Source organism: Kocuria sp. p3-SID1428 (genome assembly GCF_025149945.1).
Classification (GTDB): Bacteria; Actinomycetota; Actinomycetes; order Actinomycetales; family Micrococcaceae; genus Kocuria.
The window spans coordinates 1-95,565 of record NZ_JALXVH010000004.1 but is presented as its reverse complement, the minus strand read 5'-3'; the positions used below and the strand labels follow the sequence as shown (position 1 = coordinate 95,565).

The following is a 95,565-nucleotide window of genomic DNA, read 5'->3' as shown; positions in this document are numbered from 1 at the left end:
GTGCCACGACGAGCGATGCTGCTGATGAGCGTGTAGATCAGGAAAGCGATGATGGTGGCGGTGATCATGGCCACGCACCCCAATTGTCGGGATTGTCCAGGACAGGGGTATTTCCGAGAATATCGACGCGGGGGTTGTCATTGGAAGGCGGTATAGAGAGATCCTTTCTCGCCGCTGTGAATATATGTGAGGTGACGTAGTCCCCTCCGGGTTGGGGATGCGTTACGCGACCCGACGCGGCGGGTGGAGGGTTCAAACGGCGCTCGGGCCCTCGGGGGTGGAATTCTGTCTCGTATTTGAGGCGAAGATTTTTTGCTGTGAATCTCCTGTCGGCGTGGCGCGGCTGTGGGGGTCTTCGGCGGGTGCTGGGGTGACCGGCGCGTCGAGGAGTGCTCGGGCTGAGTCGTAGGCCTCCGCTGCTCGTTGGTCCTTGGGGCGTGTGTCTGGCAGCGGCTTGGTGGGGTCTTCCCAGCCGCTGATCTGCCTGGCGAGCAGGACGGAGTCGACAGTCTCGGAGGGGTGGTGATTGAGGGTGAGCCGCCAGGGCTCATCGACGGTCTGGGTCCGCAGCGTTGCGAGCCGGTCGTCGATCTTCGTGACGAGCTGTTGAACGGTGGCGGCCTCATCCGGAGTCTCCGGAGTAGGCAGTCGCAGCGAGCCGTGGATGCGTTGGGCATCGGTGCCGGCGGGGTGTGCTTGGAGAGCGGAGAGGGCTTCGCGTGGTGCGTCAGGAACTTCGGTGGGGAGGTCGCGACCGGCGGCGACGGCGTTGACGATGGCGGGCCAGTGCTCGGAGTTGGCCCATGCATCTGCGGTCTCGGAGCCGTGGGCGTCGCGGATCCATTGGACGGTCTGTCGGGTGGCGATGGCCTGACCGGTGTAGCGCAGTTCGTCGGTGAGGCGGGTCAGGTCGTTGTCCCAGCCGTGGGCGTGGTCGCGGATCTCGTGGGCGGTCAGCTCCGTGTCGGTGCGATCTAGGACGCGGGAGAGCTGGTCCTTGGCCGTCTGCGGGGTGAAGCGGTGGAGCAGCTGCCAGGGGTCGGGCGACTCGTCATCCGGTGCCGGAGGGGGCAGCACGGCAGTGTTCGAGTGCTTGCCGCGCGTCATGGAGACGTAGAACGTCTCTCGCGAGGTCTGGTTCGGGTCGACAGCGGTGATCGCGCGGTCGACGGTGACCCCCTGGGCCCGGTGGGCGGTGGAGGCGTACCCGAGCTGGGTGTTCTCGAGGACAGCATGCGGCAGGTGGACGGTCGCGCCGTTGTCTCGCGCGGCTTCGAGTGTGCCGTCGTCGTTGAGGGCGGTGACGGTCAGGAGGTCGCCGTTCTTGATGAAGTCGCCCTGGTCGTCGAGCACCAGGCGTTCATTTCGGCGGGTAAGGATGCGGTCGCCGAGCCCGGCTACGGAGGCTCCGGAGAGAGCGACGGTGGTGGTGTGGTCGATCTCCTTGGTGCTGCGCAGTAGGTCTTGGGCCTGGAGGTTGAGGCGGTCGACGGATTCCTGGGAGGCCGACAGCAGCAGCGCACTGCCTTGGGTGCGGGCTTCGGCCCACTGATCGAAAGCGGTGGCTTCGACGGCTTCGGGCTCGTCGACCTGGGTGATGCGGTCGTGGTCGAGCAGCGGGTCGATGGCGTCGTGGTCGCCTTGGCGCAGAGCGAGGGAGTTGGAGGCTTCCCAGTCGTTCTTGAAGCGCCAGACGGATTCGAGGGTGGCTGCGGTGACGTTGGGCTGGTCCTGGTGGCGCTCGATCCAGCCGAGGGTGCCGCCGGCCTCGATGGCTCCGAGCTGGGACGGGTCTCCGACGGCGACGATGCGGGCTCCGGCGGTCTCAGCCTGTGCGCGCAGTCGATCGAGGGAGTGGGTGCCGGCCATGGAAGCCTCGTCGACGATGACCATCTGGCCGGGGCGCATCTGGTAGCGGTCCTGGGTGGTCTCCAGCTCGGTCAGGGTGGCGTTGAGCCGGCGTAGCGTGCGCTGCTGCTGTGCGGTGGGGGCGCCCGGCAGCTCGTCGAGCAAGTGGGTCATCTGCTGTCGGGTGGCGGTGATCTTCTCGTGGCGGCGGGCTGCTCCGGGGCCTTCGGATTCCCAGAGCCACTTGACGACGTTGTCGGTGGGGACATCGATCTCTTTGCCGAGGACGGAGGCGGCTACGGCGGAGGGTGCGAGGCCGACGATGCTGCCGGGACCGTGTTCGTCCTCCCAGACCTGCCGCAGCGCGGAGAGGCAGGTGGTCTTGCCGGTTCCGGCGGGGCCGATGAGCGCGGACAGGGACTGGTCTGCGGTCGCCAGGCGCAGCGCTGCCTCGCGCTGGTCGGGGGCCAGGGAGTGGCCGTCTCCGACGGTGACGGCATCGAGGATCTGTTCGGCGCGCTGCCGATCGGTGATGGTGGGCGCCCCGGTGTTGGTCGCAGCGGTGATCAGGCGCTCCTCAGCGGAGAGCTGGTCCTGGGTCGCGTAGGAGGCTGAGTCGTTGAAGGCGTGATCTCGACCAGAGCTGAGACCGGGCTGCGCGTCGGAGGAGTGCTGGAACCGGGTGGGGGTCAGGCGCACGGTCTGATCGAGGGCCTGATCGGTGAGTTCGTCGAGGAGCCGATCGCGTTCGTCTGCGCTATGGCAGCGCACAGCGGCCAGGGAACGGGAGATCTCGGCGTGGACGTTGGCGCGCGTGAAGCTGGTGCGCTGGGCCGCGACGGCGGTGACTGCCCGTGAGGCGATCTCCTCCAGAGTCTCGGGCTGCGGATCGGAGGCTGTGGTGATGGTGGGCTCGTGGCCTGTGGCAGCGGCGACGACGTCCTGGGCGGTGTGCCCGAGGGCCGATGCCTGGAGACGCCAGTCGCTGGACTTCTCCTCCAGGGACCGGAGGCTGTCGGGATCCTTGGCGGTGCGGGTCGAGAGCGTGGCCTGCTGTCGGATCCGGAGGAGGTCCTGGCCGGTGGGTGCCGCCCCGTGGTCGGCCTCCCACTTGGCGATCAGCCGGTCCTTCTCGGCCTCGATCACGCGAGAGCGGGAGGCGAAGGCGTCGATGAGTTCGTCGGGGACGCCGGCGAGTTCGATGCGCGCGTTCCGATCAGCGACGGTGAGGCCGTCGTGGTCGTGGGCCGGTTCGCCACGGACTTCGGCTCGGGTGCCGAGGGTGCGTGCGAGTTCGTCGAACAGGATCCCGTTGAAGCGCTCGGAGGCTGCCACCACGTTCTTGTGCAGGGCGACGGAGTCCAGGGTGGTCCAGGCGCCGTCGGAGGCTCGCTGGACCCTGTTAGCGATCACGACGTGGGTGTGCAGCTGGGGGTCGCCGGCTCGGGAGTCCCAATGGTCGAACGAGGTGGCGATGAGCCCTCGGGTGGCGACCTTGGCGACGCCGGCATGACCGGCTCGGGTCTGGATGACTCGATCGTCGAGCCAGGACAGCGAGTCGTCGATCGCGCGGCGATGCGCGGCATGCACTGCTGCCTTGGTCTGGTCATCGGCCATGGCCCACAGCACGGAGACGGACTTCGGCACGGAGAACGTGAGATCGAAGCCGGCAACGGATTCGCGCTCGGACTTAGCGACCTTGCCGGCAGCGGTCTTCGCCCCGGCGGGAGCTTGCTGCTTGGCGATCGGTGCTCTGCCGAGTCGTTCGCCGGTTTCGGGGTGAGCGGAGTCCTCGAGGAGCCGGCGGGCTGCTCGGGAGGTGACGCGGGTGCCGGGGTCGATGCCGAGTCCGGCGATGCCGGCACCGATCCAGCGTCCGGGAGGTGCGCCGGCCTCGGTGTAGTAGCGGGTGAGGTCGCGGCTGCCGGTGCCGGCAGGGGCGGCGTCGCCGACGGTGACCTGCTCGATGTAGTAGCTGACGGACATCTTGGAGATAGAGACGGTCATCGGGTGGTCCTTCCGGTGCTGCCAGGACGGGCTGCCGGGCGAGCGGCAGGTCGGTTCTTGCGGGGCGGGGTCTTTGCCGTTGCTGGCTTCGGGTCGGCGGCAGGGGCCTGCCGTTGCCGCTGGTAGGTCGTGAGGACCTCTTGGTCGAGACCGGCAAGCGGCACGTTCGAACCGGCGGCTTGCCGGGCGATGCGAACGGCAAGGGCTTCCCACTGCCGGCGAATCTCGCGCGCTGCCGTCAGCTCGGGGGATATCTCCCGGACGGTCTGCCGCAGCCGCTGGACCTCGGCAGCGTGCTCCCGGACGGTCTCGTGGGCCTCGATGACCTGGTCCTGGAGCGAGGCATTCTTGGCGCGCAGCCGGTGCTGGTCCTTTCCGACGGAAGTAATCGCCCGCTCAGCGCGACGTCTCTCGGAGGCGGCCTCGGCCTCCAGCTCACGCATCCGGCGACGGTCAGCGTCGCGCCCGGCACGCAGCCGGGCGATCGTGCGCTCCTTGCCGACGAGCTGCCGCTCGCGCTTGCGCAGCTCGAAGTCCGGAGCGAGAGGGCGCACGGTCGCGGGCGGGTCGGACTCTGGCTGGCCGCGCCGACGGCGTCCGGCGGCGCGTTGCTGGCAGCGCAGGGAGCAGAAGCGGCGGTTGGGGCGGGCGTCTGCGGGCAACCGGACCCGGCAGACGGCGCAGTGCGTGGAAGGGCTCATAGAGGCCTATCGCGCGGCGTGCCGTTGACGTATGTCAACGGCAGTGCACCTTGGTGCCAGACGTGTGTGCAGTGATTTGTCTTGAATCTTGTGCAGGCAGGCTGGCCCCCCCTTGGGGGCCAGCCTGCCTGCAGGGTGTGGGGCTGGTCTGTCCTGGCCTCGTGGCCTGGGCATGACTCAGCCCCTCCAGCGGGGGGGGGATTACCTGGAGGGGCTGAGGGCCTATGGGAGCTGCCTGTCGGTCAGCTGAGTCGGATGAGGATCTTCTGCCCGGGGTAGATCAGGTCAGGGTCGGTGATGATGTCCCGATTGTCCTGCCAGATGGTCTGCCAGCCGCCCGGAACGTCGTAGTGCTCGGCGAGATCGCTGAGGGTGTCACCGGAGATGATCACGTACTCCTGCTGGCCGAACAGGTAGTGGTCGGGGATGTCCGATCGCTCGACACCGTTCTGGAACAGACTGGCCTGGAAGTCGGTCAGGGGCACATCGGCAGGATCTTCCGTCGGTGCCGGCTCGGTGACCGGTGCTGCCGACGGAACGGTGCCGGCGCTCGGAGCGGGCGCCGTCGGTGCCGGCGCCGCAGCCGTTTCCGGTGCCGGTGCCGGTGCCGGATGACGCTGCGGAAGGACGGGAGTTGCCGGTGCCGCAGCCTTTTCCGGTGCCGCCGCCGGAGCGGGTGCCGGTGCCGGTGCCTCGACGGGTCCGACCGGTGCCGGCTGCTCGACGGGTTCCTCGGGCGCCGGTGCCGCCGGTGCCGCCGGTGCGGGCGCCGGCTGCTCGACGGGTGCCGCCGGCTGGGGTGCCGGTGCGGGCTGTGCGGCAGGAGCCTCAGGCTCCGGTGCCGGTGCCGGCTGCTCGACGGGAGCCTCCGGCTCCTCGGCAGGTGCCTCGGGAACCTCAGGCTCCGGTGCCGGCTGCTCGGCAGGTGCTTCCGGCTCGGGCGCCGGATCTTCGGCAGGTGCTTCCGGCTCCGGTGCCGGTTCCTCGACGGAAGCCTCCGGCTCCGGCTCCTCGAGTCCGGGGTCGATCTGACCGGAGTCGACCGGGTCGGACGGCTTCGTGGTGGTCCCGGGGTCGATGGGGAGGTCGATCGAGTCGTCAGCGGTGGCCGGCGTGATGGCGGTGAGGCCGATGACGGGGGTGATCGTCAGGGCTGCGAGGACAGTGCGGATGCGGGTGTTCATTTCCGGGCTCCTTCTGCGGTGGTCATGGTCGTCGTGGTGATGGTCGGAAGGATGGGCCCCTTGGGATCGAGCTGAATGATCTCGGAGGCCGGCGTGTGGCAGGTCGTCGGTGATGACCGCGACGCAGGCGGTGGAAGTCGGATGGGCTGCATGCTCACTGGTCCTTTCAGTCGGAGGAATCCGGTGCGAAGGCGGCAAGGGTGCCGCGATGGTCGACGACGATGTCGCCGGAGTCGGTGAGGCCGAGCAGGTCCTCGGCGGTCGACGGCGCCGGAAGGGTCTGACCGCCGGGAGAGATGAGCACGGAGGTTCCATCGGTCTGCTGAGCGATCCATCCACCGGGAACCGCGATGATGGCGCGGTTGCTCGTGGACAGGTCGGAGACAGGGGAACCGATCTCTGCGGTGCGGAGGTTGATCGGGGTCGTGCCGGCAAGCAGCTGCTTGCCGTCGACGGAGGGGACCACGCTCATGCTGTTCCCCACGCTGGGGAGGTCGTGGGTCTCCACGATCTTTCCGTTTTCCGCGTCATGGATCGCCAGCACGCCGCCGGAGCCGCCGTCGGACCAGATGACGGCTGCGAAGTCGTCAGTCGCCCCGAGCCACTGCGAGATCGTGGCGTCGTCGGAGGGGCCGATCAGGCGGGTCGAGGACAGCTCCTCACCGTCGGTGTCGGCGTGGACGAGGGAGCCGCCTTCAGCGCTGGAGGCCCACAGGAACCCCGCATTGTGGGCCGGGGCGATCGGAGAGGCGGATGAGCCCGGGGACTTGTGGGTCTGGAACCCATCGGCGGTCACGACCTGGATCTCGTCAGGGCGGACATGGTCGCGCTGGGGGACGGTGAAGGCGGTGCTGCCGCGCACGACCAGGCGGCCCTCCTCGCCGATCTCGTTGTCGACGAGTCCGTGGTCCTTGGACCACGTCATGACTCGTCCCTCAGCCGGCAGCAGCAGCGCCCCGTCTTCCAGGGAGTAGACGTTGCCGTCGAGGGACGCCGGGAGGGTGACGGAGCCGGTGGGGTCACCGTTGTCGGTGCGGACGATGTCGAGAGTCCGGCCTGAGACAGCGCCGATGTGCTCACCGTCCGACGTCATTCCCGTGCTCTGATCCGTCGCACCAACGACTTCCCACGTCGAGGTGCCAGAGAACCCGGCTGGAGAGATCGCCTGATTCTGGATCGGAGCCGGCGACGACGATTCCTCGGTTGGTGTCGCCGAGTTCTCGGGCTCCTGCGACTCGGGCGCGCTGTTGGGCTGAAGGTCATCGTTCGAGAGCATGGCGTTGGCGCCGAGACCGAGGCCGGCGAGCACGAGCACGGCGGCAGCGCTGCTTGCGAGCACCAGACTGCGACGCTTCTTGCGCGTGGCCTGGGCTGCGTTCTCGTCGTCATCGACGAGGTCGTCCATGAGGTCGTCGGGGTCCTCGGTGTCCTCATCGACGTCTCGCTGGGCGACGTTGTCCTCCGTCGGCGTGGGGTCGATCGACTTGGCGTCGTCGTGATCGGTGCCGATGGTCTGGAGGATGATCTCGACGTTGCCGGCACGAGCGGCAGCCTCGGCCTGGCTGAGTGCGACTGCCAGGGTCGAGACCTCGCGATCGTCGGGTCCGTCGTCGAGGGGGACGGTCATGGTCCACGGTGAGAGCAGCAGCCGGAAGTCGACGGGCTCGGGGGGCGCGCTGTCCAGCAGCGTCCTGGACCCGTCCGGGCGCAGCTCCCAGACACGCAGCGTCTCGGAGCCGTCCGCGACGGCGATGGTCGCGGGTCGATCGGTCGCCCGGGTGTGCTGCGCGATCGCGGACCAGACGTCGTCGACGCGTTGCTGCGGCATCCGCCGGTCACCGACGCTGAGCGTCAGCGTTGGAGTGAGCGTGATGGTGGTCGTCACAGGATCCCCCCCCTGAAGCGAATGAGCGAGGACGTCTGCGCCCTCCCCGCCTTATCGCAGGCCGGCCTGGGTCTGTAGTGCAGCGAACTGATCGCTTAGGGGGATCGGCGGGCTAATCAGTCCTGGGTGAGGACAGCGAGACGGCACGGTGGCACCTGCCGATCGTTCTCGGAGGCTCGTGCTCAGGTTCAGGCGTCACGTCACGCCGGCGGCGCCCAAGGGAGCGCAGCGACCGTTGGGTGTCGGCGGAACGAGAGTCCAGGGGCCGAGCCTCTGGAGCGGGGTCCGGGGCGGCGGTAGCCCCGGGGGTGAGTTCACGAGGACGAATCCAGCGGGGGAATCTGACGGACCGCGCGGGTCAAGGACTCTGTGTCGAGGCCGACGTAGATCTGCGTTGTGGCCACGGAGGCGTGCCCGAGCAGTTCTTGCACCGCCCTGAGGTCTCGACTGCCGCTGTAGGCGGTCGTGGCGAACCGGTGGCGGAGGGTGTGCCCAGTCCACCCAGAACCGAGCAGCCGGGAGAGGTTCTTACCGACGTGGTCGGGGTGTCAGTGACCCGTGAAGCGGCCTGGGAAGGCCCAGCCTCCGCGCGTTTTGATGATCTCTAGGTGAGGGGCAAGGACTGGGTGGATCGGGATGAAGCGTCGTCGCCCTCCCTTTCCAGTCACAAGGAGGAAGTCGCCTTCGATGTCGTCCGCATGGACGCGAGCGATCTCCGAACGGCGTAGGCCACCGAACGTGGCGAGGAGGATCATCAGGCGCTGTCGGGGTGTCTCTGCTCGCTCCAAGGCCGATCGGACGGTTTCAGTTGGAGTCGGGCGCGGGGTTGCTGGCGGGATCTTCACGCCAAGTAGCAGCGCTGCTGGATCATCAGGGCGACGTTGCGTTGCGTTCTCCCACTGGAAGAAACGACGAATCGTGGCTCGCGCAGACTTGCGGCTGTTCGGTGACCAGGACGGGTTGGCGACCCATGAGTGGAGCACGTCTGCGGTGATGTCGCGAGGGCCTGCGGGGGCGGCGTGCTCAGCGAGCTTCAGCAGGCCCCAGCGGCGGAGCCTGATCGTTCCTTCTGCCTGGCCAGCTGCGCGGAGCCAGGTGGAGAAGTCATCGATGTCCCGGGACCACTGTTTAGATGCACACATGAATTGATCTTGCAGGGAGGAGTCCCACCCACAAAATCAATGTATCCGCATGTGCTGTTGGAGGCTAACCCATGACATTGCAAGGAGAATGCACCGTTGCGCGAGCGGATAATCGAAGGGTTACTGGTTCGAGTCCAGTCGGGGGAGCAGTGAATAGAGGGCCCCACTAGGCACGATGCCTAGTGGGGCCGTTCTCGCCCCGAACCAGAAACTAGCAGGATCCCACGCTTTCCCCGCGTTTTCGATTCGGCTGTCTGGTCCTAGGCTGACTGTATGGATGAGCCAACATGCCGCAGCTGCCAGACCGCCGACTACCTCCGCATCCTCGACTACTCGGAGAGGGAGACCTGGGAGAGGACCATCCCCGTCAACGGAGGCACGATCCGCAAGCCCGCGTCCAAGGCCGCGGAAGCATCTTTCTTCTGCGCCAGGTGCGGGGCCTTCAACGGTCACTCCGTCCCTGACGATTGGGCTCCCGCTGACGGCCAGGTCTCGGACGAGGAGATCCTTGCGAGGTTCGGTGCCTACTGGAAGAGCCCGTCACAACGAGTGGAACCCATGCCTGACGGGCGCGGCTACAAAATCACCGGCCGTTGATGAATCAGTCGCCGAGGCTTTCGAGCGCCGCCGACACATCCGGGGCCACGGACGCCCGCTGAACGTAGTGCTTCGAGGTCACCGCCGTGCCCGAGTGTCCCAGCACCGCAGCCGCGTCCTCCGTGCCCGAGGACCGATCCACGAGCGTGGCCACCGTCTTGCGGAACGTGTGCCAGGTGACCCAGTCGAAGCCGCGCAGGTGCTCCGATCCTGGCGTCACGCCACTGCCGCTCGAGGTTGTTCACCTCCCGCAGCGTCCCCGTGGACGACGGGAACACCAGATCGCGGGTGTTCGGCAGCTCCTCCACCGATCGACGCAGCAGCACATCAGCGGCGAACCGCGGCACGGACACCGTGCGGAACCCGGCCGCCGTCTTGGCGTGCCCCTGTCGGACCAGACCGGCCTCCGTGCGGACCACCGTCCCGCTGATCGTCACCGTCACGGGGGAGGCCCCGAGGTCTACGTCCGCCCACCGCAGGGCCAGCAGCTCACCCACACGGGCGCCCGTCCCCAAGGCCACGTCCACGACCTCCGCGAGGTCCTGCGCACGGGCAGGCCCGTGGGCGGCCGGCTGTGCCAGGTAGGCGCGCAGCCCGCGCCGCAGAGCCCGCACCTCCTCCACGCTCAGCGCCCGCACCGCCTTGGGCTGGCGCCCCGGCAGCCGCGTGTCCGGCACCGGGTTGGCCCGCACAGCATCATGGCGAGCGGCCAGCCCGAACATCTGCGCCAGCACCGTCTTGGCCGTCTTGGCCCGCCCGGGTGTCTCGGCCGCGACGCCCTTCAAGAAGCGATCCAGCTGTCCGGTGGTGGCCTCCCACAGCGTCAGCCCGCCGACGCCCGGAACGATCACCGTCTCCACCGTGCGCCGGTACTGCGCCACCGTCTGCGGCGGCCGCGAGGACTGCGCGATCTCCGCCACCCACACCTCGGCCAGTGCGGCCACCCGCATGGACGGGGTGATGTGAGGTCGCCGGCTGCGGCCATACGCTGCGAGAAGGTGCGCTCGAGAGCGCGCCGCGCCGCGGTCGCGCTCGTGCTCGTGGCCTCGAGCTGCCGCGTCTTGCCGGTCAGATCCCGGTAGCGGGCACGGGCGCGCACGCGGCGCTTCCCGAACTCGGTGGTGCTGATCTCACCCAACGTGCCGATGGGCAGCTGCGGCCTAGGCATCGGTCTCGCCTTCCTCGCCCAGGGCCTCGGTGGTGCCCTTTCGGCTGTGCCTCTGATGGATCCCTCGTGCTGACTGGAGGGCGAGCTCTCGGTATTCCTCGTAGCTGTACATCTCGGCGGCCGCTGCAAGGCCGATGACACCTTCCATGGCCACATCGCCGGGGCTCTCCCTGGTGATGGTGGAGGCTTCTGCGGCGTCCATGCCCTGCAGCGCGTCCGGCGATGCCTCCAGCACCACGGTCAGCGAGATCTGGCGTCGGATATAGGTGGGCGGATTCAAGCGGTCAGCGCAACATCTCCTGTGAGATGGGACAGTCACTGACCACAGGAGGATCCGGATGCAGGGCAAGCACGGTCATCTCAGCCGGGAGCAGAAGCAGCTGGCGCTCAGGTTGCACGCGAGGGGCTGGCGGCTGGTCGATATCGCCAAGGAGATCGGCTGCAGCGCGCCGATGGTCGGGGTCATGGCCCGGAGCGGCAGGCACCTTGATGCCAAACCGCTCGGCTGGAAACCACGCCAGGGCTGCCTGACGATCGATGAGCGCGAGCAGATCCTTCTGGGGATCAATCGTGGCGACACATTCACCGCGATCGCCGGGCAGCTGGGGCGTGCGGTGTCGACCGTCAGCCGTGAGGTCAAGCGCGGTGGGGGTCGCTGCGAATACTCGGCTTGGCGCGCACATGAACGTGCCCGCCAGCAGACTCGTCGGCCGAAGCCGTTCAAGCTCAGGCCCGGCCGACTGCTCGAGGAGGTCGCCAGTCGGCTGGAGCAGTTGTGGTCGCCCGACGAGATCGCGGTGCGCCTACGGTTGGATCATGCCGATGATCCGCAGATGCGTGTGAGCCACGAGACGATCTACCAGTCGCTGTTCGTGCAGGGCAGAGGCGAGTTGCGCCGTGAACTGGCCCGGTGCCTGCGGTCCGGAAGGACGGCTCGCAAGCCTCGCGGGGCCATCGAGGGTCGTGGCCGCATCCCCGGCATGGTGATGCTCAGCCAGCGCCCTGCCGAAGCCGACGACCGTGCAGTGCCCGGGCATTGGGAGGGCGACCTCATCCTTGGTCAGGGCAGCCGCAGCGCTGTCGGGACGCTCGTCGAGCGCTCGACACGGATGACATTGCTGCTGCACCTGCCCGATGGCAAGAGCGCCGAGCAGGTCGAGGCAGCAATGCGCGAGGCGGTCAGCAAGCTGCCGTCTTCCTTGGCCCGAACGATCACCTGGGACCAGGGCGCGGAGATGGCCAAGCATGCTGCGTTCACTACCGCCACGGGCATTCCGATCTACTTCTGCGATCCTCACTCGCCCTGGCAGCGCGGCAGCAACGAGAACACCAACGGCCTGCTGCGCCAGTACCTCCCCAAAGGCACCGACCTCAGCGGCCTTAGCCGCAGGGAACTCGACATGATCCAGGACAGTCTCAACGGACGCCCTCGGAAGACATTGGGCTATCTGACACCATCAGAGAAGCTCGCAGAGTTCCTTGCGCTCACCGCTTGAATCCGCCATGTGGAAGCCGTCGGCGCGGACCGCAACGGGCTGTCTGTCAGCGTGCCGTCAGCCGCCGTTTTCTTCCCGGTCCCGTGAGTCTCCAGCCACTGCCGCAGCGTTCCCCGGACGATCCCGAGGTCCTCCGCGATACCGCGGAGCGTCGCTCCCGGAGTCGACTCATACAGGTCGACCGCCTGCCGGCGGAACTCCTCGGAGTAGTTCTTTCTGGCCATGGTTCATAATCTCGCTTCCCCAGCCAATGCTGGAATCAGCGTGTCCACGAACAAGGGTCAGGCCCCAAGTTCGTCCACGCCCTGAACCAGCATCACCTCATCGGATCCATGGGCCAAGTCGGTGCTGCCGGTGATAACGCGGCGATGGAATCGTTCTTCGCACTGCTCCAGAAGAACGTCCTGGACCGCAAGCGTTGGCGGACCCGCGACGAGCTCCGGATCGCGATCATCACCTGGATCGAACGTACCTACCACCGCCGTCGCCGACAGGCCCGCCTGGGCCGATTGACCCCCATCGAATACGAGACCATCATGAACCCCGCCGTGGACCTCGCGGCCTGAAACCCCAACTGTCACCTGTTCGTGCGGCAGTCCCCTGTCGGCCGCTGAGGCCGGTGAGGACTTCGATGTCGCTTTCGTGCAGAAGATGATTCCACACCACAACAGCGGGATCATCGAGTTCCTCGAGCCGCAGTCTCGCGCCGTGCACCCGCAGCTGCGCGTGGCGGCCACCTCGGGGATCACCACCCAGCAGGCCCAGGTCGCGGACTTCCGCACCTGGCTCGCCGGCCGCGCCTGATCACCGAGCTGAAACGGCGCGATCGGTGGGGCCGCCCGTTAGGGTGGCCCCACCGATCAACGACAGACTTCCATGTTCCGACCGTGCGAAAGGGGAGACCATCGTGTACTCCGGAATCGTGGCCATGGCCCTGGTGGCGATGTCGGTCGTCGTTCTCCTCTACGCGCTGCACCGCACAGCAGTGATCACGGCCGACCCGCTGACGGTGCTGCCCGCTCAGTCCGGGTGGATGCCCCAGGAGCACGCGCTGTCCCGGTTCCACGCCCGCTGGTACCTCGCCTCGATCGTGTTCCTGGCCTTCGACGTCGAGATGCTCTTCATGTACCCGTGGGCGGTGGTCGTGATCGAGAAGGGGATCTCCGCGGTCGTGGAGATGTTCCTGTTCCTCGGGGGCCTGCTCGTCGCCGTGGCCTGGGCCTGGCGGGAAGGAGCCTTCCGATGGGCCTGAACGAACTCCTCGCCCGCTTCGCGGTTCGGGCCGCGCAGGTCCTCGTCGTCGAGGTCCCGGGACACTGGGACGCGCGCATGGAACTGGAGCAGCAGCTGCTCCGCCGCGGGTGGCGGCCGGCCTCAACACCGGCCGACGCGGACGTGCTCGCCGTGTGCGGTGTCCCCGGCCCCGAGCTCTCGGAGCTCGTGGACCGGCTCTGGGAGCAGATGCCCGGTCCTCGCGTCCGCGCCGACATCACCTCGCCGGGAGGGGTGGGACCAGCCCTCGACGACGCCGCAGCGCTCCTGCTCGACACCCCGCACCACCGGACGGACGCCCGGGAACGGCCGCAGGAGCCCGAGATCCCCGAGGACGTGGATCATGGGGGCCACGGGGGCATGGACCACGGCGAGATGGACCACGGCGAGATGGACCACGGCGGTCATGGCGGTCATGGCGGCATGGACCACAGTGGTCACGGCGGGATGGACATGGCCCCGGGGGGAATCGCCCTGGCCGGGGGCGGGGAGGACCGTGACGGGCTGGAGATGGACGTGCTCCACCTTCCGCTCGGTCCCGTGCTGCCGTTCTGGCCGGCCGGGCTCGTGCTGCACTGTTCCCTGCAGGGGGATGTCGTGGTCGACGCCGAAGCCTCCGTGGTCGACGGCGCCGGAGCAGGCGGACCGGGTCCCGGTCCCGCGCCGGCGGCGGTGGTGGTGTGGTGCGACCAGGTCGTGGCGTTGCTGGCCCTGGCCGGGGCCGAGGACGCGGCATCCGGCGCCCGCCGCGCCCGGGACGCCCTCCTGCACGGCGATCGGGGCGCCGCCCGGGCCGCCGCCGAGCGGCTGCACCGGACGATCCGGAGATCACGGCTGCTCCGCTGGTCGCTGCGAGGCCTGCTGCCGCTCGACCCGTCCGCTCTGGAGCACCACGGGTTGCCGCGGCACTGCCTCGGGGACGCCCACGACCGGCTGCTGTCCCGGGTGGAACGGATCCGGGCCGAGGCCGGTGGCGCGGTGCCGGTCCCGGTGGAGGACGGCGCGGTGCCGTGGGCGGTGCTGCCAGAGCTGGTGACCGGGCTGGAGCTGGCCTCCGTGCGGCTGGCCGTGGCGAGCCTGGGCCTCGATCCGCATCCTGCCGTCCAGGAGGTGGGGCATGGCTGAGAGCGTGGTGACGACCGTCCCCGGCGGATGGGCCGTGCTGGCGGGGATCCTCCTGTGCGGGCTGGCCTTCTTCGCCGTGGCTCTGGATGCGGCGCTCTCGGCCCGGGCGCAGGGCACCGGCGGTGGATGGGGCGCGCCGCTGGGCCGTACGGCGCGGTTGCTGCGGCAGCGGCGCCGGACCACAGTGGCCGCGGACACCCTGCTGTGGCGGGTCGGTGGCGCGGGCATGCTGGTCGGAGCGTTCCTGATGATTGCGGTGCTCCCGCTGGGGGAGTGGACGCTGGCGGACCTGGACGTCGGCGTCGTGTGGTTCAACACCGTGGACGTCATGGTCTGGGCGCTGGTCTGGCTGGCCGGCTGGGGTGCGAACTCCGCCCACGGCCTGGTGGGCGGCTACCGCTTCCTGGCGCACGGGCTGGCCTACGAGCTGCCGCTGATGTTCGCCCTGGTGGCCCCGGCGATCGCCGCCGGCAGCCTGGCCGTGGGGGACGTCGCCGCGGCCCAGGACGGCGTGTGGTTCGTGGTGTGGATGCCGGTGGCGTTCCTCGTCTTCCTCATCGGCGTGACCGGCTTCTCCGTATGGGGCCCGTTCGCCCCGGCGCTGGCTGCCGACATCGGCGGCGGCGTGCTGGCCGAGCTCTCGGGGGTCGACCGCCTCGTCCTCCAGGCTGGGCGCTACCTGTTCCTGACCGCCGGCGCCGCCTTCTCGGTGCCGCTCTTCCTCGGTGGGGGCGCCGGGCCCGTCCTGCCCGGCTGGGCGTGGGTGCTGGTGAAGACCGTGCTGGTGCTCGCGGTGCTCGTGTGGCTGCGGCGGAGGATCCCGCTGCTGCGCCCGGACCGGTTCATGGAGATCGGCTGGGTGGTCCTGCTCCCGGCCGCCGTGCTCCAGGACCTGGTCGTGTCCCTCGTCGTCGTCTGGAAGGGCTGAGCCGTGCTGGTCGGAATCGTGTTCTGGGTGCTCGCCGTGGTGGCCGTGGCCGCGGGGGCGCTCGTGTTCGTGGTGGACTCCATGGCCCGGGCCACCTATGCCCTGGCGCTGTCCTTCATCGCCGTGGGGGTGCAGATCCTGCTGCTGGGCCAGAGCTATCTGGGGATCATCACGATCCTCATGATGGTGATGGAGATGGCGGTGATGGCGGTCTACATGGTGATGTTCATGGGCATGAACCCGGCGCTGATGCCCATGGACATGACCCACGGGAAGAAGACCGCGATCGGCGCCTCGGCCGGGGTTTTCGTGCTGCTGGCGGCCGGGGCGCTGCTGGTCCCGTGGCCGGAGCGTCGCGGCGCCCCGCCGGAGGACCTCACGCGTGCGCTGGGCCTGGAGATCATGGGCGAGAAGATGCTGGTGATGGCGGTGGTGGGCCCGGTCATGGTGGCCACCATCGTGGCCGGGGTGGTCCTGGCCGCCCATCGCACCCGCTACGACCGGCTCGGTGACGACCTGCGCCGCCGCCCGGCCGACGACCCGCAGCCGGGGGGTGTGGGCCGATGACCTTGGAAGCCGTGCTGGTCGTGGCCGCCGCGCTGTTCGCGGTGGGGCTCTACGGGGCCCTGTCCCAGCAGGTGGTGGTGATGGTGATGATGGGCCTGGAGCTGATGATCAACGGGGTGCTCCTGGCCGCGGCGGGGTTCTGGTGGTTCCTGGCCCCGGACCCCTCCGGGCAGGTGCTGCTGCTGGTGGTCCTGGCGGCCATGACCGTGGAGATGGCCATGGGTTTCGCCGTGGCCACTCTGCTGCACCGCAGGCGGCAGACCGACATGACCGACATGGCCGAGGAGCTCTCCCGATGACCGCGTCCCAGGCCGTGCTGCTGGCGGTGGTGGTGCTCCCGGCCACCGTGGGCGCGGTGCTCGCCCTCACCCGGGCGGAGCGTGCCGCGGCCCCGGTCGCGGTGCTCACCGCCGCGGTGACCACGGTCCTCGCGGCGGTCGCCGCCCTGACCCGGCCCGCCCTGTCCTACCCGTTCGTGGCCGGCGCCGACTTCGCGCTGGAGGTCGACGCCCTCGCAGCAGTCACCCTCCCGATGGTCGCGGGAGTGACGCTGCTGGTGCTGGTCTTCGCGGCCGGCAGCATCCGGGCGGGCCGGCCGCGGTTCCACGGGCTGATGCTGCTCTTCGCCGCCGCGGCCCTGGCCACGGCCGCGGCCGCGAGCCTGCCGGCGCTGCTGTTCGCCTGGGAGCTGATGGGCGCGACCTCCTACGCGCTGATCGGGTTCTGGTGGCGGGACTCCGACCGCGTCTCGGCCGGGCTCACGGCGTTCGTCACCACCCGCACCGCGGACCTGGGGCTCTACGTCGCCGCCGGGGCCGCCCTGGCCGGGGGCGCCGGGATGGCGCTGTCCGCCCTGCCCGCGGCGGAGGACCCGTGGCGGCACGTGATCGCGGCCGGGATCCTCGTGGCGGCCCTGGGCAAGGCCGCGCAGCTGCCCTTCTCGTTCTGGCTCTCCGGGGCGATGCAGGGCCCCAGCCCGGTGAGCGCACTGCTGCACTCCGCGGCGATGGTGGCCATGGGCGGCTACCTGCTGCTGCGCGTGGAGCCGCTGCTGACCTCCACCGGGTGGGCGGGCCCGGCCGCCGCGTGGATCGGGGTGGCCACCGCGGTGCTGATGGGGTTCGTGGCCCTGGCCCAGCGGGAGCTCAAGCAGCTGCTGGCGGCGTCCACGGTGGCGCAGCTGGGCTTCGTGGTGCTGGCCGCCGGGGTGGGCGCGGTCAGCGGAGGCGCGGCCCACCTGGTGGCCCACGCCTCCACCAAGGCCCTGCTGTTCCTGGCCGCCGGGGCGTGGCTGACCGCGCTGGGCACCGAGGAGCTCACCGCACTGCGCGGGGCCGGCCGCCGGTGGCGGGTGGTGGGCGTGACCGCCACCGTGGGGGCGCTGGCCCTGGCCGGGATCGCCCCGCTGTCCCTGTGGGCCACCAAGGACGCGGTGCTCGCCGGGGCGCTCGAGGTTTCGGGCCTGCTCTATGCCGCGGGGCTCGTGGCGGCGGCCCTGTCGGCGGCCTACGCGGGCAAGGTCCTGTGGACGATCTGGCGCCGCGGTGCCCGTGCGGAGGCGGAGGCCGGTGGCACCGGGCGGGTGGGGGTGCTGGAGCAGGCCCCGCTGGTCGTGCTCGCCGCCGGCGCGGCCCTGCTGGGGGTGCTCGCCCTGCCCCCGGTCAGCCGGGCCCTTGCCGAGGCGGTGGGCGGGCACGGCGCGGTGGCGCCCGTCAAGCTGGTTGTCTCGGCCGCGATCGCCCTGGTCGTCCTGCTGCTGATGCTGCGCGTGCGCGTCCCCGAGCCGGGCTGGGCCGTGCGGTGGCTGGGGTTGGAGGCCGCCGCGCACGCCGTCGTCGTCCGCCCCGCGCTGGGCCTGGGACACGCCCTGACCTGGTTCGACGACCTCGTCCTGGACCGGGCCGTGACCGCCGCGGCCGGGGCCGTCCCGGTGCTGGCCCGGGCCGCGGCCCGGTTCGACGACCGGGTCCTCGACGCCGGGGTCGGCGCCACGGCGCACGCCGCCGACGCGGCCGGTCGGGGTGCGGCCCGGCTCGACGACGCCGGGCTGGACGGCGCCGTCGAGGGCCTCGCCGGCCGGGTTCGCCGGGCCGGGCGGCTGGCCCGGGCCCCGCAGACCGGGGCCGTCCACCAGTACTTCCTCCAGGCCGTCGCGGTGCTCGCCGTCGGCGTCGTGGCCTGGTCCGTCTACGCCGTGATGGGATGAGCATGCTCAGTCTGATCGTCTTCCTGCCCCTGCTGGCCGCCGCCGTCCTGGCCGCTGTGCCCGCGATCGGGCCCGCGGCCGCGCGCTGGGCGTGGGTGGTGGTGTCCGTCGTGGAGCTGCTGCTTGTGGGCGTGCTGTGGGCCGGCTACGAGGACCCGGGTCCCAACGGGCTGGCGTTCGAGGAGCAGGTGCCGTGGATCCCCGGCGTCAACAGCAGCTACCACGTGGGCGTGGACGGGCTCTCCCTGCCGCTGCTGGCCATGACGGCCGTGGTGTTCCTGGCCTGCGCCGTCTACGCCCTGCGGGACGCGGACCGGCCGCGCGTGCAGGCGGCGCTGTTCCTGTTCCTGCAGGGCGTGAGCCTCGGGGTGTTCGTGGCGGCCGACCTGATCCTGTTCTTCGTCTTCTTCGACCTGTCCATCGTGGGCATGTACTTCGTGATCGCCGGGTGGGGCCACGGCAGCGCGGCCCGGTCGGCGCTGAAGTTCTTCCTCTACACGTTCCTGGGCTCCCTGGCCCTGCTGCTGGGCTTCATCGGGCTCTACGTGGCGGCGGCCCCGCACACCTTCGACATCCCCGAGCTCGTCGCCGCGGCGCCGCTGGCGGGCGACCCGCTCACCGGGGGGCTGGTGCTCGCGGCGATCCTGGTGGGCCTGGCCGTGAAGACCCCCACCGTGCCCTTCCACACCTGGCTCCCCCCGGCCCACACCGACGCCCCGGCCATCGGCTCGGCCGTGCTGGCGGGGGTGCTGCTGAAGATGGGCACCTACGGGTTCGTGCGCATCGCCATGCCGATCCTGCCGGAGGCCTGGCGGGCGTGGGCCTGGGTGATCGTGGCCGTCGGCGTCGTCTCGGTGCTCTACGGGGCGTTCGTGGCCCTGGCCCAGACGGATCTCAAGCGGATGATCGCCTACACCTCGGTCAATCACATGGGCTACATCGTCCTGGCCCTGGGCGCGGCCGGGGTCCTCGCCGAGGACGCCGCCCAGGCTCGGTCCGTGGCGGTCACCGGCGCGGTGGTGCAGATGGTCAGCCACGGGCTGATCACCGCCGCCCTGTTCCTGTTCGCCGGGGTGATGCAGGACCGGGCCGGCTCCTACGACATGGGCTCCTACGGCGGGCTGGCCGCCCCCGCCCCGCGCTACGCGGCGCTGTTCGCGGTGGGGGCCTTCGCCTCCCTGGGTCTGCCCGGGTTCTCCGGGTTCATCGCCGAGTTCCAGATCTTCGCCGGCAGCGTGGCGGTCGCCCCGGTCACCGCGGTTGCCCTGCTGGGCATCCTGGTCACCGCCGCCCTGTTCCTGCGGGCGCTGCAGCGGGTCTTCACCGGCCCCGCGGCCGGGCACACCCCCGGGTTCGAGGACCTCCGGGTGCAGGAGCTGTGGTCCGCCGGTCCTCTGCTGGCGCTGTCCCTGCTCATCGGCGTGCTGCCCCGGGTGCTGCTCGAGGTGATCGAGCCGGCCTCGGCCGCCCTCGTGAGCCTGGTGGGACGGTAGCCGGTGGAGACCTCGATGCAGATGCGCCCCGAGCTGCTGCTGCCCGAGATCCTCGTCTTCCTCGGCGCGCTGGTGGTGCTGCTGGGCGGATCGTTCCTGCCCCGGCGACGCCAGTGGATCGCCCGCGCAGCCGCAGCCCTGGCCCTGCTGGGTGCCGCGACCGCCGCGGCCCTCGCCATGGCCGGACCCGCGCAGAGCGCCTTCAGCGGCACCTTCACCGTGGACACCGCCACCGGTGCCGCCCGGGTGATCGCCGCCTTGACCACCCTGCTGGTGCTGGGGGTGGCCTCCGGGGAGATCGCCGGGTCCCCGCGGGAGTCGGACACGTACGCGCTGCTGCTCCTGGCCACCACCGGGGTGATGGTCCTGGCCGGGTCCACCGACCTGCTCGTGCTGATCGTGGGGTTCCTGCTGGCCAGCATCCCCCTGTACGGGATCGTCGGCCTCACCGGCGGCCGCGCCGGGGCCGAGGCCGCCATGAAGACCTATCTCATGGGGGCGCTGTCCGGGATCCTGCTCATGCTCGGGGTCACCGTGCTCTACGCCCTGGCCGGCGGCACCGACTACGCCCTGCTCCAGGAGGAGCTGCCCGCCGCCCCGGCCGCGGCCGTGGGCGCGGGCGTGCTGGGCGTGCTCGCCGGGCTGCTCTTCAAGGCCGGTGGGGTGCCCTTCCACTTCTGGGTTCCCGACGCCGCCCAGGGCACCGGGGCCACCGCCGCCACGTTCCTCACCACCGTGCCCAAGGTGGGGGCGCTGGTGGCCGTGTACCGGCTCGTGGCCACGGTCTCCGCCGGGGACGGCTCCTGGCTGCTCGTCGCGGCGCTGCTGGCCACCGCCTCGATGGTCCTGGGCAACCTCGCGGCCTACTGGCAGACCGACCCCCGCCGGCTGCTGGGGTGGTCGACGGTGGCCCAGGTCGGGTTCCTGCTCGTGCCCGTGGCCGCGGCCGGGCGCAGCGACCTGGCCCTGCCCTCGCTGCTGTTCTACCTCGCCGCCTACGCCGTCACCAACGTCGCCGCCTTCGCCGTCACCGCCGCACTGCCCGAGCACCGGGAGCTGGCCGACTACCGGGGCCTTGCACGGGCCCGTCCCGGGCTGGGGCTGGCCCTGCTGGTGGCGCTGCTGGGGCTGGTGGGCACCCCGCCGCTGGCCGTGTTCGTCGGCAAGCTCACCACCGCCACCGCCGCCTGGGACGGTGGGCACGGTTGGCTGGTGCTGGTGGTGATGCTCAACAGCGTGCTCAGCCTCTTCTACTACCTGCGCTGGTTCGCCCCCGTCTTCGCCCGCCCGGACCAGCACACGGCGGGGTTCCCCGGTCGCGGCGGGGCGGCCGCCTGGCCGGCCGTCACCGCCGGGGTCGCCGCGGTCGCGAGCCTGGTGCTGGGTGTCCTGGCCGGTGTCCTGTGGGCTGCCCTCGAGGGCCCCGTGGTCATGTAGGTGCGGCGACCTCCGCGCCCCGGACCGCCCGTGTGAAACGCCGAGAGGGGCGAACTCAGGCCCGGGTGGTCTGGCGGTGCTCGGCCGCATAGGCGGCGAAGACCTCACCGGGGTGCTCCCCGGTGCCCACGAAGTCGTCCTTGATCTCGGACCCGGGCTGGTTCAGGGCCGAGGACAGCCGCTGGGCGCTCGGCCGCACCGCCGGTTCGGACGGGCCATGGCCGCATCACGGAGCCGCAGCGCATACGGCAGCTGGCGGGCCAGGGACAGGTCGGGGTTGCTCTCCTGGAAGTAGAAGCCCTCGGTGTGCTGGGTGAAGTCCACGGAGATCTTCGTGAGATCCGCCTGCAGGGAATCCAGGACCCGGGAGGCGATGGCCGGCTCGACCTCCCCGATCGTCTCGGCATAGTCGGCGTCGGCCAGGCCCTTGATTTCCAGGGCCAGCGCCCGGCGCCGCATCAGGGGAGGATAGATCTGCGTGAACCACGTCAGCGCCGCGGTCAACAGAGCGAACCCGGTCAAGGCCTCGAACGGGGAAGCGACCCGGATCCACGGGTCGGTGGCCACCACGTCCCCGTAGCCCAGCGTCGACAGCGTCACCACGGAGACGTAGACGGCCTCGACCGCGTCCGGGTAGGCGGCCGCGTCGATGCCGGAGGAGTACATGAACCCGCCCGGGACGTGCGGGTAGTAGATCAGCGCCCACCCCGCTGCTTGCAGCACCACCCAGAGGAGCACCACGGCCACCATCGCCGCCGGCCCCACCGCGGAGCCGGCCCGGTGACCGGTGACCTTCGAGACCCTCCACACCGTGGAGAGCACCAGCCGGCTCAGACGTCCCTGACCGCTGGGGTGCAACAGGGTGTGGAACATGTCCATCAGCCCGGCCACGATGACCACGATCCCCAGAACTGTCAGCAGTACGTCCATGATCGACCTCCGTCGTTGGTTCTTGTTCTTCCGGTCCCCGGGTTCCGGGGCGGCTCACCGGTCCTCAGTGCTGTTCGTGCTCGCCCTGCCGCGCGTCCTCGTCGGAGCGGTGCCGCACGGTGAACCACTGCGCCACGACGATGACCAGGGCCACCACGGCGGTGATCACCAGGGTGAACGGGTCCGACTGGGATTTCAGCAGCACGAACGGCACGAGCACCGCGACGTCGAGGGCGATCGCGACCCAGGGGATCCACGGTTTGGCCCCGACGTCGTCCTTGAGGTGGCGGAGGATGCCGAGGTGGATGGCGATGTCCATGGCCAGGTACAGGATGGCGCCGAGGGAGGCGATCTGGGACAGGTCGAAGAAGGCCGCCATGACGATGGCCAGTCCCGCCGTGATGTAGAGGGACTGGTGGCCCTCCTTCCCCGGCAGCCCGGGGGCCTGGCCCATGTCGCGGAGCATGTCGTAGAGCTTCGAGACCGAGAACAGGCTCGCGATGAGCCCCGACAGGGTCGCGACCACGGCGATCACCACGGTCAGCGTCACGCCCCAGGCGCCGAACATCGGCTCGGCCGCCTCGGCCAGGGCGTAGTCCCGGGCCTCGACGATCTGCGGCACGGTCAGGCTGCCGGTCACCGCGACGGTGATCAGCAGGTAGAGCACGGTGCACAGGGCGAGGGAGATCATGATGGAGCGGCCGATGTTGCGCTCCGGCTGCTGCAGGTCGGCGCCCTGGTTGGTGATCGTGGTGAAGCCCTTGTACGCCAGGATGCACAGGGTGGTCCCGGCCAGGAAGCCCAGCCATCCCGTCTCCGGCGGGGTGCGGTCGGCGGCGGTGAACAGCCGGCCCAGGGAGGACACCCCGGCGGCGAGGATGCCGGCGATCGCCAGCACGGCGATCCCGACGATCTTGAGCGCCGCGGTCACCGTGGCGGAGCGCTCCACCCATCGGTTGCCCACCAGGTTGACCAGGGCGGCGGCCACGATCGCCACCACCGCCAGTACCGCCACCCACACCTCGGAGCCCTGCAGGCCGAAGGGGCGCAGCAGGTAGGAGGCGAAGGTGCGGCCCAGCAGGGACTCGGCCAGGATCATCGACACGTACATGAACAGGGAGAAGGACCCGGCGAGAACCCCCGGGCCGTAGGCGGCCTTGAGCAGCATCGCGATCCCGCCGGAGGACGGGTTGGTGGCCGAGTAGCGGATGTAGGAGTAGGAGCTGAACGCCACGACCACGGCGCCGGCGAGGAACGCCCAGGGCACCCAGCCGCCGGCCAGTTCGGCGACCTGCCCCACGAGGGCGAAGATGCCCGCGCCGATCATCACCCCCGTCCCGACGGCGACGGAACCGGTCAGGGAGAGTTTCTGCTGCGTCTGCGTGTCGTGGTCCATGAGGAGGTGCACGTCCTTCCTGCCGGGCGGCGAACGCCCCCGGCGGTGGGGTGGTTCGGACAGGGTCGGTGGGCCGAGCCCACGGTGCTCAGCGGGCCGCCACGGTGCCCATCATGCCGAGGTCCTCGTGGTCGAGGATGTGGCAGTGGTAGACGGTGCGGCCGCCGAAGTCCTCGAAGGCCACCCGGACCGTGACCTCCCCGAAGGCGGGGATGTTGACCACGTCCTGCCACCGCGGTCCGGGGACGTCGCGGCCTGCCTCGGACACGACCTGCATCGGCCACACGTGCAGGTGCATCGGGTGGTCCATGGGGCTGGAGTTGACCAGGGTCCACTCCTCCACGGTGCCCACCCGGACCCGCTGGTCGGTGCGCTCGGCGTCGAACTGCTGCCCGTCGATCGTGAAGGACATCATCTGCCCGGGCCCGCGCATGCTGCCCATCATCCCGCCCATCCCTCCCATGCCCATGGCGAAGTCCAGGGTGCGCCGGGCCTCGACCGGCTCCTCGCGCAGATCCCGCAGGGACGGGCCGGCGGGCACGGGCCCGGCGTCCCCGGCCCGGTCCCCGGCGACCTCGAGGGTGAGCAGCTCGATCGGCTCGTCGTTGCCGGGGCCGTCCCCGGGCATGGCCCCGCCCATCACCCCGTCCATGCTGCCGCGGTCCACCGGGGCGGCCACCAGGGTGGAGGTGCCCTCACGGGTGTCCACCAGCAGCTCCACCCGGTTGCCCGGCGCCAGGGTCACCTCGGTGAGCTCGACCGGCTCGGGCAGCCGGCCGAGGTCGCGGCCGGACAGCCGCAGGGTCTGGCCGTCGAGGGTCAGGCGCAGGTACCGGGATGGGCAGGCGTTGACGACCCGCCACAGCTCCCGCTCCCCGGGTGCGGCGGTGGCCTCGGGACGGACCTGACCATTGACCAGCACGGTCTCGCCCTCCCGGCCCATCATCTGCTGCGGCGGGGAGGCCTCGGCGAGGTTCCCGGAGGCGTCCAGGGTGATGTCGGAGACGACCAGGACCCGCTCCCGGGCCACCGGGACGGGGTCGGGGTCCTCGACGACGATGGCCCCGTAGAGCCCGGCGGCGAGCTGGTCGGCCACGTGGCCGTGGTGGTGCGGGTGGTACCAGTAGGTGCCCGGCGGGTGGTCGCCCGGCAGGACGTACTCGTAGTCGAAGGTCTCCCCGGGGGCGATGCTCACGAAGGGGTTGTCCCCGTCGTCCTGCGGGGAGACGTGCAGGCCGTGCACGTGCAGGTTCGTCGGGTCGTCCAGGCCGTTGGTCATCGCCACCCGGAGCGTGTCGCCGGGGCGGACCCGCAGGATGGGCCCGGGCAGGGAGCCGTTGAACGCCTGCACGTGCGCGGTGCGCGCCCCGATCCGCACCCGGGCGGGGGCTGCCTCCAGGGCCAGGTCCAGGGCCCCGTCGCGGCTGGACAGCACCTCGGGCTGCACCAGCTCCCGGCCGCCGCCGAGGGCCTGGCCGCCGCCGGTCCACCACAGCCCGGCCCCGCCCGCGGCCGCGGCGCCGGCCCCGGCCGCGCCCAGGGCCAGCAGCTGCCGGCGCGTCAGCGGGCTCACCGGTCGTCCTCGTCCAGGGTCCGCAGCCGCTCGCGGTACTCCTCGGTGCTGATCTCCCCGCGCGCGTAGCGCTCCTCGAGGATCTCCCGGGACCGGCGCGGGCCGGCACCCGTCGGTGGCGGGGCGCTCCCGCCCTGCCGGGTCCCGCCGCCCGAGTTCCCGGTGAACGCCTTCACGAGCACGAAGATCAGCACCACCGTGCCCAGGATCAGCAGGAGCCAGAAGATCCACATCCAGCCCATGCCTCCTCCCATGCCGTCGCCCCACATCATCGCGGTCCTCCTTCATCGATCGGTTCGTTGCTTCCTGCAGAGCGCCGCCCGTGGGCGGCGACGCCGGTCACCGGGGCGGTCAGGAACCGTCCGGCAGCTCCTGGAGCATCTGCTCCATCTCGGTGATCTCCGCCTCCTGGTCCTCGACCACCTGGCGGGCGAGCTCGACGGCCTGGGGGTTCTGCCCCTGCTCGACCTGGTCCCGGGCCATCTCGACCGCGCCCTCGTGGTGGACGGTCATCTGCTCCAGGTACAGCCGGGCCGCGTCCGTCCCCTGCGCATCGTTGAGCATGCCCATGTCCTCCTCGCTCATCATCCCGCCGGCCCCGTGGCCCATGGACGTGGAGTCCTCGCCGGGCATCGGCGCTTCCCAGGTCCGCAGCATCTGGTTCATGCGCTCGATCTCCGGGCCCTGGGCATCGACGACCTTCTGGGCGAAGGCCCGGACATCGGCGGGGACGTCGTCCTTGGCCAGCAGGATCTCGCTCATGTCCACGGCCTGCTCGTGGTGCGGGATCATCATCTGCGCGAACATCACGTCGTCGTCGTTGTGCTCTTCAGCGATCGGTTCCCCTGAGGTAGCGCCCGACGGGGTGCTCGAGGCGCTGCCGGCCCCGGTGGCGGCAGCTGTGGAGCTGGTGGTCTCGGAGGCCGCGTCAGTGTTCTCTCCGCCTCCGGTGCCTCAGCCGGCCAGGGCCAGGGCAGAGGCGAGGGCCACGGCGGTGAGGGAAGAGGCTCGGTTCATGGGGATGTCCTTACGTGGGGTAGTCGGGTGGTGGTGGCCCCAGGCAGGGCCTGGAGACCGGGAGCCGGGTCGGGCCGTGGGGGATCCGGTCCCGGCACGCTCAGGAAGAGGTGACCGCATATCCTGCACGCGCCACTGCGGCGCGCACGGATTCCTCTGCGACAGGGGTGGTGCTGGTCACGGTAACGGCCGAAGCCTCGCCGGCTACGAGGTCGATCTGCACGTCAAGGACCCCCTCCAACGCCGTGAGGGCCTCGGTGACCCGGCCGGCGCAGTGGCCGCAGGTCATGCCCTCCACCTGGTAGGTCGTGGCGGTGCCGTCCGAGGACGGCGACTGCGCCTCGACGGCAGTCCCCGCTTCCTCGGGGACAGAGGTGGGAGCGCAGCAGGCGCAACCGGTGGCGGCCATCGGCAGGGGGTGGCGGGGCGAGCTGGTCATGGTGGGCTCCTTCGGATCGTGAGGGAACGGGGAACGCCCCTCGCCTCTCAGGTATATACCCTGGGGGGGTATAGTGCAAGGATGTCAGTGAGCCTCCCGAGCGGGAGGCAGATCGGCCAGTTGGGGGGTCGGCAACTGGATGGTGAACACCGCGCCGTGTCTGGGGCCGGGGGAGGCGGCGGTCAGGGTGCCGCCGTGGGCTTCGACCAGTGCTTTGGAGATGGCCAGCCCGATCCCCGAGCCGCCGTGGTCTCGGTCCCGGGCGGTGTCCCCGCGCCAGAAGCGCTCGAACACCTGAGGCAGTTGCTCGGCACTGATGCCCTCACCGGTGTCGCTGATGCAGAGGACCACTTGGCCGGACATCTGATGGGTGGCACTGACGGTGACCGTCCCACCCGCTGGGGTGTGGCGCAGGGCGTTGGTGAGCAGATTGCCCAGCACCTGCCCCATCCGCTGCCGGTCCACCTCCAGGACCCCGGTCTCATCGTCGACGTCCACGTCGAGGGCCACGCCCTTGGCCGCGTAGGACTCCCTGTGGGCCTCGGCGGCGGTGTGCAGCAGTTCGAGCACGGGCTGTTCTGCGCGGTCCAGGTCGATGCGCCCCTCCTCGGCGCGGGAGACATCGGTGATGTCCTCGACCAGCCGGGTGAGGCGTCCCAGCTGGTCGGTCATGATCTCGCTGGTGGTTTCGTCCCAGTGGATGACCCCGTCCTGGAGGCCTTCGCAGTACACGGTGAGCACCGAGATCGGGGTGCGCATCTCATGGGCCAGGTCCGAGAGCATCCGCCGGCGGGTGCCTTCGGTACTTTGCAGACGAGCCGCCATGGTGTTGAACGCGGTGGCCACCCCGTCCACCTCCGCTCCGGCACCCAGGGCCGGTACCCGGGTGTCGTAGCGGCCGCGGGACATGCCTTGGGACTGCCGCACGAACAGGTGACAGTTGGGGTTTCAGGCCGCGAGGTCCACGGCGGGGTTCATGATGGTCTCGTATTCGATGGGGGTCAATCGACCCAGACGGGCCTGTCGACGGCGGCGGTGATACTTGCGTTCGATCCAGGTAACGATCGCGATCCGGAGCTCGTCGCGGGTCCGCCACCGCTTCCGGTCCAGGACGTTCTTCTGCAGCAGGGCGAAGAAGGACTCCATCGCGGCGTTGTCCCCCAGCGGCACCGACTTTCCCCATCGACCCGATGAGGTGATGACGGTTCAACGTCTGCACGAATTTGCGTGACCGGAACTGGGATCCTCGGTCCGAATGCACGATGCAGCCAGCGACGTGACCGCGGCGGGAAGCGGCGTTGTCCAGGGCGTTCACCGCCAGTCGTGCCTTCATACGGTCGCTGATCGAGTAGCCGACGATCCGGGCTGAGAACACGTCCTTGATGGCGCAGAGGTAGAGCTTTCCCTCGTCGGTCCAGTGCTCTGTGATGTCGGTCAGCCACAGTTCGTTGACGTCATCGGCGGAGAAGTCCCGCTTCACGAGATCGTCGTGGACCAGCGGCCCGGGACGCTTTCCGTTCTTGCCGCGATTCTTCCCGAACACGGACCACCACTGGTTGTCCCGGCAGATGCTCCATGCCGTCCGCTCGCACATCACTTCGCCGACCTCGGCGGCTTCGCCGACCAGGAACCGGTACCCGTACTCGGGGTCGTCGACGTGGGCGTCCAGTAACGCGTTGGACCGGTATGCCTCAGTCAACTCAGCCTGGGTGACCTGCTGGTGGCGCCAGCGGTAGTAGGGCTGGCGGGAGAGCTTCAGGACCCGCAGGGACACCGCGACGGGGATGCCGTCAGCGGCGAGCTCACTCACGAGCGGGTAGAACCTTTTCCCGGCAGGTTCGCCTAGGACAGGTAGGCCGCGGCACGGCGGAGGACCTCGTTCTCCTGCTCGAGCAGCCGGATCTGCTTGCGCGCATCGCGCAGCTCGGTGGAATCTTCCCGGCTCTTGCCGGGGCGGTTGCCGTCGTCGATATCGGCTTGGCGGATCCATTTGTGCAGCGTCATCTCGTGGACGCCGAAGTCCTTCGCGATCTGCGCGAGAGTGACGCCGTCCTCGCGGGACCGGGCCACTCGCACGACGTCTTCGCGGAACTCCTGGGGGTAGGCAGCGGGCATGATGCACATCCTTCCAGGCCGCCCAACGGGCAAGCCAGATCAGATGTCACCTATCCGTGCGGCAGTCCCTGGTCCGGATCAGCAAGCCACCTTCTGCTGCGGGATGATTCGCCCGCCTTCGCCGAGCGTCCGCGCCACGGACAGCAGCCACAGCGTGTCCGCGATCCGCTGCCGAGCCGTCGACTCGCTCCAGCCCCAAGTCTTCGCCACGACCGAGGCACGCACGCGCTCGACCCCGCCGGCCTTCGCGACCTCGACCGCGACAACCCGTGTCCACGACCCGACCCCGTCAGGCAGGCAGGCCCACAGCTCGGTCATTCCGACCTTCCCACCACCGTCGTGCAGCCGCAGCGCATTGCGCACAACCAGGGCCATGCGCACGGTCTCCCGGCGCGCTTCACGCAGCATCGGCTCCGGCAGGCCCATCAACCGCGAGGCCTCCGCTACGTCGCCGTCGCAGCGCACCAGAACCACCAGGGCCCGAGCGACGGTCTCGCGATTGCGCAGCAGCAGCTGCACCTGCCCCAGCACGGACTCCACAGTCGCCCAGGCCTCCTCCCGGTCCAGAAACTGCTCCTCGAACGAGGCCTCGGCCACGTCGATCACCTGAGCGTCGTCCTCGTCTCCGCCCTGCCCGGCGAAGACCACCGCCGTGCGGCTCATGTGCTTCTGACGGCGGATGAAGTCGATGGCTCGACGCTTGCCGATCATCGTCACCCAGGCCACGAGCGGCCCTTCCGTTGCGCTCCAGCGACCGATGCCCTTGACCGCCGAGATGATCGTTTCCTGCTCGATGTCCTCGGCCTCGGAGCCGAATCCAGCCGGCCCCAGCACTGAGCGAATCACCGGGGAAACAGCCTCCATCGTCTCCAGCACGGCCTGCCACGCCTCCGGCGAGCTTGCCACCAGCCGACCAGCGGTCTGCTGCGGGTTGTCCAGTCCTGCCATCGTTCAGCCCTCCTCGGACCGTTGTGCCAGCCGGTCGGCTCGGCAACCGCCACACTCGTGAGATTCCAGGTGATCCGTGTGGTGGACCGGGCACGACACCCGACGCGTCGACACGGCTGCTCGAGCTGCCGGGACGACCGGCTGAGCCACTTGCCCGGGGCCAGGCTGCGCCGTGGCGCGGAAGACGTCCTCGAGCTGTCCGACGGCCTCGGCAGCTTCGATCATCACGCCGTGATCGTTCTCAATCGCTCGGCTGACGAAAGCCTGCGGTCGGCTCACCGCCCCGCGAGCCCGGCTGAGCACGAGATCCACCACCGCGACCCAGACAGCTTCCGGCCACGACCCGACGGCGGCCCCGTGCTCCATCCGCAACCGAGCGACGTTCACGCCTCGGTGCTGGCTCGGACGGCTAGCCGGAGTCGGCTGCTGAGGATGATCCTCGATCATCGTCATCGGTCGATCATCATCCACAGGCCCGTCCTCGGGCACGGATGATGATGATGGATAAAAGACGGGCGCGCGCGTAGTAGAGAGTCCGCGAGGGTCACTACCGGCACGTCGTTCCGGTAGGACCGGAACAGTGTTCCGGTAGGACCCCTCTACCGGCACGTTGTTCCGGTGGTTCCCACTAGGCGAAACGGAGTTATCCACAGGCGGCGCTTCGTCCACCGGCACGTTGTTCCGGTGGCTCTGACTGGGCGCGATACCTTCCGGTTGCTCGGCCACGAGATCCGGGCCGAAGTCCTCACCGGCAGGCAGACCGCGCTGCGACACCTGCTCTCGCAGCTGCCGGCGCACCTCGCTGAGACCGCCCCAGGCGGCCTTGGAGCTGGCCTTCTCCAGGTGCAGCACGAGACCATCCACGCCGCGCGTTCCGTCGCGCCGAGTCGTGCGCACCCGCGTCATGAGACCGGCTTCTTCCAACTCCGTGATGGCCTTGCGCACGAACCGCTCGCTGTACTCGGTCTTCCATGCCAGGAAGGACTGCGAGACCCGGGCCTCCCCGAAGTCGTCAGCGCTGTCCGCAAGGGCCATCAGCACCAGCTTCTGCGAAGACTTCACCTGCTGCGTCCACGCCCACGAGATCGCCCTGATGCTCATGCTGCGTCCTCCTCGAACAGCTCAGGCCGCGCCGCACGCAGCTCCTTGATCCGGTTGCGCCCCGTGCGCTCAGACACGCCCAGGAAGCTGCCCGCAGTCGACCCCGTGACGGGCTCACCGGCACGACGACGCCCGAGCACCCACTCAGTGAAGTCATCCTCCGACGGACCTTCAGGTTCCTCAGCCGCACGCTCGGGGCGCACCTGTGCCACCGGCGCGGTCTTGATTGCAGGCTCCTCGGCAGGGGCTTCCGGCTCCGTCTCAGGTGCCGGCACCTCGGCAGGAGCCTCAGGCTCGACGGGGGCTTCCGGCTCCGGTTCGGGGGCAGGCTCAGGTGCCGGCACCTCAGCAGGGGCCTCCGGTCCCAGGGTCGGCCCCGCAGCCTCCACTGGGGCCTGTACGGGTGCTGCCTGTCCCACCTGCGGCGACGGCTCAGGCGAGGCCACTGGGACGGACAGCGAGTCTTCAGGCGCCTCCACAGGCTCCACCGGGGCCTGCCGGTCCTGCGGGCGCAGCACCACCAGACGGGCCATTTGCTCGGTCGCCGCGAAGACCCCCAGCGGGGCCAGCGCAGCCAGGGACGCACCGACCCAGGTCTGCCACCACACCTGCTGCGGCACAGCCACAGCGTGCGCCGCGTTCGCAGCCACCGACATCGCAGTGAACACCGCCAAGGAGGTCCACGACGGCCACACGGATTCACCACGTGACCGATGCACCAGCACCGCCAGCGCATAGGTGAGGATCGCGCCGTCGATGAAGACCGGCACGGCCCATTGCAGGCCCGGGCCGATGCCCGCCCATGCCGCCACGTCATGCAGCGCCCGGAAGCTCACCGCGAAGCTAGTCAGCCCCAGCAGCCCGACCAGACCCACGACGATCCACTGGACGCCCCGGGTGTCCGGGTCGATTCGAGACGTGCGGGGCGGGGTCGGTGCTACCGTGTCGCTCACCAGCGTTGATCCTTCTGAATCTCGGGTTTTCTGCTGATGAGATGCGCGTCCGGATGCCCCCGGGCGCGCATCGTTTTCTGTGCGCTCAGGCCTGGTCATCATCAGCCTCATCCAGATCCCCGATGACACCGTCCAGGGACTCGATCACGGTCCCCAGGACACGGCGCAGTGCTTCCTGCGACTCGCCATCCAGGTCGGTGACACCCAGATCGACGATGACTCCGCCAGCAGCCAGTACGGTCCGCGCCGCAGCCATCGTCAGCTGCGTCGGCCCCGGGTCTTGCGGATCCTCAGTCAGGCGCGGCTCCGCCTTGCGCTGCCTCAGCAGTGCTGCGCAGCGGGACTCCGCCTCGAGCAGCGCCTGTCGCGGCTCCTCCCACCAAGCAGACTCCGCCGGCTCCGACTCCTGGCCGGAGACCGGCTCCGGGTCCAGGACGTCGCCAGAGAGCACCTGATCGACATCCGCTCCAGGCAGGTTTGCGGGATCAACCATGGAGATCCCGAGCCCGTCCAGGGAGACGTCGGCGAACTCGGCAGCGTCTTCCGCCGTCGGAACCGACTTCTTGGGCTTCTTGTAGGACTTGCCATCCAGACCCACGACGTTCGAGGACTCCTCAGGTGACCCATTTGGGTCACCTGCCGGCGCGACACGCTGCACCGTGCTGTACGACAGATCCGTGGCCTGTGAGATCGCCCGCATGCTCATGCCGGCTTCGCGCATGGACTGAATGACCTCGTCGCGCTGCTCACGCGGCGGACGCAGCTGGAGTCCGCGGAAGTTCGCATCGATCCAGGCGTCCCAGGTCTCGAAGCCCAGCGGCTCCCACACGCGGCCCTCCCAGGCCTGCACGATCAGCGCGTGGACATCAGCCAGTCCTTCTGCGATCTGGTTCGTCAGCTCGCGCGCATCCGTCTCGTTCAGTGGCTGCGGGTTCGTCGTCATCGTCGTCGTGCTCATCGCTGCGCCTCCTTCTCGTCTGCCGGCAGCAGATCCCGCAGGCTCAGATCCAGCGCCTGAGCCACTGACTCAAGTTCCGAGTACGAGAACTCCCGATCTCCGTTGAGTCGCGCAGAAAGTGAGGTCCGCCCCATCTCGATCCGCGCCGCCAGCTGGGCCTGTGTCATCTCGCAGAAGGCCATCCGAGAGCGGATGGCCAGGGCGAGTCGCTTTTGCTTCGTCATGGGGACAGTGTCCCGCTGAGCGGGACACTATGTCAACAAGAGTGTCCCTTTCAGCGGGACACAGGACCATTTTTCGGACTTTCTGCCCTGCTGTGGGTACAGTGGGTCCATGACAAGTGAGACCACAGAACCCCTGGATCCCCGTGCCGTCCTCGTCGGAAACGAGGTCCGCGCCTGGCTCGGTCGACGCGACGTAAGTCAGTCGCAGATGGCGACCCGCCTAGGGCTGGCAAGAAGTGCAGCATCCCGACGCATGCGTGGAGAGCGCCCGTTCTCGATCACGGAATTGATGGAGATCGCAGACTGGCTCGACATCTCCCTTTTGGAATTGCTCGGCCCCGATCTTGCGCAGGCACGCAAAAGCCCCCGTGGTGACTTGGTCACCACGGGGGCTGGAGGGCTCCCCCGGCTGGACTCGAACCAGCAACCCTTCGATTAACAGTCGAATGCTCTGCCAATTGAGCTACGGGGGAAGGTGCACGTCGCCGTGCAACAGACAGACACCCTACCTTGTGCACTGCCCCCGCGCAAAACCCGTCCGGGGCTCGGCTCAGGCCGGACGCAGCTGGCGACGGCGGGCCTCCAGATCGAGCAGGCTGCGGCTGATCTCGCGGAAGCGCTCCGGCTCCTGGACCGACGACGTCCGCTGCAGCTCGGCGCGCAGATCCGCCTGGCGCCGGTTGATCTGGCGGTCGAACAGGTGGTTGATCACCCCGGTGGCGTAGCGCTCGAGCTGCTGTTCGTCCGAGGCGGGCAGCGCCCGCATGGACAGTCCAGCCAGATAGCCGTGCAGCTCCTGCGGCAGCGCAGCGCGCAGGGCCTCGATCCAGCCTCGCCCCGGGGTGATCTGCTGATCCGCGCCGATACCGGCGAGCACCTGGACCACCCCGCGATGCACCGCGGTGTGCACGGGATGCGCGCATTCGGCCTCGGTGAACTGCTGCCACTCGGCCTCCCCCAGCAGATGCGGGACCTGCACGACGACCTCAAGCGCCTCCTTCTCCGTGCGCAGCAGCGGATCGCGGGGATCCGGCCACTCGATGCGCGGAGGATGGGCGGCGTCGTCGTCGGGAGCCCCTGGGCCGCCCTGGGGACTGCGCGACTGCTGATCGGAGCCGTCGACCGGGCGGTCGAACGTGCGCTGCTGCCCCGCGCCGCGCCCCTGACCGCCGCTCTCACCGCGGGCGTCGGCGCGGGCGGAGGCCTCGACGGCCTGCACGACGTCCGGGACCTCGAGCCCCAGCCACCCGGCCAGCTGGCGGGCATAGGCCGGGCGCAGCGTGGTGTCACGGATGCGCCCGACGATCGGAGCGGTCGCTCGCATGGCCTGGACCCGGCCCTCCAGCGATTCCAAGTCGTAGCGCTTCATGGCCGCGCGGATGGCGAACTCGAACAGCGGCCGCTTGGCGCTCAGCAGCGAGCGCACAGCGGCGTCCCCGCGAGCCAGGCGCAGCTCGCACGGATCCATGCCGTTCGGCTCCACCGCCACGAAGGTCTGGGCCATGAAGCGCTGATCCTCCTCGAAGGCGCGCAGAGCGGCCTTCTGCCCAGCCTCGTCGCCGTCGAAGGTGAACACGACCTCGCCGCCGGAGCCGTCATCCGAGAGGAAACGGCGCACGACCTTGATGTGCTCAGCACCGACGGCAGTGCCGCAGGTCGCCACGGCGGTGGGGACCCCTGCCAGGTGCATGGCCATCACGTCCGTGTACCCCTCGACCACGACCACCTGGCGCTGCTTGGCGATCTGGCGCTTGGCCTTGTCGATCCCGTAGAGCACGGTGGACTTCTTGTAGAGCTGGGTCTCGGGGGTGTTGAGGTACTTGGGGCCGTTGTCGTCGTCGAAGAGCTTGCGGGCCCCGAAGCCGATGACCTCCCCGCCGATCCCCCGGATGGGGAAGATCAGCCGACCCCGGAAGCGATCGATCAGCCCGCTGCGCCCGGAGGAGAACATGCCGGTGCCCTCGAGCTCGTCGTCGGTGTAGCCGCGCTGGCGCAGGTGATCCAGCAGCCTGGTCCAGCCCTTGGGCGCATAGCCCACGCCGTAGTCGGCGGCGTCCTGCGGGGAGAAGCCGCGATCGCCCAAGTAGGTGTGGGCGGCTCGTGCTCCGGCGGTGCGCAGCTGGGCCTGGAAGTACTCGGCGGCGACCTTGTGGGCATCGAGCAGACGCTGCCGACGCCCCACCATGGCCTTGTCCGGCCCGCTGCCCTGCTCGTAGTGCAGCTCGTAGCCGATCCGGGCGGCCAGCCGCTCGACGGTCTCCGCGAACGTGGTGTGCTCCATGGCCTGGATGAAGGCGATGACGTCGCCGGACTCGTCGCAGCCGAAGCAGTGATAGGTGCCGTACTGCGGGCGGACGTGGAAGGACGGGGTGCGCTCGTCGTGGAAGGGGCACAGGCCCTTGTAGGAGCCGATGCCGGCCGACTTGAGCGTGACGTAGCCCTCGACGATCTCGCGGATGTCCGTCCGCGAGCGCACTTCGTCGATGTCCTCGCGCTTGATCAGTCCGGCCACTGGGCCATTCTACGGCCGTCGGTCAATCGCCCGGGCCCCCGGGGACCGGGCTGGCAGGAGCCTCCGGGTCGAGGGTGCGGGCGGCCGACAGCGCACCGCCGCCCAGCAGCGCGGCCAGGGCGAAGGCGAAGAAGCCCCACGGGTGGGCCAGCCCGGCGGAGAGCAGGGTGCCGCCCACCAGCGGTCCGGAGATCGCACCCAGGCGCCCCGTGCCGGCCGACATGCCCAGCGCGGTGGCCCGGACCTGCGCAGGGTAGTTGGAGGCGGTGAAGGCGTAGACCAGCACCTGCGCGGAGAACACGAAGCAGCCGGTGAGGAAGACCATGACGTAGATCCCGCCCAGCGGCAGGCGGATCACCAGCGCCGAGAGCATGACGGCGGCCCCCAGGAACCACACGATGCCCGCGATCCGAGGGGTGAACCGGTCCGCTGCCCGCCCGGCGATGAACAGCCCGACGATCGCGCCCACGTTGAGGATCAGCAGGAAGCCCAGGGCATTGCCGAGGTCGTAGTCGGCGGCGCGCATGATCTGCGGCAGCCAGGTGTTCAGACCGTAGACCAGCAGCAGGCCCATGAAGGAGGCGATCCACAGGATCACGGTGTTGCGGCGGTACGGACCGGACAGCAGCAGGCCGGCCCCGACCTTCTCCTTCTGGGTATCCGATCCGGCCCTGGTGAGGGCCTCCTGGCGCTCCAGCCGCGTGGCGAAGTCGATGCCGTAGTGCTCGGCGACTGCCCGGGCCTCGTCGCGGCGTCCCTGCGAGAGCAGGAACTCCGGGGACTCGGGCAGGAAGCGCAGCATCAGCGGCACCAGGATCACGGCCGGCAGGGCGCCGGCGATGAACATGGCGTGCCAGGACAGCTGCGTGACGATCCAGATCGCCAGCGCCGCGGTGAGCACCGCTCCGACGTGGTAGCCGGTCATGACGGTGGTGGTCGCATTGCCTGTGCGACGGGCGGAGGAGAACTCCGTGACCATGGAGATCGCGGTGGGCAGGCAGCCGCCCAGGCCCACGCCGGCCAGGAAGCGCAGGATCCCGAACACGGCGATCGAGTCGGTGAAGGCCATGGCCAGGGTCAGCAGGGAGAAGATCGTCACCGCGCCGATCAGCATCCGACGGCGGCCGAAGCGGTCCGTGGCCCAGCCCATCCCGAGAGCGCCGACCATCATGCCGAACAGTCCGGCGGTCGCCACGGCCGTGCCGGAGGCGGCCGAGAGCCCGAAGTCCGGGTCCTCGATCATGGAGGGCATGACCGCGCCCAGGACGACGGCGTCGAAGCCGTCGAGCAGCACGGCGATCCAGCACAGCGGCGCCACCCAGGCGCGGCCGCGCAGGACCTGGTTCACGGGGGTCTCAGCGGGCACGGGCGTGTCTCCTTCGCGCAGGGCGATTCGGGGGTCGGACCCACGGGACGCGGGCCGGTTCACTGTAATCCGCGTCACTCGCCGCTCGAAGGCCGATTCCGTTCAACGGGATGACGGCGTGCCGACAGACGCTGCCGCCGGAGGGCCGTCTTCAGCGCCGCACGATCGACTGGCGGCGCAGCTCCTGGACGAAGACCACGGTGCCCACGCCGATGAGGATCAGCCCGAGGACCAGTCCCAACGTGCGCATCCACCCGGCCGCCTCGATCAGATGCGGCAGCACGATCGACAGCGCGGCGATCAGCAGGACGACGGCGGAGACGATCATCCCGGGAGCGCGCGAGGCCTCCTGGGCCTTCGGTGAGTCGACCCCGGCGGGGACGCGGCCGTTCGGGGACTGCTGTGCCGATGCCATGGTCTGGCGCTCCTTGGAGGGTGGGTGCGGTCGGGGGCCCGGTGCTGGTCAGGGCATGAGGACCGGTCCGGCAGATGAGAGGCGGCCCGTCGGTACACCATCCTAATGAGGTGCCCCGACGGGCCGCGTGACGTGCGGGTCAGAGGCTCAGGCGAGCATCATGCCGACGATGGTCGCAGACATCAGGTTGGCCAGGGTGGCGGCCAGGATGGCGCGGATGCCGAGCTCGGCGATCTCCGGGCGGCGCTCCGGGGCCAGTCCGCCCAGACCGCCCAGCAGGATGCCCAGCGAGCTGAGGTTGGCGAAGCCGGTGAGGGCGAAGGTGGTGATGGCAGCCGTCTTGGGGCTGAAGCTCTCGATCTGCGGGCCGAAGTCGGCGAAGGCCACGAACTCGTTGACCACGACCTTCTGGCCCACGAAGCTGCCGGAGGCCACGGCCTCGTTCCACGGCACGCCGATCATGGTCATGATCGGGGCGAAGACCCAGCCCAGGATCTGCTCGAAGGTCAGATCCGGGGCGCCGAACCAGCCGCCGACCGTGCCGATGATCAGGTTGACCAGGGCGATCAGCGCGATGAACGCCAGCAGCATGGCGCCCACGGTCAGCGCCAGGCGCAGGCCGTCGCTGGCGCCGGCCGCGGCGGCGTCGATCACGTTGCGGTGCTTGAGAGCGTCTCCCGGATCCTCGACGACGACGGCCTCCTCCGCCTGCTCGCCATCGGCCCACGGGGCATCGGCTGCGGCGTCGTCGGTCGCGGCGACGACGGGGACATCGCTGTTCTCGGCGGCCAGCTTGGCGGCACCGACCTTCTCCAGGCGGTCGGCCTCCTCGTCCGAGACGGTCTCCGGCTCCAGGATCTTCGCCATGAGCAGCGCGCCCGGGGCGGCCATGAAGGAAGCGGCGATCAGGTACTCGAGCGGGGCGCCCAGCAGGGAGTAGCCGACCAGCACGGAGCCGGCGACGGTGGTCAGCCCGCCCACCATGACGGCGAACAGCCCGGAGCGCGTGAGCCCGGGGATGTAGGGGCGGATGACCAGCGGGGCCTCGGTCTGGCCCACGAAGATGTTGGCCGCCGTGTTGACGGACTCGGCGCGCCGGGTGCCCAGCAGCCAGCCGATGCCGCGGCCCAGCCAGTTCACGACGAACTGCAGGATGCCCCAGTGGTAGAGCACCGCGGTCAGCGAGGCGAAGAAAATGATGACCGGCAGGACCTGCAGCGCGAAGACCACACCGTCCTCCGGCACGAGACCGCCGAACACGAAGTCGATGCCGGCGTTCGCCGAGCCGATGACCTCCTGGACCCCGCTCGAGACGATCTCGAGGACCCGCTGGCCGAACGGCCAGTAGAGGACGGCGATGCCGAACACGACCTGCAGGCCCAGGGCCGCGGCGACGGTGCGGATCCTGATCGCCCGCCGGTTGGAGGAGAGGAGGAAGGCGATGAGCAGGATCCCTGCCATGCCTCCGATGCCCCAGAGGATTCCGATCACGGTGTGCTGCCTGTTCCCGCGTCCTGCGCGTGTCGTGGATGCCTGTCGGCGATGCGATGGTGCCTACGCAAGGGAAGTCTAAGGGAGCTGGGCGCAGGCTGAGGAGAACCTGGCAGTTCGGCTCGTCGCCGGAACGGCGGTCACGACGGCGCGCTCACCACAGCGGGGTGTCCCCCAGGCGACGGTCGGTGCCCTGGAGGCGATGGTGCAGCCGCACTGCCGAGGTGTCGGTCAGCGAGGCCACCTGATCGATCACGATGCGCAGACGCAGAGCCTCGGCACCGGGGCCGTCGCCGAGACCGTGCCAGTCACCGCGGAACTCCGGGGCCAGGTAGCGGCCGTCCGAGTCCATCATGGCCTCGACCAGCAGGCGCAGCGTCTCGCGCTGGCGGTCGTAGACCACCTGGGAGTCGCGCTCGGTCATCACGTAGGTCACGGCGATGCCCTTGAGCACGGCGATCTCTACGTCGGTCTCCTGCGGGACCACCAGGGAGGCGTCGTAGCGGGTCAGCGGATCCGAGCCCGTGACCCGACGCGTGGCGGCCACGGCCGAGGTGGCGAAGCGCCCGATCAGCTGGGAGGTCATGTCCTTGAGCCGAGCCAGGTCCTGGCGCGATCCCCGCATCTCGGAGGCCCATTCCGGGGCGTTCTCCAGACGGGTCAGCGCCTCGTCCAGCTCGGCGTCCTCCGCACCGGGGAGGTACCACTCGCGGGTCTTGTCGAACACGCGCTCGCGCTGAGCGGGATCCTTCAGCCGGGACAGCCGCACGGCTCCTGCGGCGACGGCGTCCTCGACGTCGTGCACCGAGTAGGAGATGTCATCGGCCAGGTCCATGACCTGGGCCTCGAGGCACTTGGTGCGCGCCGGGGCGCCCTCGCGCATCCACTTGAAGACCGGCAGGTCGTCCTCGTAGACGCCGAACTTCCGCGAGCGCGTCCCGTCCGCCTGCTGGGGCGCCTCCGAGGCCCGCCACGGGTACTTGCACGTGGCGTCCAGCGCGGCGCGGGTGAGGTTCAGCCCGGCGGGGCTGCCGTCCTGGGCGATGACCTTGGGCTCCAGCCGCACGAGCAGCCGCAGGGTCTGCGCATTGCCCTCGAAGCCGCCGATGTCCCCGGCGAGCGCGTTGAGCTCCGTCTCCCCGTTGTGCCCGAACGGCGGGTGGCCGAGGTCGTGGGACAAACAGGCGGCGTCGACGACGTCCGGGTTGCAGCCCATCAGACGTCCGATCTCCCGGCCGATCTGGGCGACCTCGAGCGAATGCGTCAGGCGGTTGCGCGCGAAGTCGTCGGCCCCGGGGTCGACCACCTGGGTCTTGGCGGCCAGGCGGCGCAGGGCCGAGGAGTGCAGCACGCGGGCGCGATCGCGCTCGAAGTGCGAGCGGTACTTGTTGTGATGATCCTCGCGCACCCACCGTTCGATGTCGCGGGCGCTGTAGCCCTGCTCGGCCTCGCGGGTGCGGTCGACGGCGGCGAGCATCTCCGCCACGCCCTCGAGCGGGAGCTCCTGCTGGTTCTCGTGGCTCGGCTCATTTATCACCAGGCCATTGTGCCCGCTCGGGGGCGCCTCAGCCGCCGGAGACGTCGAGCTCGGCGTCGACCAGGCCCAATCGCTGGTCGTCGTGGATCTGCCGGTCCTCGAGCCAGCGGTCCGGCAGCGCGGCCTTCTTGGGATTGCCCGCGCGCCCGCGCGGGCCCTCGACAGCAGCCCCCGGGTACGGCTGGTCCAGGTCCATGGACGAGAGCAGCTCCTCGAGCTGATCCAGCGTCTCGACCAGGGACAGCCGCGCGCGCAGATCTCCGCCGACGGGGTAGCCCTTGAAGTACCAGGCCACGTGCTTGCGGATCTCGCGCAGGCCCTGCAGCTCGTCGCCGTCCTGCTCGACCAGCAGCTGGGCGTGGCGGTAGATGGTGGCGGCCACAGCGCGCAGCCCGGGGCGGGCACGCTCCCGGCTGCCGTCGAACGCGGCCTGCAGATCGCCGAACAGCCAGGGCCGTCCCTGGCAGCCGCGCCCGATGACCACGCCGTCCACGCCCGTCTCGTTGACCATGCGCACCGCGTCCTCGGCGGACCAGATATCGCCGTTGCCCAGGATCGGCATGTCCGGGATCGCCTCGCGCAGCCGGGCGATCGACGACCAGTCGGCCTGGCCGGAGTAGTGCTGCTCCAGGGTGCGCCCGTGCAGGGTCATCCCGGCGATGCCGAGGTCGCGGGCCATCCGACCCGCCTCGAGGTAGGTGAGGTGGTCGTCGTCGATGCCCTTGCGGGTCTTGATCGTGACGGGCAGCCCCTGAGCCTCGCGCACCGCGGCGGAGAGGATCGCCTCGAAGAGATCCGTCTTCCACGGCAGCGCCGATCCCCCGCCGCGCTTGGTCACCTTGGGCACGGGGCAGCCGAAGTTCAGGTCGATGTGGTCGGCGATGTCCTCCTCGACCACCATCCGCACGGCCTTGCCCACATTCACCGCGTCCACGCCGTAGATCTGCACCGAGCGCGGGGTCTCGTGCGGGTCGTGGTGGACGATCTGCAGGGACTTCTCGCGGCGCTCCACGAGGGCGCGGGCCGTGACCATCTCGGTCACGTACAGCCCCCCGCCGTGGGCGCGGCACAGGGCGCGGAAGGCCTTGTTCGTCACCCCGGCCATGGGCGCGAGCACCACGGGGACATCGATCGTCAGCCCGCCCAGCCGCAGCGGCGGCAGGTCCAGGGTCACGGCCTCGTCGGCCAGCGTGGTCTCGATCGTTCCCGGGCCGAACGGCTGACGGTACGACGACGGCCCCTGCGCTTGCTGCGCGAGGGCGGTCTCCTGGCGGGGCTCGGCGGTTGTGGTCATCGGGGCATCTTCCCACAGGACTGCCGCCGCGTTCGGGCGATCTCCGGCACATTCCGGGCTCCTCAGCGGCTCCCTCACCCCGACTCCGGAGTTCACATGAGCAAACCTGTTGCTTAGAACCGGGGCACTGAACCGGAGGAGCGCCCCGAGGCCGCTCCTCCCCGTCGACAGGAGAATGCCGTGACGCACACTCCGTCCAGTTCGCAGCCGGCGCCCGAGAAGGGGAGGCACCGGCCGCTGTCGTCAGCCCAGAAGGTGCGGGATCAGACGGCGAGGCTCACTCGGCGGGATCGGCGTAGGTCACGGACTCGTCCACGACCTTGGCCACCCCGTCCGCGACGAGCTGGGCGCACACGATCGCCAGCGGGCGCATGGCGTCGGTGACCTCCACGCGCACCGGGTAGCGGGCCACGAGCAGGCCGAGCAGCTTGGCGACCGCGATCGCCGCGTCCTCGTCGGACAGCGACGGGTCCCAGCCCACCAGGACGTCGGTGGGCAGTTCGTCGAGCTCCTCGAGCCGCTCGGCGTCGGCCTGCGAGCGCTCCTGATCCAGCTCGAGCGAGCGGTAGCTGATCGCGAAGGCCCCGATGCTCCCGGTGCGACCCGCCCCGCGGTCGATGCCGCGGCGCAGCACGATCGCCCCGTAGGCCTGCGAGGTCTCCGAGAGGAACTGCTGGTTCACCTGCCCCAGTGACAGCTCGGCCGGGGCGTCCCAGGCGTTGACGGAGCGGTAGAACTCCCCCACCGCCCTGGTGAGCTCGACTGAGCCCGTGGCCAGATCCTCGATCGCCTCGGTCGCGGAGTCCCCCTCGCCGATCGGCTGCGGCGGCAGGGCGCCGGGAGCGATCACCACATGACGGTGCGTCATGACCGGCACCATGCCCGCATGCGCGGCGAAGCCTGCCCCCGAGGTCTCGGGCGCGGCCTTGGTGCGCAGGGGCTTGCCCGGGAAGGCCTCGGCGGCGATCTCCCGCAGGCGATCCACGATCAGCCGGCCCGTGCCCTCGCCGCGGTTGGCCGTGGCCACCTCAGCGAAGGCCCACAGACGCTCGGGGTGCATGGGGTGCAGCTGCACCGCGCCGCCGCCGATCACCACGCCGTCGTCGACGGCCACGACCGTGCGCGAGAACGCGGGCTCGTCGGTGTCCGGGCCCATGAGGGCCCGCAGGGCGACGACGGGATCGGACTCGGGCGCAGGCAGGACCTCGAGCAGGGCGAGGTCATCGCCCTGCTCCCAGGTGCGCAGTTGAACACTCATGCGATCCTCCGCTCAGCAGCCCAGCTTGTCGGCCAGGTACGCGCTGACCCGGTCCAGGGAGACGCGCTCCTGGGTCATCTCGTCGCGCTCGCGGATGGTCACGGCCTGGTCCTCGAGGGTGTCGAAGTCCACCGTCACGCAGTACGGCGTGCCGATCTCGTCCTGGCGGCGGTAGCGGCGGCCGATGGCCCCGGCGTCGTCGTAGTCGATGTTCCAGCGGCGCCGCAGCTCGGCGGCCAGGTCCCCGGCCACGCCCTTGAGGTCGTCCTTCTTGGACAGCGGCAGGACCGCAGCCTTGACCGGGGCCAGGCGCGGGTCCAGCCCGAGCACGGTGCGCACATCCGTGCCGCCCTTGGTGTTGGGGGCCTCCTCCTCGCGGTAGGAGTCCACCAGGAACGCCATCATGGAGCGCGTGAGGCCGAAGGACGGCTCGATCACGTACGGGGTGTAGCGCTCCCCGGAGGCCTGGTCGAAGTACTGCATCTTGGTGCCCGAGGCTTCGGTGTGGTTGCTCAGATCGAAGTCCGTGCGGTTGGCCACGCCCATCAGCTCGCCCCACTCCGAGCCCTGGAAGCCGAAGCGGTACTCCAGGTCGATCGTGGCGTCCGAGTAGTGAGCGCGCTCGCCGTCCGGGACGTCGAAGCGGCGAAGGTTCTGCGGGTTCACGCCCAGATCCGTGAACCAGCGCTCGCAGTCATCCACCCAGGTGTCGAAGGAGCCCTTGGCCTCCTCCGGGTGCACGAAGTACTCGATCTCCATCTGCTCGAACTCGCGCGTGCGGAAGATGAAGTTGCCCGGGGTGATCTCGTTGCGGAAGGCCTTGCCGATCTGGCCGATGCCGAACGGCGGACGCTGACGGGCCGCGGTCACCACGTTGAGGAAGTTCACGAAGATGCCCTGGGCGGTCTCCGGGCGCAGGTAGTGCTTGCCCTTCTCATCGTCCACCGGGCCCAGGTAGGTCTTCATCAGGCCCGAGAACTGCTGCGGGTCCGTCCACTCGCCCTTGGTGCCGCAGTTGGGGCAGTTGATCTCCGCCATGGACTCGGGCGCGCGGCCCTTCTTCTCCTCGAAGGCCTCCTCCAGGTGATCCTGGCGGTGGCGGGTGTGGCACGAGGTGCACTCCACCAGCGGATCCGTGAACGTGGCGACGTGCCCGGAAGCCTCCCACACGGCCGAGGGCAGGATGATCGAGGAGTCCAAGCCCACCATGTCCTGGCGCCCACGCACGAAGGACTGCCACCACTCGCGCTTGATGTTCTCCTTGAGCTCCGCGCCCAGGGGGCCGTAGTCCCAGGCCGAGCGCGAGCCGCCGTAGATCTCACCCGCCTGGAACACGAAGCCGCGTCGCTTGCACAGCGAGATGACGTTGTCCAGCGTGGACTTGGGGGCCATGAGATGCACACTCCGGTATCTGCCGCGACCGCTGGCTGCGGCCTGGCGTGGGGTTTCCGTACGAGGTCCTGGGGTGCGCAAAGGCACCGACCGCCAGGGTAGTCAACGACGACGACGGCCCGCGACTCGCTGGTCGCGGGGCCGGAGGCGGTGTGCCGGCTCCGCGTGTCCGGCCGCTGTCCTCTGGCGCCGGTCAGCCCCGCTGACCGAGCACCATCATCAGCTGCGCCTCGCTCAGCGGCGGGTGCTGCGAGGTCGCCTCGGCAAGGGCGATCGCCTCCAGCAGCAGCTCCGCGTAGCGATGCACGAGTTGCGAATCCACCGAGCCGGCGCGCTGCTGCACCGCACCGAGCGTCGTGAAGAACATCGGAAGATCCGCGGAGCTGAAATCTGCACGGATCCGACCCTCGCGCTGGGCGCGAATGATCAGCTGCTCGATCAGCGGGATGAACTGCGCACGGACGCGCAGCAGGCGCGTCTGGTGCTCCGAGCGGCCGTCGAGATGGTCCAGGACCAGCTCGAGGACGCCCAGCCGGATCTGTTCGACATCACGACCGGCGAGGACCGTGACGCCGCCGTCGAGGCCATCGAGCAGCGCGACGTCTACGACGCCATCGTGATCGGCCGGCCTGCCGAGGTCATCTCCGCCTCGGCCAACAATGCCGCCACCGGCCAGATCCTCCAGCGAGTGGGCGAGCAGCTGGGTGAGCAGACGGGCATGCTCGTGACCCAGACGGACCTGATCCCCTTCAGCGAGAACGACCCCAACGGTGCGGGCCTGGGCGTGCTGGCCTTCCCCATGGTCATGGGCGGACTCGCCGGCGGCATCGAGATCGGGCAGTACCCGCCGCCCGGGGCGATCTCCACGCTGATCCGCGACATCTCCTACTTCCCGGAGGCCGACACCACTATGCAGTGGCTCGTGCTCTCCGGATGGCTGGCGATCGGGCTCGTGCTGATCGGGATCGGGCTGGCCTGGGAGCGCGGTGCCGTGCGCCGCTCCGGCGGCTCGGCCGTCCCGGTCCGCGATACGTCGATCGACTACTCCTCAGACGAGCCCGTGGCCGCGGGCCACGGGCGGCACACGGCCAAGTGAGCACGTAGAGCCCGTTGCTCTGCAGCAGCCGTCGCGCTCCTCCGCGCGACGGCTGCTGTCATGTCCGGACGACGGCGCCCCGCCGCTTCCACGGCAGGGACACGACGACGAGTCCCACGAATGTCAGCGCCGTGCCCAGCACCGTCAGCGGTGCGATCACCGCGCCGCTCGTGGGCACGAGCAGATCCAGCAGCAGCGCTCCGGTGAGCATCCCCGCGGTCAGGGACAGGCTGGTGCGCAGGATCCCGATGATCCGCGACAGCACCGCCCCCGCGGCCACGAACACGACGCCGCACACCCCGCCCAGGTAGAGCCACCACTGCGGCGGGAAGTGCCACGGCGGCAGGTCGGCGGTGAGCCGGTGGATGACCGTGGCGATGATCAGCGAGAGCACGCCGACGGCGAAGTTGAGCACGGTCGGGGTGATCGGCGTGCCGGCCTCCGCCCCGATCCGCCCGTTGAAGGCCGTCTGCAGTGCGGAGCCCAGGCCGGCCAGCACGGGCAGGAGCACCATCGCCAGGATGAGGGCCGGGCTGCGGGCCTCGGCGCCGTCGTCGCCGAAGTGCGGCAGCTGCGCGATCAGCACGGAGACCACGATGATCCCGGTGCCCAGCAGCCGCCAGCCGGTCAGCGGCTTCATCCCGCCGGGGCCGATGCCCGCGCGGTCCACCCCGAGCCCGCCGACCGATTGGCCGACGACCATGCCCAGGATGAACACGGAGACGCCCACCATCGGCGTGGTCACGGTCTGCACCACCACCAGGAAAGCGCCGAAGACCCCGGAGAGCAGGAAGACCGCGGGCAGGCGTCGGGCCCGGAACGCGCCCAGGGCCGTGATCAGGCCGCGGCGCCCGGCTGGGATGAGCGCAGTCCCGAGCAGGACGATCACGAATCCCACGGAGAAGCCGGTGAGACCCGCGGCCACGGAATCCCCCGTGCGGGCTCCCAGCTCGCCGTTGACGCGCGACTGGACGGCCATGGCACCGCCGGCGAGCACGGCGGCGATCTGGGCGATCAGCACCGTGACGGGGCTGTGGGTCTGCGCGGGGGCCGTCACGACGGCTGCGGACTGCTCGGGAATCTGCTGCACGGCATCTGTGGAAGGCACCGGCTCAGGATACTCGCGGGCGCGGACCCCGCCCCCGTGGGCAGTGAGAGACAATGGAGCCATGACCGACACCGCAAGCACCCCCGAAGAGCTGCCCATCCGCGACGAGATGATCCGCCTGGGCCAGGCCCTCAAGCTCGGCAGCCTGGTCGAGGACGGCGCCATGGCCCGCACCGCTGTGGAGGAGGGCATGGTCCAGGTCAATCAGGACATCGAGACCCGCCGAGGCCGCCAGCTGCACGACGGCGACGTCATCACCTACAACGGAACCTCGCTGGTCATCCGCGCCCAGAGCTGAACGGGCCCCGGCCCGGCTCAGCGACCCAGCACCATGCGGGTCAGGTACTCGTTGACGTGGCCGATCTCCTGCGGGGACACGCTGTGGCCGATGCCCTGGTAGTGGACCTTCATGGTGTCCGCGTGCTCCACGAGCCACTCGGCGGTCATCTCCACCAGCTGGTCGTTGACGATGGGGTCCTGCGGGTCCCGGCCCCAGAACAGCTTGAACGGCTCCCGCTTCAGCTCGTCGTCACGGAAGATGTCCAGCGGCTCCGGCACCACGAAGCCCGACAGCCCGATCACTGCGGTGATCTCCCCCGGCATGGCACGGACCAGCGAGGTGGCGATCGACATGCCCTGGGAGAAGCCCAGCAGCGTGGTCGACGGTCGCCCCTGGGCCTGCTCGCGCAGCCATCCCACGAGCGGCTCGACCGCCGCGCGGATGGCCTCAGCGCCGAAGGCCTCCTCGTCGTAGAGCGGGTACCAGCTGTAGCCCGGAGGCTGGCTCAGCGGTGCGCGCACTGAGGCCACCACGAAGTCCTGCGGCAGCTGCGGCACCAGGCCCATGAGGTCCTGCTCGTTCGAGCCGAAGCCGTGGAAGAGCACCAGCAAGGGCGCCTCCGGGAAATCGGCGGGATCACGGTTCCACATCACGACGGGGTTCTCGCTCATGCCGACCATCATGGCATCCGAGGCCGGCTCGCCTGTCCGCACCGCGAAGGGTCTCCTGCGCAGGCCTTCATGCGGCGAAGGTCTGCGCAGGAGACCCCTCGTCGAGGGCGCACGAGGTGGCTCCCGTGAGGAGTCGCTTGTGCTGAGCATCGTCACGCGAAGGCCCGCATTCGTGACTCCGCACCGGCGTCCGGGCAGCTGAAGCGCTCTCGGGCTCCGGTCGGCGTCGAACCGCTGCCGGTAGTCCCGCACCAGCGTGAGGATCCGAGGCTCGGACGCCGGGTCCAGCGGGTCGACGAGGTCCAGATCCGTGTGGACCACCCGCAGCTCCGTCCAGCCTGCCGCCTCGGTGGCCCGCAGCCGCTCGACGTCCCGCAGGCGCTGCCTCCCGTCCTCGTGGACAGCGCCATCGAACTGCAACGCCAGCCGACGGTGACGGTCGGCGAGGTCCGGCTTCACGGGACGGTGTCCGGCAGCGCGGATCTACACGTCCGTCTCTCAGCCGGTGAAGCCGCGGTCCTCCCTGACTCCCGAGCGCTTCCCGACGGGATCTGGGGCCGTCAGGAGAGGAAGGCGTCGCGGACCAGCTCGCCGATCTGCTCGTGCTCGATCAGGAAGCCGTCGTGCCCGGCTCCGGAGCGGATGGTGCGGTGTGCGACCTGGCCGGGCAGCAGCCGGGCGAGGTCCTCGGACTCCGAGGGCAGGTAGAGCCGGTCGGAGTCGACCGCGGCCACGAGCCAGTCGCAGGTCGTGGCCGCGAGCGCCTGCCGGGCGCCGCCGCGGTCGCGGCCGACGTCGTGGCCCATGAGGGCGTCGTTGAGCACCAGGTAGGAATTGGCGTCGAAGCGGCCCACGAGCTTGGCGGCCTGGTGATCCAGGTAGCTCTCGATCGCGTAGCGGCCCCGGCGGCGCCCCGGCTGCGGCGCCGAGGGATCCTCGCCGGCCTGGGGCGAGTGGCCGAAGCGGGTGTTGAGATCCGGTGCCGCGCGATAGGTGGTGTGCGCGATCCGCCGCGCCAGCCCCAAACCGGCCGAGGGAATGACGCCGTCGTAGTAGTCGCCGCCGCGGAAGTCGGGATCGTTGCGGATCGCCAGGCTCTGCGCCTGCCCCCAGGCGATCTGCTCGGCGCTGGAGGCCGCGGTCGAGGCGATCACGGCACAGGCACGCACCTGCTCGGGGAACGTGGCAGCCCATTCGAGCGCCCGCGCACCGCCCATGGACCCGCCGACGACCAGCCGCCAGGACGCGATGCCCAGCTGCTCGGCCAGGCGCTGTTCGGCCCGCACCGAATCGCGGATGGTCACCGCGGGGAAGTCCGATCCCCACGGAAGCCCTGCATGCGGGCTGCCCTCCGGGATCAGCGACGCCGGCCCCGTGGAGCCGTAGCAGCCACCGAGCATGTTGATCGCGACCACGAAGAAGCGGTCGGTGTCGATCGCCCGCCCGGGACCGACCAGCCCGTCCCACCAGCCCGGGGCCTCGGCGGAGACGCGGTCGAACGCGGTGGCGTCCTGGGCTACCCGCCCGCGCGTGACATGGGTGTCACCGGTCAGGGCATGCGGGACGAGCACCGCGTTGGAAGCGCGGTCGTCGAGCTCGCCCCAGGTCTCGTAGGCCAGCTCGACCTCGGGCAGCACGGCTCCGGAGTCCAGGGAGAGGTCGCCGATCCGGGCGCGGCGCAGCAGCCCCTCGGTGCGGAAGGGCTGCTGCGCGGGCGGAAGGGGACTGTCGGCGATCGTCATCTCAGGCCGAGGCTCCTGCCGCACGGCTGACCGCGGCGAAGCCGAGCTCCAGGTCGGCGAGGATGTCGTCGATGTGCTCGAGACCCACGGACAGGCGCACGAAGCCGGGGGCCACGCCCGCTGCCAGCTGCTCCTCCGGGGAGAGCTGGGCGTGCGTGGTCGAGGCAGGGTGGATGACCAGGGAGCGGACGTCGCCGATGTTCGCGACGTTCGAGTGCAGGCTCAGCGCGTCCACGAAGGCCTGACCCGCCTCCGAGCCGCCGTGGAGCACGAAGCCGAGGACCGAGCCGGCCCCGCCGGGTGCGTACTTCTGCGCGCGCTCGTGCCACGGCGAGGACTCGAGTCCCGCATAGGACACCGACTCGACGCCCTCGTGCCCCTCGAGCCAGGTCGCGACCTTCTGGGCGTTGGCGATGTGGCGCTCCATGCGCAGCGACAGCGTCTCGATGCCCTGCTCGATCAGGAAGGCGTTGAACGGGGAGATGGAGGCTCCCATGTCCCGCAGCAGCTGGGTGCGGACCTTGAAGGCGAAGGACACGTTGGCCCCGAACGGCCCGTTCTCGCCGAAGACCTCCCCGAACACGACGCCGTGGTAGGACTCGTCCGGGTCCACGAACCCGGGGAAGCGCTGCGGGTAGCGGGTGTAGTCGAAGCGCCCGGAATCCACGATGAACCCGCCCACCGAGGTGCCGTGCCCGCCCAGGAACTTGGTGGCGGAGTGGATCACCACGTCGGCGCCGTGCTCGAACGGCCGCAGCAGGTACGGGGTGGCGATGGTGTTGTCCACCATCAGCGGCACCTCGGACTCGTGGGCGATCCGCGAGACCGTCTCCAGGTCCAGGACGTCGTTGCGCGGGTTCGGGATGGTCTCCGCGTAGAAGGCCTTGGTACTGGGCCGAACGGCATCGCGCCAGGCCTGGGGGTCATCCGGGTCGGAGACGAACGTGGTCTCGATCCCGAGCCGCGACAGGGTGTGCTTGAACAGGTTGAAGGAGCCGCCGTACAGCGACGGGCTGGCCACGATGTGATCGCCGGCCCCGGCCACGTTGAGGATCGCGTAGGTGGTGGCGGCCTGCCCGGAGGAGACCATGACGGCCGCGGTGCCGCCCTCCAGGGAGGCGATGCGGTTCTCGACGACCTCGGTGGTGGGGTTGGTCAGGCGGGTGTAGATGGGCCCGACCTGGCTGAGTCCGAAGCGACCGGCAGCGGTCTCGGCATCCGGGAAGACGTACGAGGTCGTCTGCTGGATGGGCAGCGCCCGGGCGCCGGTGACGGGATCGGGCTCCTGACCGGCATGGATCTGCCGGGTCTCGAAGCTCCATCCCTGCGGGGCGGAGGGGGTGGGCTGCTGTGCGGACATGTCGGCGACTCCTTGTCTTCCGGGGCCGCGGACCGAGGTCCGACGCACCCGTCGGACCGGGTGCCGTGACCCGCGCTTGCCGTGTACGCGTCTGCGCACCGGCCCGGTCCTCACCCAGGGCACCCCACCGCGGAAGGAGGGTTGCCGGCCAGCTAGCTGGGGCTTGTCGCTGGCTCTCGTGACCTGATTCCCATTCTCGGACGAGCACGCCTCCGGCGCAAACCCGGGTTCCGTGGCCTGTGGAGCGCTCCGTCAGAACAGCAGGGGCCCGGCTAGGAAGCCGACGGCGTCCAGCAGGAAGTGGGCGATGATCAGCGGCATCACGCGTCCGGTGCGACGGTAGAGCCACAGGAAGACCAGCCCCATGACCACGTTGCCCAGCGCCGGGCCCATGCCCTGGTACAGGTGGTAGCTGCCGCGCAGAAGGGCCGAGCCGATCAGCACCGCCGGCCAGGTCCAGCCCACCCGCAGCAGGCGATCGGCCAGGAACACGACGACGATGATCTCCTCCACGAGCGAGTGCCGCAGCGCCGAGGCCAGCAGCAGGATCACCTCCCACCAGGAGGTCCCGGCCGCGTTGGTGACGATCTCGGCGGTGATCCCGAGCTGGCGCCCCGCCTGGTACAGCGCCAGGGTGCCCAGGCCCATGACGACGAAGAGCAGCGCCCCCAGTCCCAGATCCGCCAGCGGGGCGCGGCGGTCCAGGCCGATCCGCCGCAGCACGCCGCCCAGCTGCCCGGCCGAGCCGGCCAGCAGGTAGAGCGCCAGCACCGGCGGCACCAGAGCCAGCAGGATCCCGAGACCGCGGCGCAGGACGTCGAACAGCGGGAAGCCGCTCTGCGCAGCGTTCATGGCAGCGGTGGATTCGGCGATCGAGCTGGTCGACAGCGTCTCGGCGAGGTCGAGAAGCGACCAGAGGGCGCTGGCTCCCAGCGAGACGCCCAGCACGAGCAGGATCTGCAGCCACAGATCGGCGCGCTGGGAGCCGAACGACGGGTGTGTCGTCTCAGGGGCACGGGCTTCGATCATGGGACTCATTGTGGACGGGGGCGACGACAGCACAAGGACGCCATCGCACTGGCGTCCGCCTCGCTGTGCTGTCTGCCGGGCTTCCTACGATGAGCGCCATGACCTCCCAGAACTCGGATCTTCCGCTCGCTCCCCCGTCGGCCGTCCGCCGTGACCACATCCGCGAGTTCCACGGCGATTCCTTCCAAGACCCGTATGAGTGGCTTCGGGACAAGGACTCCCCGGAGGTCATCGCGCATCTGCAGGCGGAGACCGCCTACGCCGAGGCCGCCACCGCCCAGCTGGCCCCGCTGCGCGAGCAGCTCTTCCAGGAGGTCCGCTACCGCGTGCAGGAGACCGATCTGTCGGTGCCGTGGCGGCGCGGGGACTGGTGGTACTTCGCCCGCACTGAGGAGGGCGGCGAGCACGCCGTGCAGTGCCGCGTGCCGGCCGATGCTGGGGGGTGGGAGCCGCCGCGGATCGTCGCCGGTCAGCCCCTGCCCGGCGAGCAGACCCTCCTGGACGGCAACGAGCGAGCGCGGCCGCACGACTTCTGGTCGCTGGGCGCCTTCGACATCACCCACGACGGAACCCGCATGGCCTGGGCCGAGGACACCACAGGCGATGAGCGTTTCACGGTGCGCGTCCACGACCTGAGCACCGAGCGCACCCTCGACGACGAGATCCCGGAGACCTCCTACGGCGCCTTCCTCTCCCCCGCCGGCGATGCCGTCTTCTATACAGAGGTCGACGACACCTGGCGGCCGTGGCGGCTGCGCCGCCATGTGCTCGGGACCCCGCTCGAGCAGGACATCACCATCGCCCAGGAGGACGACCCCGGCCTGTGGCTGGGCGCCGAGCTCTCCTCGGACCGACGCTGGCTCGTGCTCGAGGCCGGGTGCTCCGAGTACTCCGAAGTCTCGATCCTGCGCGTCGAGGAGGCAGGCGAGCAGTCCCCGCTGGTGGTGGTGCCGCGCAGCGCTCGCGTGCTCGCCTCTGCGGAGCCCCTGCGGATCGACGGCCGGGACGTCGTCCTGCTCCAGCACGATCACCAGGCCCCGGATGGCCGAGTGAGCCTGATCGAGCTGTCGGATCTGCCCGCGGGCGCGACTTCGCCGGGCGATGACGACGGCCCCGCGGACCGCGAGCAGACGAGCGACGACGGCCTCCCGCCCGGCATCGACATCATGGGTCCCAGAGAAGGGCTGCGGGTGCTGGGCTTCGCCGCCACCGAGCATCACCTGGTGGTGGAGGTCCGCGAGGACACCCTTCCGGGGCTGCGCGTCCTGCCGCTGGATGGCCTGGGCACCGAGCGCCAGGCGCCGCCGCGCGCCCTCGAGGTGCCCGGCGAGCTCACCGCGGTCTCCCTGACCGCCGCCGAGCCGGATTCCCCCGTCCTGCGCTTCACCGCGGAGTCCTTCGTGATCCCGCGGCGCGTCTTCGACCTGATTTTCGAGGCGCCCGGCCCCGATCTTCCTGAGCCGATCCTGCGTCGCGAGCAGCCAGTGCTGGGCGGCTACTCGGCTGCCGACTACAGCGTGGAGCGCGACTGGGCCCAGGCCGAGGACGGCACGCGGATCCCGATCACCCTCATCCGCCGTCGGGACGCACCGCAGCCGGCGCCGGCGGTGGTTTATGCCTACGGCTCGTACGAGATCAGCATGGATCCGTCGTTCTCGTACTCGCGGATCTCGCTGCTGGACCGCGGGGTGGTCTGGGCCATCGCCCACGTGCGCGGCGGCGGCGAGCTCGGGCGGCAGTGGTACGAGTCCGGCAAGAAGGAGCACAAGCGGCGCACCTTCACGGACGTCGTCGCGGTGACCCGGCACCTGGGAGGTCGCTCGGACATCGACGCCGACCGGATCGTGCTGATGGGCGGCTCCGCCGGCGGACTGCTGGTCGGTGCCGTGCTGAACCTGGCCCCCGAGCTGTACTGCGGTGCGGTGGCCGCGGTGCCGTTCGTGGACCCGCTGACCTCCATGCTCATGCCCGAGCTGCCGCTGACCGCGCTCGAATGGGAGGAGTGGGGCAATCCGATCGACTCCGCCGAGGTCTACCGGACCATGCAGGCCTACTCCCCCTACGAGAACATCGCCCCGCGTGACCACCCGCCGATCCTGGCCGTGACCTCGCTGCACGACACACGCGTGCTCTACGTGGAGCCAGCCAAGTGGGTGGCTGCGCTGCGCCACGAGAACTCGGACAAGCGCGAGCGGATCCTCATGCGCATCGAGATGGCCGGCGGCCACGGGGGCGCCTCCGGGCGCTATCAGCAGTGGCGCGACAACGCGTGGGAGGACGCCTGGGCACTGGAGCGACTGGGACTGGCCTGAGCCGCCGACGCCGACGCACTGCGCTGCGCATGCCCGCAGGGGATCGCCGGACCTCCAGCCACCAGCGGTCCCCTCGGTCGGCCCGAGCCGTGCTTCGGGCGCACTGGCGCGTCGGCTCGTCGGTTCAGGCAGAGGCGCGACCTGAGCCGGAGCGCCGCACCCGCTCGAGCACCAGGACCACGGGGATCAGCAGGACACCGGCACCTGCCGCGGCGCCGGCGGCGGCCCACGCCTCCGAGGCGTGAGCGGGCCAGCCCTGCAGCACGGCAGCCCCCGCTGCCATCAGACCCACGGCCCAGCCCAGCGGCATCCACAGCGCTCCGGTGCGCACGGCCGCCCAGGCCAGCGCCAGGCTCTGCACCGCCACAGCGCACGCCGAGGCCGCCAGCCAGGACCAGGTGCCCTCACTGCGTGTGAGCATGACGGGCAGCAGCCCGAGCACCGCCAGCAGGACCGAGACCGCGATCGCAGCCCCCGACGACCAGCGTGCGAGCGCCAGCCGCAGCAGCGCGCCGCGGAACACGATCTCCCCCGCCGCCGCAGCGATCGCAGCCAGCACCGCTATCACCCAAGGTCCACCGAGTCTCGAGACCGCGGCTTGGCCCAGCAGATCGGGTGATCCGTCCCGGGTCAGCAGCAGCGCCGCCGCCCCAGCGGCGCCTGTCGCCGCACCGAGCACGAGCGCGCCGGCCCCGCCCAGCGGTCCGGCTGCTGCGCTGGTCCGAACACCAGCCGCCGGGAAGCCCAGGTCGCGCACACCGGCCTTGGCCAGGAAGAACCAGATGAGCAGCACCGCGACCGGCAGGGCGAGCGGCACCCACTGCCAGGGCTCTTCCCACCGGGCCAGGCGCATGGCCATCACGTAGGAGCCGACGATCGCGGCGATCACCGCCCACAGAGCCCGGTCTCGGCCGCGGTAGTTCCAGATCGTGGTCATGTGTGCCCCTTCAGGGTGTCGTCGGGCCAGGAATAGCTTTCGCGCCCGAAGTGCAGATCGCGCCCGGAAGCTGGGCTTCCGGGCGCGATGGTCCTGCGGGAGAAGGCTCAGGAGACCCCGAGCTTCTCCAGGATCAGCTCGCGGACGCGGCCGGCGTCGGCCTGGCCCTTGGTGGCCTTCATGACCGGGCCGATCAGGGCTCCGACGGCCTGGACCTTGCCGCCCTTGACCTTCTCGACGACATCCGGCATCTGGGCCATGGCGTCGTCGATCGCGGAGATCAGCACGCCCTCGTCCGAGACCACGGCAAGACCGCGGGCCTCCACGATCTCGGACGGGCTGCCCTCGCCCTCGGCCACGTGGCCCAGGACCTGCTTGGCGATCTTGTCGTTGATGGTCTTCTCGCCGATCAGCGTCTCGACCTCGGCCACGTGCGCCGGGGTGATGCCCAGATCCGCGATCTCCACACCGGCGTTGTTGGCCAGACGGGCGATCTCGCCCATCCACCACTTGCGGGCGGCCGCCTTGGAGGCCCCGGCCTCGATGGTGGCGGCGATCTCCTCGGTGACGCCCGCGTTGACGACGTCGCGGAACTCCTCGTCCGAGTAGCCCCATTCCTTCTGCAGGCGCGCCCGGCGCTGGGCCGGGGGCTCCGGCAGCGAGGCACGCAGCTGCTCCACCCAGGCGGGATCCGGGCACACGGGCACCAGATCGGGCTCGGGGAAGTAGCGGTAGTCATCGGCATCCGACTTGGGACGGCCCGAGGTGGTCGAGCGGGTGTCCTCGTGCCAGTGACGTGTCTCCTGGACGATCTTCTCGCCGGCCTTGAGCACTGCGGCGTGGCGCTGGATCTCGTAGCGCACCGCCCGCTCCACGGCGCGCAGCGAGTTCACGTTCTTGGTCTCCGAGCGCGTGCCGAACTCCGTGGTGCCCTTGGGCATCAGGGACACGTTGGCATCGCAGCGCACGTTGCCGCGCTCCATGCGGGCATCCGAGATGTCCAGGTTCTTCACGATCTCGCGGATCGCCTTGACGTAGGCCTTGCCGAGCTCCGGGGCCCGATCGCCAGCACCGACGATCGGGCGGGTCACGATCTCGACCAGCGGCACGCCGGCGCGGTTGTAGTCCACCAGCGAGAACTCCGCGCCCTGGATCCGGCCGGCACCGCCCCTGTGGGTCAGCTTGCCGGCGTCCTCCTCCATGTGGGCCCGCTCGATCTCGATGGTGAACGGCGTGCCGTCCTCGAGCTCGACGGTGAGCTGGCCGTCGAAGGCGATGGGCTCGTCGTACTGGGAGGTCTGGAAGTTCTTGGGCGTGTCCGGGTAGAAGTAGTTCTTCCGCGCGAAGTGCGAGACCGGGGCGATCTGGCAGCCCAGGGCCAGTCCGAGCTTGATCGCGTACTCCACGGCCTTGCCGTTGACCACGGGCAGCACGCCGGGCAGGCCCAGCGAGACGGGCGTGGTGTTCGTGTTCGGCTCGTCGCCGAAGGTGTTCGGCGCCCAGTCGAACATCTTGGTCGCGGTGTTGAGCTCCACGTGGACCTCGAACCCGAGCACGGGGTCGAAGTCCGCCATGGCCTCCTCGAACGACAGGATCTGATCGCTCACTTGGCACCTCCCTCAGTGGTCTCCGACAGCTTGCCCACGGCTTCGACGACGTCCGGCAGGTCCTTCCAGATCGGGCCTCCGTTCGCCTCCTCCAGCAGCCGCTCCAGTCCGGCGGCGGCGCGGTAGAGGCGCGCGTCCTCGCGGGCGGGAGCCATGAACTGGAAGCCGACCGGCAGCCCGTCCTCAGGCGAGAGGCCCGCCGGGATCGAGATCGCCGGGACGCCCGCCAGGTTGGTGGGGATCGTGGCGATGTCGTTGAGGTACATCTGCATGGGATCCGCCTGCTCGTCCACCGAGCCCAGCGGGAAGGCAGTGGTGGGAGCGGTGGGCGAGACCAGGACGTCGACCTGCTCGAAGGCGGCGTCCAGATCGCGCTGCACGAGGGTGCGGACCTTCTGCGCCGAGCCGTAGTAGGCGTCGTAGTAGCCGGCCGACAGGGCGTAGGTGCCCAGGATCGTGCGGCGCTTGACCTCGGCGCCGAAGTTCTCCGCGCGTGTGGCGGACATGACGCGCTCGATGGTCGCGTGCCCGTCCTTGGGCAGGGCGCGCTGACCGAACCGGACGCCGTCGTACTTGGCCAGGTTGGAGGAGACCTCCGAGGACATGATCAGGTAGTAGGCGCCCAGGGCGTACTTGAAGTTCGGCGTCTCGATCTCGACGACGCTCGCCCCCGCGTTCTCCAGTGCCTCGACGGCCTCGCGGAAGCGCTGCTCGACGCCGGGCTGGAAGCCCTCGCCGGTCAGCTCCTTGAGCACGCCGACGCGCAGGCCCTTCAGCCCGCCCTCGACGGCACCTGCCCGTGCGGCCTCGACGAAGCCGTCGGCCGGGTCGCTCAGCGAGGTCGAGTCCTTGGGGTCATGCCCGCCGACGACCTCGTGCAGCATGGCCGCGTCCTCCACGGTGCGCGCGCACGGGCCGACCTGGTCCAGCGACGAGGCCATGGCGATCACGCCGTAGCGCGAGACCGAGCCGTAGGTGGGCTTCACCCCGACCGAGCCGGTCACTGCGGCCGGCTGGCGGATGGAGCCGCCGGTGTCCGTGCCCAGCGCCAGCGGGGCCTGGAATGCGGTGACCGCTGCCGCCGAGCCGCCGCCCGAGCCGCCCGGGATGCGGCTGAGATCCCAGGGATTGCGCGTGGGCCCGAAGGCCGAGTGCTCCGTGGTGGAGCCCATGGCGAACTCGTCGAGGTTGGTCTTGCCGAGGATCGGCACGCGCGCCGCGCGCAGCTTCTCGGTGGCGGTGCCGTCGTAGGGGCTCATCCAGCCCTCCAGCATGCGCGAGGCCGCCGTGGTGGGCTGGCCCTTGGTGACGATCAGGTCCTTGACCGCGATCGGCACGCCGGCCAGCGCTGGCAGGTCCTTGCCCGCGGCGCGGTCGCGGTCCACGGACTCGGCGACCTCGAGGGCCTCTTCCGCGTTGAGGTGCAGGAAGGCGTTGAGACCGGACTTGCCCTGGCTGCGCTCCGGTGCGGCTGCGCCGTCGGTGGCCGCGATGCGCTCCAGGTGGGCCTGGACGGCCTGCACCGAGGTGAGCTCACCGGCCTGGAGCTTCTGGGCGAGCTGGGCTGCGGACAATTCGATGATGTTCTCGCTCATATCGCCTCAGTCCTCATCCAGGATGGCCGGGACCTTGAACTGCCCGCCCTCCGCGTCCGGTGCGCCCGACAGGGCCTCTTCCGGGCTGAGCGTCTCCCCCACGACGTCTTCGCGCATGACATTGCGCAGGGGCAGGGGGTGGCTCGTGGCGGGGACGTCGTCCCCGGCGACCTCGCTGACGGAGGCGACCGACTGCACGATCTGGCCGAGCTCGCCGGCCAGCGACTGCAGCTCCTCCTCCGACATCTCGATATGCGCGAGGTCTGCCAGATGGGCGACCTCATCGCGACTGATCGCGGACATGCACGCTCCTTGTTCTTCGGTGTTGCTGTCTGGGGTGTTCACCCTGCTCGTGATGCTCCATGGGGCCCGCGGAGCGATCCTGCCGATCGCACGGACCGGAGGGTGCTCGACGACGGGGCCAGCTGGGCCCATCCTATCGGCCGCCCCGGACACCCCCAGCTCCGCCCGGTGCGACCGGGCCAGGCGCCGCCGGCCCTGGTGGCATTCCCGCGCGGCGAACGACGCCTACCCTGGAGACAGACGAGACCAGCCCCCTTCGCAGGGGCATCGCACCACCTGCCCCACGGGGACGGAAGGAGGCCCGCATGGCCAAGAAGGACGGCACGCCGAAGAAGGACCGCGGGGCGGCACGCCGCGCCAAGGCAGCAGCACGCGCCGGGACGCGCCCCTCCCCCGGCGCGCGCACGCCCTCGCAGGACTCCGCGAACGCCTGGCGCCAGGGCGTCTCCGAGGCGACCGCCGAGACCGTCGATCAGATGGCAGCCCACGTGCAGACTGTCGCCCTGCAGCAGCTCGAGGGCTTCGGCGCCTTCCCCGCCTTCCTGATCACCGCCCGCCGCGACGGCGAGTTCGAGCTCGACAGCATCGAGCCGGCCGCGGAGGCCGCGACGGTCGATGAGCTCGAGCCCGAGGACGCCGCCGAGCTCACCGAGCTGCACCACTCCGATGATCCCGAGGCGGCCCTGCGCGCACTGGCCCTCGAGAAGGCCCCCGAGCTGCTGGGCGCAGCGCTGGCACTGCCGGCGACCCTCCCGGATCGTTCCGGGGCACCTGCGCTGGTCATCGAGCTCGAGCACCGCGACGGCGTCAGCCTCACCATGGTCCAGGGCTACAGGATCGGCGGCCGCGGCGGCGCCAAGACCACCGAGCTCGAGGATCCCACCGTCGAGCAGCGAGATCCCTCCCTCCTGCGCCGCCCCCGGTCGGCCGAGGGCACTGCCCGCCCCCAGACCTCCGAGGTCACCGGGACTTCCGCGGTCGCCGAGACCCCCGGGGCCTCCGAGACTTCCGGGACCGCCGGGGCCGCCTCGGCACCGGGCTCCCCGGCAGCCGTCGAGCCCCAGGACTGACCCGCGCCCGCGGCCTCGGAGTCGCCGCAGCATCGAGTGGCGCCGGGGTGTCGCCATGACGCCTCAGACGCACACGGCGGGGCCGCTCGATCGGGACGGGCGCCCCTGGGGACGCCCAGAGGCCATTCGATGCGGGCGGGCCCGGACGGACGGGCGGGGAAGGCTTCGTCCTGCAGGCATGGGAGAAGCCCCGCAGCGCTGAGGCTGCGGGGCTTCTCGCTCGCCCGGACGATCAGAGGATCATCCGATCTCCGCCGGAGCGGAGGCCGATCGAGTGGATCAGGCGGGGATGTTCAGGGTCTGGCCCACGAAGATCAGGTTGGGGTCAGCCACGGTGTCCGCGTTGGCGCCGAAGAGGGTCTCCCAGTCGGTGCCGTAGGCAGCGGCGACGGAGCTCAGGGTGTCGCCCGAGACGACGGTGTAGGTGCCGGCGACGGCGGGCTGCTCGACGACCGGAGCCGCCGGAGCGGTGTACTCGACGACCGGGGCCTGCTCGGCGACCGGAGCCGCCGGAGCGGTGTACTCGGAGACCGGGGCCTGCTCGGCGACCGGAGCCTCAGCGGCGGGGGCCTCGGCGGCGGGCGCCTCAGCGGCGGGAGCCTGGGCCACGGGGGCCTCCTCAGCGGCCGGGGCCGGAGCCGGGGCCGGGGTCTCGACGGACTGGGTGGAGACCTGGGTCTCAGCAGCCGGGGCGGGGGTGGAGGCAGCGGCACCCGAGTAGCCCGAAGCTCCCGACAGGCCCAGCTTGGCGGAGCAGGCGGGCCATGCGCCCCAGCCCTGCTCGGCCAGCACGCGCTCAGCCACAGCCTTCTGCTCGCTTGCGGAAGCGTTCGCAGCGTTGCCGGTGCCGCCGAAGGCGGCCCAGGTGGACGGGGTGAACTGCAGGCCGCCGGAGAAGCCGTTGCCCGTGTTGGCGCTCCAGTCACCGCTGGCCTCGCACTGGACGAGCTGGTCCCACTTGTCGGCGGCCTGTGCGGGGGCAGCCGCACCGAGGAGGGCCGCGCCGCCGAAGACAGCGGTGGTGCCGGCGACGATGGTGTTCTTGATGGTCTTCTTCACGACAGGCTCCATGACGGCGCCGTCTCCGCTCGTGCCGTCCCCGGCGTCATAGCGTCGCTGTCTTTCCGTTCCAATGGTCTGGGTCGGGGATGCAGCTGTCGACAGCGATGACGGCTGGCTGCAACCTGGATTTCGTGTGGCGCTCGACGAACAGGTCGAGGCGCTGGATCGAGCCCGCAGGCTCCCTCCGGAAGTTCGAAGATCACAATACCGTAACGATTCGGTCTGGCAACCCATTTGAGTTGTGATCTGTGCCAATCTGAAGGTTTTACCCCTGAGGATCCAGGGCCCTTCGCCGAGGCGACTCCACGAGCCGCCCCGTCCCTCCGCGATCCGCCCGGAACTGGGCTGCGCCTCGCGAGGTCACAGCACCATAACAGCAAGGTCACGATCAGGTCACGACCCACTGTCGAGGGGACAGCAAAAATCGAGCCCAGCCGACACCCGAGGCCTCTCGATGCCCGGTGATCGCGCAGGTCAGGGCCACTCCTTCAGGCCGAGGAGATCCTGCTCACAGTCGTTGAGCAATCACTGCTCCGCATGGGGCTGTGCCGCCTCCGCGTCCCCGGAGGAGCGTCGGAACACCTCTGGCCCCTCCTGGAGCAGCCGCGTGAAGGCGGGCTCGTCCAGCACCGTGACTCCCAGGGACTCGGCCTTGTCCAGCTTGGAGCCGGCCGAGGCGCCGGCCACCAGGAAGTCGGTCTTCTTGGACACGGACCCCGAGGCCTTGCCGCCGCGGGTGAGGATGGCCTCCTTGGCGGAATCGCGCGAGTAGTTCTCGAGCGTGCCGGTCACCACGATGGTCACCCCCTCCAGGACCTTGGGCACCGAGTCATCGACCTCGTCCTCCATGCGCACACCCGCAGCGGCCCATGACTCGACGATCTCGCGGTGCCAGTCCACCTGGAACCAGTCGATGACCTCGCGGGCGATGACCGGACCCACGCCGTCCGTGGCGGCCAGCTCCTCCTCCGAGGCCTCGCGGATCCGCTCCATGGAACCGAAGGCCGTGGCCAGCGATCGCGCCGCGGTGGGTCCCACATGCCTGATGGACAGCGCCACGAGCACGCGCCACAGCGGCTGGGAGGTGGCCTTGGCGAGCTCGTCGAAGAGCTTGACGGTGTTGGCGCTGGGCTTGGACGGGTGCTTGGCGCTTCCCTTGGTCCAGAAGTACGGCACGAGCTCGGTCTGCCCGGGCTGGGCCCCGGCCCCGCGCTTCTGCCGCTCGATCTTGACGTCCTTCAGCATTCCCGCGGTGAGATCGAACAGCTGGGCCTCCGAGGTCAGCGGCGGATCGGCGGGCTCGGCCGGGCGCGTCAGCGCGACGGCGGCCTCCTCCCCCAGCGCCTCGATGTCGAAGGCACCGCGCCCGGCCGCGTGGAAGACGCGCTCCTTGAGCTGGTCCGGGCACGAGCGGGCGTTGGGGCAGCGGATGTCGACGTCGCCCTCCTTGGCCGGACGCAGCTCGGTGCCGCACGACGGGCAGTGCGTGGGCATCACGAACTCGCGCTCGGTGCCGTCTCGCAGGGCGACCACGGGCCCGACGATCTCCGGAATGACGTCACCGGCCTTGCGCAGCACCACGGTGTCCCCGATCAGCACGCCCTTGGCCCGCACCACGTCCTGGTTGTGCAGAGTGGCCATCTCCACCGTGGAGCCTGCGACCAGGGCCGGCTCCATCACGCCGTAAGGGGTCACGCGCCCGGTGCGGCCCACGCCCACACGGATGTCCAGCAGCTTGGTGTGGACCTCCTCCGGCGGATACTTGTACGCCACCGACCAGCGCGGCGTGCGGGAGGTGTGCCCGAGCTGACGCTGCGTGGCGCGGTCGTCGACCTTCACGACGATGCCGTCGATGCCGTGATCCAGCGAGTGGCGCTTGTCGCCGTACTCGTCGATGTATGCCACGACCTGATCGATGCTGCCGAGCACCTGCGAGTACGGGCTGACGGGCAGGCCCCAGGCGGCCATGAGGTCGTAGGCCTCCGACTGGGCGCTGATCTGCAGGCCCTCGGCGGCGCCGATGCCGTGGACGTACATGGACAGCGGGCGCTTGGCGGTCTCCGCCGGATCCTTCTGCCGCAGCGAGCCGGCGGCGGCGTTGCGCGGGTTGGCGAACGGTGCCTTGCCCTCCTCCACACGCTGCTCATTGACCGTCTGGAAGTCCCGCGTGGAGATGAAGATCTCGCCGCGGATCTCGATCTGCTGCGGGAGGTCCTTACCGCGCAGCTGCTGCGGGATGGTGGAGATCGTGGCGACGTTGTGGGTCACGTCCTCGCCGGTGGTGCCGTCGCCGCGAGTGGCGGCGCGGACCAGGCGGCCGTCCTGGTAGAGCAGATTGATGGCCAGGCCGTCGATCTTGACCTCGGTGAGCCAGCGCAGCTCGGGGGCCTGATGCAGGGCCTGGACCTGGGCCTGGGCGCGCTCGAGCCAGGCGCGCAGCTCGTCGATCGAGAAGACGTCCTCGAGCGAGTACATGCGCTCGAGATGGCGGACCGGGGCGAAGGCGGCCGAAGGCTCGCCGCCGACCTCCTGCGTGGGAGAGTCGTTGGACTGCAGCTCCGGATGCAGGGACTCGAGCTCCTCCAGGCGCCGATAGTCCTGGTCGTACTGGGCATCCGAGACGGTGGGTGCGTCCTGCTGGTAGTACTCGACCCGCGCCTGGCGCACGCGCTCCACGAGCTCGGCGTACTCCTCCCGCAGGGAGTCGGCGGGGATCTCACCCGCGGACATCTCGACGGGCTGGTCCTGCTCGGCTGCCTTCGCGGCCTGCGCCGCGGTCCTGTTCTGCTGGCTCACCCCGTCATTGTGGCCCACCGCTCCGACGACACAGCGCCCATGACGACGCCGGGGCGGGCAGAACCCGAGAGCCCTGCTCGCCCCGGTGATCAGCAGGCGGATCCGGACGTCGTCAGTAGGCGACGTGCCGACGACGCGGCTGCTCGTCGAGACGGCGCACGCTGAGCGCGGCGTGGGGACGACCGCGACGGGCATCCCATACCGCGACCTCGGCGGTGCGCAGCTCGGCGCCGCGTCCGTCGCGCCGGACCGCCACGGACGCCGCGCCGGGCAGCAGCAGCGGGGCGCCGAACTCGACGTCCCACCGCAGCGGCGCGGGGGCATCGACCATGGCCAGGGCGCGGGAGGCCGTGTACATGCCGTGGGCGATCGCGCCCTTCATCCCGAGCGCCTTGGCCGAGGCCCCGCTGAGGTGGATGGGGTTGACGTCCCCGGAGACGGCCGCGTAGCGCCGACCGGTGTCGGCGCCGAGCTGCCAGCGGGCGGTGGGCAGCGGCGCCTCGAACTCCGGACGCGATGCCTGCTCAGCCTTCTCCGCCTCCGACAGGCGCACGCCCCGGGCCAGGTACGTGGAGGTCCCCGTCCAGGCCAGCTCCTGGGTGTCCTCGGTGCGCAGCTGCGCCACGACGTCGAACTGCGCCCCGGAGCGATGCGGCCGCAGATTCTGGGCGCGCACCGTGATGCCCACGCGCTCGCCCACCAGCAGCGGCAGCTCGTGGACGACCGAGTTGGACAGGTGCACCAGCCCAAGCAGCGGCAGCGGGAAGTCCTCGCGGGTCAGCAGCGCCATGGCTGCGGGGAACGACAGCGCGTGCAGATAGCCGCTGAAGGCCTCCACGCCGCCGTCGGGCCGAGTGCGGATCGGGGCCCCGACCACATCGCAGAAGCCGCGGTGTGCCTGCTCGTCGATGGGGACGTCGGCCACGAGCAGGTCCATCGCCGGCAGCTCGAGCCGAGTCCCGCCGGAGGAGGCGCTGCCCGAGCCCAGCCCAGGGATCGCGCCAGCCGCCTTGGCCCACAGGCCGCGGGCCGTGCGGGTGCCCGCGCCGAGTGCCGATCCCCCGGCCGCCCGGGCGTAGAGCGGGCCGAGCGCGGGCAGCTCGGGCAGGAGGACGACGTCGCGATCGGCGCCGTCGAGGTGCGTCTGCTCCTCGTGCATGCTCACGCTCCCACCAGGTTCTGCCCGCACACGCGCAGGGTCTGCCCGGAGATCCCGGCTGCCGCATCCGAGAGCAGGAACGCGATGGCCTCGGCGACGTCCACCGGCAGGCCTCCCTGCTGCAGGGAGTTCAGGCGGCGGGCGACCTGGCGCCGGGCCATGGGGATCTTGGCGGTCATCTCCGTCTCGATGAAGCCTGGAGCCACCGCGTTGGCGGTGCCTCCGCCGGCGGCCAGCTCCGGGGCCAGCGCGGCGACCATCCCGACCACGCCGGCCTTGGAGACCGCGTAGTTGGTCTGCCCGCGATTGCCCGCGATGCCGGAGGTGGAGGCCAGCCCGACGACCCGCAGCCCCTGGGCCAGCGGATCGGCCAGCAGCTGCTGGGTGATCCGCAGCGGAGCCTCGACGTTGACGGCCTGGACCGAGGCGAAGCGGCCCTCATCCATGTTGGCCAGCATCTTGTCTCGGGTGATCCCGGCGTTGTGCACGATGCCGTCGATCCGCCCGAACCGGGTCCGGCAGTGCTCCAGGATGCGCTGGCCGGCGTCGTCGGCGGTCACGTCCAGCGGCAGGGAGGCCGCCGCGATCTCATTGGCCAGCTTGGCCAGGGCGTCGCCGGCCGCGGGGACGTCGATCGGCACGACCTGCGCGCCCTGCGCGTGCAGCAGGCGGGCGATCTGCTCGCCGATCCCCCGAGCGGCGCCGGTGACCACGATGACCCGGCCCTCGAGCGGGGTCTCCCCCAGCGCGGCCTGCGCCAGCGACCCGGGTCCGGCCTCCGAGGTGACGGGAAGGAACTGCCCGGAGACGAACGCGCTGCGTCCAGAGAGCAGGAAGTCCAGTCCGCCGAGCACGGAGGGGGCATCGACGGCGACGTCCTCGGCGACCACGATGCCGTTGGCGGTGGCCCCGCCGCGCATCTCCTGGGCCAGCGAGCGCACCAGCCCGACCGCGCCCTGACGGGCCGCGTTGCGGCGCACGGCCTCTGCGCCGGTGTCGCCATCGGAGAAGGTCGCCGCGACGGCCGAGCCGGCTGCCACGCCCGCAGCCGCACGGGAGATCGCCACCACGCGAGCGCCGCGATCCAGCCTGCGCAGCACGGAGCCCAGCGCCAGCGACGGCGCCGTGAGCTCCGAGGGGCCCTGCGCCTGGCTCAGCACGAGGATCACGGCCTGGATCCGCTCGGAGCCCTGCGCGACGGCCTCGGCATCCCTGCGGATGTCGTGCCCGCGAGCGCTCAGCGCCCGGGCGATGGCCTCGGCATTGGCGCAGGAGGACTCGTCCGAGATCACCAGCACGGTGCGCGGCTTCTCGGGCTTGCCGGCAGTGTGCCGGGTCAGTGCCACCGGGGCGGGCAGCCCGAGGGCGCCGGCCACGGAGCGGCCGGGGCCGGTGGCGACGACGTCGAGGTAGGCATCCTGCGACGAGCGCAGGTCGGTCAGGGTTCGCGTCCAGCGCGGGGTCTTGGGCATGCGAGGGGGCCTTTCGAAGGAGTGCGTGCGAGGTCGGCGTTCCGGCGCGGGCTTCAGTCCTGCGGCTGGGCGCGCAGCAGGGCGACGACGCCCTGGCCGCCGGCGGCGCACACGGAGATCACGCCGGTGGTGGGACGGCCCTGCTCGACGGCGCGGGCCTTGAGCTCCTTGGCCAGCGAGGCCACGATGCGCGTGCCGGTGGCGGCGAAGGGGTGCCCGGCCGCCAGCGAGGAGCCGTTGACGTTGAGGCGAGAGCGGTCGACAGGCCCGACCGGCTCGTCGAGGCCCAGGCGCTCGCGGCAGAACTGCTCGTCCTCCCAGGCGGTCAGGGTGGCCACGACTGTGGAGGCGAAGGCCTCGTGGATCTCGACCAGATCGACGTCCTGCAGACGCAGGCCCTGGCGCGCCAGCAGGCGCGGCATGGCGTAGGCCGGAGCCATGAGCAGGCCCTCGTCGCCGTCGACGAAGTCCACGGCCGCCGATTCGACGTCCACGATCTCGGCCAGGCGGGGCATCTTGTGCTCGCGTGCCCAGTCCTCCGAGGCCAGCAGGACGGCCGAGGCGCCGTCGGTCATGGGGGTCGAGTTGCCAGCCGTCATGGTGGCCTCGCCCAGGGACTTGCCGAACACCGGGGAGAGACCGGCGAGCTTCTGCGCGGTGGTGTCCGGGCGCAGCGGGGTGTCTCGGCGGACGCCGCGGAACGGGGTGACGAGGTCGTCGAAGAAGCCGCGGTCCCAGGCGGCGGCGAGGTTCTGGTGGCTGGCAGCGGCCAGCTCGTCCTGCGCCTTGCGGGTCACGCCCCACTTCTTGCCGGTGATCGCCTGCGACTCGCCCATGGACAGGCCCGTGCGCGGCTCGGCCACGCCGGGGGCCACGGGTACAAGATCACCGGGGCGCAGCTTGGACAGGGCCTTGAGCTTGGCGCCAGTGGTCTTGGCGTAGTTCAGCTCGAGCAGCACGCGCCGCAGGCCCTCCCCCACGACGATGGGGGCGTCCGAGGCGGAGTCCGCACCGCCGGCGATCCCGACGTCGATCTGGCCGCAGCGGATCTTGTTCGCGATCAGCGAGGTGGTCTCCATGCCGGTGGCGCAGGCCATCTGGACGTCGATGCCAGGGGTGCGCGGATCCAGCGCGGAGCCCAGCACGGACTCGCGGACCATGTTGAAGCCCTTGGGCTGCTTGAGCACCGCGCCGCCTGCGACAGCGCCCAGGCGCTGTCCGGACAGTCCGGTGCGCGCGACGAGGCCGTCGAGCACGGCGGTGAACATCTCCTGGACGGAGGCCTGTGCGTAGGCGCCGCCGGCCTTGGCGAACGGGATGCGGTCACCGGCCACGACCCACGCGGAGCGCAGACGGGGCGCGGAATCCTCGGCGCGGCGGGCGAGGTCGGCGGGGGTGGGCACGGGCTCGGAGGCTGCAGAGGCGGTCATGCGGATCTCCTGTGGGTCGAGGATCGGTCGATCGCGCATCTTTCTGCGATCTGGGTCACGTGATACCGAGAGTACCTGATACTCTCGGTATCGTGAACCGCTCAGCCGTGAAGGAACGCAGCCGCCTCGGGGCCTCCGAGGACCCGCAGCAGGCCGATGGCCGCGCCCGCCGGTGGAACCGCCACCGGGAGCAGCGCCGCCTCGAGCTGCTGCGGCTGTCCCGTCAGGCCGTCGCCGAGCTGGGCCCGGGCGCCTCCATGGCGGAGATCGCCGCGGCCTGCAGCACGTCCAAGTCGGTCTTCTACCGCTACTTCAAGGACAAGGAGGGCCTGCGCCGCGAGCTGGCGAGCTACGTGGTCGAGCGCATGGCCCGTCGCATGCGCAGCGCGGCCGCGGAGGCTCCGTCGTTCCGCGCCTCGATCCGCACCATCGTGGAGCAGTACCTCTGGCAGCTCGAGAACGGCCCGGACGTCTACCGCTTCGTGACGCAGGGGACCGACAGCTCGGGCGAGGACCCCGTGGGCCGCTTCGCCGCCGCCGTCGCAGATCTGCTCGTGGAGGCGCACCGCCGCCATGCGCCGTCCGAGCGCTGGCTCGACCCCGCGATGGCCCGCTACTGGGCCGCCGGAGTCGTCGGGATGGCCCGCGGAGCCGGCGAGTCCTGGAGCCTCGTCGAGGCGGAGGAACGCAGCCGTGCCGAGCGCCCGCAGCTCGACGAGTTCGTGGAGATCGTCACCGGCTGGGTCATTGCCGGCACGGCCCCGCCGGGCTCCCAAGCAGCCGGGCCCCAGACTCCGGCGCGCGCCTCGCCCTGAGCCGTCGTCCTCTCACTCGAACTCGCACTGAACCGTCCCAGCACTCCCGACAGGCCGCACAGCGGCCGAGCCGATCCACCGCAGGAGGACACCATGACCACCATCGCCGAGAAGAGCACCACCGCAGCCGCCGAGCAGGCAGCCGGCCCTCACCTGGACCCTGCCGCAGAGAGCGCCATCGTCGACCACGACGTCCTGCGCGACATCCTGGCCGGGCGCTGGGCCGAGCAGCGCCGCCAGGCCCGGCGCCTGGCCGCCGACCCGCGCCTGCACATCGCCCCCGGCACGCACTGGTCCGAGCACCGCGAGAAGACCTTCGCCAATCTGTCGATCCTGGCCGAATCGGACGCCGTCCGCGCGGGGCTGCCCGCCTCACTAGGCGGCTCGGGCGATCCCGCCTCCTACCTCTCGGGCTTCGAGGAGTTCGTGCTGGCGGACCCGTCGCTGCAGATCAAGGCCGGCGTGCAGTGGGGCCTGTTCGGCTCCGCCGTCGTGAACCTGGGCACCGAGCAGCACCACCAGCGCTGGCTGCAGGACATCTGGTCCTTGAAGATCCCGGGCGCCTTCGCCATGACGGAGACAGGCCACGGCTCGGATGTGGCCTCGATCGCCACCACCGCCACCTACGACCCCGGCACGCAGGAGTTCGAGATCCACACGCCCCACCGCGGGGCCTGGAAGGACTACCTCGGCAACGCCGCCCTGCACGGCCGCGCAGCCGTCGTGTTCGCCCAGCTGATCGTCGACGAGGTGAACCACGGCGTCCACGCCCTGTTCGTGCCGCTGCGCGATGACCAGGGAGAGTTCCTGCCCGGTGTCGGCGGCGAGGACGACGGCCACAAGGGCGGGCTCAACGGCATCGACAACGGCCGCCTGCATTTCGACCACGTCCGCGTCCCGCGGGAGAACCTGCTCGACCGCTACGGCCACGTGGACGAGGACGGCACCTACACCTCCCCCATCGAGTCCCCGGGCCGGCGCTTCTTCACGATGCTCGGCACCCTGGTCCAGGGCCGCGTCTCCCTCGACGGGGCCTCGGTGATCGCCGCGCGCGCCGGTCTGGACATCGCCCTGACCTATGCCTCGCAGCGCCGTCAGTTCGCCCCGGTCAAGGGCCAGCAGGAGCAGGTGCTGCTGGACTACCACCAGCACCAGCGCCGCCTGTTCCCGCTGGTCGCCAAGGTGCTGGCGGCCGGCTTCGCCCACGACGAGCTGCTCGAGGCCTTCGACGGCGTCTTCTCCGGGCGCAACGACACCGACGAGTCCCGCCAGGACCTCGAGACCATGGCCGCCGCGCTCAAGGCCACCTCCACCCGCCTGGCCCTGGACTCCCTGCAGGAGTGCCGCGAGGCCTGCGGCGGCGCCGGATTCCTGTCCGAGAACCGCCTCACCGGGCTGCGCGCGGACCTGGATGTCTACGCGACCTTCGAGGGCGACAACACGGTGCTGATGCAGCTGGTGGCCAAGCGCCTGCTCGGCGACTTCGCCAAGGGCATCTCCTCACTGCCGGCCGCGGGCAAGGCCCGGTGGGCCGCCAGCCGGGCCGCCGAGACCACGTTCTCCCGCTCCGGGCTGCGCGGGCTCTCCCAGGTCCTGCGCGACACCGGCGATCCTCGCCGCTCGGTGAACTTCCTGCGCGACCCGGAGACGCAGCACGGCCTGCTCTCGGACCGCGTGCGCACCATGGTCGAGGAGGCCGCAGAGAACATGCGCGGCGCGGACCGCTCCGACCCGCAGGCGGCCGCCGATGCCTTCGACCGCAACCAGAACCGCCTCATCGAGGCCGCCCGAGCCCACGGCCACCTGCTGCAGTGGGAGGCCTTCACCCGCGCCCTCGACGAGATCGACGACGACGGCACCCGCCAGGTCATGATCTGGCTGCGCGACCTGTTCGGACTGAGCATCATCGACGAGAACCTGGACTGGTACCTGGCCCACGGCCGCCTGTCGCTGATGCGCGGACGCATGATCGACGCCTACCTGCAGCGCCTGGTCGGACGCCTGCGTCCGCACATCATGGACGTGGTCGCGGCCTTCGACTTCCCGCAGGAGCTGCTGCGCGCCAAGATCGCCTCGGGCGCAGAGGCCGAGCGCCAGCAGGAGGCCGCAGACTACCGCGCCGCCCTCGAGGCCACCGGTCAGGCAGCCTCGGCGGAGGGCTCCGACCAGGACGCCTCGGATGCCGAGCGCCCCAGTGCCGATGAGCAGTCTCCCGCGCAGGCCGATCCCACGCTGGACAAGCCGCTCGAGTCCATGTGAGCGCACCGGCTGGTCGTGCCCGGCGAGCACAGGCCCAGCCCACACAACGAGGCCCCGGGACAGATGTCGCGGGGCCTCGCCCCGTGCCCGCAGCCGCCGCCTGCTGCGCAGCCCCAGCTGCTGGGTGCGCGCTGTCGAGCCCTCGGCGACATCCAGTGGCCGAATCCGGCCCGCTATGGCATCGACCAGCCGAAGATCCACCGCTTCCGCGCTGAGACGGTGACGAAACGGCCGCTGGATCGAGGTGGGGTGAGGAATCGGCCGTTCGATGCGCTCTGGCCTCCTCGACGCCGTCATCGAGCGGCGCTGTGGTGTCGCATCCCCCACCCAGTGGCGCTGTGATGTGCCCTGCTCCGTCGAGTGGCGTCGGAGTGTCCGTCAGGACGCGGCAGCGCACACCCCGGGGCCACTCGGCGGAGCGAGGAGCTCCAGCGCACACCACGGCGCCACTCAATGGGGGCGGGGGCGGCGGTTATCAGGGGGGCCAGGGCAGCACGGCGCCGCCGGCCTGATCGACGTCGGACCTAGGCGGCGCCGCCGTCCAGCTCGTGGCGCAGCTCGATCGGCACGAACGTGGTGGTGTCCTCATCGGCCGGCCGAGAGCTCACGGCATCGGCGACGATCACGGTCACGTTGTCCCGAGCCCCGGTGCGCAGGGTGGCGTTGACCAGGACGTCGGCGGCCTCCTTGGGGTGGGGCACCGAGTGCACCACGCGGGCGATATGGGCCACGGAGACCTCCCCGGTGAGCCCGTCGGAGCACAGCACCAGGCGATCCCCCGCCTCTGCCGGCAGGACCCACACGTCCGGCTCCCAGACCTGGCCGGTGCCCAGTGCCCGTGTGATCACGTTGCGACGCGGGTGGATCATGGCCTGGGCCGGGGTGATCTGCCCGATCGAGACCAGGTACTGGACCTCCGAGTGATCCACCGTGATCTGCTGCAGCTCAGGCTGCGGGGCCTCCGGCGCGCCCGGCACGGGGGTGAGGCGCTCGGTGGAGGAGCCCTCCCCCAGGCCGACCTGCTGCGGCGGCTCCACGCGCTCGTCGGAGATCGGGATGACGTCCGTGACCTCCACTCCCGCCTCCTTGTAGGCGGAGAACTGATCCGTGGCCCGCTTGGCGACCGCGGCGTGATCCGGCGCGGGGGGCTCTCCCTGCGGACGCAGCAGCCGATAGGTGCGCGAGTCGCCGATGTTGAAGACCACCCAGAAGGGCTCTCCCTCCATCTCGACCAGCCAGGCGCCGGTGACGGTGGTGCCTGCGCGCCCGCCGAGCTCGTCCTGGATCGAGCTGTCGGCCTGGTGCAGCACGGCACGCAGCTTGCGCACCAGCTCGAGAGCCTCCGCAGGGATCTGCGGATCGAGCTTCATCTCGCGCTCGATCCGCTCGCGGAACCGGGCCACGTCCTCCGGCGGCTCGGGCTCGGCGGGCACCTCGACCTCTGACGGCTTGCCGGCGCTGAACAGCGGGGAGCCGCCCAAGGTGCGCACGGCCATGGCCGAGGCCACCTCGCCCGCCTCATGGCCGCCCATGCCGTCGGCGACCGCGCACATGGTCCGGGTGACCACGAGCGAGTCCTCGTTGGTCTCCCGGTGACGACCGCGGTCGGTCGCGGCGCCTGCTCTGATGACGAGCGGAGCACTCATTCGTAGTCAACTTCCAGTTGGAGGCCGGTCCCAGCGGTGAGCCGCACGGGGCGGACGTCGCCGAAGCCTCGCACGCTCTGCGGCGGCTGCGCGGCCAGGATGAATCTGTCGTCGTCCTCCAGGACGGAGGCCGTGGAGGCGTCGACGAGGACGCCCCCGGGCTCGGCCAGCGCGACGAGTCGCGAGGCCAGGTTCACGGTGGGCCCGTAGAGATCGCCGAGGCGCGGGAGGACCCGCCCCCAGACGAATCCGACCCGTGTCTTGGGCAGCTCGGGGTCCTCCAGGATGGCACGTCGCAGCGCCAGCGCGATCAGCGCGCCCTCCTCCGGGGACTCCGACATGTACATGACCTCGTCGCCGATGGTCTTGATGAGACGGCCCCCGCCTGCGGAGATGATCTCCGCGCAGCGCTGCTCGAAGCGCTGCACGAGAGCCGCGAGAGTGCGCTCGTTCATCTTCCGGGACAAGGTCGTGAAGGAGACCATGTCCGCGAAGCCGATCCCGCGGGCCAGCGGCAGCGAGGCGGACTCGTCGCCCACCTCATCCGGCTGAGGCGCATCCATGGGCCTCTCCTGGCGCATGGCCAGGCGCTGGACGGCGCCGTTGAGCTGGCGGCGCCAGGTGTAGAGCAGCAGGTCCTCAAGGTCCTGCTGGATCCGCGGCAGCAGCTCGAGCAGCTCCTGCCGAGCCTCTGCATCCGAGTATCCGCGGTTCATCACGAGGTCCTCGACGATGGCTTCGACCTGCCAGACGACCATGCGGTCGGTCATCTGCGCCATGGCCCGGATCAGCGACAGCGCCGCCTCCTCGGAGAGCTGATCCGATTCGACGATCCCCGAGATCCGGCGCAGGGCCTGGCTGTCGCGCTGCGTGAAGTAGACCTCGTCGGCACTCATGTTGGGGAAGCCCATGGCTCGCCAGATCTTGCGGGCGCTGAGGATGGACAGCCCTCCGGCGTGGGCGGCGCGCTTGCGGTCCATGGTGCGCTCACCGCCCAGCAGAGCGTGCTCCAGGCGATGGAAGGCCTCGCGGGACTCCGGGGAGCCATAGGCATCGGCCTGCACCGGGTTGTGCAAGTTGAGGTTGATCGCTGCGGTCTGCGGGCCGACCCTGGGATCCTCGAAGGCCTGGTCGTCGTCCGAGTCTTCCTGGGGCTCGGCGGAGGCGTCGGTCCTGTCCCCGGCGCTCGGCGCCGGCTGAAGTCCGGTGGCCCCGGGACCCACGACGGGCAGCTCGCGCGTGCTGACCGCGCCGGAGGATGCGGACTCCGCGCGGGCATCCGAATCGGAGGGCGCCGCGGTGCGCGGCGCCTCGGCGGGGCGCTTCGAAGCTCCCTCTGAAGCCGCAGGCCGGGAGCCCCCGCGCAGTCGGGAGAACCAGGACTGCGTCCCGGGTCGTGAAGGATCGCGATCTGTCACGCTGCGCTCCTTCCACTGGTTCGGCAGGTCCGTGCGGCCCCGGAGGCCGCTGCCGCGCACATCGTCGGGATGCCGTGCCCGGCCGCTGTGCACGCGCCGGTCACCATGCGGCCCCTGTGCTCGACCCCGCCGGAGGATACCCGGCCGGGGACTGGTGGCTCCACCCATGGGATGGAGCGACGAAGCCCGGGCCCTGCGGGCTGCGGAAGCGCGCGGCCTTCTCCTGGATCAGCCCGGCGAACTCCTCGACGCTCGGCGAGTGCCCCAGCCGCAGGATCCCCGCCTGGCCGAAGTCCGCGCTCAGCGTGCCGATCCCGGCCGCGCCCATGGGCCCGCGGGCCCTGCTGCCATGCACCTCCACGAGCCAGGCCAGCGGGATCCGCACACCCCCGGACGGCGCCGACGGGCCCAGCAGCATCAGCCGCTGATCCGTGAGCACGAAGCGGGTGCGCGCCCAGCGGATCAGCGGGCGCAGCACGGCCAGCAGGATCACCAGGACCAGCAGCAGCGTCACGACCCAGCCCAGGACGGTGTGGACGCTCGTCCACGGCCGGTCCATGGGACGCCAGCGGACCTCGAGGGCCCGCTGCAGCAGCGAATGCAGGAACACGGCGATCACGAGCACCGCCAGGGGCCGCCACAGCTTGCTGGCGTGGGCTCGTGTGGAGACCACCACCTGCTCGCCGGGGCCGAGCTCGAGTCGTGAGCTCATGCTCGATCTCCTTCCTCGACCGGTCGCAGGTGCACCACGTCCGCGGCGGAGACGGCGGTGCGCCCGCCGTCGTGGTCGATCAGCAGCGCGCCGTGCTCATCCAGCCCCGCAGCCACGCCTTCGAGGGGGGCTCGCCCGCCGGGCATCTCGGCGCGCACACGGCGACCGAGCGTGGACAGCAGCTGCTCGACCTCCTCGCGCAGCTCACCCGATCCGCTCAGCGACTCCGGGGACTCGGCGAACAGCCGGTAGAGGCAGGTGAAGCGCTCGAGGATCTCCACGAGCAGGTCCCCGCGCGAGGCCTCCGAGCCCTCGCCGCGCACGCTGGCAGCGCCCTCCGGAGCGGCGGCCACGTTCAGCCCGGCGCCCAGCACCAGAGCCGGGGCGGAGCCGTCGTGGACCACGAGGGAGGCGAGCACGCCGCAGATCTTCCGGGAACCGCCGCCGGTCTCCACGAGGACGTCGTTGGGCCACTTGAGGGACGCCGCGATGCCCTGCCCGCGCAGGGTCTGGGCGATCGCCGCGGCCAGCAGCATGGTCAGCCACGGGAAGCTCTGCGTCGGCAGGGCCACAGCTGTGGAGCCCGACCCGCGCGCCGGGCGCAGCAGCAAGGAGAAGGTCAGGGCCTCGCCGGGCCCGGTGACCCATTGCCGGTCCAGCCGCCCGCGTCCTGCGGACTGATGCTCTGCAGCCAGCAGGCTCAGATCGGGAAGCGGGCGGCCGGTGCGGGCGGCGCGCTGGGCGCGCTCGACCAGCTCGTCGTTGGTCGAGGGGACTACCGACAGGACCTCGAACGGTGTGCGCAGGACTTCCGCGATCCGGTCGGTCTGGGCATCGTCGAGCAGAGGGGCGGCGGCCTGGGCCCGGTTGTCCGTGGGTGTCATGGTCGCTCCTGTCTCGGTCCTCGCCTCATGCGGAAGCCGGGCTCGGCAGCGCGCCTGCGCTATCAGCGCCTGGGTCCACGAGCCGCACGCGGCCGACCATCTTTGGGCCGACATTCGCTGCGTGGTCGCTCGCGGCGTCCGGGCGGCCCGCTATGTTCATTCCACACACAGTAGTAGTCGGGGCCCCGGAGCGCCTGCAGGTGACTTCCCGGGAATCCGCTGACTGCTCGCCGTCGAGCATGGCAGGAGGGCACCATGGCGATCATCGCCGTCACCTACGTCTACGGCGGGGACCCGCAGGAGTTGGCCGAGCACCGGCCCCGGCACCGCGAGTTCCTCGCACAGCTGCACGATTCCGGGGCCCTGGTGGCCTCGGGCCCGTACGACGACGACCAGCCCGCAGGCGCTCTGCTGCTGCTGCGCGCCGAGGATCCGGAGTCCGCACTGGCCGCGCTGGATCCCGACCCCCTGCTGGAGGTCGGCGTGATCACCGAGCGCAGCGCGCGGCCCTGGAAGGTCGTGATCGGCGAGCTCGCCTGAGCACGTCGCTCGAGTCCGTTCAGAGAGTCCGAATCCGCTCGACCTTGTAGGTCCTCCACAAAGGGGTCCCGCACGCCCCGTCCCTAGACTGGCCAGCAGTTCCCGCCCGAATCCGCCCCATCTGAGCTCTGAGGTGCCATGACCCACGACCTGTCCACGACCGCGGGCAAGATCGCCGATTTCCGCGAGCGCCGCGAGCGCTCGTACGCCCCGGCCGGGGAGGCCGCGCTCGAGCGCCAGCGCGCCCGCGGCAAGGGGACCGCCCGCGAGCGCGTGGAGCAGCTGCTGGACCCGGGCTCGTTCGTGGAGTTCGACGCCCTGCGCGAGCACCGCAGCACAGCGTTCGGCATGGAGTCCAAGAAGTTCGCCGGCGACGGCGTGGTCACCGGCTACGGAACCGTCGACGGCCGCCAGGTGGTCGTCTACTCGCAGGACTTCACCGTGCTGGGCGGGTCGCTGTCGGAGGCCAACGGCGAGAAGATCGTCAAGGCGCAGAAGTTCGCGCTGAAGAACGGCTGCCCGCTGATCGGCATCAACGACGGCGGCGGCGCGCGCATCCAGGAGGGCGTGGCCTCACTGGCCATGTTCGCCGACATCTTCAACATGAACGTGCGGGCCTCGGGCGTGATCCCCCAGATCTCGCTGATCATGGGCCCGTGCGCCGGCGGTGCGGCCTACTCCCCCGCGCTGACCGACTACATCATCATGGTCGATCAGACCTCCCACATGTTCATCACCGGACCGGACGTCATCAAGACCGTCACCGGCGAGGAGGTGGACATGGAGACCCTGGGCGGGGCGCGTCAGCACAACGAGGTCACCGGCACCGCCACCTACCTGGCCGAGGACGAGACCGACGCCCTGGACTTCCTGCGGGAGCTGCTCGAATTCCTGCCCTCGAACAACCTGGCCGAGGCCCCTCTGCTCGATCATGACCAGGGTCCCGAGCCCACCGAGGACGACCTCGCACTCGACGAGCTGATCCCGGACTCCGCGAACCAGCCGTACGACATGCGCGATGTCATCGCCGCCGTCGTCGACGACGGGCACTTCCTGGAGATGCAGGAGCTCTACGCGCCGTCGGTGCTGATCGGCTACGCCCGCGTGGAGGGCCACACGATCGGCATCGTGGCGAATCAGCCCATGCAGTTCGCCGGCACGCTGGACATCGCCGCCTCGGAGAAGGCCGCGCGCTTCGTGCGCCACTGCGATGCCTTCAACATCCCGATCCTCACGCTCGTGGACGTCCCCGGCTTCCTGCCGGGCACGGACCAGGAGTTCAACGGCATCATCCGCCGCGGCGCCAAGCTGCTCTATGCCTACGCCGAGGCCACGGTCCCGCTGATCACCGTGATCACGCGCAAGGCCTACGGCGGTGCGTACATCGTGATGGGCTCCAAGAAGCTCGGAGCGGACATCAACCTGGCCTGGCCCACCGCCCAGATCGGCGTGATGGGCGCCTCCGGGGCCGTGGAGATCCTCTACCGCCGCGATCTCAAGGCCGCCGCCGAGGCCGGCGAGGACGTCGAGGCCAAGCGCCAGGAGCTGATCACCCAGTACGAGGAGCACCTGCTCAACCCGTACCAGGCCACGCAGCTCGGCTATGTGGATGGGGTGATCGCTCCGTCGGAGACCCGCGAGAACATCGTCCGGGGGCTGCGGGGCCTGCGTGACAAGCGCGCCTCCACTCCCGCCAAGAAGCACGGGAACATCCCGCTGTGAGCGCCGCACAGACCGAGACCCGCAGCGGGTCGCACCACGGCGAGCAGGCGACCCCCTTGCTGCAGTTCGTCGGCGGCAGCCCCACGCCCGAGGAGATCGCGGCGGTCACCGCCGTGATCCTCTCCGCCACCGCGGAGACCGAGAAGGCCGCCGGCAGCACGACCGGACGACGCGCCCAGAACCGCCGCGCGCGCCTGGGCCTGCGGCTGCGGCCGGGCCGCGGAGCATGGCGGCGGACCATGCCGTTCCGGTGAGCCGACTGCCCTCGGAGATCTCGGCAGTGGGCTGAGGCCTCCTGCCGCCCGCCTACACTCGGGCCATGCCCGAGTCCTCCCCGCCCGCCCCTGCCCGTTCAGAGCCCGGGAAGGGGCCTTCGACGGCGCCCCCGAAGCGCCTGCCCACCGCCATGGACACCGTGGCCGACGAGTACTTCCGCAGCCTCCTGCGCCTGGATCCCGCCTGGGCCATCGAGCTCGGCGCACCCGATCACGGCTGGGGCTACCGGGATGCCAGCCCCGAGGGCGTAGAGGCCGAGTTCGAGGTCGTCCGCCGCGCCGCCGAGGCGCTGGAGCGCACCGAGCCGGTGGATGACGTCGACCGGGTCACTGCGCACGCGCTGAGCGCCCAGCTCGGTCTCCAGACCCGCCTGCACCAGGCCGGGCTGTCCGGCACGCGGATCAACAACATCTCCTCGCCCGTGCAGAAGATCCGCGAGGCCTTCGACAACCTGCCCAAGCGCACCGAGCAGGACTGGGAGGTCATCGAGCACCAGCTGCGCTGCGTCCCGGATGCCGTGGACTCGGCGATCGCCGGAGTGCGTCACCAGCAGGTCCACGGCCCCGTCACCGCCGCAGCCCAGCTGTCCAACGCCGCGCGGCTGGCCGAGGGCTACGCCTCCCCCGTCGGGTCGTTCCTGAACCTGGCCCGCTCCTCCCGCGTGGTCCAGCTGCCGCCCGAGCTTCGTCGGAGCATCTACTCCGGGGTCGAGCGGGCGCGCGAGGCCTACACCGGTTTCGCCCAGGCGCTGCGCGAGCTCTCGAGCGGCGCGCCGCAGGAGATGGCGGTGGGCGCCGACGAGTACCGCCTGCGCCTCGAGCAGTTCACCGGAATGCAGCCGGATCCCGCCCAGACCTACGCCTGGGGCATCGACCTGCTGCGGCGGATCGACGACGAGATGCGCAGGATCGCCCGTCGGATCCTGCCCGAGCACTCCGGCGACGGCCTGGTCCGGGCGGCCATGGACGCGCTGGACGCCGACCCCCACCGGCAGCTGCACGGCCGGCACCAGCTGCTGTCGTGGATGGAGGGTGTCACCGAGCACGCCATGGACGCCCTGGCCGGCAGCCACTTCGAGATCACCGAGCAGATGCGCCGGCTCGAGTGCCGGATCGCGCCCACCTCAGACGGCGGGATCTACTACACGCCGCCCTCGGCCGACTTCCGCCGACCCGGGCGCATGTGGTGGTCCGTTCCCGAGGGCAAGGAGGTCTTCCGCACCTGGGGCGAGCGCACGACCGTCTACCACGAGGGCGTGCCCGGGCATCACCTGCAGTTCTCCCACGTGGTCGTCCACGGCGAGCACCTCAACCTGTGGCGACGGCTCGGGCTGTGGGTCGCAGGGCACGGCGAGGGCTGGGCGCTGTACGCCGAGCGGCTGATGGCCCAGCTCAGGTTCTTCGACGACGACGGAGACCGCATGGGCATGCTCAACGCGCAGCGGATGCGCGCGGCGCGCGTGGTCTTCGACATCGGCTTCCACTGCGGGTTCCAGGTCCCCGCCGAGCTCGACGACCTCCTGGGCGGCGCCGAGCCCGGGCGGACGTGGACGCCCGAGGACGGCTGGTCATTCCTGCGCCGCAATATCGTGATGGACGAGGACAGCCTGCGATTCGAATGGATGCGCTACATGGGCTGGCCGGGCCAGGCGCCGTCGTACTCGCTGGGAATGGAGGCCTGGGAGCGTGCCCGGGACCGCGCGGCGGCCGCGGAGGGCGCGGACTTCGATCTGCCACGCTTCCACTGCCGAGCCCTGAGCATCGGCTCCGTGGGCCTGGACACCCTGGACTACGCCCTGAGCCTCTAGATCCTGGACCAACCTCCCGCCCCTGCGTGCCTCCATGCGCCTTCCGGAGGCTGAGGCGCGCTGTCGCACGTAGGCGCGGCATGAGGGGCGATCCCAACGCCATGCATGGAGCTGATGTTCCCCTGAGAGCTGGTGGGGAACCTCACCGCGAATCTGCGTAAAAACCTGTCATATTCCCTCGCGCGGGTTGCATTCGCGGGCCTAGCCTTCTTGGCATGTCCACCTCTTCCGCAGCGGCAGAGACCCGCTCCACCAGCACACCGGAGCACGACGGGCCCCGTCGTCGCCTCCCCGCCCTCCTGTCCAACTTCTCCTTCCAGGTCATCGCGGCCCTCGTCCTGGGTCTGATCCTGGGTCTGATCGCCCGCGCGATCGGCGGCGATCCCGAGACCTCCCCCAACGCGCTGATGAGCGTCCTGGACATCATCGGCAGCACCTACGTCACGATCCTCAAGGCGGCCGTGGTGCCGCTGGTCGTCACCGCCGTGATCGCCTCGATCGCCAACCTCGACCAGGTCACCAACGCCGCCCGCCTGGCCTGGAAGACGCTGCTGTGGTTCTGCATCACCGCCCTGATCGCCGTGGTGATCGGCATGGTCCTGGGCGTCATCGTCCAGCCCGGGTCGAATCAGTCGATCGACACGCCCACCGAGCCCTACTCGGGCACGCAGGGCTCCTGGCTGGCCTTCCTGCAGTCGATCGTGCCCGTGAACTTCCTGGGCCTGGGCGTGGACGCCGAGCTGAGCGACTCCGGGGCGATCGACGCCGCCGCGAGCTTCAACATCCTGCAGATCCTCGTGATCTCCATGGTCGTGGGCATCGCCGCGCTGAAGGTCGGCGAGCCGGCCAAGCCCTTCCTGGATGTCATCCGCTCGCTGCTGGCGATCGTGCAGAAGGTGCTGTGGTGGATCATCCGCCTGGCCCCGATCGGCACCTTGGGCCTGATCGGCCGCGCCGTGTTCGAGTACGGCTGGACCTCCATGGGCTCGCTGGCCGTGTTCGTCGTGACCCTCTATGTGGGCTTGGTCATCGTGGTCTTCGGCGTCTACCCCCTGCTCATGCGCCTCAACGGGCTGAGCATCCGCCAGTGGCTCTCCGGCGCCTGGCCCGCCATCCAGATGGGCTTCGTCTCGCGCTCGTCGCTGGGCACCATGCCGCTGACCCAGCGCGTCAGCGAGCGCAACCTGGGCGTGCCCTCCAGCTACGCCTCGTTCGCGATCCCGCTGGGCGCCACGACCAAGATGGACGGCTGCGCTGCCGTCTACCCCGCACTGGCGGCGATCTTCGTGGCGCAGTTCTACGACGTCCCCCTGGAGCCGATCCACTTCGTGCTGATCGCCCTGGTCTCCGTGCTGGGCTCGGCCGCAACCGCCGGGACCACCGGCGCGACCGTCATGCTGACGCTGACACTGTCGACCCTCGGCCTGCCCCTGGCCGGCGTGGGCCTGCTGCTGGCGATCGAGCCGATCATCGACATGGGCCGCACCGCCACCAACGTGGCCGGGCAGACCGTCGTGGCCGCGATCGTGGCCAAGCGCGAGGGCATCCTGGACCGCGAGCTCTACGACGCCCCGCGCAGCGGCGGCGATCCGTTCACCGAGGAGTCGGCCTCCTCCGAGCAGGTCCGCGAGGCCTCGGAGCACACCGGCGACGCCGAGGTCCGCGTCCCGGGCGAGGATGCCTCGGCACAGCGTGCGAGCGGCCCGGACAGCGCGGCCGCGCACGGCTCGGCCCGCTCCGCACAGGCCTGACACCCCCTCCGGGACGCACCGGGCCCCGGAGCGCCTCGGCAGGGACGACGACGGCGGGCATCTCCTCGAGCAGGAGGTGCCCGCCGTCGTCGTGTGCCGCGGCGGGCGCGCTCCCGGTCCTCGACACGTCATCTGAGGACGAGGCCTGTGCGACGTCGGAGGGTGCTCCTATAGTGATCGCATGTGCTGCAGATCACATCGGCGATGCCTCGTCGTCGCGCAGCCCACCGCGAGAGTCGAAGGAGCCTCCCATGACGGTCTACGCCCACCCCGGACAGCCCGACGCCAAGGTCGAGTTCAAGTCCCGCTACGAGCACTTCATCGGCGGGAAGTGGACTCCGCCGGTCAAGGGCCAGTACTTCGAGGACATCACGCCGGTGACCGGCAAGGCCTTCACGGAGGTCGGCCGTGGCACCGCTGAGGACATCGATGCCGCGCTCGACGCGGCCTGGGCCGCCGCCCCGTCCTGGAACGCCTCCACTCCGACCCAGCGCGCTCTGATGCTCAACCGCATCGCGGATCGCATGGAGGAGAACCTCGAGAAGATCGCCGTGGCGGAGACCTGGGACAACGGCAAGCCGGTGCGCGAGTGCCTCAACGCCGACATCCCGCTGGCCATCGACCACTTCCGCTACTTCGCCGGCGCGATCCGCGCGCAGGAGGGCTCGCTGTCCCAGCTCGACGAGGACACGGTCGCCTACCACTTCCACGAGCCGCTGGGCGTCGTGGGCCAGATCATCCCCTGGAACTTCCCCATCCTCATGGGCGTGTGGAAGCTGGCTCCGGCCCTGGCCGCCGGCAACTGCGTGGTCCTCAAGCCCGCCGAGCAGACCCCGGTCTCGCTGCTGGTCGTGATGGAGCTGATCCAGGACCTCGTGCCGGACGGCGTCATCAACATCGTCAACGGCTTCGGCGTGGAGTGCGGTAAGCCGCTGGCGTCGAACCCGCGCATCCGCAAGATCGCGTTCACCGGCGAGACCACCACCGGCCGGCTGATCATGCAGTACGCCTCCGAGAACATCATCCCGGTGACTCTGGAGCTGGGCGGCAAGTCGCCGAACATCTTCTTCGAGGACATCGCCCAGGAGAAGGACGGCTTCTACGACAAGGCGCTGGAGGGCTTCGCGTTCTTCGGGCTCAACCAGGGCGAGGTCTGCACCTGCCCGTCGCGCGCGCTCGTGCAGAAGTCCATCTACGACGAGTTCGTGGCCGCCGGCGTGGAGCGCGTCGAGAAGATGGTGCAGGGCGATCCGCTGGACACCGACACCATGGTGGGAGCGCAGGCCTCGACCGATCAGCTCGAGAAGGTCGTCTCCTACCTGGACATCGGCAAGAAGGAGGGCGCTGAGGTGCTCACCGGAGGCGAGCGCCTGGAGCTGCCCGGCGACCTGGCCGGCGGCTACTACGTGAAGCCCACGATCTTCGCCGGCGCCAACGACATGCGGATCTTCCAGGAGGAGATCTTCGGGCCGGTGCTGTCGCTGACGTCGTTCCAGGACTACGACGACGCCATCCGCATCGCCAACGACACCCTCTACGGGCTGGGCGCCGGTGTCTGGGCGCGCAGCGCCAACACCTGCTACCGCGCAGGCCGGGCCATCCAGGCCGGTCGCGTGTGGGTGAACCAGTACCACAACTACCCGGCGCACTCGGCCTTCGGCGGGTACAAGTCGTCGGGCATCGGGCGCGAGAACCACCTGATGATGCTCGATCACTACCAGCAGACCAAAAACATGCTGGTCTCCTACTCCGAGAAGGCGCAGGGCTTCTTCTGATGGGTGCTGCGGACCAGTCGGAGGCTCCCCCGGCCGCTCTGGAAGCGCGGCCGGGGCCGGAGGACGACGTCGCGCGGGTGGGCTACACGCAGGCTGCTGTCGATCTGCTGCGCGAGCTGTGGGCGGTCCACGGCCCGCTGATGCTCCACCAGTCCGGCGGGTGCTGCGACGGCTCCGCGCCCATGTGCTTCCCGGTCGGCGAGTTCCGCACGGGAGACGCGGACGTCCTGCTGGGCACCGCAACGCTCGACGACGCCTCCGGGGAGGAGCTCGGCGAGCTGGAGCTGTGGATCTCGCGCGAGCAGTTCGGGGCGTGGAAGCACACCCGGCTGCTGATCGATGCGGTGCCCGGGCGCGGCTCCGGGTTCTCGCTCGAGGCGCCGCTGGGTCGGCGCTTCCTCACGCGAAGCGACCTCTGCGCGGTCTGAGGGCTGCGCAGCCCCAGGGCGGCGTCGGATCGACGCTTCCGTGCACCTGATGAACCGATCCGGTGCACGGAAGCGTCGACCCGACGGTCGCCCTCCCCCGTCACCGACACCAAGACCGAGACCGAGAAGACGACCGCGGGCATCGAGACCTGCGAAAGGCGCGGCGGCGCCGTCGTCGCACATGAGAGGGCTCCGAGACCGACGAGCGGCCTGGGGCCAGCACCGAGAGGATCTGAAGGATCATGACGGATTCCACCACCGAGAAGATGTCCGCTGCGGTCGTGACCGCCTTCGGCGAGGACCTCGAGATCGAGGACCTGCCCCTGCCCGAGCCGGGGCGCGACCAGGCCCTCGTACGGCTGATCGCCTCCGGCGTCTGCCACACGGACCTGCACGCCGCGCACGGCGACTGGCCCGTCAAGCCCGAGCCGCCCTTCGTCCCGGGCCACGAGGGCGTGGGCGAGGTCGTCGCCGTCGGCGAGGGCGTCACCCGCGTGTCCGTCGGCGACCTCGTGGGCAATGCCTGGCTGTGGAGCGCGTGCGGGGAATGCGAGCACTGCCAGGAGGGCTGGGAGACGCTGTGCGAGAACCAGGTCAACGGCGGCTACAGCATGAACGGCTCCTTCGGGCAGTACATGCTCGTGGACGCCCGATACTGCCCACTGATCCCCGACGGCGCCGACCCGCACGAGGTCGCCCCGGTATTGTGCGCCGGGGTCACCGTCTACAAGGGCCTCAAGCAGACGGAGGTCCGCCCCGGGCAGTGGGTCGTGATCTCCGGCGTGGGAGGTCTCGGCCACATCGCCGTGCAGTACGCCGTGGCCATGGGCATGCGCGTGATCGCTGTCGACGTCGCCGATGACAAGCTGGCCCTCGCCGAGCGCCACGGCGCCGAGATCACGATCAACGCCATGGGGCCGGATCCCGCCGAGGCTGTCCAGGAGGCCATCGGCGGAGCTCACGGAGTCCTGGTCACGGCCGTGCACCCGGATGCCTTCGGCCAGGCCATCGGCATGGCCCGCCGAGGCGGAACGATCGTGTTCAACGGGCTGCCTCCGGGCGACTTCCCGGCCCCGATCTTCGACATCGTGCTCAAGGGGCTGACCATCCGCGGCTCGATCGTCGGCACCCGCAGGGACATGGAGGAGGCCCTCGAGTTCTACTCCCGGGGGCTGATCCACCCGACGTTCAGCAAGCGGCCGCTCGAGGACATCAATGCGATCCTCGACGAGATGATCCACGGCAAGATCGAGGGTCGCGTGGTGCTCGACTACTGAGCGCCGCCCCTCGGCCTCATCAGGCCGGCACGACGCCTCCGCGCATCGGCCTTTCCCGGGCCCTCGCGGAGGCGTCGTGCTGTCGTGCCGGGTTCCTATGCTTGCTGATGGACGACCACGAAGGAGGCAGGCCATGAGCCCGACCAGCAATGCCGACAAGCCCGCCGAGCGCGAGGAGATCCCCTCCACGCTCGAGCGCTCGGATCAGAAGGCGCAGGACACCTACGCCGCAGCGCTGGAGAACGCGCGGGAGGAGTACGGCTCCGGGGCCCGGGCGCATCAGACCGCGTGGGCGGCGGTGAAGCAGACCCATGAGAAGGTGGGCGATCACTGGGAGCCCAAGGATGAGAACGGGCCGTCGGACGAGCGCTCCGAGAACGGCGGGCGCACCGGAGGCGAGTCCGGCGGCGGCGTGGACGCCAACGCGACCAAGGAGCATCTCTACGAGATCGCTCAGCGCCTGGAGGTCGAGGGGCGCTCGGAGATGACCAAGGACGAGCTCGTCGAGGCCATCCGGAAGGCGAACGACCGCAGGACCGCCCAGGCCCGCGAGAACTGATCCCGCTCACCGGATCACGGGACCCGGTGAGTCCACTCGTCGGTGCCGAACTTCTCGTCCACGAGCTGCGTGGCCCGGGCGAGCTCCTGGGCGGTGTAGTCGCCCTCGTGCGAGCGGTAGTGGGACAGGAAGTAGGAGCGGAAGGACTCGATGATGTCCGCCCGCGCCATGCCGGTCTGCGAGCGCATGGGGTCCACGCGCTTCTTGGCGGACTTGATGCCCTTGTCGGAGAGCTTCTCGCGGCCGATGCGCAGGACCTGCAGCATCTTGTCGGCGTCGATGTCATAGCTCATGGTCACGTGGTGCAGCAGGGTTCCGTCGGCGAAGCGGCGCTGGGCGGCGCCGCCGATCTTGCCCTGCGGGGTCGCGATGTCGTTGAGCGGGACGTAGTGCGCGTCCACGCCGATCTCCTGCAGCGCCCCGAGCACCCACTCGTCCAGGAAGGCGTAGGCGCGTTCGTTGGACAGGCCTTCGACCAGGCTGGCGGGCACGATCAGCGAGTACGTCACGCAGTTGCCGGGCTCCATGAACATGGCGCCGCCGCCGGTGATGCGCCGAGTGACGCCCACCTCCAGCTCGCGAGCGGCCTCGGAGTCGATCTCATTGCGCACCGACTGATACGAGCCGATGACCACCAGGGCGTCGTCCCAGTCCCAGAAGCGCAGCACGGGACCGCGCCGCCCGGCGGCGACCTCCTCGGCGAGGACCTGATCCAGCGCCACGTGCTCGGCCGGCGGCAGGGTCCTCATGTCGATGACCTCGATATCGAGATCGTCCCAGGACACCGCAGCTCCCACCGCGCGCCGGGCGGCAATGCCCACGGCCTCGGTCGTGAAGCCGATCAGCTCCGCGCCGCCGTCGCGCCGATCCAGCGCGGCCTGGATCGCTGCGGCGATCTGCGCGACCGTCGATGACACCGGCAGGCCGTTCAGTGCACCCGTCAGTTCCTCGAGGGCGTCGTCGGGCTCCAGGAAGAAGTCGCCGGAGACGACGGCGTCACGGAAGACGGCATCGTCTCCCTCCCCGTCGACCTCCAGATCGACGACGACCAGCTTCCCGCCGCGGACCTTGTACTCACCGTGCATGACTGACCTCCTGTCGCGCAGGCGCCCAGCATCTGTGTCGGCGCCGTGTCGTGTCCCTCCAGCCTAGGAAAGCGCCCCTGCAGCACGTCACGACTTCGCGACCGGCCGATTCCCCACCCTTCATTCATCGAGCGGCCTGTCCTGCACCGATTCAGCACTGAGACGGTGAGAGATCGGCCGGTCGATGGAGGACCGGTGCGGAATCGGCCGGTCGATGCGCAGGCAGGTGCGCGCCGGGCTCCTACAGTGGAGCCATGACCGATCCGATCCTGCTGCTGGCCTCCACCTCCCCCTCGCGCGCCAAGCTGCTGCACGATTCCGGCATCGCCTTCGACCAGCTCGGCTCCGAGGTCGACGAGGACGAGGTCGTAGCTCGGGCCGGGCTCACCCAGCCGTCGGAGATCGCTTTGGAATTGGCACGGGCCAAGTGCGAGGCCGTCGCCGCGCTGCCCCAGGCGGCGGGGCGGCTGGTGATCGGCTGCGATTCGGTCTTCGAGCTCGACGGCCGGGCCCTGGGCAAGCCGCACACCGCCGAACTCGCCCTCGAGCGCATCGGGCAGATGCGCGGGCGCACCGGGCATCTGCACACCGGGCACTGGATGATCGACACCCGCAGCCCCGACGACGGCGGCACCGGGCTGAGCGAAGGTGTGATGGCCGGGGCTGATGTGACCTTCGCCGAGATGACCGACGACGAGATCGCCGCCTACGTGGCCACCGAGGAGCCCCTGTGGGTGGCCGGATCCTTCACCTTGGACGGTTACGGCGCGGCCTTCATCGAGCGTGTGGACGGCGATCTGCACGCCGTGATCGGACTGTCGATCAATGCCCTGCGCCAGCTCTCCGGTCGCGCGGGGATCTCGGTGCAGCGGCTGTGGGGCCGCGAGGACTGAGCCGCGGTCGTCGTGGTCCGGCCGTGGCTAGACTTCCCTGATGACCTCTTCCAGCGGCGCCTGGCAGCAGCCGCCCGAACCTGCTGCGGTGCAGCCCCAAGACACCCGTGAGCAGCTGCGCCTGGGCTGGCTGACCGGGCTGCCCGCGGGTGCTGCGGTGATCCCCGTGGGGCTGGCCTTCGGCGTGCTGGTCGTCCAGTACGGGCTGCCCTGGTGGGTGGCTCCGCTGCTGTCTGGAATCGTGTTCGCGGGCTCGATCGAGTTCCTGCTGGCCGGGATGCTGGCTGCCGGCGCACCGCTGGCCCAGATCGGGCTGACCGCGCTGATCGTCAACTTCCGGCACGCGTTCTACGCGCTGACCTTCCCCCTGCGTCGGATCCGCAGCGTCCCCGGGAAGATGTACGGCACCTTCGCCCTGACCGACGAGGCGTTCGCGCTGACGTCGGGGCGCGAGGCCCAGCGGTGGTCGGGCACGCGCGTGCTCACCCTGGAGGCGACTTTCCAGCTGTTCTGGGTGTCGAGCTCGACCGTCGGCGCGCTGCTGGGCTCGCTGATCCCGCCGTGGGTCAAGGGACTCGACTTCGCCATGACGGCGCTGTTCGTCGTGCTGGCCATCGATGCGTACAAGGCGCGCCGGTCCCTGCCCCTGCCGGTGATCGCGACCGGCATCGGGCTGGTCTGCGCCGCTGTGTTCGGTGCGAGCATGCTGGCCCCGGCCATGGGCGCCTATGTGGCGGTGCTGCTGATCGGCTTCGCGATCCGCCGGGCCCGCGGCCGCGACCTGCCCACGACCGGTCAGGTCGAGATCATCAGCGACGACGACGGCCCGACGAGCGGACAGGAGCCGCGGCATGCCTGAGCTGAGCTACATCCTGGCCGCCGTCGGAGTGGCCGCGGGCATCACGTGGGCGCTGCGGGCCCTGCCCTTCGCCGTGCTGGCCCCGCTGCGGGAATCCCGGCTGCTGCCCTACATCGGCGATCGCCTGGGCGTGGGCGTGATGATCATCCTGGTCATCTACACCCTCCAGGACCTGGACCTGGTGGCCCCGAGCGTCTCGATCCCGGCGGCGGTCGCACTGGCCGTGACGATCGGGCTGCACCTGTGGCGCGGGAACATGGTCCTGTCCCTGCTGGTCGGCACCGTGACCCACGTGGCCCTGGCCTCGCTGTGGCAGGCATGATCCCTGCCCCGGCTTACCCCAGCTGACCCAGCCCGCGCAGCAGCAGGATCACTCCCACGATCCCCAGGCCCCATGCCACGGCGTCGGGAGCGGTGCGCACGGCCAGCTCCCGCACCGACGACAGCGGCCGGCTGGCCCTCTCCCCCAGGGCCATCCTGGCCAGGCAGAGCAGCAGTGCCGGCAGGACCATCACCAGGCAGTACAGCCCGAGCACCAGACCCGAGGCCGCGAGACCCAGGTTGTAGCGCCCGATCCCGGAGATCGCGGCCAGGTACGGGATCATCGTGGCCGCCTCCGCGGCTCCGGCCCCCAGCGCCAGCAAGCCCACTCCTCGCCAGCTGCCGGCCACCCGGTCGGCCCTCTCGATCCATCGGCGCATCGAGGCCTGGGGGTCGCCGCCGCGCTTGCGGATCTGCTCGGGATCCAGCCACCAGCTCAGCAGCGCGAGCATCGCTCCGGCGATCACGAGCACCACGGCCCCGGCGCGCTGCTCGAGCAGCTGCCCGACCGGTTCCAATGCCGCCTGCAGACCGGCCAGCAGCACGAGCCCCAGCACCCAGTAGAAGACGGCGATCACCCCCAGATACACGAGCACCCGCGCAGCGATCCCCCGGGCGCCGACCCCGCGCGCCCTCCCGCTCATCATCAGCAGCACGACCGGCAGCGCCAGCGTCCCCGCGCTGGTGGCATCCAGCAGAGCCAGCCCGGTGAACATCAGCTGATCGCCGGCGCTGATCGTCGTGATCTCTCGCATCGCATCCATGCCCCTGAGCCTCCCGCTGCACCGGCATCGCGGGCATCGGCCTTCGGGGGCATCTTCGGTCGGCGGCATCTGGACCTTCGGGGGAGATCGGCGCCCAGCACCTTGTGACGACGGATGCTTCCTCTAGCGTGAGCGCCATGACCTCCCACGAGCTGCGGGCCGCAGGCGGGACCAAGCCCCTGAACAGCCTGACTGCCGCGCGCCGGGCCGCTGCGCGCAGCGCACCCCGGGCCGCCGGGTCCGTCGTGCGCCCGCGGGATCTCGGGGTGGCCGGGGTCTGCGCTGTGCTCGCCGTGCTGGCACAGCTGTTGCCGTTCGAGCCCGCCACGCAGATCTTGGGAGTCTCCGTGCCGGCCTGGACCGCTCTCGCGCTCCAGCTGCTGGCCTGCTCGGCGCTGATCGTGCGCACCACCGCCCCCGCGATCGTCCTGGCAGTCACCGCACCTGCGGCAGCTGCTTCCGTCGCACTCGACGCCGGACCGGTCTCCACCCTGCTGGTCTTCGAGGCGATCTTCACAGCGGTGCGCCACGGATCCCCGCGCCTGCGCCGGCTCACCAGCATCCTGTGCCTGGGGCTGACGGCGAGCCTTCTTCTGGGGGCGCTGTCCTTCCCCGGCCTGCATGCCGCATGGACCCAGCTGCTCATCAATGTCGCGATCGTGCTGATCCTGCCCCTGCTGTGGGCCGGGGAAGTCCGCAGCCACCAGCAGGCCCGGGTCCAGGCCGAGCGAGCGGCGGCGGCGGAGCGCGAGTCGGCCGCCCGGCAGCTCGAGCTCGAGCAGACACGCGCCGCGCTGCGCCTGCAGGAGCAGCGCACGCACCTGGCCCAGGACCTGCACGACGGCGTCACGGGTCATCTCTCGGCCGTGGCGCTGCAGACCGGCGCGCTGCGCTCGAGTGCGGCCCTGCGTCAGGATCCCGAGGCGCTGAGCCGGTCCCTCGAGGCCGTGCGCACCAGCGCGCTGGAGGCCATGGCGGACATGCGGCGGCTCATCGACATCCTGCGCACCGACGGCCCCGGCCATGTCGAGGGAGCCACCTGGAAGGCGCTGAGCGCGCGGCTGCGCGCCCTGCGCCCGGAGTCCTCGATCGAGGTCCTGCCCGAGGCTCTGGCCCGGCTGGAGGACGCCGGGCTCAGCGCACAGGCGCTGCGTATCGGCCAGGAGGCGGTCACGAACGTGCTCAAGCACGCGGGAGCCGGGCCTGCGCAGCTGCGGCTGACAAGCGACGACGGCCGCGTCGTGCTCGAGATCCGCTCACCCCTGGCCGACCATGCCACGGCCGACGACGGCTCCGGGGTCGGCCTGCCGTCGATGCACCGACGCGCTCGGGAGACCGGCGGAGAGCTGGAGGCCGGCCCGATCGATGAGCGGACCTGGCGGGTGCGCGCGAACTGGGACGCGCAGACGCTCACGTCATCATCGCCATCGCCGGGGGAGCCTCGCCGTCCCGTTGCAGAGGAGCACGCCTCGTGACCACCGTCGTCCTGGCCGATGACCATGCCGCCATCCGTGCCGGCGTGCGCATGATCCTGGAGACGGCGCAGCCTCCCCTGCGGGTGGTGGGCGAGGCGTCCACGGCCCATGATGCTGTCGAGATCGCCCAGCGCACGCGTCCGGATGTCGTGCTGCTCGACGTCCGGATGCCCGGGGCCAGCGGGCTCACGGCGATCGAGGCGCTGCGCGGCACGGGCGCCGAGGTCATCATGCTGACGTCGTTCGCCCTGGACGACTACGTGCTGGCCGCGCTGCGCGCAGGTGCCGCCGGCTTCCTGGTCAAGACGGCGGAGCCGTCCGAGATCATCGCAGCGGTGCAGCGCGTCGCCGCCGGCGATGCCGCGCTGTCGCCGGAGGTCATGCGCACCGTGATCGATCGGGCCATCGCCAAGCCGGGCGAGTCAGCGCGGGCGCAGGAACTGCAGCACCCGGAGGTCCCGTCCGCGGCGGTCGCGGCGCAGGCGGTGTTCGAAGATCCGACCGCGGCCCCGTCGTCAGGGGTGTCGGAGTCGCCGGGCACCTCGGGGACGCTGGGGCCGTCCGAACCCCTGACCGCGCGCGAGCGCGAGGTCCTGCGCCTGTTGGCCCAGGGGCTGAGCAATCAGCAGATCGCCGCGCGGCTCGTCGTGGCGGAGTCCACCGTCAAGACCCACGTCTCCCACGTGCTCGCCAAGCTGGGTGCGGCCTCTCGCGTGCAGGCCGCGCTGTGGTGGGGCCGCCACGGCCGCGGATGAGGCGCCGCGGCGTCGTCCCTTGTTCTGCGGACGATGGGCGGCAGGGCCTCCGTCGCAGGCCGAGGTCAGCGGGCGCTGACTACACTCGAAGCAGATTTCATGTGCGCGGGGCGCACACGCTGAAGCGACCAGGGACCGCACCGGCAGGTTTGTGGATCCCCTACATCTCGATCCGGCCGCGGATGTGATCGAATGAGCGCCTGATCTGATCCCGTCAGGGCCCCGCCGACCTGCGCGACAGACGCGCCTTTTGAGGAGAGCCATCACAGTGACCGCACCGCAGGCAGCCGCCGACACCTCCGCAGCGCGCAGACCCGTCAGCAAGGTCCTGATCGCCAATCGCGGCGAGATCGCCGTGCGCGTGATCCGCGCGGCCAAGGACGAGGGGCTGACCTCGGTCGCCGTGTACGCCGATTCCGATCGCGACGCCCTGCACGTGCGCATGGCCGATGAGGCCTATGGCCTGGGCGGCACCACCGCCGCGGACTCCTACCTGGTGATCGACAAGATCCTCGACGCCGCCGCGCGCTCCGGGGCCGATGCCGTCCACCCCGGCTACGGCTTCCTCTCCGAGAACGCGGACTTCGCCGCGGCCGTGATCAATGCCGGGCTGACCTGGATCGGTCCGCCCCCGCACGCGATCTCGTCCCTGGGCGACAAGGTCGCCGCCCGCCGCATCGCCGAGGCCGTCGATGCCCCGCGCGTGCCCGGCACGACCGACCCGGTCGACAGCGCCGAGGAGGTCGTGGCCTTCGCCGACGAGCACGGGCTGCCCGTGGCGATCAAGGCGGCCTTCGGCGGCGGCGGCCGCGGCATCAAGGTCGCCCGCACCCGCGAGGAGATCCCGGAGCTCTACGAGTCCGCGGTGCGCGAGGCCGTCGCCGCGTTCGGTCGCGGCGAGTGCTTCGTCGAGCGCTTCCTGGACGCCCCGCGCCACGTCGAGACGCAGTGCCTGGCCGATGCCCACGGCAACGTGGTCGTGGTCTCCACGCGCGACTGCTCCCTGCAGCGGCGCAACCAGAAGCTCGTCGAGGAGGCGCCCGCACCGTTCCTGACGGATGAGCAGAACGAGCGGCTGTACTCCTCGTCCAAGGCCATCCTGCGCGAGGCCGGCTACCAGGGCGCGGGCACCTGCGAGTTCCTGGTCGGCCAGGACGGCGTGATCTCCTTCCTGGAGGTCAACACCCGCCTGCAGGTCGAGCACCCGGTCTCCGAGGAGGTCACCGGCATCGACCTGGTCCGCGAGCAGTTCCGCATCGCCCGCGGCGAGGCCCTGGACTACGACGACCCCGAGGTCCGCGGCCACTCGATCGAGTTCCGCCTCAACGGCGAGGACCCTGGCCGCGGCTTCATGCCCGCCCCGGGCACCCTGTCCACGCTGCGCTTCCCCGCCGGCCCCGGCGTGCGCGTGGACACCGGCGTGGTCGAGGGCGAGACCGTCTCCGGCAGCTTCGACTCCATGATCGCCAAGCTCATCGTCACCGGCGCCGATCGCAATCAGGCCCTCGCCCGCTCCCGTCGTGCACTCGCAGAGCTCGAGATCGAGGGCATGGCCACCGTCGTGCCCTTCGACCGCGTCATCGTCGAGGACCCGGCCTTCGCCCCGGCCGACGATCAGCCGTTCACCGTGCACACGCGCTGGATCGAGACGGAGTTCGTCAACGAGCTCGAGCCCTTCGCCGGAGCCCCCGGCTCCAGCACCGAGGCCGAGGAGCGCCAGACCGTCGTCGTGGAGGTCTCCGGCAAGCGCCTGGAGGTCGTCCTGCCGGCCACCGTGCTGGGCTCGGGCAAGTCGGCCGCAGCCCCTGCCGCCAAGAGCCGCCGCGAACGCGGCCGCGGTGCTGCCAAGGCCTCCGGCGACGACCTCACCTCGCCCATGCAGGGCACCGTGGTCAAGCTCGCCGTGAAGAACGGCGACACGGTCTCCGAGGGCGACACCGTGGTGGTCATCGAGGCCATGAAGATGGAGCAGCCCCTCAAGGCGCACAAGGACGGCACCGTCTCTGGGCTCAAGGTCTCCCCCGGCGACACCGTCTCCGCAGGCACCGTGCTGGCCACCATCCGCTGAGCCGCCGGCCCGCCTGGGCCGCCTCGTGAAGGGGCCGGATCGACGCTTTCCTGCGCCGATCCGGCCCCTGGCCCCGATTCCGCCCCTAGCCTGCCGCGCATGCATGATCATCGCGCCCGCGCTCGCTTCTCTCGCCCCGAGCTGCGCACCGCCGCCGCCTGGAGCCGCAGCCCCCGCAGCCTCGCCGGCGACCCGAGCTTCGAATGAGTCACCCGCAGCCTCTGGGCCAGGCTGCCACCCGCCGCGCGTTCGCGGACGACGACGGCCGAGGACCAGCTCGTCTCCGTGGGCGAAGGTGAACCGCAGCCCATCCTGAGGGTCTGGGAGCGAGCCGCGCTGCTGCAGCTGCACTGCGCGGACATTCTTCTCGTCTCCCACCTGAGTGCTGCGCAGCTGTGGGGGCTGCCACTGAGCTGCTCACCCGCGCCCTAGACGCATGGATTGCTGGGCAAGGAGTCCCGTTTCCGAGCGCTGGAACCCCTGCCGCAGCTGTCCTACGTGGAGCAACGGCAGAACGAGCACAGTGGGGCGATGCTCCTCCACAAGAGCCTCGGGCTGCGTTCGGTGCTCGGACCCTGGGGTGCCATGGTGTCCTCCCCCAGCTGAGTGCGGACTCGCTGCTGCGCGAGGTCGACGACCTCCCTCCAGGCACGCGCCGCATCGCTCGATTCCGTCGGGCGGTCGAGCTCAGCTCGGCGAACACCTCGTCCCCTATGGAGACTCTGCTGAGGCTGCTCGTCGTGCGCACTGGATTCGCTGAGCCATCCATGAACCTGCCGGTCATCGTGCGGGACGGGTCGCGGTTCGTGCTGGACCTGGCCTGGCGCGAGCAGCGCACGGCGCTCGAGTACAACGGCCGCGTCCATTACGAGGACCGGAGGACCTACGGCGATGAGCAGCACCGGCTCCACCTGCTGGCGGACGCCGGATGGGCCGTGCGCACCGTGGTCGCAGCCGATCTGAAGGACCCGCAGCGCGCGGGCAGCAGACGGCGGTCAGACCATGACCACATAGTGAGACGGAATATCACGATACGATCACGCCTCAGTAGCCTGTCGGGCGTTCCCATCACCTCGTGGAAAGCACCGCCATGTCCTCCTCCGCCGAGCCCGCCGCGGCCGTCGACAGCACGCCCCCGGTCAGCCGCAGCAAGGTCGTCCTGGCCTCGCTGATCGGCACGACCATCGAGTTCTACGACTTCTACATCTACGCCACGGCCGCCGTCGCGGTGTTCCCCGTCCTGTTCTTCACGGGCGAGAACGAGACCGCCAAGCTGCTGGCCTCGATGGCGACCTTCGGCGCCGCGTTCGTGGCCCGCCCGATCGGCTCGGTGCTCTTCGGGCACTTCGGCGATCGCGTGGGACGCAAGGCCACGCTGATCGGCGCGCTGCTGACCATGGGCATCGCCACGTTCCTGATCGGACTGCTGCCCACCTACTACGCGATCGGCATCTGGGCGCCGCTGCTGCTGACGATCCTGCGCTTCAGCCAGGGCCTGGGCCTGGGCGGCGAGTGGTCCGGGGCGGCGCTGCTGGCCACGGAGTACGCCGAGGAGGGCAAGCGCGGACGCGCCGCCATGTGGCCCCAGCTCGGTGCGCCGTTCGGGTTCATCCTGGCCAACGGCTTCATGCTGCTGCTAACCATGGCCATGGGCTTCACCTCGGGCGCCGTCGACGGGCTCGAGCACGGGTTCCTGGCCTGGGGCTGGCGCATCCCGTTCCTGGCCTCGATCGTCATGGTGGCCATCGGCCTGTACGTGCGCTTCGCGATTGCCGAGACCCCGGTCTTCCAGCAGGCGCTGGAGGCCAAGCAGGAGGTGAAGTCCCCGCTGGGCGAGGCCTTCCGCACGTCGTGGGTCCAGATGATCCAGGGCACCTTCATCATGCTGGCCACCTACGTGCTCTTCTACCTGATGACCGCCTGGATCCTCTCCTACGGCATCGGCTCCCCCGAGGCCGGCATGCTCGGCATCCCCTACCGCACGTTCCTGGTGATCCAGCTGATCGCGGTGCTGCTCTTCGCCGCCATGGTCCCGGTCTCGGGCTGGCTGGCGGATCGCTTCGGGCGCCGGTCCTCCCTGCTGGTGATCTCGGCCGTCATCGTGGGCTTCGGGCTGATCTTCGGCTGGTTCATCGCCCCGGAGAACCTCGGCGCCGGCACCGAGATCAACATGGTGCGCCTGCTGTGCTTCCTGGCGCTGGGCATGGCGCTGATGGGCCTGACCTTCGGGTCCATGTCCGCCGTGCTGCCGGAGCTGTTCCCCACGAACGTGCGCTACACGGGCTCGGGCATCGCCTACAACGTGGCCTCGATCCTGGGTGCGGCTCTGACGCCGTTCGTGGCGGTGTGGCTGACCTCGCGCTTCGGCGTCTCGGCGGTGGGCCTGTACCTCTCGCTGGCCGCGGCCATCACGTTCATCGCCCTGTGGCTCTCCCCGGAGACCAAGGACGTGGACATGCGCTCGGTCGGGAC

General features: G+C 70.5%; 81 protein-coding genes, 1 tRNA gene, 5 pseudogenes and 1 riboswitch. Of the genes and pseudogenes, 36 read left to right on the top strand and 51 right to left on the bottom strand.

All coding sequences use genetic code 11. The features are described 5' to 3' along the window. Positions 1-252: 252 nt before the first annotated feature. Complete coding sequence (gene mobF, locus M3E84_RS01995; RefSeq protein WP_259894333.1) at positions 253-3,855, bottom strand: MobF family relaxase; 3,603 nt, start codon at positions 3,853-3,855, stop codon at positions 253-255. Positions 3,856-3,995: 140 nt separating this feature from the next. Between mobF and M3E84_RS01990 the strand changes: the two genes are divergently transcribed. Then, positions 3,996-4,631, top strand: coding sequence for a hypothetical protein (locus M3E84_RS01990; RefSeq protein WP_259894332.1), 636 nt, complete (start codon positions 3,996-3,998; stop codon positions 4,629-4,631). Between the two features lie 167 nt (positions 4,632-4,798). Here the strand turns inward: M3E84_RS01990 and M3E84_RS01985 are convergent, their stop codons facing one another. From M3E84_RS01985 to M3E84_RS01975, 3 genes are all read right to left on the bottom strand, one after another. Then, on the bottom strand, positions 4,799-5,740 hold the full coding sequence (locus M3E84_RS01985; RefSeq protein WP_259894331.1) for a LysM peptidoglycan-binding domain-containing protein: 942 nt from the start codon (positions 5,738-5,740) through the stop codon (positions 4,799-4,801). 166 nt (positions 5,741-5,906) lie between these two features. Next, positions 5,907-7,625, bottom strand: a complete 1,719-nt coding sequence (locus tag M3E84_RS01980; protein ID WP_259894330.1) for a hypothetical protein — start codon at positions 7,623-7,625, stop codon at positions 5,907-5,909. Positions 7,626-7,939: 314 nt separating this feature from the next. After that, positions 7,940-8,140 carry a tyrosine-type recombinase/integrase gene (locus M3E84_RS01975; protein WP_311200412.1) on the bottom strand — a complete coding sequence of 67 codons (201 nt, stop codon included), beginning with the start codon at positions 8,138-8,140 and terminating at the stop codon, positions 7,940-7,942. A 900-nt stretch (positions 8,141-9,040) separates the two neighbouring features. On the opposite strand from M3E84_RS01975, the gene M3E84_RS01970 reads away from it, so the two are divergent. Then, the gene (locus tag M3E84_RS01970; protein WP_259894329.1) at positions 9,041-9,364 is read left to right on the top strand and encodes a hypothetical protein; all 324 of its coding nucleotides are present in this window, start codon (positions 9,041-9,043) and stop codon (positions 9,362-9,364) included. Here M3E84_RS01970 and M3E84_RS01965 read toward each other — a convergent pair. Continuing rightward, entirely contained in the window at positions 9,343-10,314 is a 972-nt protein-coding gene (locus M3E84_RS01965; RefSeq protein ID WP_259894328.1) for a hypothetical protein, read from the bottom strand. The genes M3E84_RS01970 and M3E84_RS01965 overlap by 22 nt on opposite strands. 210 nt (positions 10,315-10,524) lie before the next feature. Continuing rightward, positions 10,525-10,812, bottom strand: coding sequence for a hypothetical protein (locus M3E84_RS01960; RefSeq protein WP_259894327.1), 288 nt, complete (start codon positions 10,810-10,812; stop codon positions 10,525-10,527). A 58-nt stretch (positions 10,813-10,870) separates the two neighbouring features. On the opposite strand from M3E84_RS01960, the gene M3E84_RS01955 reads away from it, so the two are divergent. Then, positions 10,871-12,028, top strand: coding sequence for an IS30 family transposase (locus M3E84_RS01955; protein ID WP_259894326.1), 1,158 nt, complete (start codon positions 10,871-10,873; stop codon positions 12,026-12,028). 17 nt (positions 12,029-12,045) lie between these two features. Here M3E84_RS01955 and M3E84_RS01950 read toward each other — a convergent pair. After that, a pseudogene (locus M3E84_RS01950) lies at positions 12,046-12,252 on the bottom strand (transposase); the annotation flags it as partial. A 66-nt stretch (positions 12,253-12,318) separates the two neighbouring features. Here M3E84_RS01950 and M3E84_RS01945 point away from each other — a divergent pair. The 10 genes and pseudogenes from M3E84_RS01945 to M3E84_RS01900 form a co-directional block, all read left to right on the top strand. Continuing rightward, positions 12,319-12,594, top strand: a pseudogene (locus M3E84_RS01945) (integrase core domain-containing protein); the annotation flags it as partial. Between the two features lie 34 nt (positions 12,595-12,628). Next, positions 12,629-12,832, top strand: a complete 204-nt coding sequence (locus tag M3E84_RS01940; protein ID WP_259894339.1) for a DUF305 domain-containing protein — start codon at positions 12,629-12,631, stop codon at positions 12,830-12,832. A 103-nt stretch (positions 12,833-12,935) separates the two neighbouring features. Next, the gene (locus M3E84_RS01935; protein WP_047691301.1) at positions 12,936-13,280 is read left to right on the top strand and encodes an NADH-quinone oxidoreductase subunit A; all 345 of its coding nucleotides are present in this window, start codon (positions 12,936-12,938) and stop codon (positions 13,278-13,280) included. Continuing rightward, on the top strand, positions 13,271-14,425 hold the full coding sequence (locus M3E84_RS01930) for a hypothetical protein (protein WP_259894325.1): 1,155 nt from the start codon (positions 13,271-13,273) through the stop codon (positions 14,423-14,425). Before M3E84_RS01935 ends, M3E84_RS01930 begins: the two co-directional genes overlap by 10 nt. Continuing rightward, positions 14,418-15,353 carry an NADH-quinone oxidoreductase subunit H gene (locus M3E84_RS01925; RefSeq protein WP_075868081.1) on the top strand — a complete coding sequence of 312 codons (936 nt, stop codon included), beginning with the start codon at positions 14,418-14,420 and terminating at the stop codon, positions 15,351-15,353. The genes M3E84_RS01930 and M3E84_RS01925 overlap by 8 nt, the downstream gene beginning before the upstream one ends. 3 nt (positions 15,354-15,356) lie before the next feature. Further along, on the top strand, positions 15,357-15,920 hold the full coding sequence (locus M3E84_RS01920) for an NADH-quinone oxidoreductase subunit J (RefSeq protein ID WP_062735583.1): 564 nt from the start codon (positions 15,357-15,359) through the stop codon (positions 15,918-15,920). Continuing rightward, positions 15,917-16,219 carry an NADH-quinone oxidoreductase subunit K gene (locus tag M3E84_RS01915; protein WP_010534530.1) on the top strand — a complete coding sequence of 101 codons (303 nt, stop codon included), beginning with the start codon at positions 15,917-15,919 and terminating at the stop codon, positions 16,217-16,219. Before M3E84_RS01920 ends, M3E84_RS01915 begins: the two co-directional genes overlap by 4 nt. Next, positions 16,216-18,126: a proton-conducting transporter membrane subunit gene (locus M3E84_RS01910; protein ID WP_259894324.1), complete on the top strand. Its 1,911-nt coding sequence runs from the start codon at positions 16,216-16,218 to the stop codon at positions 18,124-18,126. The genes M3E84_RS01915 and M3E84_RS01910 overlap by 4 nt, the downstream gene beginning before the upstream one ends. A gap of 2 nt (positions 18,127-18,128) precedes the next feature. Beyond that, positions 18,129-19,619, top strand: a complete 1,491-nt coding sequence (locus M3E84_RS01905) for a NuoM family protein (RefSeq protein ID WP_259894323.1) — start codon at positions 18,129-18,131, stop codon at positions 19,617-19,619. Positions 19,620-19,634: 15 nt separating this feature from the next. Beyond that, positions 19,635-21,056, top strand: coding sequence for an NADH-quinone oxidoreductase subunit N (locus tag M3E84_RS01900; RefSeq protein ID WP_259894322.1), 1,422 nt, complete (start codon positions 19,635-19,637; stop codon positions 21,054-21,056). Positions 21,057-21,111: 55 nt separating this feature from the next. On the opposite strand, the gene M3E84_RS01895 is transcribed toward M3E84_RS01900, so the two are convergent. The 14 genes and pseudogenes from M3E84_RS01895 to M3E84_RS01830 all read right to left on the bottom strand — a co-directional run bounded on the left by M3E84_RS01895 (position 21,112) and on the right by M3E84_RS01830 (position 32,710). Further along, positions 21,112-21,255 carry a hypothetical protein gene (locus tag M3E84_RS01895; RefSeq protein WP_259894321.1) on the bottom strand — a complete coding sequence of 48 codons (144 nt, stop codon included), beginning with the start codon at positions 21,253-21,255 and terminating at the stop codon, positions 21,112-21,114. Beyond that, positions 21,219-21,986: a potassium channel family protein gene (locus M3E84_RS01890; RefSeq protein ID WP_259894320.1), complete on the bottom strand. Its 768-nt coding sequence runs from the start codon at positions 21,984-21,986 to the stop codon at positions 21,219-21,221. Before M3E84_RS01890 ends, M3E84_RS01895 begins: the two co-directional genes overlap by 37 nt. 64 nt (positions 21,987-22,050) lie before the next feature. Further along, positions 22,051-23,382 carry an APC family permease gene (locus M3E84_RS01885; protein ID WP_062736978.1) on the bottom strand — a complete coding sequence of 444 codons (1,332 nt, stop codon included), beginning with the start codon at positions 23,380-23,382 and terminating at the stop codon, positions 22,051-22,053. Positions 23,383-23,470: 88 nt separating this feature from the next. Next, the gene (locus M3E84_RS01880; RefSeq protein WP_259894319.1) at positions 23,471-24,955 is read right to left on the bottom strand and encodes a multicopper oxidase family protein; all 1,485 of its coding nucleotides are present in this window, start codon (positions 24,953-24,955) and stop codon (positions 23,471-23,473) included. Beyond that, positions 24,952-25,227, bottom strand: a complete 276-nt coding sequence (locus M3E84_RS01875; protein WP_259894318.1) for an SHOCT domain-containing protein — start codon at positions 25,225-25,227, stop codon at positions 24,952-24,954. The genes M3E84_RS01880 and M3E84_RS01875 overlap by 4 nt, the downstream gene beginning before the upstream one ends. A gap of 79 nt (positions 25,228-25,306) precedes the next feature. Beyond that, positions 25,307-25,972 (bottom strand): annotated as a pseudogene (locus M3E84_RS01870) (DUF305 domain-containing protein). Between the two features lie 100 nt (positions 25,973-26,072). After that, a complete protein-coding gene (locus tag M3E84_RS01865) occupies positions 26,073-26,411 on the bottom strand; it encodes a heavy-metal-associated domain-containing protein (RefSeq protein WP_047691956.1) in 339 nt (112 codons plus the stop codon). Positions 26,412-26,495: 84 nt separating this feature from the next. Next, positions 26,496-27,335 (bottom strand): annotated as a pseudogene (locus M3E84_RS01860) (ATP-binding protein); the annotation flags it as partial. A 24-nt stretch (positions 27,336-27,359) separates the two neighbouring features. After that, positions 27,360-28,526, bottom strand: a pseudogene (locus M3E84_RS01855) (IS3 family transposase). A 78-nt stretch (positions 28,527-28,604) separates the two neighbouring features. After that, positions 28,605-29,402 carry an RNA polymerase sigma factor gene (locus tag M3E84_RS01850; protein ID WP_259894317.1) on the bottom strand — a complete coding sequence of 266 codons (798 nt, stop codon included), beginning with the start codon at positions 29,400-29,402 and terminating at the stop codon, positions 28,605-28,607. Between the two features lie 75 nt (positions 29,403-29,477). Then, positions 29,478-30,575: a helix-turn-helix domain-containing protein gene (locus tag M3E84_RS01845; RefSeq protein WP_144793959.1), complete on the bottom strand. Its 1,098-nt coding sequence runs from the start codon at positions 30,573-30,575 to the stop codon at positions 29,478-29,480. Next, on the bottom strand, positions 30,572-31,528 hold the full coding sequence (locus M3E84_RS01840) for a DUF2637 domain-containing protein (RefSeq protein ID WP_186304522.1): 957 nt from the start codon (positions 31,526-31,528) through the stop codon (positions 30,572-30,574). Before M3E84_RS01840 ends, M3E84_RS01845 begins: the two co-directional genes overlap by 4 nt. Positions 31,529-31,613: 85 nt before the next feature. Beyond that, positions 31,614-32,486, bottom strand: coding sequence for a hypothetical protein (locus tag M3E84_RS01835; protein ID WP_144999057.1), 873 nt, complete (start codon positions 32,484-32,486; stop codon positions 31,614-31,616). After that, positions 32,483-32,710, bottom strand: a complete 228-nt coding sequence (locus M3E84_RS01830; RefSeq protein WP_053447679.1) for a helix-turn-helix transcriptional regulator — start codon at positions 32,708-32,710, stop codon at positions 32,483-32,485. Before M3E84_RS01830 ends, M3E84_RS01835 begins: the two co-directional genes overlap by 4 nt. Positions 32,711-32,819: 109 nt before the next feature. Here M3E84_RS01830 and M3E84_RS12445 point away from each other — a divergent pair, with 109 nt between their 5' ends. Continuing rightward, on the top strand, positions 32,820-33,149 hold the full coding sequence (locus tag M3E84_RS12445) for a helix-turn-helix transcriptional regulator (RefSeq protein ID WP_144793986.1): 330 nt from the start codon (positions 32,820-32,822) through the stop codon (positions 33,147-33,149). Here the strand turns inward: M3E84_RS12445 and M3E84_RS01825 are convergent. From M3E84_RS01825 to M3E84_RS01780, 10 genes are all read right to left on the bottom strand, one after another. Then, positions 33,111-33,183, bottom strand: a tRNA-Asn gene (locus M3E84_RS01825). The two genes, M3E84_RS12445 and M3E84_RS01825, sit on opposite strands and share 39 nt — an antisense overlap. A gap of 77 nt (positions 33,184-33,260) precedes the next feature. Beyond that, positions 33,261-35,222 (bottom strand): DNA primase, encoded by a 1,962-nt coding sequence (dnaG, locus tag M3E84_RS01820; protein WP_259894316.1) that lies wholly within the window; start codon positions 35,220-35,222, stop codon positions 33,261-33,263. Between the two features lie 22 nt (positions 35,223-35,244). Beyond that, positions 35,245-36,588 carry an aromatic acid/H+ symport family MFS transporter gene (locus tag M3E84_RS01815; RefSeq protein WP_259894315.1) on the bottom strand — a complete coding sequence of 448 codons (1,344 nt, stop codon included), beginning with the start codon at positions 36,586-36,588 and terminating at the stop codon, positions 35,245-35,247. A 151-nt stretch (positions 36,589-36,739) separates the two neighbouring features. After that, entirely contained in the window at positions 36,740-37,003 is a 264-nt protein-coding gene (locus tag M3E84_RS01810; RefSeq protein ID WP_259894314.1) for a hypothetical protein, read from the bottom strand. Between the two features lie 147 nt (positions 37,004-37,150). Beyond that, complete coding sequence (locus M3E84_RS01805; RefSeq protein ID WP_259894313.1) at positions 37,151-38,494, bottom strand: NupC/NupG family nucleoside CNT transporter; 1,344 nt, start codon at positions 38,492-38,494, stop codon at positions 37,151-37,153. 154 nt (positions 38,495-38,648) lie between these two features. Continuing rightward, positions 38,649-39,971, bottom strand: coding sequence for a deoxyguanosinetriphosphate triphosphohydrolase (locus tag M3E84_RS01800; RefSeq protein ID WP_259894338.1), 1,323 nt, complete (start codon positions 39,969-39,971; stop codon positions 38,649-38,651). Between the two features lie 88 nt (positions 39,972-40,059). Beyond that, positions 40,060-41,232: a tRNA dihydrouridine synthase DusB gene (dusB, locus tag M3E84_RS01795; RefSeq protein WP_396415536.1), complete on the bottom strand. Its 1,173-nt coding sequence runs from the start codon at positions 41,230-41,232 to the stop codon at positions 40,060-40,062. Between the two features lie 370 nt (positions 41,233-41,602). Continuing rightward, the gene (locus M3E84_RS01790) at positions 41,603-42,583 is read right to left on the bottom strand and encodes an N-acetyltransferase (protein WP_259894311.1); all 981 of its coding nucleotides are present in this window, start codon (positions 42,581-42,583) and stop codon (positions 41,603-41,605) included. A 12-nt stretch (positions 42,584-42,595) separates the two neighbouring features. Further along, entirely contained in the window at positions 42,596-43,975 is a 1,380-nt protein-coding gene (locus tag M3E84_RS01785) for a glycine--tRNA ligase (RefSeq protein ID WP_259894310.1), read from the bottom strand. A 193-nt stretch (positions 43,976-44,168) separates the two neighbouring features. Beyond that, the gene (locus tag M3E84_RS01780; protein WP_259894308.1) at positions 44,169-44,342 is read right to left on the bottom strand and encodes a hypothetical protein; all 174 of its coding nucleotides are present in this window, start codon (positions 44,340-44,342) and stop codon (positions 44,169-44,171) included. A gap of 114 nt (positions 44,343-44,456) precedes the next feature. Here M3E84_RS01780 and M3E84_RS01775 point away from each other — a divergent pair, with 114 nt between their 5' ends. Further along, the gene (locus M3E84_RS01775; RefSeq protein ID WP_259894306.1) at positions 44,457-45,071 is read left to right on the top strand and encodes a hypothetical protein; all 615 of its coding nucleotides are present in this window, start codon (positions 44,457-44,459) and stop codon (positions 45,069-45,071) included. 58 nt (positions 45,072-45,129) lie between these two features. Here M3E84_RS01775 and M3E84_RS01770 read toward each other — a convergent pair whose 3' ends face one another. Then, positions 45,130-46,179 carry a DMT family transporter gene (locus tag M3E84_RS01770; RefSeq protein ID WP_259894304.1) on the bottom strand — a complete coding sequence of 350 codons (1,050 nt, stop codon included), beginning with the start codon at positions 46,177-46,179 and terminating at the stop codon, positions 45,130-45,132. 61 nt (positions 46,180-46,240) lie between these two features. Here M3E84_RS01770 and M3E84_RS01765 point away from each other — a divergent pair, with 61 nt between their 5' ends. Next, complete coding sequence (locus tag M3E84_RS01765; RefSeq protein WP_006214996.1) at positions 46,241-46,477, top strand: RNA-binding S4 domain-containing protein; 237 nt, start codon at positions 46,241-46,243, stop codon at positions 46,475-46,477. A gap of 17 nt (positions 46,478-46,494) precedes the next feature. Here M3E84_RS01765 and M3E84_RS01760 read toward each other — a convergent pair whose 3' ends face one another. The 4 genes from M3E84_RS01760 to M3E84_RS01745 all read right to left on the bottom strand — a co-directional run bounded on the left by M3E84_RS01760 (position 46,495) and on the right by M3E84_RS01745 (position 51,261). Further along, positions 46,495-47,130, bottom strand: coding sequence for an alpha/beta hydrolase (locus M3E84_RS01760; protein WP_259894301.1), 636 nt, complete (start codon positions 47,128-47,130; stop codon positions 46,495-46,497). A gap of 560 nt (positions 47,131-47,690) precedes the next feature. Beyond that, a complete protein-coding gene (locus M3E84_RS01755; protein ID WP_259894299.1) occupies positions 47,691-48,872 on the bottom strand; it encodes a homoserine O-acetyltransferase in 1,182 nt (393 codons plus the stop codon). Between the two features lies 1 nt (position 48,873). After that, entirely contained in the window at positions 48,874-50,232 is a 1,359-nt protein-coding gene (locus M3E84_RS01750; RefSeq protein WP_259894297.1) for a bifunctional o-acetylhomoserine/o-acetylserine sulfhydrylase, read from the bottom strand. Positions 50,233-50,299: 67 nt separating this feature from the next. Next, a riboswitch (SAM riboswitch) is annotated at positions 50,300-50,416 on the bottom strand. Between the two features lie 68 nt (positions 50,417-50,484). Next, on the bottom strand, positions 50,485-51,261 hold the full coding sequence (locus M3E84_RS01745) for a CPBP family intramembrane glutamic endopeptidase (RefSeq protein ID WP_259894295.1): 777 nt from the start codon (positions 51,259-51,261) through the stop codon (positions 50,485-50,487). A gap of 98 nt (positions 51,262-51,359) precedes the next feature. On the opposite strand from M3E84_RS01745, the gene M3E84_RS01740 reads away from it, so the two are divergent. Further along, on the top strand, positions 51,360-53,573 hold the full coding sequence (locus M3E84_RS01740; protein WP_259894293.1) for a S9 family peptidase: 2,214 nt from the start codon (positions 51,360-51,362) through the stop codon (positions 53,571-53,573). Positions 53,574-53,697: 124 nt separating this feature from the next. On the opposite strand, the gene M3E84_RS01735 is transcribed toward M3E84_RS01740, so the two are convergent. From M3E84_RS01735 to gatC, 4 genes are all read right to left on the bottom strand, one after another. After that, the gene (locus tag M3E84_RS01735; RefSeq protein WP_259894292.1) at positions 53,698-54,510 is read right to left on the bottom strand and encodes a type II CAAX prenyl endopeptidase Rce1 family protein; all 813 of its coding nucleotides are present in this window, start codon (positions 54,508-54,510) and stop codon (positions 53,698-53,700) included. Between the two features lie 107 nt (positions 54,511-54,617). Beyond that, a complete protein-coding gene (gatB, locus tag M3E84_RS01730; protein WP_259894291.1) occupies positions 54,618-56,117 on the bottom strand; it encodes an Asp-tRNA(Asn)/Glu-tRNA(Gln) amidotransferase subunit GatB in 1,500 nt (499 codons plus the stop codon). Beyond that, complete coding sequence (gatA, locus tag M3E84_RS01725) at positions 56,114-57,712, bottom strand: Asp-tRNA(Asn)/Glu-tRNA(Gln) amidotransferase subunit GatA (RefSeq protein ID WP_259894289.1); 1,599 nt, start codon at positions 57,710-57,712, stop codon at positions 56,114-56,116. Before gatA ends, gatB begins: the two co-directional genes overlap by 4 nt. A gap of 6 nt (positions 57,713-57,718) precedes the next feature. Further along, entirely contained in the window at positions 57,719-58,015 is a 297-nt protein-coding gene (gene gatC, locus M3E84_RS01720; protein WP_259894287.1) for an Asp-tRNA(Asn)/Glu-tRNA(Gln) amidotransferase subunit GatC, read from the bottom strand. A 305-nt stretch (positions 58,016-58,320) separates the two neighbouring features. Here gatC and M3E84_RS01715 point away from each other — a divergent pair, with 305 nt between their 5' ends. Then, positions 58,321-59,085: a hypothetical protein gene (locus M3E84_RS01715; protein WP_259894285.1), complete on the top strand. Its 765-nt coding sequence runs from the start codon at positions 58,321-58,323 to the stop codon at positions 59,083-59,085. Between the two features lie 279 nt (positions 59,086-59,364). Here the strand turns inward: M3E84_RS01715 and M3E84_RS12360 are convergent, their stop codons facing one another. The 5 genes from M3E84_RS12360 to M3E84_RS01685 all read right to left on the bottom strand — a co-directional run bounded on the left by M3E84_RS12360 (position 59,365) and on the right by M3E84_RS01685 (position 67,004). Continuing rightward, positions 59,365-60,156: a transglycosylase family protein gene (locus M3E84_RS12360; protein ID WP_396415533.1), complete on the bottom strand. Its 792-nt coding sequence runs from the start codon at positions 60,154-60,156 to the stop codon at positions 59,365-59,367. Positions 60,157-60,672: 516 nt separating this feature from the next. Then, on the bottom strand, positions 60,673-62,877 hold the full coding sequence (ligA, locus tag M3E84_RS01700; protein ID WP_259894336.1) for an NAD-dependent DNA ligase LigA: 2,205 nt from the start codon (positions 62,875-62,877) through the stop codon (positions 60,673-60,675). 178 nt (positions 62,878-63,055) lie between these two features. Continuing rightward, a complete protein-coding gene (locus tag M3E84_RS01695; protein WP_259894335.1) occupies positions 63,056-64,102 on the bottom strand; it encodes a MaoC/PaaZ C-terminal domain-containing protein in 1,047 nt (348 codons plus the stop codon). A gap of 2 nt (positions 64,103-64,104) precedes the next feature. Next, complete coding sequence (locus tag M3E84_RS01690) at positions 64,105-65,574, bottom strand: 3-oxoacyl-ACP reductase (RefSeq protein WP_259894283.1); 1,470 nt, start codon at positions 65,572-65,574, stop codon at positions 64,105-64,107. A gap of 53 nt (positions 65,575-65,627) precedes the next feature. Further along, the gene (locus M3E84_RS01685) at positions 65,628-67,004 is read right to left on the bottom strand and encodes an acetyl-CoA C-acetyltransferase (RefSeq protein ID WP_259894282.1); all 1,377 of its coding nucleotides are present in this window, start codon (positions 67,002-67,004) and stop codon (positions 65,628-65,630) included. A 92-nt stretch (positions 67,005-67,096) separates the two neighbouring features. On the opposite strand from M3E84_RS01685, the gene M3E84_RS01680 reads away from it, so the two are divergent. Further along, positions 67,097-67,819, top strand: a complete 723-nt coding sequence (locus tag M3E84_RS01680; protein WP_259894279.1) for a TetR/AcrR family transcriptional regulator — start codon at positions 67,097-67,099, stop codon at positions 67,817-67,819. Between the two features lie 93 nt (positions 67,820-67,912). Further along, the gene (locus tag M3E84_RS01675; protein WP_259894276.1) at positions 67,913-70,078 is read left to right on the top strand and encodes an acyl-CoA dehydrogenase; all 2,166 of its coding nucleotides are present in this window, start codon (positions 67,913-67,915) and stop codon (positions 70,076-70,078) included. A 524-nt stretch (positions 70,079-70,602) separates the two neighbouring features. On the opposite strand, the gene M3E84_RS01670 is transcribed toward M3E84_RS01675, so the two are convergent. From M3E84_RS01670 to M3E84_RS01655, 4 genes are all read right to left on the bottom strand, one after another. Then, positions 70,603-71,724 carry a PP2C family serine/threonine-protein phosphatase gene (locus M3E84_RS01670; protein ID WP_259894274.1) on the bottom strand — a complete coding sequence of 374 codons (1,122 nt, stop codon included), beginning with the start codon at positions 71,722-71,724 and terminating at the stop codon, positions 70,603-70,605. Further along, the gene (locus M3E84_RS01665) at positions 71,721-73,142 is read right to left on the bottom strand and encodes an adenylate/guanylate cyclase domain-containing protein (RefSeq protein ID WP_259894273.1); all 1,422 of its coding nucleotides are present in this window, start codon (positions 73,140-73,142) and stop codon (positions 71,721-71,723) included. The genes M3E84_RS01670 and M3E84_RS01665 overlap by 4 nt, the downstream gene beginning before the upstream one ends. A 100-nt stretch (positions 73,143-73,242) precedes the next feature. Continuing rightward, complete coding sequence (locus M3E84_RS01660; protein WP_259894272.1) at positions 73,243-73,854, bottom strand: hypothetical protein; 612 nt, start codon at positions 73,852-73,854, stop codon at positions 73,243-73,245. After that, complete coding sequence (locus M3E84_RS01655) at positions 73,851-74,738, bottom strand: biotin--[acetyl-CoA-carboxylase] ligase (protein WP_259894271.1); 888 nt, start codon at positions 74,736-74,738, stop codon at positions 73,851-73,853. The genes M3E84_RS01660 and M3E84_RS01655 overlap by 4 nt, the downstream gene beginning before the upstream one ends. A gap of 255 nt (positions 74,739-74,993) precedes the next feature. Between M3E84_RS01655 and M3E84_RS01650 the strand changes: the two genes are divergently transcribed. From M3E84_RS01650 to M3E84_RS01610, 9 genes are all read left to right on the top strand, one after another. Continuing rightward, a complete protein-coding gene (locus tag M3E84_RS01650) occupies positions 74,994-75,278 on the top strand; it encodes a YciI family protein (RefSeq protein WP_259894269.1) in 285 nt (94 codons plus the stop codon). A 138-nt stretch (positions 75,279-75,416) separates the two neighbouring features. Then, positions 75,417-77,000 (top strand): acyl-CoA carboxylase subunit beta, encoded by a 1,584-nt coding sequence (locus M3E84_RS01645; protein WP_259894268.1) that lies wholly within the window; start codon positions 75,417-75,419, stop codon positions 76,998-77,000. After that, positions 76,997-77,254 (top strand): acyl-CoA carboxylase subunit epsilon, encoded by a 258-nt coding sequence (locus M3E84_RS01640; RefSeq protein ID WP_259894267.1) that lies wholly within the window; start codon positions 76,997-76,999, stop codon positions 77,252-77,254. Before M3E84_RS01645 ends, M3E84_RS01640 begins: the two co-directional genes overlap by 4 nt. Before the next feature lie 65 nt (positions 77,255-77,319). Beyond that, positions 77,320-79,083: a DUF885 domain-containing protein gene (locus tag M3E84_RS01635; protein WP_259894266.1), complete on the top strand. Its 1,764-nt coding sequence runs from the start codon at positions 77,320-77,322 to the stop codon at positions 79,081-79,083. A 215-nt stretch (positions 79,084-79,298) separates the two neighbouring features. Further along, complete coding sequence (locus M3E84_RS01630; protein WP_259894265.1) at positions 79,299-80,834, top strand: dicarboxylate/amino acid:cation symporter; 1,536 nt, start codon at positions 79,299-79,301, stop codon at positions 80,832-80,834. Between the two features lie 251 nt (positions 80,835-81,085). Beyond that, the gene (locus M3E84_RS01625) at positions 81,086-82,609 is read left to right on the top strand and encodes an aldehyde dehydrogenase family protein (RefSeq protein WP_259894264.1); all 1,524 of its coding nucleotides are present in this window, start codon (positions 81,086-81,088) and stop codon (positions 82,607-82,609) included. Continuing rightward, on the top strand, positions 82,609-83,037 hold the full coding sequence (locus M3E84_RS01620; RefSeq protein ID WP_259894262.1) for a DUF779 domain-containing protein: 429 nt from the start codon (positions 82,609-82,611) through the stop codon (positions 83,035-83,037). The genes M3E84_RS01625 and M3E84_RS01620 overlap by 1 nt, the downstream gene beginning before the upstream one ends. 242 nt (positions 83,038-83,279) lie before the next feature. After that, positions 83,280-84,314 (top strand): alcohol dehydrogenase AdhP, encoded by a 1,035-nt coding sequence (adhP, locus tag M3E84_RS01615; protein WP_259894261.1) that lies wholly within the window; start codon positions 83,280-83,282, stop codon positions 84,312-84,314. A gap of 133 nt (positions 84,315-84,447) precedes the next feature. Continuing rightward, positions 84,448-84,873 carry a ChaB family protein gene (locus tag M3E84_RS01610; protein ID WP_259894259.1) on the top strand — a complete coding sequence of 142 codons (426 nt, stop codon included), beginning with the start codon at positions 84,448-84,450 and terminating at the stop codon, positions 84,871-84,873. A 14-nt stretch (positions 84,874-84,887) separates the two neighbouring features. Here M3E84_RS01610 and M3E84_RS01605 read toward each other — a convergent pair whose 3' ends face one another. Further along, complete coding sequence (locus M3E84_RS01605) at positions 84,888-85,958, bottom strand: biotin/lipoate A/B protein ligase family protein (RefSeq protein ID WP_259894257.1); 1,071 nt, start codon at positions 85,956-85,958, stop codon at positions 84,888-84,890. Between the two features lie 254 nt (positions 85,959-86,212). Between M3E84_RS01605 and M3E84_RS01600 the strand changes: the two genes are divergently transcribed. The 3 genes from M3E84_RS01600 to M3E84_RS01590 are packed head-to-tail and all read left to right on the top strand — an operon-like array spanning position 86,213 to position 88,032. Continuing rightward, entirely contained in the window at positions 86,213-86,851 is a 639-nt protein-coding gene (locus tag M3E84_RS01600; protein WP_259894255.1) for a nucleoside triphosphate pyrophosphatase, read from the top strand. 40 nt (positions 86,852-86,891) lie between these two features. Further along, complete coding sequence (locus M3E84_RS01595; protein WP_259894253.1) at positions 86,892-87,710, top strand: AzlC family ABC transporter permease; 819 nt, start codon at positions 86,892-86,894, stop codon at positions 87,708-87,710. Continuing rightward, positions 87,703-88,032 carry a branched-chain amino acid transporter permease gene (locus M3E84_RS01590; RefSeq protein ID WP_259894251.1) on the top strand — a complete coding sequence of 110 codons (330 nt, stop codon included), beginning with the start codon at positions 87,703-87,705 and terminating at the stop codon, positions 88,030-88,032. Before M3E84_RS01595 ends, M3E84_RS01590 begins: the two co-directional genes overlap by 8 nt. Positions 88,033-88,045: 13 nt before the next feature. On the opposite strand, the gene M3E84_RS01585 is transcribed toward M3E84_RS01590, so the two are convergent. Beyond that, positions 88,046-88,795, bottom strand: coding sequence for a GAP family protein (locus M3E84_RS01585; RefSeq protein WP_259894248.1), 750 nt, complete (start codon positions 88,793-88,795; stop codon positions 88,046-88,048). Positions 88,796-88,932: 137 nt separating this feature from the next. Between M3E84_RS01585 and M3E84_RS01580 the strand changes: the two genes are divergently transcribed. From M3E84_RS01580 to M3E84_RS01565, 4 genes are all read left to right on the top strand, one after another. Continuing rightward, the gene (locus tag M3E84_RS01580; protein ID WP_259894246.1) at positions 88,933-90,270 is read left to right on the top strand and encodes a sensor histidine kinase; all 1,338 of its coding nucleotides are present in this window, start codon (positions 88,933-88,935) and stop codon (positions 90,268-90,270) included. Further along, positions 90,267-91,025: a response regulator transcription factor gene (locus M3E84_RS01575; protein WP_259894244.1), complete on the top strand. Its 759-nt coding sequence runs from the start codon at positions 90,267-90,269 to the stop codon at positions 91,023-91,025. The genes M3E84_RS01580 and M3E84_RS01575 overlap by 4 nt, the downstream gene beginning before the upstream one ends. Before the next feature lie 268 nt (positions 91,026-91,293). Continuing rightward, complete coding sequence (locus tag M3E84_RS01570; RefSeq protein WP_259894242.1) at positions 91,294-93,093, top strand: biotin carboxylase N-terminal domain-containing protein; 1,800 nt, start codon at positions 91,294-91,296, stop codon at positions 93,091-93,093. A 1,090-nt stretch (positions 93,094-94,183) separates the two neighbouring features. Further along, positions 94,184-95,565, top strand: a 1,382-nt coding sequence (locus tag M3E84_RS01565) for an MFS transporter (protein WP_259894334.1), incomplete at its 3' end; no start/stop codon positions are given.

Excerpts from the sequence above, each read along its gene's own strand:
- mobF (WP_259894333.1), bottom strand. The coding sequence starts at position 3,855 with ATGACCGTCTCTATCTCCAAGATGTCCGTCAGCTACTACATCGAGCAG.
- M3E84_RS01985 (WP_259894331.1), bottom strand. The coding sequence starts at position 5,740 with ATGAACACCCGCATCCGCACTGTCCTCGCAGCCCTGACGATCACCCCC.
- M3E84_RS01970 (WP_259894329.1), top strand. The coding sequence starts at position 9,041 with ATGGATGAGCCAACATGCCGCAGCTGCCAGACCGCCGACTACCTCCGC.
- M3E84_RS01965 (WP_259894328.1), bottom strand. The coding sequence starts at position 10,314 with ATGCGGGTGGCCGCACTGGCCGAGGTGTGGGTGGCGGAGATCGCGCAG.
- M3E84_RS01955 (WP_259894326.1), top strand. The coding sequence starts at position 10,871 with ATGCAGGGCAAGCACGGTCATCTCAGCCGGGAGCAGAAGCAGCTGGCG.
- M3E84_RS01930 (WP_259894325.1), top strand. The coding sequence starts at position 13,271 with ATGGGCCTGAACGAACTCCTCGCCCGCTTCGCGGTTCGGGCCGCGCAG.
- M3E84_RS01925 (WP_075868081.1), top strand. The coding sequence starts at position 14,418 with ATGGCTGAGAGCGTGGTGACGACCGTCCCCGGCGGATGGGCCGTGCTG.
- M3E84_RS01915 (WP_010534530.1), top strand. The coding sequence starts at position 15,917 with ATGACCTTGGAAGCCGTGCTGGTCGTGGCCGCCGCGCTGTTCGCGGTG.
- M3E84_RS01910 (WP_259894324.1), top strand. The coding sequence starts at position 16,216 with ATGACCGCGTCCCAGGCCGTGCTGCTGGCGGTGGTGGTGCTCCCGGCC.
- M3E84_RS01905 (WP_259894323.1), top strand. The coding sequence starts at position 18,129 with ATGCTCAGTCTGATCGTCTTCCTGCCCCTGCTGGCCGCCGCCGTCCTG.
- M3E84_RS01900 (WP_259894322.1), top strand. The coding sequence starts at position 19,635 with ATGCAGATGCGCCCCGAGCTGCTGCTGCCCGAGATCCTCGTCTTCCTC.
- M3E84_RS01890 (WP_259894320.1), bottom strand. The coding sequence starts at position 21,986 with ATGGACGTACTGCTGACAGTTCTGGGGATCGTGGTCATCGTGGCCGGG.
- M3E84_RS01885 (WP_062736978.1), bottom strand. The coding sequence starts at position 23,382 with ATGGACCACGACACGCAGACGCAGCAGAAACTCTCCCTGACCGGTTCC.
- M3E84_RS01875 (WP_259894318.1), bottom strand. The coding sequence starts at position 25,227 with ATGATGTGGGGCGACGGCATGGGAGGAGGCATGGGCTGGATGTGGATC.
- M3E84_RS01865 (WP_047691956.1), bottom strand. The coding sequence starts at position 26,411 with ATGACCAGCTCGCCCCGCCACCCCCTGCCGATGGCCGCCACCGGTTGC.
- M3E84_RS01845 (WP_144793959.1), bottom strand. The coding sequence starts at position 30,575 with ATGAGCATCAGGGCGATCTCGTGGGCGTGGACGCAGCAGGTGAAGTCT.
- M3E84_RS01835 (WP_144999057.1), bottom strand. The coding sequence starts at position 32,486 with ATGAGCACGACGACGATGACGACGAACCCGCAGCCACTGAACGAGACG.
- M3E84_RS01830 (WP_053447679.1), bottom strand. The coding sequence starts at position 32,710 with ATGACGAAGCAAAAGCGACTCGCCCTGGCCATCCGCTCTCGGATGGCC.
- M3E84_RS12445 (WP_144793986.1), top strand. The coding sequence starts at position 32,820 with ATGACAAGTGAGACCACAGAACCCCTGGATCCCCGTGCCGTCCTCGTC.
- M3E84_RS01810 (WP_259894314.1), bottom strand. The coding sequence starts at position 37,003 with ATGGCATCGGCACAGCAGTCCCCGAACGGCCGCGTCCCCGCCGGGGTC.
- M3E84_RS01800 (WP_259894338.1), bottom strand. The coding sequence starts at position 39,971 with ATGCTCGCCGCCGTCGACCGCACCCGCGAGGCCGAGCAGGGCTACAGC.
- M3E84_RS01790 (WP_259894311.1), bottom strand. The coding sequence starts at position 42,583 with ATGAGTGTTCAACTGCGCACCTGGGAGCAGGGCGATGACCTCGCCCTG.
- M3E84_RS01785 (WP_259894310.1), bottom strand. The coding sequence starts at position 43,975 with ATGGCCCCCAAGTCCACGCTGGACAACGTCATCTCGCTGTGCAAGCGA.
- M3E84_RS01780 (WP_259894308.1), bottom strand. The coding sequence starts at position 44,342 with ATGTTCTTCACGACGCTCGGTGCGGTGCAGCAGCGCGCCGGCTCGGTG.
- M3E84_RS01765 (WP_006214996.1), top strand. The coding sequence starts at position 46,241 with ATGACCGACACCGCAAGCACCCCCGAAGAGCTGCCCATCCGCGACGAG.
- M3E84_RS01760 (WP_259894301.1), bottom strand. The coding sequence starts at position 47,130 with ATGAGCGAGAACCCCGTCGTGATGTGGAACCGTGATCCCGCCGATTTC.
- M3E84_RS01755 (WP_259894299.1), bottom strand. The coding sequence starts at position 48,872 with ATGACGATCGCCGACAGTCCCCTTCCGCCCGCGCAGCAGCCCTTCCGC.
- M3E84_RS01750 (WP_259894297.1), bottom strand. The coding sequence starts at position 50,232 with ATGTCCGCACAGCAGCCCACCCCCTCCGCCCCGCAGGGATGGAGCTTC.
- M3E84_RS01745 (WP_259894295.1), bottom strand. The coding sequence starts at position 51,261 with ATGATCGAAGCCCGTGCCCCTGAGACGACACACCCGTCGTTCGGCTCC.
- M3E84_RS01740 (WP_259894293.1), top strand. The coding sequence starts at position 51,360 with ATGACCTCCCAGAACTCGGATCTTCCGCTCGCTCCCCCGTCGGCCGTC.
- M3E84_RS01735 (WP_259894292.1), bottom strand. The coding sequence starts at position 54,510 with ATGACCACGATCTGGAACTACCGCGGCCGAGACCGGGCTCTGTGGGCG.
- gatA (WP_259894289.1), bottom strand. The coding sequence starts at position 57,712 with ATGAGCGAGAACATCATCGAATTGTCCGCAGCCCAGCTCGCCCAGAAG.
- gatC (WP_259894287.1), bottom strand. The coding sequence starts at position 58,015 with ATGTCCGCGATCAGTCGCGATGAGGTCGCCCATCTGGCAGACCTCGCG.
- M3E84_RS01715 (WP_259894285.1), top strand. The coding sequence starts at position 58,321 with ATGGCCAAGAAGGACGGCACGCCGAAGAAGGACCGCGGGGCGGCACGC.
- M3E84_RS12360 (WP_396415533.1), bottom strand. The coding sequence starts at position 60,156 with ATGGAGCCTGTCGTGAAGAAGACCATCAAGAACACCATCGTCGCCGGC.
- ligA (WP_259894336.1), bottom strand. The coding sequence starts at position 62,877 with ATGTCCGCGGGTGAGATCCCCGCCGACTCCCTGCGGGAGGAGTACGCC.
- M3E84_RS01695 (WP_259894335.1), bottom strand. The coding sequence starts at position 64,102 with ATGCACGAGGAGCAGACGCACCTCGACGGCGCCGATCGCGACGTCGTC.
- M3E84_RS01690 (WP_259894283.1), bottom strand. The coding sequence starts at position 65,574 with ATGCCCAAGACCCCGCGCTGGACGCGAACCCTGACCGACCTGCGCTCG.
- M3E84_RS01685 (WP_259894282.1), bottom strand. The coding sequence starts at position 67,004 with ATGACCGCCTCTGCAGCCTCCGAGCCCGTGCCCACCCCCGCCGACCTC.
- M3E84_RS01675 (WP_259894276.1), top strand. The coding sequence starts at position 67,913 with ATGACCACCATCGCCGAGAAGAGCACCACCGCAGCCGCCGAGCAGGCA.
- M3E84_RS01670 (WP_259894274.1), bottom strand. The coding sequence starts at position 71,724 with ATGAGTGCTCCGCTCGTCATCAGAGCAGGCGCCGCGACCGACCGCGGT.
- M3E84_RS01660 (WP_259894272.1), bottom strand. The coding sequence starts at position 73,854 with ATGAGCTCACGACTCGAGCTCGGCCCCGGCGAGCAGGTGGTGGTCTCC.
- M3E84_RS01655 (WP_259894271.1), bottom strand. The coding sequence starts at position 74,738 with ATGACACCCACGGACAACCGGGCCCAGGCCGCCGCCCCTCTGCTCGAC.
- M3E84_RS01650 (WP_259894269.1), top strand. The coding sequence starts at position 74,994 with ATGGCGATCATCGCCGTCACCTACGTCTACGGCGGGGACCCGCAGGAG.
- M3E84_RS01645 (WP_259894268.1), top strand. The coding sequence starts at position 75,417 with ATGACCCACGACCTGTCCACGACCGCGGGCAAGATCGCCGATTTCCGC.
- M3E84_RS01635 (WP_259894266.1), top strand. The coding sequence starts at position 77,320 with ATGCCCGAGTCCTCCCCGCCCGCCCCTGCCCGTTCAGAGCCCGGGAAG.
- M3E84_RS01630 (WP_259894265.1), top strand. The coding sequence starts at position 79,299 with ATGTCCACCTCTTCCGCAGCGGCAGAGACCCGCTCCACCAGCACACCG.
- M3E84_RS01625 (WP_259894264.1), top strand. The coding sequence starts at position 81,086 with ATGACGGTCTACGCCCACCCCGGACAGCCCGACGCCAAGGTCGAGTTC.
- M3E84_RS01620 (WP_259894262.1), top strand. The coding sequence starts at position 82,609 with ATGGGTGCTGCGGACCAGTCGGAGGCTCCCCCGGCCGCTCTGGAAGCG.
- adhP (WP_259894261.1), top strand. The coding sequence starts at position 83,280 with ATGACGGATTCCACCACCGAGAAGATGTCCGCTGCGGTCGTGACCGCC.
- M3E84_RS01610 (WP_259894259.1), top strand. The coding sequence starts at position 84,448 with ATGAGCCCGACCAGCAATGCCGACAAGCCCGCCGAGCGCGAGGAGATC.
- M3E84_RS01605 (WP_259894257.1), bottom strand. The coding sequence starts at position 85,958 with ATGCACGGTGAGTACAAGGTCCGCGGCGGGAAGCTGGTCGTCGTCGAT.
- M3E84_RS01600 (WP_259894255.1), top strand. The coding sequence starts at position 86,213 with ATGACCGATCCGATCCTGCTGCTGGCCTCCACCTCCCCCTCGCGCGCC.
- M3E84_RS01595 (WP_259894253.1), top strand. The coding sequence starts at position 86,892 with ATGACCTCTTCCAGCGGCGCCTGGCAGCAGCCGCCCGAACCTGCTGCG.
- M3E84_RS01590 (WP_259894251.1), top strand. The coding sequence starts at position 87,703 with ATGCCTGAGCTGAGCTACATCCTGGCCGCCGTCGGAGTGGCCGCGGGC.
- M3E84_RS01585 (WP_259894248.1), bottom strand. The coding sequence starts at position 88,795 with ATGGATGCGATGCGAGAGATCACGACGATCAGCGCCGGCGATCAGCTG.
- M3E84_RS01580 (WP_259894246.1), top strand. The coding sequence starts at position 88,933 with ATGACCTCCCACGAGCTGCGGGCCGCAGGCGGGACCAAGCCCCTGAAC.